This window comes from Endozoicomonas sp. G2_2, assembly GCF_017744135.1.
Taxonomy (GTDB): domain Bacteria; phylum Pseudomonadota; class Gammaproteobacteria; order Nevskiales; family Salinisphaeraceae; genus Salinisphaera.
The window spans coordinates 1-100,307 of the sequence record NZ_JAGHQU010000011.1 but is presented as its reverse complement, the minus strand read 5'-3'; the positions used below and the strand labels follow the sequence as shown (position 1 = coordinate 100,307).

General features: G+C 59.4%; 106 protein-coding genes, 4 pseudogenes and 1 CRISPR repeat array. Of the genes and pseudogenes, 84 read left to right on the top strand and 26 right to left on the bottom strand.

The features are described from left to right. From J7355_RS13650 to J7355_RS13635, 4 genes and pseudogenes are all read left to right on the top strand, one after another. A partial coding sequence (locus J7355_RS13650) for an IS3 family transposase (protein ID WP_209063610.1) occupies nt 1–759 on the top strand: 759 nt, incomplete at its 5' end. 164 nt (nt 760–923) lie between these two features. Next, the gene (locus tag J7355_RS13645; protein ID WP_209063608.1) at nt 924–1,112 is read left to right on the top strand and encodes a hypothetical protein; all 189 of its coding nucleotides are present in this window, start codon (nt 924–926) and stop codon (nt 1,110–1,112) included. 419 nt (nt 1,113–1,531) lie between these two features. Beyond that, nucleotides 1,532–2,414, top strand: a pseudogene (locus J7355_RS13640) (transposase); the annotation flags it as partial. Further along, nucleotides 2,395–2,673, top strand: a pseudogene (locus tag J7355_RS13635) (integrase core domain-containing protein); the annotation flags it as partial. The pseudogenes J7355_RS13640 and J7355_RS13635, both read left to right, overlap by 20 nt. Nucleotides 2,674–2,862: 189 nt before the next feature. On the opposite strand, the gene J7355_RS13630 reads toward J7355_RS13635, so the two are convergent. Beyond that, complete coding sequence (locus J7355_RS13630; protein WP_209063607.1) at nt 2,863–4,014, bottom strand: acyl-CoA desaturase; 1,152 nt, start codon at nt 4,012–4,014, stop codon at nt 2,863–2,865. Between the two features lie 70 nt (nt 4,015–4,084). After that, on the bottom strand, nt 4,085–5,146 hold the full coding sequence (locus J7355_RS13625) for an iron-sulfur cluster-binding domain-containing protein (protein ID WP_209063605.1): 1,062 nt from the start codon (nt 5,144–5,146) through the stop codon (nt 4,085–4,087). A 690-nt stretch (nt 5,147–5,836) separates the two neighbouring features. On the opposite strand from J7355_RS13625, the pseudogene J7355_RS13620 reads away from it, so the two are divergent. The 4 genes and pseudogenes from J7355_RS13620 to J7355_RS13605 form a co-directional block, all read left to right on the top strand. Continuing rightward, nucleotides 5,837–6,331, top strand: a pseudogene (locus tag J7355_RS13620) (IS3 family transposase); the annotation flags it as partial. 1,027 nt (nt 6,332–7,358) lie between these two features. Then, a complete protein-coding gene (locus J7355_RS13615) occupies nt 7,359–7,838 on the top strand; it encodes a hypothetical protein (RefSeq protein ID WP_209063603.1) in 480 nt (159 codons plus the stop codon). Further along, the gene (locus J7355_RS13610) at nt 7,838–8,575 is read left to right on the top strand and encodes a hypothetical protein (protein WP_209063602.1); all 738 of its coding nucleotides are present in this window, start codon (nt 7,838–7,840) and stop codon (nt 8,573–8,575) included. Before J7355_RS13615 ends, J7355_RS13610 begins: the two co-directional genes overlap by 1 nt. A gap of 65 nt (nt 8,576–8,640) precedes the next feature. Beyond that, entirely contained in the window at nt 8,641–9,963 is a 1,323-nt protein-coding gene (locus tag J7355_RS13605; RefSeq protein ID WP_209063600.1) for a hypothetical protein, read from the top strand. Here the strand turns inward: J7355_RS13605 and J7355_RS13600 are convergent. Further along, nucleotides 9,960–10,799: a hypothetical protein gene (locus J7355_RS13600; RefSeq protein WP_209063598.1), complete on the bottom strand. Its 840-nt coding sequence runs from the start codon at nt 10,797–10,799 to the stop codon at nt 9,960–9,962. The genes J7355_RS13605 and J7355_RS13600 overlap by 4 nt on opposite strands. Before the next feature lie 24 nt (nt 10,800–10,823). On the opposite strand from J7355_RS13600, the gene J7355_RS13595 reads away from it, so the two are divergent. Beyond that, nucleotides 10,824–11,321, top strand: a complete 498-nt coding sequence (locus J7355_RS13595; protein ID WP_209063597.1) for a DUF559 domain-containing protein — start codon at nt 10,824–10,826, stop codon at nt 11,319–11,321. Here J7355_RS13595 and J7355_RS13590 read toward each other — a convergent pair. Then, the gene (locus J7355_RS13590; protein ID WP_209063595.1) at nt 11,292–11,771 is read right to left on the bottom strand and encodes a hypothetical protein; all 480 of its coding nucleotides are present in this window, start codon (nt 11,769–11,771) and stop codon (nt 11,292–11,294) included. The two genes, J7355_RS13595 and J7355_RS13590, sit on opposite strands and share 30 nt — an antisense overlap. 335 nt (nt 11,772–12,106) lie before the next feature. On the opposite strand from J7355_RS13590, the gene J7355_RS13585 reads away from it, so the two are divergent. From J7355_RS13585 to J7355_RS13555, 7 genes are all read left to right on the top strand, one after another. Continuing rightward, on the top strand, nt 12,107–13,846 hold the full coding sequence (locus J7355_RS13585) for a PRTRC system ParB family protein (protein WP_209063593.1): 1,740 nt from the start codon (nt 12,107–12,109) through the stop codon (nt 13,844–13,846). Between the two features lie 71 nt (nt 13,847–13,917). Then, nucleotides 13,918–14,394 (top strand): hypothetical protein, encoded by a 477-nt coding sequence (locus tag J7355_RS13580; RefSeq protein WP_209063591.1) that lies wholly within the window; start codon nt 13,918–13,920, stop codon nt 14,392–14,394. A gap of 14 nt (nt 14,395–14,408) precedes the next feature. Continuing rightward, a complete protein-coding gene (locus J7355_RS13575; RefSeq protein ID WP_209063589.1) occupies nt 14,409–14,627 on the top strand; it encodes a PRTRC system protein C in 219 nt (72 codons plus the stop codon). 3 nt (nt 14,628–14,630) lie between these two features. After that, complete coding sequence (locus J7355_RS13570) at nt 14,631–14,834, top strand: hypothetical protein (RefSeq protein ID WP_209063587.1); 204 nt, start codon at nt 14,631–14,633, stop codon at nt 14,832–14,834. After that, nucleotides 14,831–16,060, top strand: a complete 1,230-nt coding sequence (locus J7355_RS13565) for a hypothetical protein (RefSeq protein WP_209063585.1) — start codon at nt 14,831–14,833, stop codon at nt 16,058–16,060. Before J7355_RS13570 ends, J7355_RS13565 begins: the two co-directional genes overlap by 4 nt. Continuing rightward, a complete protein-coding gene (locus J7355_RS13560; protein WP_209063583.1) occupies nt 16,017–16,793 on the top strand; it encodes a hypothetical protein in 777 nt (258 codons plus the stop codon). Before J7355_RS13565 ends, J7355_RS13560 begins: the two co-directional genes overlap by 44 nt. A gap of 92 nt (nt 16,794–16,885) precedes the next feature. Continuing rightward, on the top strand, nt 16,886–18,040 hold the full coding sequence (locus J7355_RS13555; RefSeq protein ID WP_209063581.1) for a hypothetical protein: 1,155 nt from the start codon (nt 16,886–16,888) through the stop codon (nt 18,038–18,040). 59 nt (nt 18,041–18,099) lie between these two features. Here J7355_RS13555 and J7355_RS13550 read toward each other — a convergent pair whose 3' ends face one another. Continuing rightward, nucleotides 18,100–18,240, bottom strand: coding sequence for a hypothetical protein (locus J7355_RS13550; protein WP_209063579.1), 141 nt, complete (start codon nt 18,238–18,240; stop codon nt 18,100–18,102). Nucleotides 18,241–18,409: 169 nt separating this feature from the next. On the opposite strand from J7355_RS13550, the gene J7355_RS13545 reads away from it, so the two are divergent. The 23 genes and pseudogenes from J7355_RS13545 (at nt 18,410) to J7355_RS13440 (ending at nt 35,162) form a co-directional block, all read left to right on the top strand. Next, nucleotides 18,410–19,261: a PRTRC system ThiF family protein gene (locus J7355_RS13545; RefSeq protein ID WP_209063577.1), complete on the top strand. Its 852-nt coding sequence runs from the start codon at nt 18,410–18,412 to the stop codon at nt 19,259–19,261. Between the two features lie 141 nt (nt 19,262–19,402). Next, complete coding sequence (locus J7355_RS13540; protein WP_209063575.1) at nt 19,403–19,702, top strand: hypothetical protein; 300 nt, start codon at nt 19,403–19,405, stop codon at nt 19,700–19,702. A 134-nt stretch (nt 19,703–19,836) separates the two neighbouring features. Then, a pseudogene (locus J7355_RS13535) lies at nt 19,837–20,157 on the top strand (HU family DNA-binding protein); the annotation flags it as partial. Next, nucleotides 20,150–20,890 (top strand): hypothetical protein, encoded by a 741-nt coding sequence (locus J7355_RS13530; protein WP_209063571.1) that lies wholly within the window; start codon nt 20,150–20,152, stop codon nt 20,888–20,890. The pseudogene J7355_RS13535 and the gene J7355_RS13530, both read left to right, overlap by 8 nt. Nucleotides 20,891–21,245: 355 nt before the next feature. Beyond that, entirely contained in the window at nt 21,246–21,512 is a 267-nt protein-coding gene (locus J7355_RS13525; RefSeq protein ID WP_209063569.1) for a hypothetical protein, read from the top strand. 74 nt (nt 21,513–21,586) lie between these two features. Next, on the top strand, nt 21,587–21,907 hold the full coding sequence (locus tag J7355_RS13520) for a hypothetical protein (RefSeq protein ID WP_209063567.1): 321 nt from the start codon (nt 21,587–21,589) through the stop codon (nt 21,905–21,907). Between the two features lie 97 nt (nt 21,908–22,004). After that, a complete protein-coding gene (locus J7355_RS13515; protein WP_209063565.1) occupies nt 22,005–22,208 on the top strand; it encodes a hypothetical protein in 204 nt (67 codons plus the stop codon). Beyond that, on the top strand, nt 22,205–23,920 hold the full coding sequence (locus J7355_RS18060) for a VWA domain-containing protein (protein ID WP_209063563.1): 1,716 nt from the start codon (nt 22,205–22,207) through the stop codon (nt 23,918–23,920). The genes J7355_RS13515 and J7355_RS18060 overlap by 4 nt, the downstream gene beginning before the upstream one ends. Nucleotides 23,921–24,022: 102 nt before the next feature. Next, complete coding sequence (locus J7355_RS13505; protein WP_209063561.1) at nt 24,023–24,970, top strand: MoxR family ATPase; 948 nt, start codon at nt 24,023–24,025, stop codon at nt 24,968–24,970. Then, nucleotides 24,970–25,752, top strand: a complete 783-nt coding sequence (locus J7355_RS13500; protein ID WP_209063559.1) for a hypothetical protein — start codon at nt 24,970–24,972, stop codon at nt 25,750–25,752. Before J7355_RS13505 ends, J7355_RS13500 begins: the two co-directional genes overlap by 1 nt. 85 nt (nt 25,753–25,837) lie before the next feature. Next, nucleotides 25,838–27,019 carry a DUF3150 domain-containing protein gene (locus tag J7355_RS13495; protein ID WP_209063557.1) on the top strand — a complete coding sequence of 394 codons (1,182 nt, stop codon included), beginning with the start codon at nt 25,838–25,840 and terminating at the stop codon, nt 27,017–27,019. An 84-nt stretch (nt 27,020–27,103) separates the two neighbouring features. Beyond that, complete coding sequence (locus J7355_RS13490) at nt 27,104–27,445, top strand: hypothetical protein (RefSeq protein ID WP_209063555.1); 342 nt, start codon at nt 27,104–27,106, stop codon at nt 27,443–27,445. Nucleotides 27,446–27,624: 179 nt separating this feature from the next. Next, a complete protein-coding gene (locus J7355_RS17900) occupies nt 27,625–27,756 on the top strand; it encodes a hypothetical protein (RefSeq protein WP_280637618.1) in 132 nt (43 codons plus the stop codon). Nucleotides 27,757–27,855: 99 nt separating this feature from the next. Further along, nucleotides 27,856–29,079, top strand: coding sequence for a hypothetical protein (locus J7355_RS13485; protein ID WP_209063553.1), 1,224 nt, complete (start codon nt 27,856–27,858; stop codon nt 29,077–29,079). 459 nt (nt 29,080–29,538) lie between these two features. Beyond that, nucleotides 29,539–29,772: a hypothetical protein gene (locus J7355_RS13480; protein ID WP_209063551.1), complete on the top strand. Its 234-nt coding sequence runs from the start codon at nt 29,539–29,541 to the stop codon at nt 29,770–29,772. Between the two features lie 81 nt (nt 29,773–29,853). Further along, nucleotides 29,854–30,285 (top strand): hypothetical protein, encoded by a 432-nt coding sequence (locus tag J7355_RS13475; RefSeq protein WP_209063548.1) that lies wholly within the window; start codon nt 29,854–29,856, stop codon nt 30,283–30,285. A 127-nt stretch (nt 30,286–30,412) separates the two neighbouring features. Continuing rightward, nucleotides 30,413–30,772, top strand: coding sequence for a hypothetical protein (locus tag J7355_RS13470; RefSeq protein ID WP_209063546.1), 360 nt, complete (start codon nt 30,413–30,415; stop codon nt 30,770–30,772). Nucleotides 30,773–30,928: 156 nt separating this feature from the next. Further along, nucleotides 30,929–31,621, top strand: a complete 693-nt coding sequence (locus tag J7355_RS13465) for a hypothetical protein (RefSeq protein WP_209063544.1) — start codon at nt 30,929–30,931, stop codon at nt 31,619–31,621. Nucleotides 31,622–31,777: 156 nt separating this feature from the next. Next, complete coding sequence (locus J7355_RS13460; protein WP_209063543.1) at nt 31,778–32,266, top strand: hypothetical protein; 489 nt, start codon at nt 31,778–31,780, stop codon at nt 32,264–32,266. A gap of 4 nt (nt 32,267–32,270) precedes the next feature. Further along, entirely contained in the window at nt 32,271–32,666 is a 396-nt protein-coding gene (locus J7355_RS13455; RefSeq protein ID WP_209063541.1) for a hypothetical protein, read from the top strand. Between the two features lie 36 nt (nt 32,667–32,702). Then, the gene (locus J7355_RS13450; protein ID WP_209063538.1) at nt 32,703–33,362 is read left to right on the top strand and encodes a hypothetical protein; all 660 of its coding nucleotides are present in this window, start codon (nt 32,703–32,705) and stop codon (nt 33,360–33,362) included. Then, the gene (locus J7355_RS13445; RefSeq protein ID WP_209063536.1) at nt 33,346–34,689 is read left to right on the top strand and encodes a DUF87 domain-containing protein; all 1,344 of its coding nucleotides are present in this window, start codon (nt 33,346–33,348) and stop codon (nt 34,687–34,689) included. The genes J7355_RS13450 and J7355_RS13445 overlap by 17 nt, the downstream gene beginning before the upstream one ends. A gap of 2 nt (nt 34,690–34,691) precedes the next feature. Next, the gene (locus J7355_RS13440) at nt 34,692–35,162 is read left to right on the top strand and encodes a hypothetical protein (RefSeq protein ID WP_209063534.1); all 471 of its coding nucleotides are present in this window, start codon (nt 34,692–34,694) and stop codon (nt 35,160–35,162) included. Nucleotides 35,163–35,198: 36 nt separating this feature from the next. Here J7355_RS13440 and J7355_RS13435 read toward each other — a convergent pair whose 3' ends face one another. Further along, on the bottom strand, nt 35,199–36,713 hold the full coding sequence (locus J7355_RS13435) for a hypothetical protein (protein ID WP_209063532.1): 1,515 nt from the start codon (nt 36,711–36,713) through the stop codon (nt 35,199–35,201). 125 nt (nt 36,714–36,838) lie between these two features. On the opposite strand from J7355_RS13435, the gene J7355_RS13430 reads away from it, so the two are divergent. The 17 genes from J7355_RS13430 (at nt 36,839) to J7355_RS13350 (ending at nt 57,199) form a co-directional block, all read left to right on the top strand. After that, nucleotides 36,839–37,885 (top strand): hypothetical protein, encoded by a 1,047-nt coding sequence (locus J7355_RS13430; protein ID WP_209063530.1) that lies wholly within the window; start codon nt 36,839–36,841, stop codon nt 37,883–37,885. 2 nt (nt 37,886–37,887) lie between these two features. Further along, on the top strand, nt 37,888–39,435 hold the full coding sequence (locus J7355_RS13425) for a hypothetical protein (RefSeq protein WP_209063528.1): 1,548 nt from the start codon (nt 37,888–37,890) through the stop codon (nt 39,433–39,435). Between the two features lie 2 nt (nt 39,436–39,437). Beyond that, nucleotides 39,438–40,301, top strand: coding sequence for a hypothetical protein (locus tag J7355_RS13420; RefSeq protein WP_209063526.1), 864 nt, complete (start codon nt 39,438–39,440; stop codon nt 40,299–40,301). After that, nucleotides 40,298–40,762, top strand: coding sequence for a hypothetical protein (locus tag J7355_RS13415; protein ID WP_209063524.1), 465 nt, complete (start codon nt 40,298–40,300; stop codon nt 40,760–40,762). Before J7355_RS13420 ends, J7355_RS13415 begins: the two co-directional genes overlap by 4 nt. Before the next feature lie 38 nt (nt 40,763–40,800). Next, nucleotides 40,801–41,469 (top strand): hypothetical protein, encoded by a 669-nt coding sequence (locus tag J7355_RS13410; protein WP_209063522.1) that lies wholly within the window; start codon nt 40,801–40,803, stop codon nt 41,467–41,469. Next, on the top strand, nt 41,469–43,235 hold the full coding sequence (locus J7355_RS13405; RefSeq protein WP_209063520.1) for an ATPase, T2SS/T4P/T4SS family: 1,767 nt from the start codon (nt 41,469–41,471) through the stop codon (nt 43,233–43,235). Before J7355_RS13410 ends, J7355_RS13405 begins: the two co-directional genes overlap by 1 nt. A gap of 19 nt (nt 43,236–43,254) precedes the next feature. After that, nucleotides 43,255–43,749, top strand: a complete 495-nt coding sequence (locus J7355_RS13400) for a type II secretion system protein (RefSeq protein ID WP_209063517.1) — start codon at nt 43,255–43,257, stop codon at nt 43,747–43,749. A gap of 128 nt (nt 43,750–43,877) precedes the next feature. Next, a complete protein-coding gene (locus tag J7355_RS13395; RefSeq protein WP_280637617.1) occupies nt 43,878–44,372 on the top strand; it encodes a prepilin-type N-terminal cleavage/methylation domain-containing protein in 495 nt (164 codons plus the stop codon). A gap of 75 nt (nt 44,373–44,447) precedes the next feature. Further along, nucleotides 44,448–44,942 carry a type II secretion system protein gene (locus J7355_RS13390; protein WP_209063513.1) on the top strand — a complete coding sequence of 165 codons (495 nt, stop codon included), beginning with the start codon at nt 44,448–44,450 and terminating at the stop codon, nt 44,940–44,942. Nucleotides 44,943–44,964: 22 nt separating this feature from the next. After that, entirely contained in the window at nt 44,965–46,134 is a 1,170-nt protein-coding gene (locus tag J7355_RS13385) for a type II secretion system F family protein (RefSeq protein WP_209063511.1), read from the top strand. After that, nucleotides 46,134–46,619 (top strand): type II secretion system protein, encoded by a 486-nt coding sequence (locus J7355_RS13380; RefSeq protein ID WP_280637616.1) that lies wholly within the window; start codon nt 46,134–46,136, stop codon nt 46,617–46,619. The genes J7355_RS13385 and J7355_RS13380 overlap by 1 nt, the downstream gene beginning before the upstream one ends. Further along, nucleotides 46,616–47,821: a prepilin-type N-terminal cleavage/methylation domain-containing protein gene (locus J7355_RS13375; RefSeq protein ID WP_209063506.1), complete on the top strand. Its 1,206-nt coding sequence runs from the start codon at nt 46,616–46,618 to the stop codon at nt 47,819–47,821. Before J7355_RS13380 ends, J7355_RS13375 begins: the two co-directional genes overlap by 4 nt. Nucleotides 47,822–47,957: 136 nt before the next feature. After that, nucleotides 47,958–50,603: a PD-(D/E)XK nuclease family protein gene (locus tag J7355_RS13370; protein ID WP_209063504.1), complete on the top strand. Its 2,646-nt coding sequence runs from the start codon at nt 47,958–47,960 to the stop codon at nt 50,601–50,603. Then, nucleotides 50,603–53,947: a UvrD-helicase domain-containing protein gene (locus tag J7355_RS13365; RefSeq protein ID WP_209063502.1), complete on the top strand. Its 3,345-nt coding sequence runs from the start codon at nt 50,603–50,605 to the stop codon at nt 53,945–53,947. The genes J7355_RS13370 and J7355_RS13365 overlap by 1 nt, the downstream gene beginning before the upstream one ends. Nucleotides 53,948–54,013: 66 nt before the next feature. Continuing rightward, nucleotides 54,014–54,364 (top strand): hypothetical protein, encoded by a 351-nt coding sequence (locus J7355_RS13360; protein ID WP_209063500.1) that lies wholly within the window; start codon nt 54,014–54,016, stop codon nt 54,362–54,364. Nucleotides 54,365–54,498: 134 nt separating this feature from the next. Continuing rightward, on the top strand, nt 54,499–56,394 hold the full coding sequence (locus J7355_RS13355) for a DUF262 domain-containing protein (RefSeq protein WP_209063498.1): 1,896 nt from the start codon (nt 54,499–54,501) through the stop codon (nt 56,392–56,394). A 73-nt stretch (nt 56,395–56,467) separates the two neighbouring features. Next, entirely contained in the window at nt 56,468–57,199 is a 732-nt protein-coding gene (locus J7355_RS13350; protein WP_209063497.1) for a hypothetical protein, read from the top strand. An 87-nt stretch (nt 57,200–57,286) separates the two neighbouring features. On the opposite strand, the gene J7355_RS13345 is transcribed toward J7355_RS13350, so the two are convergent. Continuing rightward, nucleotides 57,287–57,682 (bottom strand): hypothetical protein, encoded by a 396-nt coding sequence (locus tag J7355_RS13345; protein WP_209063496.1) that lies wholly within the window; start codon nt 57,680–57,682, stop codon nt 57,287–57,289. 556 nt (nt 57,683–58,238) lie between these two features. Between J7355_RS13345 and J7355_RS13340 the strand changes: the two genes are divergently transcribed. From J7355_RS13340 to J7355_RS13330, 3 genes are all read left to right on the top strand, one after another. Continuing rightward, on the top strand, nt 58,239–59,354 hold the full coding sequence (locus J7355_RS13340; protein ID WP_209063495.1) for a twin-arginine translocation signal domain-containing protein: 1,116 nt from the start codon (nt 58,239–58,241) through the stop codon (nt 59,352–59,354). Continuing rightward, on the top strand, nt 59,333–59,950 hold the full coding sequence (locus J7355_RS13335) for a hypothetical protein (protein ID WP_209063494.1): 618 nt from the start codon (nt 59,333–59,335) through the stop codon (nt 59,948–59,950). The genes J7355_RS13340 and J7355_RS13335 overlap by 22 nt, the downstream gene beginning before the upstream one ends. 65 nt (nt 59,951–60,015) lie before the next feature. Then, nucleotides 60,016–60,180: a hypothetical protein gene (locus J7355_RS13330; RefSeq protein ID WP_209063493.1), complete on the top strand. Its 165-nt coding sequence runs from the start codon at nt 60,016–60,018 to the stop codon at nt 60,178–60,180. A gap of 30 nt (nt 60,181–60,210) precedes the next feature. Here J7355_RS13330 and J7355_RS13325 read toward each other — a convergent pair whose 3' ends face one another. After that, nucleotides 60,211–60,618 carry a helix-turn-helix domain-containing protein gene (locus J7355_RS13325; RefSeq protein WP_037333463.1) on the bottom strand — a complete coding sequence of 136 codons (408 nt, stop codon included), beginning with the start codon at nt 60,616–60,618 and terminating at the stop codon, nt 60,211–60,213. A gap of 88 nt (nt 60,619–60,706) precedes the next feature. Between J7355_RS13325 and lnt (J7355_RS13320) the strand changes: the two genes are divergently transcribed. Continuing rightward, nucleotides 60,707–61,579, top strand: a complete 873-nt coding sequence (lnt, locus tag J7355_RS13320; protein WP_348523039.1) for an apolipoprotein N-acyltransferase — start codon at nt 60,707–60,709, stop codon at nt 61,577–61,579. Between the two features lie 428 nt (nt 61,580–62,007). Here lnt (J7355_RS13320) and J7355_RS13315 read toward each other — a convergent pair whose 3' ends face one another. Genes J7355_RS13315 through phnC form a run of 5 tightly spaced genes read right to left on the bottom strand, consistent with a single transcriptional unit; the run spans nt 62,008 to nt 66,328 of the window. Beyond that, on the bottom strand, nt 62,008–62,865 hold the full coding sequence (locus J7355_RS13315; protein WP_209063492.1) for a LysR family transcriptional regulator: 858 nt from the start codon (nt 62,863–62,865) through the stop codon (nt 62,008–62,010). Then, complete coding sequence (locus J7355_RS13310; protein ID WP_209063491.1) at nt 62,859–63,878, bottom strand: phosphonate dehydrogenase; 1,020 nt, start codon at nt 63,876–63,878, stop codon at nt 62,859–62,861. Before J7355_RS13310 ends, J7355_RS13315 begins: the two co-directional genes overlap by 7 nt. Continuing rightward, nucleotides 63,875–64,672, bottom strand: coding sequence for a phosphonate ABC transporter, permease protein PhnE (phnE, locus tag J7355_RS13305; protein WP_247739988.1), 798 nt, complete (start codon nt 64,670–64,672; stop codon nt 63,875–63,877). Before phnE ends, J7355_RS13310 begins: the two co-directional genes overlap by 4 nt. 9 nt (nt 64,673–64,681) lie before the next feature. Further along, on the bottom strand, nt 64,682–65,515 hold the full coding sequence (phnD, locus tag J7355_RS13300; RefSeq protein WP_209063487.1) for a phosphate/phosphite/phosphonate ABC transporter substrate-binding protein: 834 nt from the start codon (nt 65,513–65,515) through the stop codon (nt 64,682–64,684). A gap of 42 nt (nt 65,516–65,557) precedes the next feature. Next, on the bottom strand, nt 65,558–66,328 hold the full coding sequence (gene phnC, locus J7355_RS13295; RefSeq protein WP_209063485.1) for a phosphonate ABC transporter ATP-binding protein: 771 nt from the start codon (nt 66,326–66,328) through the stop codon (nt 65,558–65,560). A 776-nt stretch (nt 66,329–67,104) separates the two neighbouring features. Between phnC and lnt (J7355_RS13290) the strand changes: the two genes are divergently transcribed. From lnt (J7355_RS13290) to J7355_RS13250, 9 genes are all read left to right on the top strand, one after another. Continuing rightward, on the top strand, nt 67,105–67,785 hold the full coding sequence (gene lnt, locus J7355_RS13290) for an apolipoprotein N-acyltransferase (protein WP_209063483.1): 681 nt from the start codon (nt 67,105–67,107) through the stop codon (nt 67,783–67,785). A gap of 98 nt (nt 67,786–67,883) precedes the next feature. Beyond that, on the top strand, nt 67,884–68,513 hold the full coding sequence (locus J7355_RS13285) for a cation diffusion facilitator family transporter (RefSeq protein WP_209063481.1): 630 nt from the start codon (nt 67,884–67,886) through the stop codon (nt 68,511–68,513). A gap of 42 nt (nt 68,514–68,555) precedes the next feature. Then, on the top strand, nt 68,556–69,059 hold the full coding sequence (lspA, locus tag J7355_RS13280; protein ID WP_051882802.1) for a signal peptidase II: 504 nt from the start codon (nt 68,556–68,558) through the stop codon (nt 69,057–69,059). Beyond that, the gene (locus tag J7355_RS13275) at nt 69,040–69,432 is read left to right on the top strand and encodes a hypothetical protein (protein ID WP_111747200.1); all 393 of its coding nucleotides are present in this window, start codon (nt 69,040–69,042) and stop codon (nt 69,430–69,432) included. The genes lspA and J7355_RS13275 overlap by 20 nt, the downstream gene beginning before the upstream one ends. Before the next feature lie 75 nt (nt 69,433–69,507). Further along, entirely contained in the window at nt 69,508–71,136 is a 1,629-nt protein-coding gene (locus J7355_RS13270; protein ID WP_037333456.1) for a multicopper oxidase family protein, read from the top strand. A 93-nt stretch (nt 71,137–71,229) separates the two neighbouring features. Continuing rightward, nucleotides 71,230–71,865, top strand: coding sequence for a peroxiredoxin (locus tag J7355_RS13265; RefSeq protein ID WP_037333454.1), 636 nt, complete (start codon nt 71,230–71,232; stop codon nt 71,863–71,865). A gap of 276 nt (nt 71,866–72,141) precedes the next feature. Beyond that, nucleotides 72,142–72,702, top strand: coding sequence for a recombinase family protein (locus J7355_RS13260; protein ID WP_037333451.1), 561 nt, complete (start codon nt 72,142–72,144; stop codon nt 72,700–72,702). 2 nt (nt 72,703–72,704) lie between these two features. Beyond that, a complete protein-coding gene (locus J7355_RS13255) occupies nt 72,705–75,674 on the top strand; it encodes a Tn3 family transposase (protein WP_037333449.1) in 2,970 nt (989 codons plus the stop codon). Between the two features lie 33 nt (nt 75,675–75,707). Then, nucleotides 75,708–76,067, top strand: coding sequence for a thermonuclease family protein (locus J7355_RS13250; protein ID WP_209063479.1), 360 nt, complete (start codon nt 75,708–75,710; stop codon nt 76,065–76,067). A gap of 182 nt (nt 76,068–76,249) precedes the next feature. On the opposite strand, the gene J7355_RS13245 is transcribed toward J7355_RS13250, so the two are convergent. The 5 genes from J7355_RS13245 to J7355_RS13225 form a co-directional block, all read right to left on the bottom strand. After that, the gene (locus tag J7355_RS13245; protein WP_209063476.1) at nt 76,250–76,783 is read right to left on the bottom strand and encodes a DUF2726 domain-containing protein; all 534 of its coding nucleotides are present in this window, start codon (nt 76,781–76,783) and stop codon (nt 76,250–76,252) included. Between the two features lies 1 nt (nt 76,784). Beyond that, nucleotides 76,785–77,042, bottom strand: coding sequence for a hypothetical protein (locus J7355_RS13240; RefSeq protein WP_209063474.1), 258 nt, complete (start codon nt 77,040–77,042; stop codon nt 76,785–76,787). A gap of 30 nt (nt 77,043–77,072) precedes the next feature. Further along, nucleotides 77,073–77,741, bottom strand: coding sequence for a hypothetical protein (locus tag J7355_RS13235; protein ID WP_209063472.1), 669 nt, complete (start codon nt 77,739–77,741; stop codon nt 77,073–77,075). A gap of 64 nt (nt 77,742–77,805) precedes the next feature. Next, nucleotides 77,806–78,663 (bottom strand): tyrosine-type recombinase/integrase, encoded by an 858-nt coding sequence (locus tag J7355_RS13230; RefSeq protein ID WP_209063470.1) that lies wholly within the window; start codon nt 78,661–78,663, stop codon nt 77,806–77,808. Nucleotides 78,664–78,990: 327 nt separating this feature from the next. Further along, nucleotides 78,991–79,278: a hypothetical protein gene (locus J7355_RS13225; RefSeq protein ID WP_209063468.1), complete on the bottom strand. Its 288-nt coding sequence runs from the start codon at nt 79,276–79,278 to the stop codon at nt 78,991–78,993. A gap of 417 nt (nt 79,279–79,695) precedes the next feature. On the opposite strand from J7355_RS13225, the gene J7355_RS13220 reads away from it, so the two are divergent. From J7355_RS13220 to J7355_RS13195, 6 genes are all read left to right on the top strand, one after another. Then, nucleotides 79,696–80,742: a hypothetical protein gene (locus tag J7355_RS13220; protein ID WP_209063466.1), complete on the top strand. Its 1,047-nt coding sequence runs from the start codon at nt 79,696–79,698 to the stop codon at nt 80,740–80,742. 1 nt (nt 80,743) lies between these two features. Then, the gene (locus tag J7355_RS13215; RefSeq protein WP_209063464.1) at nt 80,744–81,364 is read left to right on the top strand and encodes a hypothetical protein; all 621 of its coding nucleotides are present in this window, start codon (nt 80,744–80,746) and stop codon (nt 81,362–81,364) included. Further along, nucleotides 81,364–82,191, top strand: coding sequence for a hypothetical protein (locus J7355_RS13210; RefSeq protein WP_209063462.1), 828 nt, complete (start codon nt 81,364–81,366; stop codon nt 82,189–82,191). The genes J7355_RS13215 and J7355_RS13210 overlap by 1 nt, the downstream gene beginning before the upstream one ends. Then, complete coding sequence (locus J7355_RS13205; protein ID WP_209063460.1) at nt 82,188–82,787, top strand: type I-E CRISPR-associated protein Cas6/Cse3/CasE; 600 nt, start codon at nt 82,188–82,190, stop codon at nt 82,785–82,787. Before J7355_RS13210 ends, J7355_RS13205 begins: the two co-directional genes overlap by 4 nt. Beyond that, complete coding sequence (locus J7355_RS13200) at nt 82,787–84,757, top strand: helicase C-terminal domain-containing protein (RefSeq protein WP_209063458.1); 1,971 nt, start codon at nt 82,787–82,789, stop codon at nt 84,755–84,757. Before J7355_RS13205 ends, J7355_RS13200 begins: the two co-directional genes overlap by 1 nt. 58 nt (nt 84,758–84,815) lie before the next feature. Further along, nucleotides 84,816–85,089: a CRISPR direct-repeat array (repeat unit 29 nt; unit sequence GACGCACCCCCGCTCGCGGGGATTATCCG). 12 nt (nt 85,090–85,101) lie between these two features. Further along, the gene (locus tag J7355_RS13195) at nt 85,102–85,305 is read left to right on the top strand and encodes a hypothetical protein (RefSeq protein ID WP_209063456.1); all 204 of its coding nucleotides are present in this window, start codon (nt 85,102–85,104) and stop codon (nt 85,303–85,305) included. A gap of 303 nt (nt 85,306–85,608) precedes the next feature. Here J7355_RS13195 and J7355_RS13190 read toward each other — a convergent pair whose 3' ends face one another. Beyond that, complete coding sequence (locus J7355_RS13190) at nt 85,609–86,655, bottom strand: competence protein CoiA family protein (protein WP_209063454.1); 1,047 nt, start codon at nt 86,653–86,655, stop codon at nt 85,609–85,611. 416 nt (nt 86,656–87,071) lie between these two features. Here J7355_RS13190 and J7355_RS13185 point away from each other — a divergent pair, with 416 nt between their 5' ends. From J7355_RS13185 to J7355_RS13175, 3 genes are read left to right on the top strand one after another with little or no spacing between them, the layout of a single operon-like run. Further along, nucleotides 87,072–87,398 carry a hypothetical protein gene (locus J7355_RS13185; protein WP_209063452.1) on the top strand — a complete coding sequence of 109 codons (327 nt, stop codon included), beginning with the start codon at nt 87,072–87,074 and terminating at the stop codon, nt 87,396–87,398. Beyond that, a complete protein-coding gene (locus J7355_RS13180; RefSeq protein WP_209063451.1) occupies nt 87,395–88,444 on the top strand; it encodes a DNA-binding protein in 1,050 nt (349 codons plus the stop codon). Before J7355_RS13185 ends, J7355_RS13180 begins: the two co-directional genes overlap by 4 nt. A 44-nt stretch (nt 88,445–88,488) precedes the next feature. After that, nucleotides 88,489–89,583, top strand: a complete 1,095-nt coding sequence (locus tag J7355_RS13175; RefSeq protein WP_209063449.1) for a hypothetical protein — start codon at nt 88,489–88,491, stop codon at nt 89,581–89,583. Here the strand turns inward: J7355_RS13175 and J7355_RS13170 are convergent. Further along, complete coding sequence (locus J7355_RS13170; RefSeq protein WP_209063447.1) at nt 89,580–90,257, bottom strand: SOS response-associated peptidase; 678 nt, start codon at nt 90,255–90,257, stop codon at nt 89,580–89,582. The genes J7355_RS13175 and J7355_RS13170 overlap by 4 nt on opposite strands. Nucleotides 90,258–90,350: 93 nt before the next feature. Here J7355_RS13170 and J7355_RS13165 point away from each other — a divergent pair, with 93 nt between their 5' ends. Both J7355_RS13165 and J7355_RS13160 read left to right on the top strand, forming a co-directional pair. Next, nucleotides 90,351–90,773, top strand: coding sequence for a hypothetical protein (locus tag J7355_RS13165; RefSeq protein ID WP_209063445.1), 423 nt, complete (start codon nt 90,351–90,353; stop codon nt 90,771–90,773). 15 nt (nt 90,774–90,788) lie between these two features. After that, on the top strand, nt 90,789–91,274 hold the full coding sequence (locus J7355_RS13160) for a hypothetical protein (RefSeq protein WP_209063443.1): 486 nt from the start codon (nt 90,789–90,791) through the stop codon (nt 91,272–91,274). A 124-nt stretch (nt 91,275–91,398) separates the two neighbouring features. Here J7355_RS13160 and J7355_RS13155 read toward each other — a convergent pair whose 3' ends face one another. The 5 genes from J7355_RS13155 to J7355_RS13135 all read right to left on the bottom strand — a co-directional run bounded on the left by J7355_RS13155 (nt 91,399) and on the right by J7355_RS13135 (nt 96,017). Then, a complete protein-coding gene (locus J7355_RS13155; protein ID WP_209063442.1) occupies nt 91,399–92,145 on the bottom strand; it encodes a hypothetical protein in 747 nt (248 codons plus the stop codon). 16 nt (nt 92,146–92,161) lie between these two features. Next, nucleotides 92,162–93,547 (bottom strand): hypothetical protein, encoded by a 1,386-nt coding sequence (locus tag J7355_RS13150; RefSeq protein WP_209063440.1) that lies wholly within the window; start codon nt 93,545–93,547, stop codon nt 92,162–92,164. Between the two features lie 494 nt (nt 93,548–94,041). After that, nucleotides 94,042–94,635 carry a hypothetical protein gene (locus J7355_RS13145; protein WP_209063438.1) on the bottom strand — a complete coding sequence of 198 codons (594 nt, stop codon included), beginning with the start codon at nt 94,633–94,635 and terminating at the stop codon, nt 94,042–94,044. A gap of 189 nt (nt 94,636–94,824) precedes the next feature. After that, nucleotides 94,825–95,457 carry a hypothetical protein gene (locus J7355_RS13140; protein WP_209063436.1) on the bottom strand — a complete coding sequence of 211 codons (633 nt, stop codon included), beginning with the start codon at nt 95,455–95,457 and terminating at the stop codon, nt 94,825–94,827. 5 nt (nt 95,458–95,462) lie between these two features. Further along, nucleotides 95,463–96,017 (bottom strand): hypothetical protein, encoded by a 555-nt coding sequence (locus J7355_RS13135; protein ID WP_209063434.1) that lies wholly within the window; start codon nt 96,015–96,017, stop codon nt 95,463–95,465. A 319-nt stretch (nt 96,018–96,336) separates the two neighbouring features. On the opposite strand from J7355_RS13135, the gene J7355_RS13130 reads away from it, so the two are divergent. Next, entirely contained in the window at nt 96,337–96,942 is a 606-nt protein-coding gene (locus J7355_RS13130; RefSeq protein ID WP_209063432.1) for a hypothetical protein, read from the top strand. Next, complete coding sequence (locus tag J7355_RS13125) at nt 96,939–98,030, top strand: endonuclease/exonuclease/phosphatase family protein (protein WP_247739986.1); 1,092 nt, start codon at nt 96,939–96,941, stop codon at nt 98,028–98,030. The genes J7355_RS13130 and J7355_RS13125 overlap by 4 nt, the downstream gene beginning before the upstream one ends. 20 nt (nt 98,031–98,050) lie before the next feature. On the opposite strand, the gene J7355_RS13120 is transcribed toward J7355_RS13125, so the two are convergent. After that, nucleotides 98,051–98,629 (bottom strand): transcriptional regulator, encoded by a 579-nt coding sequence (locus tag J7355_RS13120; protein ID WP_209063430.1) that lies wholly within the window; start codon nt 98,627–98,629, stop codon nt 98,051–98,053. A 342-nt stretch (nt 98,630–98,971) separates the two neighbouring features. On the opposite strand from J7355_RS13120, the gene J7355_RS13115 reads away from it, so the two are divergent. Further along, nucleotides 98,972–99,490 carry a hypothetical protein gene (locus tag J7355_RS13115; RefSeq protein ID WP_209063428.1) on the top strand — a complete coding sequence of 173 codons (519 nt, stop codon included), beginning with the start codon at nt 98,972–98,974 and terminating at the stop codon, nt 99,488–99,490. Between the two features lie 189 nt (nt 99,491–99,679). Next, nucleotides 99,680–100,093 carry a hypothetical protein gene (locus J7355_RS13110; RefSeq protein WP_209063426.1) on the top strand — a complete coding sequence of 138 codons (414 nt, stop codon included), beginning with the start codon at nt 99,680–99,682 and terminating at the stop codon, nt 100,091–100,093. The last annotated feature ends 214 nt before the right edge of the window (nt 100,094–100,307 follow it).

Below are 100,307 nucleotides of genomic sequence, written 5' to 3'. Positions count from 1 at the left end.
TCGTCGTATCGTCTCGCATGGTGGTGGCACCTCTTCTGTCGTCTGAAATCAGTGATTGGTCTTACTAATTTCAGCAGGTGGGTGCCGCCTCCTTCAATCGCTCATACACCAGAAATGAGCGTAGCTCCCAGTCGCAATCGCATTGCGCGACTGATGGCCCGCCATGGCATCCGCGGCATCCCGATCGCCAAGTCGCTGCGTTACAAACCGTCGGGTTTGCGGCCACTGGGGCTGCGTAACCATCTTGAGCGCGACTTTGTCGCGCTCGAACCCAATATTAAATGGGTCACCGACATCACCCAGATCCGGACGGCCGAAGGATGGCTGTTTCTCTGTGTGGTGATCGATCTGTATAGCAAGCTCGTCATCGGCTGGTCGATGGGCGCGACCCAGCAGCGGCAGCTGGTTTTGGACGCTATAACCGCCGCCCTGGGGCAGCGCGATGATCACCGACAAGCCGTGATCTTGCATTCGGATCGGGGCACGCAATTCACCAGTCACGAGGTTCAACAGTTTCTCAAGGATCAGAATCTGATCAGCAGCATGAGTGCGGTCGGGCATTGCGGTGACAACGCTGCATGCGAGGGCTTCTTCGGCATGCTCAAACGTGAGCGCGTCAGACGGCGTCGCTATCGAACCCGCTCCGAGGCCAGATCCGATGTCTTTGATTACATCGAGCGATTTCACAATCACCGGATACGACGTAGGCTGGAAGCTGAGGAACAGCGGCTTTCCGCCCTCTTCAAACCGTCCGTGTAAACGGGTGCTAACCCAAGAGAGCCTATCTGAGCAACGAGTTCGCTGCGCTCCGTGAGGATGTCGAGCATCTTGCCACGCAAGCGATCACTGGCCGCGCAATAGCTGGGCGCCATGATCTAGCGCCGCCTTACCGTGATTATGTGTCCGCTTTGCCGAATGCGGCTATGGAACTGAGGGAGGAAGAGGCGCAGCAGAATGCCTATGCCGCTCAGTTCGACGCCCTGAACGTTGCTGAGCGCGCAGTGCTCCGTGAAAAAAGAGTATTCGGCAGCACACAGAAATCGACGGCCGTGCCCAGACTGGATGACGATCTATTGGAGGGCTTAGATATTTTCAAACAGTCGGTTAGATAGTGTGGTTCCGTAGGACCTGCCATTCGACGAATTCGTTATGTGCTATGCGCTAACGATGCTAAGTCGCTTGAGCGCGTTAAAGATCCTATTAACGGCTGCCTCTGTGGGGTTCTACGCCCTTTCCGCGGACGGTTGAGAACAGGCCAACGGATACTTCCGGCCTTCGACGGCCATGCGCCGCCGGATACGCGGCTTATGAAAGCGTTCGATGTAATAGAACACATCGGCTCACGCCTCCGCTAGCGTCTGATAACGCCGGCGATTCGCGCGCTCTCGCATGAGTATGCCAAAGAAGCTTACCGCGGCAGCGTTGTCGCCATATTGGCCAGTCGCGCATGCTGCAGATCATGTTGTGGCCGCGCAGAAAACGCTGGTAGTCGTCGCTCGTAAATTACCTGCCTTGAGCCGAATGCAACAGGACCGGCTCGTATGGCGCGGGTCTGTTGCGCTATCTAGATCATGCTGGACTCGAAGTGCTCGAGGTCACGGCACCCGATAAGAGCGAACGACGCAAACGTGGCAAGAGCGATACGATCGACGCCGAGGGTGCCGCCCATACCGCGTTTGCCCGGATCCGTACGATCACCCCCAAAACGCGCGACGGCATAATCGAGTCGCTGCGTGTGCTCAAAACCCGCCGCAAGACCGCGATCGCTGCACGCCGCGTCGCCCTGCAGATGATCCAAATGAATATCGTCTCGGAAGCGTTACGCAACTCGATACGGCACCTAATTCGCATGCAGCTCATCCGCACCCTGACCGGCTAGCGCGATGTCTTATCGCATCATGCTCAGGTCGCTGGCGCGTCGCTATCTTGAGCTCGACGATGAGGTCGCCGACTGCGACGCGATGATCAAGGCGCTGGTTGATGAACTCGCGCCCGAACTGATTGCTCGTCTGGCGGTAGGCTACGCTTCTGCATCCCACCTGCTGATCACGGCCGGCGACAGCCCATAGCGACCACGATCCGAGGCCGGCTTCGCGGCCTTGTCTGGCGTGAATCCGATTTCCGCATCTTCCGGCAAGGCGCACCGCCATCGAATGAATCGTGGCGGCGATCGCGCCGTCAACAACGCCTTGCATAACATCGCCATCGGACGACTGCGAACCGAGGCACGCACGCTCGACTATGTCGACCAACGCGTAGCCCAAGGTCACTCCAAGCTTGAGGCGATCCGGTGCTTGAAACGCTATATCGCCCGCGAGGTCTATCGGTTGCTGCGGGATGGCACTCAGGCAATCGATCAAACGCTAATCGCCGCTTCACACTTAAAAGGGCGTCCAGGGCACCCAGTTCGGTAGCGACGACTGGCGCCGCTTTTATCGTGAACACAATCTCGAACCGAGCATCAGCCGACATGGCAACTGCTGGGATAACGCCGTGGTCGAGTCGTTTTTCTCGAGCTCGAAGAAGGAGCGGATTCAAAAACGCATTTACAAGACCCGCGATCTGCCTCGCGCGGATATCTTCGATTGCATCGAAGCGTTCTACAATCGTGCCCGCCGACACAGCCATCTCGGTGGGATCAGTACCGAGGCCTTTGAGCGGGCCTCTTCGTGAGGGTCGGCAGTGTCTATAAAGCCAGGCAAGTCCAAGCGCTAGATGATGGAAGGTTTCGGACAGCTCGGCCACGCCGTGATCCAGCGCGCGCGAGTTGGCGCGCCTTTTACGGCGGTAATATAAAAAACGCGGCAGCACGCTGGATCGCGTACCGCCGCGCTTATGATCGACGAGAAGTCGCGGGTTGGCCTATGCGGCCAGCGGCAGCGACTCGGCGTCTGTCGAGGTCGTGTAGGGCTTGTCGACCGATTGTGCTTTCGATTTTTTGAACGGCGACAGACGGTCCGGCAAGGACAGACGGGCAATCCGCTTCCAGGTCGACAGCGCCTGCTTCCAGAACGGGCCGCTGTGATACGGCAGGCCGTTCTTCTCGCAGATTGCGCGCACTGCCGGCGCGATCTCGGCGTAACGACAGGCCGGGATATCCGGGAACAGGTGGTGCTCGATCTGATAGCTCAGATTGCCGCTCATCAGGTGCATGAGCTTGCCGCCCTCGAAGTTGGCGCTGCCCAGAAGCTGGCGGACATACCATTGGCCGCGCGATTCGTGTTCGAGCACCGACTCGTCGAACTGCTCGACCTCTTCCGGGAAGTGGCCGTTGAAGATCACGCTGCAGGCCCAGAGATTGCGCGTGAGGTTGGCCGCGACGTTACCCACGAACACCAGCGGCGCAAACGGGCCGGCGAGCAGCGGGAAGTAGACATAGTCCTTGGCCAGCTGCTTGCGCATCTTGGCCCACACTGGCTTGAATTCCTCCGCCAGCTGCTCGCGGCTCTTGGTCTTGTAGACCAGATAGTCCTCGAGCTTGAGGTTTTGCACCGCGACGAAGTGCTGGAAGAACACGTGCAGCAGCACGGTCAGCGGCAGGTTCAGCAGAAAACGCGGCTCCCAGGGTTGGTCGTCGCCCATGCGCAGCAGCCCGTAGCCGATATCGTGATCGCGATCGATCACGTTGGTATAGGTGTGATGCTCGAAGTTGTGGGTCGCCTTCCAGTTCTCGGCCGTGTCGGCGGTGTCCCAATCGAAGTTCTTCGAATGCAGGGCCGGATCGCCCATCCAGTCGTACTGGCCGTGCATGACGTTATGGCCGATTTCCATGTTGTCGAGAATCTTCGACAAGGAAAGCGACGCCACGCCGAGCGGCCAGGTCGGGGGCAGCATCATCATCGCGCGGCCGCCGACTTCGAACTGACGCTGGCGCTTGACTACGGTACGGATGTAGTTGGCGTCGCGCTCGCCGAGATCGTTGATCACGCGACGACGAATGGCATCGAAGTCGGCGCCGATCTGGTCGAACTGTTCCTGGGTGAAGCTGTTGATGTGATTGTCGAGTGCACTCATGAGATGGTCCTCGAAAGTGTTGATTGATGCCGGCGCGCGTCTGTCTCGCGCGCCGGGGAAATAGGGTTGTCTAGATATCCAGGCTGACGCTGCCCATCGGGGCGCTCACGCAGATCTGGATATCCTCTTCGCCGTCGCCGCTGACTTCGCCCGTGCGCAGATCGCGCACACGTCCGGCGGTCTTTGTGCAGCTACAGGCGAAGCACACGCCCATGCGGCAGCCGTGTTGGGGGCTCAGGCCGGCGTGCTCTGCCTGTTCGAGCAGCGTCTCGCCGTTGTTGTCCGTCGTGCGGTCGCTGCGCTTGAAGTGGATTTCGCCACCACTTTCGCCTTCGCCAGTGGCGTGCGTCGCCAGTCCGAAGGCTTCCTGATGCAGCCGTTCGCCGATGCCTTGCTCGTCGAACAACGTACGGGTCGCATCGAGCAGCGCGGACGGCCCACAGACGAACGTGTGCGCCTCTCGATAATTGGGCACCATCTGTTCCAGCTGCTCGGCGCTGAAGCGCGCCCCGCCTGCTCGGGTATGGATGCAGTGCATGCGCAGACCGGGCAGCGTGTGTTCGCAGGCCTCGAGCTCGCTCGCGTAGAGGGCGTCGTCCGCGCTGCGACAGTAGTGGATGAAGTCCACCGTGCCCTGATAGCGCTCGTCGATGAGCGTGCGCAGCATGGACAGCACGGGCGTGATGCCGGAGCCGGCGCTAATCAACACGACATGCTCGGGCCGTGTTTCCGGCAGATGGAAATCGCCGCCGACGTTGCCGAGAATCACATGATCGCCGACACGCGCCGATGATTTGATATGGCGGGTGAGCACGCCGTCCGGATTGACCGCCATCGTGAACTCGAGCGCGCCATCGGCATGCTGCGACTGCGCCGGCGAGAACATGCGGCGTTGACGGCGTCCGTCGATCTCCATCGCGAATTCCACATACTGGCCGGCGAGAAAACCGTTCCAGCGGTTGTTCGGGCGCACCGACACGCGCACGCTGCGCTCGGTCGGATGTTCGATCGCGCTGATCGTGCCGATCGTCTCGTCGATAACGGCGGTGCGATCGAACAGTTCGACGAAGCGGCTCGGCCCATGCGGATAAGTCAAGCGATGCATCAACTTCGAGTTGATTGCAGAGTTCACGAGCTGCTTGACGCGCCCCGGCTGAATTTCATTTATAGCGAACATCATAGATACCTCTATGTGAACAACTGTGCACAGTATCTTATGCGCCGTAACCTATGTCAACACTTGTTCACTAATAGACATAAGATCATGATTTTATTGTTTTAAGTATTTTTTCGCGCGCCGAACAAATAAGCAGACGTATCTCACGTACCTCGGGCCTCAAACGTGGCGACGGCTCGGCCGCCGTCTTCGGCACCCTCATTCCCCGGACCGCGTGGCATGCCGCGTGATCGAGAGCTCGCCCGCCTCAAGCGCGAGCTGGCCCAGGTGAAGAAGTAGCGCGATTTTTTGCGCAACGCGGCAACGTACTTTGCCAAAGAGTCGTCGTGAGGGTCCGACAATCCAGCGTTGTTGCTCGGATTATCCTGTCCAGCTCAAGTGCCGCTGCCTGAAGGTGTCGACCAGCGGCTTCTATGCTTGGCCGACTCGATCGCCGAGTCGGCGGGCTCGCGCCAATGCGCGGCTGACCGAGAAGATCCGCACACTGCATCGCGAGAGTGACGGCGTGTTCGGCGCCCCGCGGATCACCGAGACGCTGCAGTTCGAAGGTGAGACCATCAGGCCGCAAGCGGCCTTCAAGGCATCCCGCAGCGTCGGTGCTGGCGGGCCAAGTCCTCCTGAGTTCGTCCGGCCCATGCGCGCAATAACCTTGAGCGCGACTTCGTCGCGCTCGAACCCAATACGAAATGGGTGGCCGATATTACCTATACCCGGACCGCCGAATGCTGGCTGTATCTGTGCGTCGTCGTCGACCTCTGCAACAAGGCCGTGGTCGGCTGGTCGATGAGTTCTCGCCAGACCCGGGATCTCGTACTCAAGGCCTTGCTGATGGCGCTCTGGCAATGCGAGACGCACGACGAGCCGGCCATATTGCACTCGGGTCAAGGCGCGCAAGTTACCAGGGACGACTACCAACGCTTTCTACGCGGCCACAACCTGATCTGCCGCATGAGCGCGGTCGGTTACTGCGGAGACTATGCGGTGGCCGAAGGCTTCTTCGGCCTGCTCAAGCGAGAGCGCGTGAATCGGCGCCTCTACCAGACTCTGGCCGAAACTCAAACCGATGTCTTCGATTACATCGAGCGCTTCCATAATCTGCCCGACAGCGCATGGCCGCAGAAGACCGAAAGTACCCGTTAACCTATTCTCAACCGTCCGCGGAAACGGCGTAGAACCCGGTGAGAACCCGAGGGCGGTGCGAGAAGCGGCGGAAACTCTGCGCCATGAGCTGGTAATAGCGGAAAATTTTGGCGCGCAGCCGCCGTCACCCCAGATCGCTAGTCTTCGTGGCGTGCGTAAGGCCTACGTGGTCGTGCTTGTGCTCCTCGCTATCGAGTAGCGCGCCGCACTGGGGCTGACCCGAAGTTTAAAGAAGTTTTTAATTGGTTGATTAAGCGAACGAAAAATCCAGACAGACTTTGCTGCTTTGTCGATGATCTTCGGGGTCTATTAGATTAATGACTTACACTCGGCGAATAGACAGACTTTATTGTTCGTCTTCACCAAATCCTTTCACATTTCACCTAGATAATGGCCCTGTGGCAGCGATGATAGGGCGGTGCTCAAGCCATAAGTGCCGGTTGTGTGATCGACTAGAAATCGCCGGATAAGAGGGCGAGTCCCAAATCTGTTCACGTTTCGTTTGATCGTCTGAACGACTCAAAGGGCCTGAGATTACGGGCTTCAGCGTAGGTCGATGTCACAATGTCAGGCCGATCTACTGCGGCGGCGGCACCTTGCTTATCACGTTTCGGGTATCAGTAAACCGCATAAATACAATGAGTTATGCGACGGTCGATCTCCGGAGAAAACAATATCCCAAATCTGTTCACATTAAGTGGCTCGACCGTATCGACGAGCGATCCCAAATCCGTTCACATTTCGCGAGCGACGTTCTTCTGAAGCAAATCCCAAATCCGTTCACATTCCGAGGGCGCCTTGATCCCAAATCCGTTCACATTACGGCGCGACACGTCCCAAATCCTTTCACATCACGTCCCAAATCCTTTCACAATACGCCGTCTATATTATTGAAATGCAATAGGAAATGGCCTCCTATAATTGCTTATAACGATTGTTACAAACAAACACGCGCGCCAGCGCATGCGTGCGGTCGAATTATTCGCCGAACTGCTCAAGTGCTACACACCGGGGGGCTTTAACGGTCATGCCAACAGACCAAGCAAGCACAACCGATATCCGGGTCATCCGGCGCGTACTCTCGACTGAGCAGGTGAAATCCATCCAGCGCTTTAGGCAGCTCATGGGCCTGTGGTTCTGGGCACCCAGCGTCGTGTTGTCCGGTTGCCTCGGCATTTTTCTCAGTCTCAGCTACAACGACTTTCGACTGGGCCTGGGGATTGCTATGTGTTCTCTGGGCCTGTGCGGCGCTGGCTGGTTCCTGCGGTTCTACTACGCTGGCGTTAGAGCGACACCGCTTGTGAGCTTGCTTCACGCCAATGTGCCTTGGGACAGCTTGCGTATGCACTCGACCTCCACGGTTGAGCTTGATCGCATCAACACGCTCGAGGGTTTTATGGCCAGCGATCCCTCCCGGCAGCGCGTCATGTCCGTGATGCCGATGCTGATCGCTCTAGTGAGCATCATGCAGTCGGTTGTTCAACGCACACAGGTAGGCGACGGCTGATGCTGCCAGCAATATCTCGCTGGGCCTGCGTGCTTCTCATCGCGTGCCTGGCCGGCGTGGCTCATGGGGAGACGATCACCGCGCGGATTCCGCCGACTCTGACGTTTGACGATGCGCTGAATGATTATTTTCTCCAGGGAGAATTGAGCGACGACCGGATCATCGAGATCGCACTGGCTAATGATCCCTCCGTCTGGCACCAATACCAAGAAGCGCTCGGCGACAGCTTCAAGGCCGAGCAATTCATCGGCCGATATCGAAGGTCACTCCGAGATCAGCTACTGCGACACGACAAGCAGGCACGCTATCGCGCGACCGGCGAACTTCTCGTAGAAGCGGTAGGGCAGGGCGACAGGGTCCGTGTTGAGATTCGCCCACCTGGCGAACTCGATGCCCGCCTCGTGAATCCGAACATCTACGGGTTTGGTCGAGGCCGTCCCTTGCTGCTGATCAAGCAGGCGGCTATCGACTTCCCCGGTCACCACGATTGGCATCTCACTCCGCCTGCAGCGTGGGCACAGAAGCTCGCCTCACGCAGCGCAGATGAGCCGCTGCGTGTCGATGCCATCTACGACTTCACATTAACCGACTGTGCGATTCCGCAGGGTACATCGACGTTGCTATGCAAGGCGCGCTTCGACGACATCAAGGTTCAGGCTGGGCCGATCTTCGATCGGGCGACGCCGGGCGACAAGCGGCTATCTGCGGAAATTCAAGGATCGATCGAGGGCTTCTAGCCGGAAAGACCGGGTGCTACACACCGACCCCCTTTAACGGGTGAACCCGTAGCCCGGCAGAACCCATGAGCAGCCTGAAACAAGTCCGTATCCGTCGAGTGATCTCGATTGCCAGTTCGTTCGTGATCGCAGCGTTGGTCAGTCTGCCGGCGTTGAGCATACGGCCAGAGCTGTTCGGTGAGATCTACTATCTCGGATTGATCGCGTCCTTCGTAATGCTAGCGACCTGGGCGCTGCACAATTCGATCATCGGGCCAATGATCTTTTCCTACGCCAGCGTCGAGGCGCCAGGGATACGTCGTGCCATCGACAGGATAGTGCCCAAGACAAACCCGATCTTTCGGGTTTCCCCACGCACCACGAATACACACGTCCAGGTTGAGCAGTATCTCTGGAACGGGTGGACAGAGATTCACCAAGACCACCAGTTCGAGAGCATTGGCTCGATGCAGCTGTATGTGCGTGACGCCAGTGCGCGGTCACAGCCATTCATCGGGCCTGAGTTCACGGGTGACGATTTACTCGTGATCGAGGGCGATGAAGATCAACCCGCTCTTTCGATGCGCCATGCCGATCGCTACACCGAGCGTGCCCGAGACGAAGCTGACCAGGCCCGGCGCTCACTGTGGTCTCTCCGGTTCATCTACTGTGGCCTCGCCGCGGCGATCGTGGCCACCTGTGGCTATGGCCTATCAGTGTGGCGGCATCAGCCCTTTGGCGGGCGCGTGCTGCCGTTGACCCTTGAGCAGTTGCTCATGGGGTGCGGTTTGGTGGGTATCGTGGCCGTAATCGCGGCATACAGTTACGCAACGCGCACGACTCGGCGCCGGTGGTGGCAGGCGGTCAAGCAGGGCACGCGCTATGTTCGCTACCGGCTTGTTCGTGAAGCGCACGAGGACCGCTACTTCGTTCAGGCGTATTCGGCATCGGAGTGGCGTACCAAGTCACACCTCAACGGCCTCGATATGGCGTCTGTTGAAAAGTCCCTCGAAAATGATGTTCGCGAGCTGCGCCGCATTGTCGCGTCCAACCATGCAGCAGCCGACGCCAGGGCGGCCCGCGAGCGTCTGATTGCGCCGTTCGCTGTTGATGGTGGCCGCTCGGAGGCACTCTTGCATCAACGCCGCAATGAGCACAAGGCGCAGGCTCCGGCGCTCATCGAGCTGCAGCGCGATGAAGAGTTCGAACCCATCCAGCAGCTGTTTGACGCCCAAGCGCCGCAAGGCCGGGGTGACGATGAGCAACAACACGTCGAATCACGCGATGCCGATTCGCTTGAGGAGCCGCGGGTTGCATCGATCGGTGGCAGCAATGTGCGGTCGATCCGGTTTCCTCGCGATAGCGCCGGTGGCGGGCAGCCCGGCACGCTGCAGTATCCGGCCCGCTAGTCGAAATGCTGTGTGCCGGCCGTGTTGGCCGGCTGCAGATCCGATCTATCGATCAAGCTCAGTCGTGGACGACGCCAGCCGAGGCGCCCATTTCTTGTCGTGAACCGACCGCGCTCGAAGTGATGAATCCCTTGGGCGCCCGGCACGACGGCACGGTCATCAATGCCGTACTGAAGATCGTCCGGCCCGATCTCGAGCACATCGAACCGAGAAACAAAGCGCGCGTTCCATGGCGCGGGTTCGGCCGGGTGCTTACGCCGGTCGAGGTTGTCGAAACGCATCGCCAGCATGATTCGCAGGATCTGACTGCGCGCGGCGTCAAACATCGCGCTGTTGGTTTGGCCGGCAATCCGAGTTGCCGCGTCCGGGTGGTTTCGTACCGGCATGTCCTCGCTGAAAGCGATCCGTTCGATTCGGGCGGCATTTATTTCGTCGCGGGACCACTCCAGGCGTGTCGCCTTACGAGAGCTGGCGATGTAGGCCACTTGGATCTGTCCGATCGCCTTGCGTCCGACTGGATCGATATACGCGCCTTCGAAGGGGAGAAGGCTGTGGTGGCGGCCGTACCGGGCAAAGGCACAGTAGAAGGGTGCGGTTGTTCCGATCTTGTCCGCCATGACTGCCTGGTCAAGATCGGTTTCTACGAGTTGGGTTTCGAGAGCAGTGCTGGTCTGAATGATCAGGCGCGTCTGCGCGTCGAGACGCTGCCAGTGACCGAGCGTGTTGATCGGCATCCCGTCATCGCCGATTAAGGCCTCACCCGCTGCGTGCAGTTGGCCGGTCCGATCCATGCGGTGTACGCGATCCGGGTGGCTCAGAAGCGCAATCGTGCTCATGTACGTTCTCGAATTGGGGGTTTCATGCCACATAGACTGAGCGCTGACGAGGCTCTCAAAGCCGGGTTGATCACCGCAACGGTCCACGCTGAAATGAAGCAGGCCGAGAAGGGTTCGGCAAAGAGCAAAACCAGACGGCGCCAGTCACGCTCACGTGGCGCCACGGGTTCTGTGAGCCCGCCACAGAAGCTGCTATTCGATGCGATAGAACAACGCTGGCCTTCACGCTTCACCTGGGAGCTCTCCGTGAAGCCGCCGGGCGCAACGCGTGCCTATTCGTTGGATGTCGCATCAGTTGACGATCGTCTATGTATCGAAATGGATGGCTGGCAATACCACGGTAAGCACAAAGGGGACTTCCAGCGGGATCGAATACGCCAGAACCGCCTTTGTCTCGATGGATGGCGGATTCTACGTTTCTTTCCGGGCCAGGTTTATGCCGATATGAACGCAGTGCTTGAACAGATCGAAACAGCGCTGGCATGGCGTAAATCAACGACCGGCCTGGTTCAGGATCTCTAGCGTTCCAGCACGCTTGGTCAGGAGCCAGGCATAGAGCTTCGGATCGAAGCGTACTCGCTTGCAGCAGTCGTGATAGACCAGCCGTCCCTCCACCTTGGCAGCGGGGTAGAGCGACTTCAGCATCCCGAGATACAGGGTGATCTGATATAGCTCGCGCCGCCGTACCCCGGCCTTCACCCGCCGCGCCTTGTATTCGCCCGCGATGAGCTTCTTGCGATCACGAAACAGGACGTCCGGCGCGCCGGTCATCCCGTCAGCGTGCAGAAGGCGTGGATGGGCGTTTGCCTGGCCTCCGGGCCCCACGTCCCGCGCGAGGATCTGGCTTCTCCGGGAGACCCCGAATCGCTGCCTGAGCTGCCGCGTTGTATCGCGCCGTGCATCTCGACGCAGCCATGAGGCCGCGAAGATTACGGCAAGGATCAGGATTGCCGTCGTAACGATGGCGTCCATTCGCTAGATCCTCAGTAATGCCAGGAGTCCCGCGGCAACGATAAAGGCGATCAAGACAGCCAACCCGAATCTGCGAGCCGAGCGCCTGGGGCGCGCGAAGTTCTCATGAGACCGCAGGCCTTTCTGAGCCGCTGCAACATTGCGCGTGCCGCCGCTGTAGCGCCGGAACTCCTCGGGTGCGGCCGCGTACCACGCGAGCTTTGAAACAGGCACCGATTTTCGTTGGTTTCTATTTCTAGTCATGTCCCTAGAAAGCCGCTCCGAGTGAAGCGAATAGGGCTTGCGGCGCGCACCTCGCGGCCTAGCTTGGCCATGTCGCATCACAGGAGTCCGACATGACCGAGACAACCGAGATCACAGCCCTCGACCGTATACGTGTCCGACCGGGCCACAACCCACGCCGATTTTTCGACGATCAGGCCATGAAGGAACTCGTCACGTCCATTCGGGACAACGGCCTGATCCAGCCGATTCTGGTTCGTCCTCACCCTGATGGTGACGGCTATGAACTCGTCGCCGGCGAGCGTCGTTTCCGTGCGTGCCGTGAAGCCGGTCTGGAATCGCTGCCGGTGTTGATCCGCGATCTAACGCTGGAGGAAATGACCGCTGCAGCCGTCACCGAGAACAACGAACGCGAAGATATTTCAGCGGCTGAAGAAGCCCGTGTCGCACAGCGCGCGTTGTCGGCCTGCGATGGAAGTCGCGCCGAGGCGGCTCGCCTGTTGGGGTGGTCGTCGCAGAAGCTGGCCTCGCGTTTGGCCTTGCTGAATACCAACGAATCCGTTCTACAGGCGCTGGAGCAGCGTCGTGTGCCGCTTGGTATCGCCGAACTGATGGCTAGCGTTCCGCCCGAGTCTCAGGACGCCACGCTTGAAACCATCATCGCGGAAGGCACGACTGTGGACGAGTTTCGCGCAAAGCTCGGCAGTTTCACCCGCGAGTTGGTCAAGGCGCGCTTCGATACGCAAAACTGCGTGGGTTGCCGCTTCAACAGTTCCACTCAAAAGGGCTTATTCGATACGGCGATCGATGGCGATCGGTGTGCGAACCATGCCTGCTGGCACGACAAAACGCAGCAGCACATCGAAGCGATGCGCGCTCAGGCAGCTGAGGAAGTACCCGCTGTCTATCTCGACACTGAGAAGTCCGCTCAGGAACGAACGATTCTTGAGGTCGATGGTGCGCAGGGCGTCGGCAGCGACCAGCGTGAGAAGTGCAAGGGCTGCAAGTTCTACGGTGCCTCGATCTCGACCGTGTCCGGCAAGGCCGGGGCGACCACCTACGGTGTGTGTTTCAACCTCGATTGCCACGGCAAGATGGCGCGCGCCTTCAGGAAGCTGCAAGCCAAAACGCAGGACAGCGCGCAGACGGAGCAGGGTGCGGCGACAGCCCCCGCTGCGACCGTGACCAGCGATGCCTCGCAAGCCGCGCCAGCGGCTGTCACGCAAAAGACCTCGAAGGTCGCCGAATCGCCCAAGCGGGTCATCGAAGCGGCCAAGTCCGCGGTCACGAAAGTGGCGGCTGTCGAAGCGGCGAATCGTTCGGACGTGACTGACGCGGTATCTCTATTCGCACTGATCCAACTCGCACGTGACCAGCATGCGTCCGTCGCTGCCGACGCTGCCAAGAAGCTGCTCGGGATCACGGCGGTTGCGGATGGCAACGAGGTGCTACGCAGGCTGCTCGTCGCCGACGAAGCCACGCGCTCGGAAATTCGACAGAGCCTGATTTCGGGTCTGTTCCATCGTGAGGGCAATGGCGAAACGTGGTCGAGTACGAATTGGGTCGCCGCCTCCTGCGACGTGCTTGCCCATGCCGACGTGTCGATGACTGGACGCTTCGTCCTCGACCGAGCATTCGTGGATACCCACACCAAGTCCGGTGCAGCGGCGCTCTCGCGCGAAGCCGGGTTCGACACCTTCTATGACGAGAAGGAGGGCGAGGGCGCGTTCGCGAAGCTCGAAAAGGGCAAGCGCGAGCCTCTGATCGACGCCCTTGTGGATTCGGGCTTCGACTATTCGCAGTTCGTGCCGAGCGTCGTGTCGAACGTGATCAAGACCAAGGGCAGGAAATAGTCACCAAGTAGTGCTTGCGGCGCACTGCGCCAGGGGCAATCTGAAATCTCCAGAAACGAGAGGCAAAACCCATGTTCGATTTGATCGGCAAGCTCTGTCAGAGCGGCGAGAGCATCAATGTGATCTACAAGAAAACGGGCGATAGCGAGGTCACTCTGGTGATCAAGCCGGAACTCGACGATGACCCGGAGAAGCTGACTGATGACACCGCGAAGCAATGTCGCGCGATGCTCACCCGCCCGATCGTCATGCGCGGCACGCACAGCGGCGTAGAGCAGCAGTTTCGTGACTACGTGAATCAGGCCGGCGATGCGCGCTCTGAACTCCACGACAGCTATCGCACGCTGGCCGCGTCGATGACACAGATGACGCAGAAGGTCACGCGCGCCGTCAGCGACAAGCAGGCCAAGAGCGGCAGTGTGCCCGAGGCGAAAGACCAGGGCGAGGCTGACAAGGGTCAAGCCCAACCCGATACGAAGGCGGATGCGAAGCCCGCAGAACAGTCTGCCAGCGAAAGCGGTGAGCAGCCGAAGAACCTATTCGGTTAGCCAAGGAGAACACGATGACTGCAACAACTCAGGCCGAGGTGATGACCCGCGTGTTCCGACTCGCCTCACTCGAGTTGGATGATCCCGATCCCCAAGCCAGCCCCGAGGAAGCGCTCACGCATTGGGAGTCGAGTTATCCGATTCTTGCGCACGCTTCTCTGGCCGCGCCGAGCATCGAGGGCAACACGATGGTTTTCGACGTCATCAAGCCCAAGGGCGAGACGAAGGGCTAAACCATGAGCGCAGCAAGCCAGCGGAAATTGCTCAAAGGCTACGTCGAACGGCCGGGGAGAAACCGGCCGTCCGACGAGCAGCCGACGATGCAGGCGGAGGCGCAAGCGATGGCCGGTAGATATTTCACCAAAGCCCTGCGGTCTGCCCGCGAGACGCGCCAACCGGGCAGCGGAATTTTCTCAGCAGCGGAGTTGCCCCCCACATGACCAACGCCACACCGTCACCGCTGGCCATCCTGCCGGTACCCATAATTGGCGGCGAGTTCGTCGATTCGTATCTGCGTATCGCTGAACAGCATTCGCGTCCCACTCACACCTTTTCAGAGGTCGCCGAGTGGGTGCTGATATTGCACGAAGCGGGCTGGATCGACGATATGACACTCGCTCGGGTGTCTGATGATCGCAGGGGGATTACCACGACGGTCGAGTCGCGAGACGACGCGTTGTGCCGCCTCAATGCCCAAGCTGCGGCCCGTGCGCGCGCTTTGTTCACCAAGCACGGCTACGACGTGTCGGGCCATACAACGACCTTCATCGAAGCCACAGTGTCCTGCGACCAGTATTCAGGCATTGCTGTCGAGATAGGCGCAGCGGCCGGTCTGCATGTCGGGGATATAACGGCATTCGCGACAACAGCGGATCAAGGCAGCGCGCAACTGGCCACAGCGATGATCCAGTGCGTGGTCAACGACAGCGACTTGCTCATAGATCAAGCAGAGGTGATCGCCGAATACTTCGGCTTTATGCGTGAAGGCTTGATCGACGATCTTATGGACGAGCGCTGGGCCGCGATCTATGACCACTACGAAAAGGCGGGATGGCCGGAACAGGATGAAGCGTTCGACGCGATGATCGATGCCAGTAGTGATGCGGGCACCGATGAAGCGACCGATACGGACGCTGATGACTTACGTGACCGGCTGCATGCGCTGCTCCACGAGAAGTACGAGCAGATCAACGCGGAAGGGGCGGCGTGGAACGCAGACGAGTTGCAGGCCATGACGCCCGACCAACTGCGCTCGATCGCCAACGCGGTAGGCCACGATACGCCCCGCACGGAACGACTCAGCCATCTGGCTTGTGCAGTGGCCTCTATCGTCGAGGTCACGCCGATGACCAGCCTGAATCTGGAGCGTGGCAGCGGGGCAGGGCCGATCCTGATCTCGACCAGTCGCGCCTGTACTGACTCTCTCAACGAATACGGAGATTACATTCAGCAAGGCGACGAGTATCCCGGCTTGCTGATTGTCCGTGGAAATGACGAGGACGCACGCGCCTATATTGAACGCCTATCTCGGACGTTGGTTGCGGCGCACGTTCGTGGGCTGATGCTAGAGGTCATGGATGAACATGGCCTGTTCGGGGCCGTCGAAGATGAAGGTGACTCGCATGACACAGGATATGACTCTGACGGGCAACGAATCGCCGCATAGCTGCGGCGCAGCGAGCGTCATACCGCATACCGCTCTGGTGCTATCCCAGATCGATTCTGCCCACGGGCAGACGATGCTCGTCGCACAGCACAAAATTTACGAGACACCTCAAGGCTGGACTCTGGGCTCAGCCGATGTGCTTGATCCAGCGGGCGTGATGGACATTGTTCGACGCATGGACAACGAAGCTGCCATGCATAGCGGACCCCAGTACCTGCCGTCGAACCTTCTTGCCCAAGACGATGATCTGTTGATCTGGCACGTGCCAGCGACAGTGCGGCCGATGTTCTTTCTGATGCCGCATTCGCGCCGTGCGATCACGCTGGACGTGGTCTGGCCATCGCTGGTGTTCTGCGCGCGCGGCGGCTCACTGAGGCTGTTCGCCACGGCCACGACGAAACGGCCGGAGCCGACCACGCCCCTGTTCCAAGCGCCGCTGATGAATCACGACCCCGTTCGTGGCCTTTGTTTCGGCAGTGTGCCCCGGCCACAACGCGCCGATCTATCGAGCGTTGCGACTTTCGAGTCGGCGGTCTATCAGACGAATTTCACGCACATCTGGGGTGAGTGGCCGCTAGCCGATCGGTTCGCTAAAGGGAAACCTGATAACCACGGTCATGAGTTTCTGGCCTTCTACGAGCAACTCGCTGCTCGTAAGGCCAAACGCTTCCCCAAATCCGCGCTACGTGACGCTGGAATGACTCTTGGCGACCTGATCGCGAGGGCGGGCTAGTGCTCTCGGGTGTGTGACGGTCGTTCGCACGAATTTGAAGCCGTGGTGGCGTAGGGTCGGCGGAACGGCTACGCCAGATCTGGATCGCTCACGTGCTGCATTTGTTCCCACCTCGCCTGATTCCCGAGATCATGACCTCCAAGGGGTATGCCGGCTATATGGCGGAGATGACCGATATGAGTGAGCGCACGTTCAGGGCGCCGTTCATCGGCCCGCGTAGCGAGGCGGGGATCAAAAGAGCAAACGAGAACAGTCACCAGTACCTGCTCGAAATGTGGGTCAGACGTGGCTACGACGAGGACGAGATATCGACCTGGCTCGATGGGCTGATATCCGAGGAGAACACGTTTCGCTTGGCTGAATCTTTCGTCCACGGATTACGCGGCCCCGATCGGGACTTTGAGCTGCCCGAGACGGTCAAATTGGCCCGCCGTATCGACGACATCAGCATTGACGCGATCAGGGCTTTCTCAACCGGGGATGTGAAAGCGCAGAAAGCGCACCTGCTGGGCGATGAGCGGCTGAAGACGTTCAATCGACCGTCGCTATCCTTCGGCAACAGCGCGAAGCCCGAGCATCTCTGCGAAATCGTAGACCAGGCTCAGGACACCACGCAGCTTCTCCAGGCCTGGGGTGTCCTGTCCGAGAATGCGCTGATGGCGCTGCTCGCTCAGCTAGATGCGGAGTACACGGGCCAGTATTTCCGCTGCACAACGCCACCACCTTCCTTTTCGTTCGTCACACCACAGACTTCGCCGAAGCTGACCCTGCCCCACAAAGGTCGGATTCGAGACTGGCATCGCACACCTGTGCGTCGTCTTCTCGATGTTGTCGCCTGCATGGTCTACGGATTCGAGCACGGGCACTATCCCGCGGATGTGCCGACTATGGAATGGCTGGCATTGCGGGCTTTTGATCCTGAAACCACCACCACCAGCCCCATGCGGCGTCTGACACGATGGCGCCGCGGCGAAGTGCCGCTGACTTTGCAAGACTTCGGCCGGTTATGGGATACCGTGAAAGCGAGCTTTGAGGAGGAGGGCACCGATCTATCGGTGATGGCACCGTTGCCAATGGTTTTCGCCGCGTTGGCCTGGCAGAAGATCTATGTGCGGCTGGGGCGCAAGCCAGAGCAGAGCATTAGGCTCATTCACGAAGACTATCTCGCCTGGTGGGCGGAAAGCGTAAAGCCCGAGCAGTCAGACCTGGATCTTCAGCCCTGGCCGGAGTGTTTCCAGCAGATATAGCCCAGCCGGGGCGGGTGTCTGCCGAGCAAGCCGGCAGACACCCTTGCATAGGCAACGCGCTAGTCGTCGTCGCCGAAGTATGTCGGGTGATTGGGGTTATTGGCATTCGCCCACGTGTCCATATTGTCCTTGTTGTTGGGATTGTCGCGGTCGGATTTGACGTCGTTCGGGTCACGAGCGTCTTTGCCGGGATTGGTCATGGTCATGCTCCTTTTGCTTGGATTGAGAACGGCCCTGTGTCGGCCGGTTCCAATCATTGCAACCGAGCCAGCGATCGATGTCCGCAAATCCGGAACGCCAGCAAACTGTCTTGCGGCGCGCGCTCTGCGGTGCAGTCTTGTTGCATCGACTCAACGCAGAGCCAGCCCCATGACCCACTCCAATTCGACAGCTTCTGTATCGAACCAGCTGCACGCCCCGGACTGGCTGATCAATCCAGCGGGCAAGGTGTCGATCACCGTAATCGGCGCCGGGGGCACGGGAGGGGAGGTCATCGATCAGCTATGCCGTCTCGACGCGACCCTGCGTGCTCTCAACCACGCTGGCTTGCATGTGCGCTTGTTCGACGGTGACGTTGTTTCCGAATCCAACGTGGGCCGGCAACGCTTCTCGATGATGGAAGTGGGAACAAACAAGGCAGTTGCCTTGATCAACCGCATCAATCTGTTCTATGGGCTGCGTTGGGAGGGTGTGCCGCTTGATTTCGACGTCAATAGCGATCGGCCGAGCGAGTTCACTATCACCGCTACAGACAGTGCCGCCTTTCGCCATGCCTTTGCCAATATTGGTGCTGGGATGGGTTCGCACCTGTGGTTGGATTTCGGCAACGGCTCACGTCATGGGCAGGCCGTGCTCGGCCACTATCGCCCGTTGCGACGTACCTATTTCCTTCGCAGTGATACGGGATGCCTTTACCTGCCGAACGTCATCGATCTGTTCTCGGATATGGTGGACGATCCGAATGACGGCCCAAGTTGTTCCGTAGCTGAAGCGATACGGGCGCAACCCTTCGGTATCAATGCCGCACTGGTGTCGAACGCTTTCGTATCGATCGTCTGGCCGCTTTTTCGTAAGGGCAAGATCGACACCCACGGTGTCTTGATGGATACCCACAAGGTCAGCATGACACCGCTATCAATCGATCCCGCGACGTGGGCGCTTCTCGGCTACGACGCTTCGGCCGATCACGACCACGCAGCACCGGGTAGTGCAGTAGCCTAATCGCAGCTGCTGGCCGATCGCCGGGTCTCACTGAGTGGTCATATTTTGTTCATTCCGGTCTAGCGCTGGTCTTTTCTGGCCGGCAGTGCGGTTATCCACAGAGATGTCCCACGCAGCTTGGGATATCTTCACGACCTCGCTATGGTTCGAGGTATGGATGCCCCACTTCAAAACGACGACGCGAACCGCGCGCTTGCAAACCTTGCCGGCTGGGTAGGCATCGAGTGCCGATCGCTCGATAGTCTCTCCGGCCGCCGCCTGGCCAGTCGTCACTTTGGCGCGGGCGCCGGAACGATGACAGCCGCGCTTCGCCGTGTTCGTAGCGGGGCCATGATCACCCAATCGGATCGTGATGGTGTGATCGAACTGGCTCGCTACCTCGCAGGCATCGCCGGGCATGACAAGGCGCGCTACGTGCAACAGCAGCTCTCCCGCCTCTAATCCCTGCGACCGGGACTCTCCCGAGCCCCGTCAAATCGGTTGATTTGGCCGCCGCCCAAAAATTATTTCGCTCGTTTGGCCCAGATGGTTCCCTCGTGTGTGCTTTGAGGGCATAGGAGAGTCATCAACGACCTGTCAGCGAGAAAACATTGGACCGTCGAGTTCTGATCGAGCGACTACGAGCTGCAACTGGCCTTGAGCATGGCGACGTCACATCCGTGGTCGACGGCATTTTCGAAACCATTCTTGTGTCGGTGGCGGATGGCGAGACTGTTCGCATCACTGGTTTCGGTGAGTTCGTGCCCAAGGAGCGCCGCGCTTCGGAGCCGAACCTGCTGATCAGCAAGGGAGGTGATGCGGTCGTTATTCGCCGCACGATCGGCTTGCGGGTTTCTCGCACGGCGCGTGCTGTGCTCAATGACACACCCGTTTCAAAGGACAAGCCCCATGAGTAAAGCCACGATATTTCTCGCTGCCGGCATCGCGGTTGCGATCACGGGTTGTGCATACGACCAGATCGGCAAAGTCAGCTATCGCAGCGACGGAACCGAGATCCACACGCCCTGGGGAAAAAACGAGCCGGCGCCGGCCAGCGCCTCGAGCGTACAGATCACCCCACAAGATCCTCATGCAGGCGCTCTCTACCGGGACAACGCCGCTGCCAGTGAGACGGGTCCGGCAGAGCAGGGCGATCGAACCTATTACCGCGCACCGTCTGAAGCTGAGATCGACGAGCGAACAGCGATGCTCATGAAGATGAGCGCCCAAATGGAGTCGCGTGCCCCGGCACGTGTCCCGACCGCCCTCGGATCTACGCCAGGGATGGTGCCTGCAAAAGTCAGTGCCACCCCGCGCGCACGTACCGTTGCCCTCTCGCCGCTACCTGGGTCCACTGGCACCACGTCAGGCCTGGTAGACCGAGTTGCTCAGGATGAATCTGCGCATGGATCCACTGTCCCCTCGGGGCTGTACCAGGTTGTTCTCGACTTCGACAAGTCGATCCCCGTATCTGCGCTCAAGACGCTGCTCGGCGTCGAAGGAAGCGCGTTCAATAGCCGTGTCGTCGAATCCGGGGATAGGCGCGTATATCTTGGTGGCTACGACCATGAAAGCCAGGCAAAAGAGATGCAATCGCGAGTCGAGGCAGACACTGGCCTGACGCCGCAGATTGTGAAAAAACGCACTTGACCGCCGGCATGTGGCCGCGATAGATTTTAGCTACAAAGAGTTTTCACAGGCCCACTTCTGCCTCAATGAAGTAGTGCCTTGGAACCCATCTGGTCTTTCCAGAGTTCCTTGGTGCGGCGAAGATCAACTTCGCTTCAATCCAATCTGCACCATTCTCAAGTTTGGTGCTTACTTATCGACAGCAATTTGTCTTTGCTGGTTCGGTCTCATTGATCGTCCTCAGCGAATAGACAATTCCACTTGTTGTCGTGCTGCTGCCCGTTCGTCTGCTGATGGTAGTCGTAACGGCCCACCCCAGGGTGTTCTCACACCCTGATCCGGGTGTTGGAGCGCCTTCTATCGAAGGAGAGGCTTCATGTTAAGCAGCGTTCTTCGCACCGACGTCCGTTTTGTTTCCAATGAACTCCTCGAGTTCGTCGGGTTCATCACGGCTGTCGTTGCAACTGCGTTCATGTCATTCAACACCGGCTATGAGTTCATGGCTTTCGTGTTGTATGGGGTGAGCAATATTGCGTGGTTCAGCTATGCGCTGAATGCCAACGCGCGATGGCTGCTCATGCAGAACGTAATTTTCATGGTGTTCACGATCAACGGCCTGGTTAATTTCTGGCCCACGATCTGACCCACACAACCCACCCATGGGGCGTCTGTCCCCATGTGGAAGGTACGCGCCCCAGTGTTCTTTTCGGAGTGCTCATGGACGCGTCCTATTTGCGGTTATTTCTTCAACGCGAGAACAAAGGCAATCGGCGGCCCATACCGCTGGAACAGCCTGTCACTCGCACCATCACGTCTCCAGACAGTGTCGAACGTCTATCGATCGGCGCCCATTCAAACGGAGTCGTATTCATGACCTTGCTTCATCGTCAGCCTGACGGGGCCTACAAGCCCCTGAAGTGCTGGCGCCGGGAACTGCCCATGCGGAACCTGATGAACGTGGTCAGCGGAAAAGCACGTGTCTACCTGCAAGCGCGGGCGGATCAACGGGCTAAAGAAGCAAAACTAAACGCGGCATAAGCGCCGCAACACCCACCCGAAGTCGGGCGTACCAACCCGACTACAGGGGGTGGTGTGCGTCTGACTTCTAGCTCAACTCAAAGAGAGAGAGGAAGTCATGAAAGTAACGAAATCCGCCGCATTCAAGCGGCTTGCACTGGCTATGGCCCTGGTTCGCTGGGATGTGGTCGAGCTCTTCGGACGTGACAGCAGTCGCGCCCAACGTCGGGTCATTGAGCTGACGTTCGAGCTGGAAACCGATCCGTCGGTTATCAAGAGCGTGTCCCAGGAGGTATCACTGAGTCGGGAGGCCGCAAAGTGATCGCCTCGAAGCAGAGCCTGAGTTTCAGGCGCAGCGTACCTGGTGTGGCCGCCGGCATTGTCGGTTTGGTCAAGGGCCAGGTACCGGATCTGAAAATCGCCTTCACCGGCCCCCCGCGTACGGATGGTCACACCATCTACACGGGGAATCTGCCGTTGAATGCCGATGATGACCTGATCTCGATGTTGTGGGGACACTCGCTGCATGAGATCGGACACATCCTCCATACGAACTTCGATCGACTGAATGCCGTTTTGCGGCACGAGACTGTGCTGTTCAAGCAGACTCATAACAGCATCGAAGATGTCTATCTCGAACGTCGCCTCACTGAGGCGTTCCGCGGCGCCCGCCGATGGCTGTGCCGGAGTTTGGAGATCATGGACCGCAAGGGCCATATCCGCTCCGGAACGGATTCACCAACGGATGCGCTGCTGTGTTTTCCCCTGTTCTGGGGAAGCGTTCATGTCAACGGTTTCGACGTTCTGCTCTCCTACCTGGAAGGCAATCGTGCAGCCCTCGTAGAGGCGCTGGGCGAGAACGGCGTTTGCCGGTTGGAAGGTCTGCTGGCTCAGCGTCTGCCGGTCGTCGATTCGACGGCTGAGGCGTTCGAACTCACGCAGGACTACCTTGACCTTGCCCGAGAGATCGAGCAGGAAAATCAGGACGAAGAAGAGAAGGATGACTCTGACCCCGATTCGTCGGGTGACGATGACTCTGACGATGATTCGTCTGGGGATGACAGCTCGGATGGAGGGGATCAACCACCTCAAGCCGGTGACGATGATGCCGGCAATGATGATGATGGACGGCCTTCGCCGTCTGTTTTCGACAATGAAGATGATCCAGACCTCGACCAAGACCCGATCGATTCGACCGGTGCATTGGAAGAGGTCAGTGAAGAAAACGCAGATGAGAATGCCAAGGCGGGCGATAGGCTCGCGGCGGATAGCTCTAGTGTGTTTTCGGGCAGAAAGGGGCGGCCCGGCCAAGGTGACCTAGATCGATTCGAGATGTTGCGTCAAGAATCGAGCGGGGTGACCAACGTGATGGCCAACCGTCTCGTCCGTCTGATGGCCAAGGCCCGCACGCCGCGTCGAGTGACCGGTACGCGGGGAAGGCTGCATGTCTCGCGTGTTCACCGGCTCTTTGTCGGTAGTGATCGGATTTATCGTCGGCAGCAGATCGCTGACGTTCCCGAAAGCTGCGCGAGCATCGTGACGGACCTTTCCGGGTCCATGTCCGGGAATGAGGAACGTATGGCGTCGACGGTGCTTATCGCACTGGCTGAGGCGCTCACACGTGCCCGCATCGCTTTCGAGGCTTCGGCCTTCGGCGATGATTTCTGGATCGTCAAAGGGTTCGATGAACCCTACAAAGCATGCCGCTCGTACTTCGGGGGGCTCGACCAAGCCGTATCGGGGACGACCCCGCTCGGCGAATCGATGCACGAAGCCGCCATGCGGCTTATGCAGCGAACTGAAGCTCGCAAGATCATGATCTGTCTCACCGATGGCGCCCCGGACAACGGGACGTTGGTGAGCGATGTCGATCAGAAATTGCGCGCGTCGGGGGCTGACGTGCTCGGCATTGGTATCGGTTGCGATGCCGTCAATAACGTGTTCAAGAATGCGGTTGTGGTCAACGATCTTTCGGATCTGGGACCGCAGCTGCTGAATGAACTCACACCACGTCTACTGGCTCGCGCCAGCTAGGCATCACTTCACCCGTGCGGGGTTGCACCAACCCCGACGGGGAAGGTGCATCTCCCGTTTGGGTTTTTCTCAATTACTCAAGCATTTAACTGGAGATGGAAAATGGCACAGCAACTTGATCTCAGCACTCTGAACGGTTTCGAAGGCATGCCGGCCGGTCGTTTCATGATGCCTATGGCAAACGACGAGCGTCCCGAGCATGGACATCGTATGCCCATCGATGAGAACCATCGCTTTCGCAAGCACCTGGTTCGTCTGATGATGTTCGGATTGATGACAAAGCAGCCGGTCAGTTTCGTTGGCCCGGCAGGCTGCGGCAAAAGTCGCGAAATCCCGCAATTCCTCGAGCGAATCAATCAGGCTTACGAGTTCGTAAGCTGCCACGATGGTCTCGAGGCGGCGGATCTGTTCGGTTACGAACGGGTCCGGGGAGGGCCCGATGGCTCTGGGGTCGATACGGTGTATATCGATGGCCCCGTCCTGCGCGCAATGCGTACGGGCATCCCGCTCGTTCTTGACGAACGGGACTCGCTGGCAGCGACAGTCGCCTTGTCGCTTAATAACGTGCTCGATGGCCTGGGATACACCATCCCGGAGACCGGTGAGCACATCACTGCCCAGGAAGGCTTTTGTGTGATCGGTACCTCCAACACCAACGGTGGGGGGGATGAAAACGGGTCGTACAACACCTCCAACGTCCATTCACGTTCGACGAACAGCCGCTGGTTGGTCGAGAACGTGGACTATCTGACCGCGGCGGAGGAGGAAAACCTTCTGAAGTCGCTCGTGCCGGACGACAGGATCGATGAGGAAGCCATCGAATGCCTGGTTAAGTTCGCCACAGCAACGCGTGAGTCGGCAGCGGCCGGCGAAATGGAGCATCCCATGGCAACACGGGAACTGGTACAGACCGTCCAGTACAGCATGTTGATCAACAGCCTTGCCAACGCCATCGGGCCCGCTTATTTCAATAAGCTCGGTTCGGCGGATCGCGGCATAGCTGAAAGTCACTGGTCGCTGGTGTTCGGTACTGATGAGGACGGCTCCTAATGCGGGCCTTGTTGAGGAAGGACTCGGGCTCCGGCCCGGCCTTCTTCTACCTCAGCCAGACCGGCGCTAGGTTGCGGTACGGGGAGTTCTTCGAAGAGCTGCCCGCGAATGTTTCCTTGGAAGAGGAGACGTTCGACTCCCTAGACCTGGCGATGGATGCTTACACGCAACACGTCACCGAACGTGTCAATCGTGGCTTCGTAACGACGACCCTGACCCAAGAGTTGCATTCGCAGCTCGAGGGCGGGTCGTCGGTCGAGGACTCCGTCTTCATTCGATTGCCGACGATTGAAACGACCAGCCTTGCCCTAATCCACGACCAACTGGCCCCGATTCTCGGGGTTTGGAAGGACCGTGGTGTGGGCTTGGATACCTGGGAAGGCGTTCTCGCGTTTCGTGTCCAGGGCCGCAGATTCGCGGTCCGGAGCACGGACGAGGAGGGCGATAACGCACCAAAACAGGTGGGTTCTCAATGCATTCGCTGCGAGGGTCCGACAACTTTGTTGCGTACGACGGATCTTGAACGCTATGTGCTGCGAATAGTTCTCGCACTCATGGCACGGCGTTTCGACGCTGTCGAGATGATGGTAGGTGACGGAAAAATGATTCGGCCTCGTCGGGTGGGGACACCCCTTACCGATACGGTCGGCCTTAGTAACGATGGGATCGATCAGCTGGTCGCACGCTTGCGTGAGGCAAAGCTGCTCGGCCCATCCACATTGCTCACCAATCCGGTAACGGATGGCAGGCAACATCAATCAGCCAGTCCGCTGGCCTTTTAACTCAACTCAACCCTCTGGGGATGTGCACCATCCCCAACGGGGGTGGTGTCTCCCCATCTCAAACGATGGAAACAAGGAGATATCCATGAGTCATGTAACCAAGCTCGAATACGACCAGCCGATGGTCGTCGTGAACTTCCAGGCCCGCAAGATCACCTCTTCGCGGGAAATCGCACGCGACGAGATCGATATCGATCTGTCCGCGCTCCCGGATCACGTCAACGCGTTCCTGCGGCAGAACTACCTGCCGGATGGCGCCTTGAGCGAGTTCAAGAAGCTCGAGAAGCGGGCACGTCAGTTCCTCCACGGTCGCAGCCTGAATACCGAAATCGGTTATCTGGTGTCGACGACCGAGGCGGTGGCCTGTGTTCGTAAACTCGACGAGATCAAGTCGGACTACGACTTCGTCAAAAAGGATTTTCTCGGAAGGTACGAGCAGCTCCTGGCGGATTCGGAGGATAAGCTGCGCCGCGATCTCGCGGGGTGGTCCTCGGCCGACAAGATCATCGATGCGGTCCGCCGTATCGCACCGACAGCGCAACAGATCGAAGAACGCATTTCGTTCGATATGCAGGCCTTTCAAGTAGAGCCTGTTTCGAACTTCAATGCGGATGAGCAGGCACTGCTGCAGGCTGGTCTCGTCTCGTTGAGAGGCGGCCTGTTCGGCAAGCTCATTTCCGAAGTGGCCAAGGACGCCTACGTCCAGCTGCAGAGGATCGATGAGCGTCGCCATGAGACCGGTGAGCGCAAGGCTCGCCAGCGGACCGTGACAGCAATTCGCGATCTGCAGGCGAAAATTCGCAAGCTGGCCTTTATCGATACTCGTGCGGCATCCCTGGCCAATGTGGTCGAGGATGCACTCGATGTGTTGCCCACCGACGGCCCGCTTACGGGCAATGACTACACCAATTTCGTCCGGATCGTCGAGGCACTCGCGGATCAGGAAGGGTTGGTACGTCATGTCGAACATGACAAGCCTTTGCTGGCTGTCAGCACCGACGACGAGACTGATGATCTCGATGGGATCAACGCGCTGGCCGATGGCGACGCAGAGATACCGGCAGAGCAGGTCAACGAGTCGGAAGAAGTGACGGACACGGCCTCGGAAGAGGGCGACTTGTCCAACAATCAGGTCGAGGCGACCGCGGATGAAGCTACCGAAACGGTAGCGGAAGAACCCGTGGCGACCGAAGTACCTGTCACCCAGCCTGCAGCTTCAAACAAGAAGCCCAAGGCCACCATGCCTGCATTCGATCTGTCCTTCTAGGGCCGATCGAAGCAGGACCACCCCCCGGGGCGTGTATCGCCCCGAAGGGGGTGGTGCGCGCTCCTTATTTATCTGGAGAGCGTTATGGGTCTGTTAAGTATTGATATGTCGCACAGCGAAGCCCTTCGTCGGATCTTTGCCTACGGCAATGTTCCGATCATGGGTGAAGTCCTCACCGCGAACGGTGAGCCCACGTACGAGCCCACGGGCGAATACGAAACCGTTGGCTTTGCCTTCGACTGGGTGACCAACCGCGTCTACCGCGTCACGGAATGGAGCCACGATGTGGAGGCTTTGCCTCCGGTGGCTGGTGTCTGTGAAGCCATGGATACGCTGCTGCACAACGAGCAGTCCGTCGCAACGGATCTGCAATTCGTGAGTATGACGGCTTCGGTGTCGTTCGACCCCTTCAAGGAGTTGGACTGATGCCAGTGCTATCTGAACTCTCGAAGCTGGGCTACAAGCGTGCCTGCCAATCGATCTTTGCTTACGGCCGTGTGCCGTGCGGACCGGTAGGCAATCGCACGGAGGTAGTTGGATTCGCATATGACCCGGCCACCGGCCAGGTTCTCAGAGTCCATCGCCACGGGTGCCATTCGGAAACCGTGGATCCACGAGCTTGCGTCTTCGGCGCGATCTCGTTGCTTCGTAACCCGCGAATCTCAAGGGTTCGCAAGCTGCGGGTGGTCGATCCGACCGCCCGTAGCAGCTACAACCCGAACTACAAGCTGGTCTGAGCCAGCGTCAATTCGACCCGTCACAGACGGGCTACCACCCAGGGGTGCGTGTCATCCCTCGGTGGGGTGGTGCGCGCTCCTTTTATCAGGAGCAGGACCATGTCCAAAGCAACCACCATTGACTTCATCGAACAGCAGTTCGAAATGACTCAGGCCGGACTCTTCGGGGATAGCATCCCGGAAGCCACGAAGGCCGAAACCAAAGCGCGTATCGCCGAAATTCACGGTCGGCCTCGGCCGGACTGGATGGCTGACGATGCACGTGAGGCGATTCAGAACGAGCTCGGGAGCGTGCCGGTAGGGCGTGAACGAGAAATCGTGCTGATGCGCAGGATGTTTCGTCAGCGTCCGACCGTCGAAGCAGCGAATCTGTCTCGTACGTTCGGTTGGCCGATCCATGAGGTGCAAGCGTTCAATGCGAACACCAAGTGGGACGTCGACATCGCCTTCGGTTTCTTCGTCTATCTACACACCAAGACCGAGTTCCTGCCTTACGAACCGTTCGTGTTCGGTGTGGGTCGCACAAGCTGGCATGCGGGCATCGCCCGTCAGCGTTTGGCGACCCAGTTCGAAGGCGGCCATCTACCCACGCGAGTCGAAAAGGAAATCCAGTCCATTATCGAACTGTTCGATAAGAAGGTGCAGGTCAGCTTCAGCTGGCTGTGCCGGAAGCTGGACTGGCCCATGGGCCAGAAGTCCTATGGGATGACGAATCGCAGTCGGGTCGTGTCTTCATCGTCGCGTGGCAACAGTGCCATCGATGTGCAAGACGCGTTCGAGATGCTGTGTAAGCGTCACGAGCAGATGGATGTGTTCGCCTGGGATCGGCGCGGGGAGACGCTTCGGCGCCGCCGCAAAGCTGATGCCCAAGGTGATCGCAGTGGTCTCAATCGTAATGACGAGGCAGCGGCAATCGTCGATAAGAACCATCGAGTCGGTCCACGTATGGCCGAACTCATGGAAGCGGACGAGCAGTTCTTCTTCAAGAACTCAGGTGCGCCGGCGGTGTGCCCGATGTCCGATGAGCAGCGTGTCGAGTTTTACGCGCTGTGCAAAATGCCGACTCAGTCGACGCACCAGGGTCAGGACGAAGTGCATGTGGATGCACCCACGCCTGACGAAGGAAAGTGCTGGTACGTCATCGATTGGTATCCGCAAGAGTGCGTCATCAGCCTGTATGTGCAGTCTGATGAATCGCTCACGCCGAAGCTGATCGATTTCTGGGTTCGCAGTGTCGGAACCAAAACGCGGGAATATCTCCCGCAACGGCTACGGCAACGACTTCATGGGTTCCTCTACGAAGATGGTCCCTATGAGCCGTAATTACGGCGGCAGCCGGTCTCGCGAAAGCGAGGCCGGCGTGCCGGTCCCTTCCTTTTGCGAAGGCCTGATCCATCCGTCTGCCACGCGGGCTGATCGATCAGGTTTTCAACGGCCCACTTCTGCCATATGAAGTAGTGCGATCGAGTCCCTCTGGTCATTCCAGAACTCTTTCGTGCGCTGACCTACTCCGGTCAGTTCAATCTGATGTACTACTAAATCGCCTTGATGCATTGATCCGGTTTGCTTGTCCAAGCTGTAGATTCTTGCCTCTCAGGTATTCAACAGACGTTTCTACGTCGACCACAAGAACAGACTGACTGAGCACTAGCAGTTTGTTTCTACCGTGTCTTTTTCGTTGATGGCTCCTCACGGCGCCCTTTAACGGATTCAGGACACCTCACCCCACGGGTCACTTCTGCCCCATGGGTGTCGTGTCCCGGTTTCTCATGGAGATCGATCATGACGACACGGACCATTGCTTCGTCCAAGACCTTTGTTCACTTCGTTGTGGAATCCTGCGAAAGCGGTGTTCTCATCACGCGGTACGAGCACAACGAGATGCGTTCCACGCGTCACGTGCGCTGTTCGTTCGACAAGGCTGTCGAAGCTACTCAAGAGGATCTGCGTTTCTTTACGAAGAATCCGCTGACCCGCGTTCAAGCGACCCCGACAGCAATGTCGATGGCCGCCTGATCCAACCACACTGCCTACCGGGCGCTCGTCGCCCACAGGCAGGCGCGTGCATCCCGGTTTCACCACGTAAAGGAGATCGAGATGTTCAACGCAAAGGCTGTACGGCCGCTCCCCAAGGATGACTATCGTTTCGGCGATCCGATCGTTCGATTGCCGAACAAGATCATGCGCCAGGAAGGAATCAAGCGTCGCGAACCCGTGATGGTTTCGCATCGCAACGATCCGACCGGCCCCAAGGTTCTTCGCTTCGCGTTGGGACTTGGCGGTGGCGTGAAAGGCTTCACCAACGACTGCATTGGCCTGGATTACGACGCTGCTCGTGAACTGGGCGTGTCAGCCGATGAGGAAACTGATCTGAATGTCACCCGAGCGAGCAAATCGGAAGTGTTCATGTGGTATTGGCACCACGATCAACCGGTTGTTCGTATGGGAATTCGAATGGGTGCGCTCAGCGTAGTCCTCGGCGTCATCGGCGCCCTGGGTGTCGCTGTCAGCATCATCAGCCTGTTCTAACAGGCTAAACAGCCCGGCCCTCCTGTGTGTTCACAGGCGGGTTCGGGCCCATCTTCGAGGGCTCGCGCGCGAGTCCTGGGGGATGGGTCCGGCCCGTCACATCAGATTGATCACCCAGGAGTAGGCAATGAACATTGAACAGAACACGGCACGTGCGGCGAATCACAACCCGATCCGCGATCGCGACATGCCCCTTATCTTCGATTCGCATACCCCGCGTCACGTCCTTGTCTCAGCGATTCGTCAGTACAACGAACGCTTCAAGACACTGCCGGGGATTGGGTATTTCACGGAGTTGCCCGAGCGCCGGGTTATGTACGGCGAGCGGGTCCACGTGAGCGAACTCTATGCGGACGATGCGGCGTGGCACGCCTACAAGGCGATGTACGTCGACCGCGAGCCTTTGATGGACGCGGGATTCGAATTCGAGCCGGACCCGCAGGAAACAGTGGATCCACTCCGGCTTCTCTCTAGTGCTCGAGCCTAACCATGTTGGGCTTCGAAAGGGGGCGTGATCATTTCGATGATCCGCCCCTTTTTTTGTCTGGGATTTCGTAAGCCCCCGATGGTGATTCGACCTGGTTTGCGAGATCGTGGGAGTCTTCGGGAGACGATCCAAAATAAGCACTAGAGGGGATGTTAAATGCGAGCTATTTCCGAACTTCGTAATCTCAGCCTGAGTCGTCTTCTGATCATGAGTGCTGGCGCGATCTTCGGCGCACTATTCATGACGCCCTTCGTAGCTGAGGGTGCAGGGGGTTCAGCGGCGAATGTAATCGGTGCCATCATCGGGGCAACCCTGTCGATTACCGCGGCAGTTTATCTATCGCGACTGGATAAATCGCAGGCCGAATCAAATTGCGCTTTTCTGCTCCGAAAAGAATTCTCTGAGCTTCGTGACCTGGTAGACGACGCTCGACGGGCAGTCACTTCCGAGTGGCTTGGCGACAATTTTCTAGAACAGGACGCCACAATAGTGTGGTCTGAGTCTGGCCGAGACATGATGCTTTTCATTGCTCGACGAGCCACAAAAACCCACGAACGATCTGTCAATTTATGGTCTTACCTACGTGACATCGATCATGAGACGCTGGCTTTACTCTCACGTGCTGACCACTTTGTGAAGCAGCTGTCGGATCTCGACCCAGAGTTCGGCATCGCACACCCCAATATTAGCCTCGATAGGCTGGTGTCGCCCGACGAACTTGGGCGGGCGAAAGCCTTTCTCGAAAGGGCAGTACTCGGGCTCGGCCTGAGCACATCCGCAATGAAAAAGGATTTGGCCCAACGAAAAAAAACAAGTCCAATAAATAATTCCGAGGGCCAGTTTGTTTGAAGATAAGAAGCGCTCAGTCTTGCCATTAGCCGCGCTTGGTGGAGGTGCGATAATGCTCGCTCGCTCTCGCGGTGTCTGTTACGCAGGCCTGTCGATTTGGTGCCGGGACGATAACGCGATACAGAGTTCTCCTGAGACCACCATCAGTGTTCCGAAATGCCTGATCCTCGCGGCCAATACATACAGTCGAAATTCTTCTTCGGAAGCGGTTGCCGCGGCGGCTTCGCAATTTATGAGCGGGGCTCCGGCGATAACTTCAAGCGCTGCCTGCGCGTAGAGGCCCGCCGGACTGGCCACGATGCGATTGCACTGGAGTTGGATCCCGAGGACATGGCAGAGCTGATTGCCGTACTGCGTGGGTCGCGCTCGTCGTTCCACAAGACAATCAAGCGGCCCGGAGCGAGTCCGAAGCAGATCTCGATCCACTACAATCCGCAGAGCAAACCGCCGAATGCCTGGGTGCTCGTCGCCCAAAAGGGGAGCGACACCCTGAAAATCGGTTTCGACAGCGGGATCGCCTGGACGGTCCAATACATGGCAATCGCCATGCTCAAGCCTCTCTATGCCGAGTTGTCGGATACCTGCCTGTGGCAAATGCTCAGCGCGACCGGCCGGGCCGCACCCTCTGAGCAGCAGCGGGGGTAGGGCAATGAATACCGCTGAGCAAGATACCTCCTTGTTGGCGCTCCTGGACAGCGACATCGAGGCCATCGAAACAGAGATCCGTGATCGCGTGGGGATCCAACGCTATGCACGTCTTCGTGTCATCGCGAGTCTCGTGCATGGGTTGGCTGCAGAGGCCGGCTTCAATCGTTCGGACGCCCGGACGATCTGCCCTGATGTGAACATCAAATCGATCGACCGCGCCCTGGCCGATATGGAAGCCGCAGGCATGGTCGAGATCCTTGCGAAGAACGATCGCCGTCAGCGCGGGGGAACTGTCTACCGGGTTCGCCCGGCCATCGACTGGCAGCTGCGTGACCCGGCCGTGGTCTGCGCTCGAGCGCTTCGGTCTGGTCGTGGCCGTCAACATCGGGCCAACTGACCGGATCGCTTCGCAGCCACCCCCTTTGATAGGGGTATGGAAGGTGAATTCGATATTCTGATCCCGACCTCGCACCCCTTCGAAGAGGAAGTCGAGTGCGAACTACGTCGGTTGGTGGCGCGGCATAAATGGCCGATAGAGCGGGCAGGCCTGAGCGTGTCGTTCGTGATGCGACAGAGCGAGGTTTCCAGCTCGGACGTAAGCCAGTTCAAGGCGATCGAGAATGGGCAGGCCACAGGCTGGGTGAAGCTGTTCTTCAACCACCTCTTTTTGATCCAGAACCCGGGTGCGTTCATACGTCAGATCGTGCCGCACGAAATGGCGCATGCATGGACCAAGGCGCGCTGCGTCGCTGCTAATGAGAAGCCCCATAACCGGCACGACAACGTCTACATCGCGCGCCATCAGTCTCTAACGCAACAGCCGATCAAGGAACACGGCGACCTCATATCGATGTTCGATGCGCGGCCGCTTCGCCTTGTCTCAAACGGTCAGCCGGCCCGGTGCTCTTGTAAGGGCGACAGCGGCTTCTGGGTGCTCAAGCCCACCGAAGCCGACAACCTCGCACGTGAGCCTATCAAGTGCCCGCGCTGCCTTCGGCCAGTGGGCATTGTCGACGACACCAAAGTTCCAGAGGCCATCCGAGAGCAATGTGCCTATATCCATTGGTGGAAGTCGAATGGCAAATCCAGCTAGCGTTTCTGAGTTGAACCCGCTTTCAGCCCATACGCCGATACGGCTGGGCACGTCGTTTTCAGGTGCGGCCTTCGAGTTGCCCCTGGCGAAGGCCATGAACTTCAACCTCGGTTTGGTAGGCGCTTCGGGCAGTGGCAAGACCACAGCTCTATCGTTCCTGATCGAGGAGTATGTAAAGCGCGGCATCACGGTGATCGCACTCGATACCCAGGGCGATCAGGCCGGGGGCACGTCAGGCATTGAGGAGGCCTACGTCGAGCGCATGGTGTTTCGCTACGGCGATACGCAAGCTCAGATCAACCCGCTGCAGCTCCATTCCAACGCCGATGCCGGCGGCCCCTATAGCGCGATTGAGGATGCGATCGAGGTCGTGCGCCTGCTCAAGCCCAGTCTGGGTGATATGCAGGTGGCTGATCTGCGTTGGCTGCTCTGCGGGTTCCTCGAGCGCTGTGGCGTCGACATGCTGGAGAAGTCGACATGGGATAACGAGCGTATCGGGCCTTGGTCCGCGTTCCGGGATTACATCCGAGAGCAGCTGGCCGCGTTACGCGCCGGTGTGACATCGCCGTTCTTCAAGGACTTTCGCAGAGCGAGCAAACTCGCCAGGAAGATCCAGAGCGGCCGCGAGATGAAGGTTCCGAGCGACTGGCAACACATGCTCGAAGCTAGGCCCGGCTCTGCACTCGAGCTATCCGATCTCGAAGAAATCGTACGGCACCGCGCCAGCGGCATGTTTCAGGATGCTATAGACGGCTATAGCGACATGGACACCGAACGTAATCCGCGGCGCATCGCCATCCTGGAGTCGATCATCACCAACATGATCGATTCGACGCTGTTCGACGATGACCGTCTCAAGATAAAGCCAGGCCGCGTCAACATCATCGATCTGTCGAACGTCTCCCAGAGGCACATGATGTCTCTGATTCACCTGATGTTGAAAAGGACGTTTTCGATTGCTCAACGGTTCACACGCAACCTGAATCCGCCTGTTCCGTGGCTAATGCTCGCGCTGGATGAGTCCAAGCTGGCCGTGCAGACCGGCAAGGACGTTCTCGCACCGATCAACCGGATCGCGACCGAAGGGCGCAAATACGGCATGGGGTTGCTGCTCGGCGTCCAGCACCTGGGTCATCTCAATGGCGAGATCATGAGCAGCCTTGCGACCAAACTCATTTTGCCGATCGACCGCGACAAGCTCGCTGAAACGTGTCGGCGACTGATGATCAAGGCTGGTGAGCTGGAGCAGATCAAGCCCCGCTCTGACGGGCTCATTTTTCTCAACAAGGATGCCGGCGTGCCAGTGCATCTCATGCGAGGCGCATGACCATGAAAAAGCTATCGATTGCAGCCGCACTTGTTGTCGCCAGCGTCTGTACTGGCGCTCAGGCGAAAACAGAACTGATGACACGGCATCAGGCCGGTCTCTACGGCACCGAACTCTACAGTATCGGTGAATATGATCTCGCGCTGACCTACCTGCGCGCCGCGGTGTTCAGCCGCGTCGAACGACTCGATGCCATACCCAGCCTGGAACTGTCGGATCCTGGTCATCCCCCGGAGGGATATGACGACTTCGCGCGCACCCTGGCGGAGGTCTACTGGGAAATGGGCGACGGACCGTCAGCGGTCTACGTCGCGCGCACCCTTATCCGGAACCCGACCTATGCGCTTTGGCGGTGCAAGCGGGCGGAACAGCAGCTGATGCTCGATTATGCCTACGACTGCTACACCGCGATCCAGGATCATGATCGAGCCCGTCGCGTGATGCGTCAGCAGGCGGCATTCCCAGGTAACTGACCAGTCGGGGTGGTTTGTGCCCCGGCCGAGATCACTCTAGCCCGCGGTGCCTTCGCGCCGCGCCGCGGCGGTCTTGATTCGAATCGCATACTCCGAGCGGCCCCAGTTCTCGACCACATCGGGTAGGCGTTCACGCATCGCCCCGAGATCGATGGCGAACAGACCCGCAAAGTTGATCCGGCCGACCTTGGCATCGTAGATCGACAGATCGGGGCTGAACCCCTTCCAGGAGGTAATCAGCAGCGATTCGCTTTCAAGTGCCTTGTGGATCGCGTACAGCGCTGGGTGTCGGCGCCCTTGGACCTCATTCGAGCGTAAGGCAAGCGCCCGTTCTGACTCGGCGTCCAGCAGCCCCTTGAGGTTCTCGCGAAAACGCGATGCGACCACCAGCAGAAAGCCATTGACGGGCTGTGCCCAGCCATCGGCATGTGCGGCGGGATCAAGTGCCTGATTGATGTTCAGGTTCGCGAAGATGTCGTCCAGGCGCTCACGAATCTTGTCGACCACGTCCACGCGATCGGCCACATGCACCGCGGCCGTCTGCTCGTTACGTGTGTTGACGCCATCTGCAATTCGGATCGCCTCGAGTAGCTGACGGTCGCGGGGTGTCGTGCTCCCACGGGGCATGGTGTCCGGCGAATGCGCATAGGTCAGCACGACGTTGAGGGTCTGTCGGTCTGCTGGATCGAGCTTCCAGAACTCGGGCGTGAGCCGCATTACCTGGGCAGATAGTCGGTCGACTTGTTGAGTACGCTTAGCCCACCGCTCCTGGCCGTCAGGCGTTTTTCGAAGGTGATAGGCGATCAGTTTGCCGATGTCGTGTGACAGCCCCAGCACGCTCGCGAGTGGTTCGTCCGGTAGTCGTGCGCTGACATCGTCACGGACCTTCAGCGAGTGCGCCAACAGTGACGTATCGGCATGGTGACCTGTGGGATCGGCGGGCCACGACGGATGAGCGTTCAACATGGCCATGATCGCCAGCTCCAGCTTCTCCACTGGGGTCTCGGGCGCCCTGAGCACTTTCGGAACGATGCTCTGCATACGCAGATAGTATTCCGGAAAGACGTTGGTAAAGACCTGGTGCTCTGCGGTCTCGATCACGAGCCGGCTTCCTCTCGGGGGCACCGTCACGAGGTCATGACCCGTGGGCGTATGCCCGGAGTTGATCCGGCGCTCCTCGCGAGGTGATGCCGTCGTCGTGATGAACGGGAAGCGCGGCCGCACAGTGATTCGGCCTTCGCTCAAGCCGTCGAACAGGCGCACGACGCCGTAGATCAGCACCCCCGATACGAAGACCACTGCGGTGACGTGAATCATCAGCAGCAGAGCGCACGCGAGCGTTGTAAACGGCCCGCCTATCCGAGCGATATCCATAAACCAGTCGGGACGGAACACCCATTGGGCGCTGAGCACGCTCGCCTGGAATTCGTTGGCGAACGATCGGTAGTGCAGATAGATCGTCCAACCGATCGAAAGCATCAGCATCGTGAAAACTGTAGAGAACGTCCCATCGGGCATGGACACCCGGCTGAACTGAGTATCAAAGGCCATCAGCAATTCCTCCCTTTGCCCCTACAAAGCGAGTCGCTGCGAATTTTTTTTGCCTAACGACGCCATTTGATGGTGTGCGGGGTGCTTTGTTGGATCAGACGCACTTGAAACAGGCAGACGAGCCAATGACCAGAATGCATCTCTACACGATCGCGCTTTGCGTGCTGGCAACCACGGCTGCCACCGCCCAGGCGAGTGATACCAGCGCGGACTATGGCACGGGTGAATCGGTAACCCGCGATCGATACTCCGACAAATTCATGACTCGCCCTGGCGCGGCCGAAGTCACTGGGCGCTCGGGCGGGCGCCTGCCGTCGCAGCGTCCCTCGGGTACTGTCTCGAACTCCTATCAGGCACCGGTTCCGCAGATCCCGAGCAACCAAGGTCCGGATCGCGAAATCATCAGTGGCCCGAATTCGCGCGGCGCATCGATGCCCCAGGGGAGCGGCACTGATGCAGTGGTTCAGGTCGACAGCAAAGCGCCTGTCAGCGATCAAAGCGCAGGCCAGTCGCCACAGCTGACCCGGTCTGTTGGTCAGAACGCTGTGGCCAGCAGCGCCTATTCCCGCGGCTATAACGAACCCCTCATCAATGGGCTTCGCGCCCTCGCGCCGGACCGTTGCGAACTCGATGTGCAGGACGGGATTCAGGACACATCCGTTACGTGGAAGAGCAACGGTCTCCCGTGGGATCAAGTCATGCGACCGATGGTCAACGACGCCGGCTTGTACCTGAGCATCGTGAATTCGCCTTGCCTGATTGCCGTTGCTACGTCGCCGGGTATGGCGCAGCGGATGGCCAATGGCTCCTCCACGATCCCGAACGGCCCCGATCCCTATGCCACTGCCGGCGAGCCTGCGGCAACTGGTGCGGACGGTCCAGACGCCGGCGCGACGGATGAGCCGAATACGCACCTGACCTATCAGGAATATCTCGCGGAATACATCACGCCGGATTTGCGCGCGGCATCGCTACAGGAAGTCTTCGAGGCGATTACTCCGCTCGGCTGGGATGTTCGGCTCGAGATCGAAGACAGCACCCTATTAAACGACACCTACGACATCACCGCGGAGACAACGCGCGGCCAGATCATAGCGTCGCTTGAGCATCAACTTCGCGTCCAAGCGGAGCCCTATGTGGAAAACCGGATTCTGGTGGTTTCGGAGCAATGATTATGCGTCTCAAGTCTATCGTCCTAGTCGGACTCACCCTTTCGCTGAGCGCGTGCATCGACACGAACGTCCGGCGTGAAGAAAACATGGGGCCGCTTCTTGCGCCCTCGGAAACCAGCATCGGGATCCATCAGGAACGCCCGTCGACCTACATCAAGCGTCGTTCGAAAGAAGACTCGCAGATGTCGCGCAAGGTGACGCTCACGTCCTCTGGGATGCCGCTGGCGCGCGTGCTCAGCACGACAGTGCCGAACATGAATGTTCGGATCGCCGACCCCGGCGTAGATCTGGGCCAGACAACGGTCGTCTACGCGAACAACATGCCGCTGGACGATTTCCTCGACCAGCTCACGGATATGACCGGATACGCGTTCGTGTCGAAGAACGGCACGCTCACGATCAGTTCGAGTCAGACCAAGACCTGGAATCTCGCACCGCTCGCTTCGAACCGACAGTCTGTCAGCAGCGTGGGTGGCGAGACCGGATTCAGCGGTAGTGGCGACACTAATTCTGGCAGCAGCTTCGGCTCCGGTGGTGGCAGCGGCGGTGGATTGGCCTCGATCGGTGGATCCAGCAATGAGGGCAGTGGTACTACGATCTCGTCGCTGCAAGAGGAGGATCAGTGGCTGCAGCTGATGAACCAGATCCGCAGTTATTTGGGTCTCGAAGACGATCAGAACGCCGACGAGCAAGTACAGATCGGCAGCGTACGCAGCATCGGGACCGTGACGGTCACTGCGCCGCCGGATCGGATCAAACGCGTCGATACCTTCCTGTCCACCATTGCCAAGCAGAGCAAGCGACAGGTCCATCTCGACGTCAAGGCGTTCGAGGTCACACTCAACGACAGCCGGGCTCGTGGCATCAACTGGGATGCCGTACTCAACACCACCTTTGACGGTAGCCCGTTCCAAGTCGTCATCGATCAGAACAATCCGATCGCGCTGCAGGCAGACAGTCCGAGCAGCACCAATGTGGGCGTCAATTACACGAACGGAAACGACTCGGTTGGCGCCATGGTCAATCTGCTGTCTCAATACGGGACGGTCTCACTGCTCACTGAGCCGAACCTCTCGACGCTCAACGGCGGCACCGCATATCTGTCGTCCGTGGATGAGTTCAGCTTCATCTCGAGCGTGACTCAGTTCCTGGGCACCGAGGGAACCAACACCGTCACGCCTCAGCTCGACCGTATTCGTGTCGGCGTCACAATGGCGGTGACCCCGCGAATACTGCCTGACGATCGCATCCTGATTGAGGTCACGCCTGTCATCAGCTCGCTGCAAGGCTTCGATGCATTCAATGTCGGGGACTTCTCCTTCTCGAACCCGCGGATCGCGCTGAGCGAACTCTCGACGCAGGTGATCACGCGCCCGGGCGAGCCGGTCCAGCTCGGTGGTTTGATTACCAGCCGAGTCGCCAACGAAATGAACCGGCTTCCGCTTCGCCGCAAGACCGGCCTGATCAACTGGCTGTTCTCCTCCGAGGCGAACGAGCTTGAGCGTCGGGAAATGGTGATCTCCATCACGCCGACCTTGACCGAGGTGTAGTCATGTTGGAGATCGGTAGTCCTACATGGATCGGCGAGCACGAAGTCATCGTGCTTCCCGACGTGCTGTCGGGATTCGAGCCTGAAGACGGTTCCTATGTGGAACTCGGCGCCGCGCCAGACCACAACAACCGGATATGGATCGACGAGGCCGAACTCAGCCGCGTCCGAGAGGAGTACCCGGATCTGCCCATCTACGGTTTCTGGCAGATCGTGTTTTTCAATGGTCTGGTCGACCTGGATGTCGACGTCCAGGTTCTGCCGCTCGACGACTCGTCCGGATTCTTCATCCAGGCCGAAGAACGCAAGATCGTTCTGAGCGGTCAGTATCGCGGTCAGGAGATTATTGATCTCGACCTGTCCGTTGACCGGCTACCGGTCGTCGACATCGCGCCGGAAGAACTATCCCTTCCTGGCGAACAGGCACGGATGGCGACCGAGCTCGGTGCGATTCAGCGTGGTAAGCGTCGGGCCCGGTTCATCAGATGGGGGGCCTATGCCGCGGTTGCCGTTGTGGTTGTTGGTGCCTTCCAGGTCATCGACCACTGGCGCATCGAACAGCTGGAAACAAACCTCGCCGCACTGAAAAGCCGTCAGCGCCAGGCCGCAGGCGAGCTTGGGGCCTTGCGTGCCACCAAGAAGGCGGAGGGCGTCACACCTGAGAATCAGGGCCTGATCTTGGATCGACTGCTCGAATTGTCGTATCGGGCGGATTTCATCGAACTCGAGGTAACGAAGTTCGATGCCGAGCAATGGCTCGTGCGAGTAGACGATTTCACGATCCTGCCCGACTGGTCGAGCAAGGTCCGTGTCGTGCCCGAGCCGACCAGCACGGTTCTGGTTCGCTGGAGTGGGGTAGCGCAATGATTGGCGATGAAAAGCTGATGGATATCGCCGTGATCGCCGTGCTCGCGATCTCGGGCTATTTCGCCATTACCGCGCTGAATGGTGGCTCCGCGGTTGTCGCCGAAGAAGTGGCCTCAACTCGAACGATAGTCGACCAACTCACCGCAACACGGGATCGATTGCAGTCGCTGCCGGACATGCAGCCGCTGACTTCGGCCTGGATGCAGAGCCGGGAAATTACGAGCAGCTGCGGTGTGGAACGCACGGTCATAACTGGCGAAGACAGGGATTCTCAGTATGCCGGCGCCGGCCAGTTCTGGACGGCGCAGCTCTCTGGCGATGCGATCGCCGTTTTGGCTTGTGCTGATCAGCTCAGCGAGCTCGATCAGGTGGCATTCGAGGACGTCGAAATCGTCACCGACGATCAGTATCAGGTCGCCCAAGTGACTTTCAGCATGTACGGAACCTTTACGCCCGAGTAGGGCTTGGGTCGAATCGAGGACCAACGATGAGAACTGCAATGAGCCGAACTTTCCTGACGAGCGTACTGGTGGCCTTCTGCTCAGTAGCCAGTGCTCAAGTCGCCCCTCTGCCAGCAGACCAGCCGGACTCGGTACCGGCTCTGCCGGGCATGGCAAATGTCACTGGCACTTCCAGCGCCATTACAGAGCGTCAGAGCAACTTCAACCTGCAACGTCAGGCACTCAACCAGGAAGCCGACCTGGTGGAGATTCAGGCACGCATCGCGGAAGCCAACGCTCGGGTCGCCGAGGCGAAGAAGCGTAGCGAGCCGAAAGGTGAGAAGAAGTCCATTGATGACATCGACCCGGCGAAGCTGCGCGTGCTTCTCGGCCTGCCTGCCCAAGGCCCGATCGTAGCGTCCGAGAGCGAGCCGGAATCCGCGCCTGCACCTATGCCGATGCCGATGAGTCCCGCCGATTTCGCGGTGCCGACACTCACATCGATTTCCGGCAACGTCGCAATCTTCCGGGTCATGAACAACACCATCTCGGCGAGTCCCGGCGACACGATCAACAAGCGCTACAAGCTCGCATCGATCGATAACCAAGGCGCCACGCTCAAACAGTCTGACGGTGACACTCGTCGGGTGATGATCGAATGGGCTGAGCGCCCGAGCGTTGAAACCCTGAGAGGTCAGGGAGGACGTCGTCCGGCCGGAGGCCGCTGATGTCACAGTTGGTGATCAAGTGCGAGCGTGTACTCGAGCATTTCCGTCAGAACGAACACCTGTCGGATGCCGCCTATCGGGAGCTTATCGAGTCGCTGAGACGCTCTAGCGCACGGGATGCGGGACGCGTGCTCGGCCGCGAGCTGGCTGAGGCGGGCATACGTCCTCATACGATCGCAGAGATCCTTGCGGAGTCTCTGGGTCTGCCGCGTTTTTCACCAACTACTCAGGTGGCCGCTCAAGGCGTCGATTGGGCAGTAGGCACGGATGGCGTGTGCTACATGACCAACCCGCTCGATGTCACGGCGTATCAGGAGTTGCTGCGCAACCCCAAGCTGAACATTCAGAAGCAGGGCGTACTCGGCTATCACCAGCTCGATCTGATTAACGAATCGGGCAACAAACAAACGATGGTCGAGGCACGGGTCGGCGAGGGCGCTGACCAGCTTATGCGCCGCATCGTTGACCTGGCCATCCAGCATCGCGCCTCGGATATTCACCTTGAGCCGGTGGCCGACCGAGCGGACATTCGACTGCGCGTCGATGGTCTGGTCCAGAAGTATGGCCAGATCGAGCTGAACACCGATTATCTGCCGCTTGCCAACTACATTCTTGAGGAGTCCGGTGAGCAGGCCGGTGAGTATCTGCGGCCCCGCGATGGCCAATTCTCGTGGTCGCTGCGACACCGCGAAATCAATGTTCGTATGAGCATGGTGCCGGGCAAGGTCGGGTCGGGAATCGCGCCGCGCTTTGCCCTCCGTCTGCTGGGCTTGGAAATGGACCTGGTCGATCTCGACGAGATCGGCTTGTCCTCGCATCCCGATAATGACCAGATGGCTGCGATCAAGCGGGTGCTGTCTCAGACCTCGGGCCTTGTGATCGTGTCGGGCCCAACCGGGTCGGGTAAGACGACGACGCTCAATGCCGGCCTGCGCTGGATGACACGAACGATGCCGACGAAGACGTTCTTCGCGGCAGAAGATCCTGTGGAGATCGAAAATCCGACCGTCACCCAGGTCGAGATCAATGAAAGGGCCGGCGTTACGTTCGAGTCGGCTCTGAGAGCGTTCCTTCGCCAAGATCCTGATGTCGTGATGATCGGTGAGATGCGCGACAAGAACTCGATGAGCCTGGGTATCCGTGCCAGCAACACCGGCCATTTGGTTCTGACGTCGCTGCATACGAAGACAGCGCTGGGGTGTGTGCCGCGCCTGTTGGATATGGGAGCCGAAGCCGACCAGCTCAGTGAGGCCATTGCCGGTGTCATGGCTCAGCGCACCGTACGACGGGTCTGTCAGCACTGCAGTGAAACGGTATCCCTTTCGGACTACCTGGAACTCAAGCATCCGTTCCTGCGCGATTTGCGCGGCATCTTCCGCGAAACGATCGCCGAGATTCCGAACCGTTATTCAGACCTGTTCTTCTACCCCCAAGCGGATGCCGCTATCCGAGTGGCGAATAGAGTCGGTTGTGAGCGGTGCCGCGGCGGCTACCGGGGCCGAACGGTCATCGCAGAGTTCCTCACCATCGACGAGACCCTGTCGGAAATGATCAGCGACGGGGCCACGCGCGCCCAGCTCGAGCGGCACGCCGTGACACAGGGCTTTCGGCCGATGTGGGAGCACGGCATGCAGCTCGTAGGGGAGGGCATCACCACGTTCGCAGAGATCGAACGGACGCTGGGTCAACGACAACCAACCATCAAGCCCATCCGAGACGCATCGCGCGTGCCCCAGCTGGCACGTGATGAAGCGGTCGTGGGCTGATCAGACACAGGAAATGGTCATGAGCACGCGGACTCATTCACACACATCAGTGCGCCGCATGCGTGGCTTCACGATGATCGAGTTGATGGTTGCGATCGCAGTCGCTTCACTCTTGGCCGCGCTGACGATCCAGACCGTGACGAGCGGCAGCAATCAAACCCGTGCGCAAGAGGCTCAGCGTTTCCTGATTGAAGATTTGCCCGCTGCAATGATCGATCTTGCGCGCTCCTCGAGTTCGTCGACTCGATTGAACAATGCGAGCCAGCTTGAGCAATACGGCGTTGCCCTCGTAACGCCTTGGGGCAGTGCCTGGTCGGTGCGCAACAACGCCGTGGTCAACGGGGCGCACACCATTCGCTACCCGATTGGCGGAAGTGACGCAGATGTCCGCGGGCAGGCGCTCGCGGCATATCTGAAGGGCGACACCGAAGCCGGAAGCGCGCGCTTTAGCTTTATCCAGAGCGCCAGCTATAGCAACGGCAATCTGACCGTGACCTATTCACCCCTGCTGTAAACGCGAGGGCACAGCGCGACTCCCGTTCGTTGAACGCAAAGAACGCCCTCGTGTGATGCCGCAATCGATTCACCCCAGGGGGCTTTAGACAGCAATGACCACAGGCACGAGGATTCCAACAAGCCATCATGCGCGGATCGCGAATCCCGAATCACCTGCCCACGCGGGGCCGAGGTTTCACGCTCATCGAAGTGATGGTGGCGATCTCGGTGGCGTTGCTTCTGGGCTATCTCGCGGTCCAGATGCTCGGCGGGCATCAGGATCAGGCGCGATCGAATGCAGCGCGCGATTTTTTCATCGAGGAGCTGCCAAGAGCGCTGACCACCTACGAGTCCGAGCACGGCAGCCATGCCGCCGTCGACAAGCCTTCATTGCTGGTCTATGGCCTGCAGAAAAGCACTGCCTGGGATGAGATTTGGACGATCGAATCAGGCAGCGCCCGCGGCGGTGTCGATGTGACTTACCCGATTAGTGGACGGACCCCGGACACCATCGGAACCAATCTCGCGTCTTTTCTCAATTCCGTGACCGCATCGGGCAGCGAACGCTACCCCTTCGTGATCGGGGACGCGAGTTACGAAAGCGGATCTAGCGCTGTGAGCGCGAAAGTCCGCGCTTATTAGGGCGAATACATGCGATCGCTTCACATGCCGCCCCTTTAGATAGATGACCGCAAACATAACCTCTCGGAGCATTTCATGACCCCCCATCGCCAACTGACCCGTCGCACGGCTCACAAACAGCACGGCTTCACCCTTATCGAACTGATGGTCGCGATCGCAGTGGCCAGTCTCCTGGGCTTTCTCGCCGTACAGGCCTTGGGCGGCCAGCAGGACACCGCGCGTGTCGGTTCGGCCCGTTCGTTCTTCACCGAAGATCTGCCCAGTGCGCTGACGTCGTTCGGCTCTGCGGTTGGCCAGAACACCGATGTCACCGATCCGGACGACATCATTCCCTACGGCGTCCCGGCGGACACGGCCTGGGGTGAAGCCTGGGAGGTCTCGACCAACGGCCCGGCACGTACCGGCGTGGAAATCACCTACCCGATCGGCGGCAGCAATCCCGACGATATTGGGGCCAATCTCGAATCTTTGCTCACGTCCACCAAGTCTGGTGGTGACCCGCAGTTTCCGTATATCACCGACGTGTCTTACAACAACAGTTCGCTGACCGCCAAAGTTCGTCAGTTCTAACTGACGGGCTTGTCGAGCCATGATGTTCGAGTTCAAGGGCTACAACGGCCGCGGGGCCGTTGTAAGCCATCTCGTCGAGGCCCGTAATGCCGATGAGGCGCGGCCGCTGTGTCCTTTCCCACCGGCCCGGTTCATCTCCGGGCCTCGACGGACCCTTCTTGCTGGTCTGCATCGCGAGCTGACCAAGACGCGCCTGACAGAAGAGTTTCAGGCGATGTTCTTGGCCCAGTTGGGCGGTGCGATCATGAGCGGGCAATCAGCCAATAAGACGTTCCTGCGTCTGATGAGCGAGAACCGGAACCTCAAGAAAGAGATTCCCCGTGTTCAGAACGAGATGCTGGTGTCGCGTCGACTGGAGCTTCTGGAGTTCGACTTTCAGGCGGTTCTGCTCGCCCAGATCGGGGAATCAACCTCAACCTTGGGAGAGGCGCTGCTCAATGCGAACGAGACTCTGCTTTGGCGCCGAGACTTGCTCGCAGACCTCAAGCGAGGGCTATTTGGCAGCGTGGCCCTTATCGGCATCTCAATCTGTCTACTCTGCGGTATCGCGCTGTTCATGACGCCGACGATCCGCGACTTCACCGGTGGCGGTGGTCTGGAGATCACGCTCAACTTCGCCACTTACGTCTTGTTTGCGATCAACGATTTCCTACGCGGATTCTGGTGGTTGCTCGCAGGCGCAATCGGCGGTGTCTTTGCCTTGCGCAAGAGCATCGCCAGGCGTCTTTCGGACATGCCCGGCCTCGACAGCATATTCGAGTATTTCAAGCTGCAGCGGGGCATGCGGTTCCTGACCGCGTACAAGCCGCTCTTCGACGTGGGCGTCAGCCATCGCGTGGCGCTGGAGCAGCTGGCCAAGGCGAGTGGCGGCGACGATAAGCGCATCTATCAGCAGATGCTGGCCCAGATGAAACGCGATAACTCGCCCTTGTCCGTGCTCCTCGATCATCCATCGATGCCGCAGATCATTCGCAGCGGCTTCGTGGGTTTCGAGGGCAACGACAACGCGACACAGCAACAGGTCATGCGCACCCAACTGCGCCTGTGCCAGTCGCGCGCCCGAATGAAGGTCACCATGATCAAACGCGTTCTCACAACGGGCGGCTTCGTGCTTGTGATTACCGCGATCCTGCTCATGGCCGTAGGCGGCTATCTCGCACTGGCGAGCATGCAGCCCTCGATGGGTATGTGATGCGATCCCAGGCGGGTTTCACGATGATCGAGCTGCTCGCCGCGATTGCGCTCGTCTCGATGCTGGGCATAGCGATCGTGACTGTTCTGTCGGGTCAGCGGACTCAGCGGAATTTGCAGACGACCAGCGAACAGATGAGCGCGATCGCTCGGATTGCTGGTGATTACCGCCGAATGCGCAGCACCGCCGGCGACGACTACATCTCGACCGGCAGTGTCGATGTGGCGACGCTCAATCAGCGGTTCGATGTGTCACTGGCTCTACAGAATCCCTGGGGCGGCGACTACGAAATCGTCACTGGCCCTGTAAACGAGATCGTAAGAACTGTGATTCCGGTCAGGGCAGAACCCCCTGGCTTTCGAGTGACTGCGCTCAGCGGCCAGCGTACGCGGCTGGAAAAGCAGTACATCGGCGGGTCGGGCGGCCCATATACCCGTCGACTTCGTCTCATCAAGAAGCAGCTTTACTCAGAGGATTCACGATGACGTCTCGTCAGACCGGTTTTACGCTGATCGAGCTTGTTGTGGCCACGGCCGTGGCCAGCGTACTCGCGGCGATTGCGGCGTCGGTGCTCGTGCCCCAGTACCGCAGCGGCATCAACGATAAAACGATCGGCGAGATCTACATGATCCAGGAAGCCGCTCAGAACTACTTCCTCGACAACGGTAATTTGCCCGGGGGATCGAGCTGCAGCTCGGCGATCAGCGTACTGCGAAGCAACGATTACTTACTCGCGATCGATACGACCTCACCGTGGGGCTCGTCCTACAGTACGGCTTGCCCGACGCCAGGCCCGCGTTTCGAAGTGTCGGTAGACATCCCTGATCCGTATAACCGACGCGCGCTGAACAGCCTGATCGACAGTTCCGCGTCTGGGGAGACGGTCACCTCGTCGGTGCCGACACCCAACATGATTCCGGGCGGTGGCAACTATCTGTCCCTCGACTCATCTGACCCGTCCGAGCGAACCATGCAGGAAGATATCCTCATGGATGGCAACGATATCCGAAGCGCTGGTTTGCTTGATGCCGATACCGTGCGCGCCGACACAGGGGACTTCAACGGGCGAGTAGAGGCCAACAACATGCTGCTGACTGGCGGCGACCTCAATACCGGCGGCGGCGACGTCACATTTGGCGGCGGCCGGGCCAGAGCGGTTCAGGAAGTCGTGATGGTCAATGGTGTGCGCATGGTGTCGCAAAGCGGGGATACGTTGCGCATCTATGCGGATCGGACCCGGATCAATAACGAGCTTCAGGTCGACGGCCCGACAGACTTGAACGGCAATCTCGATGTTAGCGGCCGCGGGAACATCAGCGGTGATCTCGATGTGGGCGGGACGATCTACGCCGACGATATCGTGACCCGCGAAGGCGTACGCCTGTCGGAATCACTGCAGGAGACGCAGATTCTGAAGGTGAATAGCAACAGCACGTTCAGCAACCGGATCGCTGCACCGAACTGCGCGCCAGGCAGCACCCCGACCGTGTTCGCGACGCCGGTCCGAATTGGTGGTGGTGTCGCTACTAACCAGACGGCCCCGATGGGGTCGATCACAACGCGAATGGTGCGGACCGGCAATTATTACCAGCTCTATATGAACGTGACGGACACCAACAACCTCAACTCGCATAACCCGCCAGATGGGCTGGACTACGCCTTGGCTTTCACGCGCTGCGAGCGATAGGGCCATTGGTCTGACCACGCCGTAGGGGCCGCACGCGCAAAGGCCGAATATGCCTTCGTGCGGGGGCGCGAATAGGGCTTGCGGCGCATATGCCGGGGACTAGCGTGAGATTAAGTTAATCCACGTTAGGACCGACATGAAAAGCTGGTTTGAATGCGCCCTGTCGGGTGCGACCGTCATCGTTCCCAGTGAGCGTATGGCGCGCGAGCTGCGTATCGAATATAGCCGCCGGCGCAGCCTCGACAACACGATCTGGGCCGCGCCGCATATCGTGGCGTTTCGTCAGTGGACGCTGGCGCGCTGGGCCGATTGTCTGCCGGATCTCCAGCTGCTGCACCCGGCCCAAGAACTGGCACTGCATCGTTATGTGCTCGAAGCCGATGGGCTGGGCGAGCGTGTCGTTGCCCCGATGAATCTCGCGCGCCAAGTGCGCGAGGCTGATCGTGTGGCCGACAACCACCGCCTGGTACTGGACACGCCCAACATCGGCTCCACCGACGAATACGCGGTGTTCATGCGCTTGCGTGGCCAGGTTGAAGAACGTCTGGCGGAGCGCCGCTGGATTACCGCCGAGCGTGTCGTCGATGATCTGATTGATCGAGCGGACGCCGGCGAATGGACGCCGGACGCTCACATCGGTTTCTACGGCTTCGTCTCGCTGACTGGCCAGCAGAGCTATCTCGCCGACGCATTGCGTGCGCGGGGCAGCACCGTGGATGTCCATCTTCTGGATGCGCCGGATGCAGCCGACGCTACGTTGCGTGTGCTCAGCGATCCTGACGATGAAGTGCGCGCCCTTGCGGACGATCTCCATGCGCTTTTGGCGGCTGGCGGCGACACGCAGCCGCGCGTGGCCGTGTTCGTGCCGGACATACAGAAATGGCGAGGCACGCTCGACCGGATCTTTGCAGCTACCCTGACGCCGGATAGCCGCCTGCCCGGTGGGGGCGGTGAGGACGCGCCGCGCCCGTGGACGTATGCACGCGGTCTGGCGATGAGCGATACGGCGGCGATCGGTGCCGCAATGGATCTGCTCAAGTTGTCCCGGCGCGACAATGAAGCGGCCCATCTCAGCCGTGTGCTGCTCTCGACGAGCTTCTGGGGTCGTGCGAGTGCCATTGACCGGGCACAGCTCGAATACGCGCTGCGCTCCCTCGGTGGGCGTCGTCACGGCGTGAGCGTCCTGCGGCGCCTGTCACAACGCCTTGAGATCGGCGAGTTCACGCGCAAGAGCATTGACGCCCTGTGCGATACGGTTGAGGACACGCCGGCCATTGCCTTGCCTTCGGCATGGTGCAAGGTCTTCGATACACGTCTTGCTGCTGCGCGGTGGGAGCTATTCCGCGAGGCCAGTTCGGAAGACTTCCAGCTGCTCAGCGCGTGGCGCGAAATTCAGCGTCAGATGGCCGCGATGGATGACCAGCTCGGCGAGATCAATCAGGGCCGCGCGTGGGCCTGGATGAACGAGCTGTTGGTCGCGCGAGACTTCAACCCGCGTTCGCAGGCGATCGAGCCAATCCGCATCCTCGAATTCGAAGACGCGCCGGGCATGCGTTTCGACCATGCCTTCGTGCTGGGCCTGACGGGCGACACCTTGCCGCGTCCGGTACGTCAGAGCCCGTTCTTCGAGCCCGATCTCCTGGCCGAGGCGGGCGTGTCGGATGCGACGCCGGATCAGTGTCTGGAAACGGCTCGCAGCCTCGCAGGCTGGCTGGCGGGTAGTGCTGCGTCGGTGACGTTGAGTACACATGCCTTCGGGGCGCGCGGCGCGCTTCAGATGCCCAGTCCATTGTTCGGGCCATGGCCTGCGACAACCCAGCTGGGGGCACGCCCGCGCGCGGCCTGTGCTCTGGTTACGCCCGATGATGATCCGGTACCGGCGGTGTCCGTCGAAGAAGCCGAGGGCGTGCGTGGTGGCGTCTCGATTCTGGCCTGGCAGGCACAGGTGCCCTATGTGGCGTTCATGCGCTCGCGTATCGGGGTCAAACCGATGCCGGAGACGGGTGCACCGCTGACGCCGGCTGTGCAGGGCACGTTCATTCACCGGGTACTCGAACGCCTTTGGGGCCACATCAATAACAGCGATGCCTTGTTGGCAATGGACGCTCAAAACCGGCGCGAGCTGGTCGCGGCGCAAACCTACGCGGCGGCCGAGGACGACCAGATGTTGCCGGCGGCGATCTACGGCCGTGCGCTGGCTGCGTTGGAGCGTCGTCGTGTCGCTGACCTTTGCGAGCGCTGGCTGCGCCTGGAATCGCAGCGTGTCTATCCCTTCGAGGTGGTCGCGCGTGAGCGTGAAGTACAGACGGTGATTGCCGGGCTGCCTCTGAAGCTCAAGATCGATCGCGTGGATCGGGTACACGTCAACGGGCAAGACCAGATTGTCCTGCTGGACTACAAGACCGGCGGCTACGTGAGCACGGCGGGCTGGAAAGCCGAGAAGCTGACCGACCCGCAGCTGCCCCTCTATGCCAGTTCTGATGCGGTCGAATCGCTGGATGTGGGCGGTTGCGACGGCATAGGACTCGCGCACGTTGCGGCGCACGGAACCGGGTTCAAGCTGTGTTCATCGTTCGCGGATCACTTCATCGCCGACCGCAAGGGTGAGATCGGGCACGGGGTCGCGGACTGGGACGTGCAGTTGGAAAAGTGGCGTGAGGCGCTGCAGTCGAACGCCGAGGCATTCATGGCCGGAGACGTGGGGGTGACCCACGAGATGCTTCGCAACCCGCGTGGCTACGAAGACATCGCCCGGCTGATGGGACAACGAGAGGAAGCGTAATGACTCCTGAAGACGCGACACAACGAGCACAGGCGCTCGACATTACCCAGCATGTGATCGTGCGTGCGCCGGCTGGCTCAGGCAAAACCGAGCTGCTGGTACAGCGATGCCTCGCGGCACTGGCCGTGGCGAGCGAGCCGGAGAGCGTTGTTGCCATCACATTTACCGTGAAGGCCGCGAACGAAATCCGTCAGCGCCTGTATAGCGCGCTGGAGCGGGGAACCGGCGAGGCGCCGGCGGCCGAACATGCGCTCACGACATGGCAGCTGGCCAAGCGTGTGCTCGAACGGGACGAGGCGATGGGCTGGGGACTGCTGGTTAATCCGGCGCGACTGCAGGCGCTCACCATCGATGCGCTCAACGCGCGCCTGATTCGTCAGCTGCCGATCCTGAGCGGATTGGGTGGCCCGATCGATGCGCTCGACAATCCCTATCCGGCCTATGAGCAGGCGGTCACGGCCCTATTCGAGGAGTACGAGAACGACAGTCTCGATACGGACGTGCGCGCGGCGCTCGAACAGGTGCTCGTGTTCGCAGACAACAGCCTCGACCGGCTCATGCCGATGTTCGTCTCGATGCTCGAAAAGCGTGAGCAGTGGCGTGATCTGCTGGGTGACGCGGGCGATACCGGCGATGAGCAGGCCGTCCTCACGGCGCTGGTTGGCCAGCGTGTAAACGATCTGGTCGATGTGCTGCCCGTTGAAGCATGGACGTTGATTGCCATCGCTGATTCAGTCTCTCACGCGAACACCGACTGGGCCGCTGCGCTGCATCGCTCCTCGGGCCGCTCGCCGGGGCAGGTTGTCGCGTGGCAGGGTTTTGCACGGACACTGCTGACAACCCTGGGCGACTGGCGCGCGAAGCTCACCAAGCGAGAGGGTTTTGCCGCCGACGATCCGCAGACACCCGACGCGCGGGCGGCGCTGGAAGCGCTCAAAGGTCATCCGGACAGCGAAACCGTGCGCGAGCGGCTGGTCTCCATGATGACCTTGCCCGTGCTGGAATACCCCGAGTACGCCGATACCTTACGTCGGGCGCTCTCGCAGACGCTGTCTCGCTGCGTGGCGCATCTGATGCTGTCGTTTCATGCCGAGGCCGGCGTGGACTTCTCCGAAATCGCCTTGCGTGCCGCAGCCGCCCTGCGCGGCGGCGCCAGCGAGGATATGTCGGTGATGTCGCGGCAGAACATGCTCATCGAGCATCTGCTGGTGGATGAATATCAAGACACCAGTACGCTTCAGAACGAGCTGATTGCCTCGCTGGTCGAGGCCTGGGATGCAGAAGAGGGGCGCTCGTTGTTCCTTGTCGGCGATCCGCAGCAGTCCATCTATGGCTTTCGCCAGGCTGAAGTGCGCGAGTTCATGTCGATCTGGGAGAACGCGGCCTTCGCGGGCCTGCCGCTTACCTGCCTGACCTTGACCCAGAACTTCCGCTCGCGCCCGGCGGTGGTCGATGGCTGCAATAACATTCTCGCTGCCGGCTTCCCGAGTATCGGAGATCGTGACAACGGCGTCGTGTCGCTGAGTCGATCGAAAGCCGCCCGTGACCCCGAGGCCGGGGCCGGCGTGTGGATGCACCGGGTCGACTACGAAGACTGGACGGATGAGGCAGAGCGTGTCGCTGGTCTTGTGGCCGAGCGCCTCGAAGAGAAACCCGGCGCCGATGTGGCAATCCTCACTCGGGCGAAGTCTCATGTCGCGCGCATTCTCGAAGCGCTCGCCGCACGCGGCATTGCGTACGCCAGCCAGGATCTCAATACCCTCACCGGGCGTGGCCCGGCGGCGGATGCTATCGCGCTGATTCGCGCGCTGTGGCACGCCGCAGACCGGGGCTCGTGGGTGGAGTTGCTGCGCTCGCCGCTGGTCGGCCTATCGCATGCCGATCTCGTGTTGCTCTGTCGCAACGCGCTTTATGTGCCGATCCCTTCGTTACTGGCGGACGATGAACGCATGGCCATGCTCAGCGATGACGGTCGCCAGCGTGTCGCGCGCCTGATGGATGCGATTGAAGCGGCCCGCGCTGACGTGAATCGTTGCAAACGTCTGGATCGTCTCGCGGGGAGCGTATGGCTCGCACTCGATGGCCCGGCCTGCATGGATGCCACCGCCGAGCGAGATGTCGAGCGCGTGTTTGACGTTCTTGCCGAGCATTGCGTCGCCGGCCAGCTCGAATCTCTGGAGCGTTTCACCGCCCAGCTTAATCGTCTGTTCGCGAACACCAGCGAAGGCCGCGTCCAGGTCATGACTATTCACAAGGCAAAGGGGCTGGAATTCGATACCGTGTTCCTGGTCGGGACGGGGCGCGGGACGGCGTCTCCAGATCGGCCGCTGTTGCATCGCGTGCGTACCCGTCATGGCGTGCTGACTGTGCCGCGCGCGCCGCGATTCGCCGACAAGAAAGATCCCACAGTAGCGCTCTACGAGTTCGCGCATGTGATGGCTACCTCGGTGCAGCGCAACGAGTCCATGCGCCTGCTGTACGTGGCCATGACCCGCGCAAAGAGTCAGCTGCATGTGGTGGTCAATCTCAAAGGCGATCGCCCGGAGAAGAGCACGCTGGTCGAGCCCGTATGGGATGCGTTGGTTGCTTATGAGCAGGCTCCGCCGGCGCTCACCTTGTCGAAGGTAGATGACAAGGCGCGTTTCGTCCCGTGTCCGCCGCGTCTGCCGGCAGGGCATGCTTGCCCTCTCGAAGGCCGCGATATCCTTGCGCCCGCGATCAAGAGCACCTCGCCGAGTGAGCGCGTGTTTAAGGCCGCACCCGTGAAGCAGCATAGCGTCGAAGACGGTGAGACCGCCCGAATCATTGGCATCATGTATCACCGGGTCATGGAGACGCGCGCGCGCCGCGCTGCGCCTCTGGATTTCGAGCCGTCTGAGCTACGGGCTGCGCTGGTGGCAATGGCGCGACGTGAGGGGATGCCGGAGCCGGATGTGGCGCGCGCCGCCGGGCATGTAATCGAAATGCTCGATCGCACCCGACGCTGCAAGGCGTTGGCCGATGAGGTCTTCAAGGCAGGGCGGAGTCTGGTCTCGGAGTATCACTACACCGGCCAGGTCGGAGGTCGCTGGACAACCGGCATCATCGATTTGGTGAGCTGGTCGAGCCAGGCTGAGCGCACGATCTGGGTCTTGGACTACAAGGCGAGCGTGGTCGATCCGGCCATCACCGATCGCGCGGGCCTGATTGCCGGGCTGGTCGTGCGTTATCGCGGTCAGCTGGTGGAGTACGCAGACGCCGTCCGGGCCCTAAATCCGGGCTTTGACGTACGCACGGCGCTTTTCATTCCGGCATTCGGTCACCTGGAGGTGGTCGATACGGCCACCGAGGAGGCAGCGGCATAGTGCTCCAGGGCGAATTCGCTACGCAGCAGGACGCTTTCATGGATGAGGCGCATACCACTGCACGCGATGCCCAGACGAAAAAAACCAGCAGCCTGCACGATCGATATCACGATAGAAGGCGCACAGCCTGATACCTGCGATGTAGCCGTGCAGCGGCTCCTGGGATTTGCTCGCCAATGGGAAATTGCGGTCTCCGGCCCGAGTGCATATCGGCGGGTCGGAGACCCCATCGTTGCCACAGAGCAGCCGTTGCGTCAGATGCGGATTCACGGCCGGCGAGTACGACTACGAGCCGTCAACCAAGAAGTGATCGAGGCGATGCGCGAGCTGCAGATGCCGTGCGCGCTCGCGCTCGACGTCACCATTCTGGCCACCAAAAAACGAACGGCGCGGGGTGTGGCCACATCCTCACATTGAGCACCCACAGTTAGCCATGCGATGTGCGGAATGCACCGATCTTCTGGCAACGTCATACCCTTGGTCCGCGGTAGAAGTCTTTTCTCACGCGTTCAGTGGCAACCTCACAGGGGATATAGATGCAGCCGCACACAATGACCGTTCACGAAATCTTCGAGAAAGAGCGGTTGCACGTCGTACCGTTGTTTCAGCGTCCCTATGTCTGGTCACAGGACGATCAATGGGCGCCTCTCTGGGATGATATCGAGACGCAGGCACAGAATTGTCTTGAGTCATTCGATCGAACAGGGGAGATCCAGACGTCCCACTTTCTGGGCGCGATCGTGGTGGACTCTGCCAAGGTCTACGGCCGCGGTGTTGCACGCGCGAATGTGATCGACGGCCAGCAGCGACTGACCACGCTGCAAATCTTTCTCGCCGCGCTTCGAGACGTGGCTGAGAAATACAGCGAGGAAGACGCCGAGGCAGTTCGCGTGCTTACGCAGAACCGTGTCTCAGGCTCTGATTACGAACAGCGTTTCAAGGTTTGGCCGACCAATAGCGATCGTCAGGCATTCGCTGCGGTGATGACTGCGGGTTCGCCCGAGGCTCTGCGCGACCTTTTGGACGATCAGATAACCCAAGGGAAGCTGCCGCAGCTGGCGCGCGCGTACGAGTTCTTTCACCGCACAATCACGTCGTTCCTCGAGAACGATGAGGATAGCTTGCCTGCTGTGCGCGAGGCCGACCATGCACAGCGGGTCTACGCGATCATTCATGCGCTTCGCACTGCCGTGTCATTGGTCGTTATTCAGCTGGAAGAGAACGACGACCCGCAGATCATCTTCGAGACGCTCAACGCACGCGGACAGCCGCTCATGCCCTCGGACCTGATTCGCAACACGATCTTTCTCGAGGCCTCGCGTAGAAAGCTCAATGGCGAGGATCTCTACACGCGGTACTGGAGTCACTTCGATACGACCCAGAGTGCTGCCAACGACGACCACCGCCTGTTCTGGCACGCCATGGAGAGCCAAGGGCGCCTCTATCGGCCACGTATCGATCTGTTCTTCTATCACGACCTCGTGCTTCGCACCGAACGTGTCCTGAATATCAGCCACCTATTCAGAACCTTCCGTGAGTGGAGGTCGCGGGCGGCTCTCGACACGGAAACCTATCTGGCCAGCCTTGAGCGGCGAAGCAAAAATTTCGCGCAGCTGGTCAATCCCGCCGGCACCGATCGCCTGGGCGTCTTCGCCAAGCGCCTGAAGGCCCTGGAGACCAGCACCGTCTATCCGATTCTTCTATGGATGATGGAGCGTAGCCCGAGCCAGCTCAGCGAAGAGTCGCGCGATCGAATCGTCAGCGACCTTGAGTCTTACCTCGTGCGCAGGTTCGTGGGTGGCTATACCCCGAAGAACTACAACAATTTCTTCATCGGTTTGTTGCGTCGTCTGTCGAGCGACCACGACACATCATTGCAGCCGCAGGATGTCGTGCGCGAGTACCTGCTGGAAGGGGAGGGGCCGACAAATATCTGGCCTAGCGATAGTGCGTTCCTCCACGGGTGGCTCAACCGACCGATCTACTACAAGACGAAGCCGTTTCGCGCCGCGATGGTGCTTCGGGCATTGAATGACGGTATGCGCACCAGCCGCTCAGAGGCGATGACGCCGCCTTCCGATCTCACTGTGGAGCATTTGATGCCCCAGAAGTGGGAGGCCCATTACCCGTTTTCTGACGAGTTGCCGGAACCAGAGAACGAAGAGACGTTGGTTAATCGACGTCAGCGGCTCTGCGACACCATCGGGAACCTAACCCTACTCACGTCCAGCCTAAATAGCTCAGTCGGTAATGCTGCGATCGGCAAACGTGTGGCCAAGATACGGGACGACAGTGATCTACGCCTCAATGCCCACTTTCGAGATGGGGTGTTCGAACAATGGGATGAGCGCGATATCGAGCAGCGCGGACGCCGATTGTTTGAGGTCGCTACCGAGATCTGGCCGAAGCCGGCCGCGCCGGTCACTGATATTGACGAACAGACCTGACTCAACAATCCATCGGTGCTAGCCCCGAGACGCGGTGTTGTCTCGGCTCTCGCCGATCCGAGTATAGAATTGCGTGATGTCGAACTTCCTCTATCCGATTCCGAATGGGCGTGCCGGCGAGGCGATCCTGCGAACCTGGCATCAGATACGCAAGACCGGTATAGCCAGTGCTCAGCCGGTTGCCGTGGATGGCTCCTACCTGCGTGTCGGCTTCGGTGGGCATCACTCCAACGAGTTGATACTGGCGCTGCTGGCAGGCCTGGCGAATCCGGAACAGGCAGAGCAGGCGCAAGATCCGGTCTGGCGTCTACCGAAAATGATCGGCCTGATTTCTTCGCTCGACTCGAAGCAGAAAGATGCCTTGTTCGCGTTGGCACGAACCGATCTCCGGCCAACGCTTTATGAGGCGGTCTCCACGCTGATCCAGATCGAGGATCTTCAGGATTACTTCGAGCACGAAGCGCATACAGACATCGAGCCTGTATGGCAGCACTACACGATCAGGCCTTCGGGATACGCGGCGTTCAATCACGCGACCCTTAGCGAAGGCAATCCACCCGACTGGGGTGTGTTTGACGCACTTCGAAAACGCGCCCAGCGTGAGCGCATGGACGAGGGTCGGCGCGTCGCGCTGGTCACCATTCTCTCGATCTACAACAGCGAAGATACGGCTGTGTCGTTCAAAGGCCGCGGCTGGACTTTGAGAGCTGGGGCGCTGGGCCGTTATGTGCGGGATCGCGCTGAGCGTCAACCGATAGCATTCGACGCGTTCGTGCAAGCGCTGGCGGTTTATCCCGGCTGGTGAACTACTGAGCTGGTGGCGTTGGCGTAAACCCCAGACCACATGCGGCCGCTAGCTCTATGACAATCGGCAAGACGAGCGCGTGGTCGATTAATCATCGTCGCTGAAAGCGGCGTCGAAGCGACCGTTCATGTAGTCGCTGTTCACCGTCGCATCATCAACGTAGCCGTAATCGGCCAGAGCGCGATTGAGCCGGCGTGTTGGAATCACCTCGCGGTGAAATCGCTCGAGGTCGAAGTGTTCGATCCGGCCTGACCGGAATAACGTCACCACTTCGATATCTTCAGGGACTTTCGCCGGGAAGTGCTTTTGCCTGTAGTCAACGACAACGCCGGGTTCTTTCTGGTCGGTCTGCCCCATAGACGGCTGCTGCACGATCGAACCGCGCACGGGTTCCCATAGGCGCTGACATGCCGAAAGCCGTGTTTCGCCGGTGCGAGGGGTGCGGTTGTAGGTTCCGCTGGGATGGCGATTCGTGTCAGCCATATTCGACCTGGTAGATAAGACGTCGCCAACAGGCTTACGCCGTTACGCAGATGTCGTGTGAGCCATCAGAGTCTGCCATCGGCAGAAATGATTTTCCATTGACCGCTGTAACAATCATATAAAGAGGGTGAACGAGGAGTCTCGCTCGTAGACTGAAGGACTGGCATTCGACGTACCAGCGGTATTTTTTCGCGAGTCGAGCCGAATCGCTGTGGTGCTTGCCCTTTAAGGGGCAAAGCCCACGACGACGCAGACCCGCCAGATGTTTCAATACTGCTTGTACGCCCCGTTGCGTCTATACGCCGATCGTTTCCACCTGCGGTTCGGCTTATCGCTGATTCCGTTGCTGCTGTTGCTGATCGCTCGCGATATAACGCATACCCCGACCTCGGTTCTGGATCTGATCTTGTTCGCATGGCCTATGGTGCTGGTCTTCGGGTGGTTCGTGCCGTTGCCCTCGACGCATGTGTCGCCGCCCAAAGCAGCGCTCGTGCGCCGTTAAGCCATGTGCGGAACTGATAAGGACTGCGGGTGTGGCTGCAGTGACGCGTCGTCATTGGACGCGAGCCGCCGCGACTTCATCAAGGCCGTGGGCGGAATGGCGTTGGGCGGACTCGGGGCCGGGGCTTCTCTGACCCCGGTCGAGGCCTACGCCGCCAAAGCAAACCTGCTCGGCTCCGTGATTCCGGCGATGGGTGATTGTTTCGATCACCAAATCGTCGGTGTCTGCACTTGTGGCTTTCCGCCCGTGCCGTGTGGATTTCGAGTCCGTCACTACCTGCCGGTGGCCATGGTCGAGTGCATTACCTCGCCGGACGACAGCGTCATCATAGGTTCGAGCACCGCCAGCCTCTCGGGTACACGCCGGTTATCCACGAGCGGCCCCGATCGCCAGACGGGTTTCGATACGAATGTCTGGGCGATCAACGATGCCGTTCGCTCGGGATTAACCTATGGATTCAGCAACTGCGGCTGGTGTGACTCTGGCGACGCCCGCGACTCGCATAGTTCAACTTCTGGTCCCTCGGGCACTGGGTCCCTGGACGCCGCGGATAACTTGATGGGCTGCGGGCTCAGCCTGGGCTCGATCGTTTCAGGCCTAAACCAGCTCGGCGGCTTCTCGGCGGGCGGCATTACCCTGCCGTTGGCGTACTCCTCGGGCATCGATCAAGAGCACTGGACGACGGGCTGTCGTGATCGATTCGAGGCAACGGTTCGCGCGCCCTTGGTGCCTCCGATGTGCTCGGTGAGTCTGCCCGACGGGGTTGCGGACGCACTCAGCGAGCGTGCCGGTCAGATTGGCAATTACATGCCAGGCAGCATCAGCCGTAGTGACGTTTGTATCGGTGGCATGGGGCCGTTGTACCCACGGCAGATGAACGCACAGGGCAAGACCGACCCTATCGGTGCATTGGTCACTGCATGGCGTGCGCTTCACCTGGCTCACTTCGATCTGAGCACGTTCAACTACCGGGTCGACCCCAACGACAACAAGTGGCAAATGCTCTATCCGAATGTCGGTAGCAGCTGCTTTCGCCTGACCGATTCCGTTGAACACCTCGAGGATGAGATTGGCGTTTCCGAAGATGGCCGATATGCCTTCATCTACTGGACGCCTGTCACCTGTTGTATCGACTTCCAGGAGTACGGATGTACCGCAGCAACTGGATAAGCCATGGGGCCGGCGCGCTCATGATCGTTGTGGTTGCGGTCACGGCCCACGCCCAGCCTCAATGGCGAGATCACCGGCTACCGGACGGCCTGGCAAACGTCTCACTCGAGCAGCGAGTCGGCTATCTACGCCGGCATCTCATCGAGCCGGCCAATGCCTCGGCAAGTGCCCAGCTCGCGAGCGCGGCACATGAGCGTCCCACGTCCGAACAGCTGGGCGCCGTGGCTCGAAAGGCACCGTCGCCGATAGCACGGGATCGGCTGGTTATCGAGACGTTCATCACCCCGGCCATGACCGATCAGGTTGTCGGCGCGCTGTGCGCGCTCAAGGGGATCGGCGACAAGGTCCAGGTGACAGTCGAGCACCGGAACTATGTTGTGCTTGAGCCTGAGTCCGTCCAGCCGAGTGTATCGGTATCAACTGACTGCCTGGACGATTGGCATGCCACGACCGACTACGGCGGCGAGATCACCCGCGGCCGCGGCGTGCCGCAGCTGCCGTATTTCGCCGCTCATTACGGTGGAAAGACCGTACAAGGTGACTTGGCCAGCTATCGCCACAAGATCGAGCAGCTGGCCATGCAGTACGGCCTGTAGCAGTTGCGGCGCGCCATACGCGCGCGAGACTTGCCCGACCCGCTCATAAACGCACGAGAACAACCATGCTTCGCCCCCGTTTTGCAGTCCTCATGCTGGCGCTGTGCCTTGGCGTCGGCCATGCCCATGCCAAGACGCTCACTGGCACCGCCGGCAAAGTCTTCGATGGCGACACTTTCATTCTGGAGATGGAGGGGTCAACTCACGAAACGGAAAAAATCGTACGCTAAGCCGCGCCGCTAGCACGCGGCGCATAATAGCTACTCGTGATTCGCCAAGCACTCGACAATGCGGCAATCCCCAATTCGACCCCCGTTGCAGGCATGGAGCATATCCTCCAGTGATTCTTCCAGCGCGTGCAGGGCCGCAAGCTTGCCCCGCACGGATTCAAGATGCTTTCCCGCCAGCCGCGCCACGTCTTCACAGGAAGCATCGCGTTGATCCGCTTGTTTCAGCAGCGTGCGCACATCGTTTTGACTGAACCCCATTTCCCGGCAGCGCTTGATGAACGTAAGCCGTTCGACGTGTGGCGGGCCGTAGTGGCGCTGGCCACCCTCACTGCGGCCCGCTTCCGGCAGCAAACCTATATCGCCATAGTAACGGATCGTGGCCGCCCCCACGCCTGTGCGTCGAGCCAGATCGCCAATACGCAGATCGGATTGCGTCATGAATACCTCGCGCTTGAAGCTCTAGCAACTAGAGGATTCACTGTGCGGTTTCTGTCATCCGCTGGCAAATCAAGCGTAGGAAGATCGCGTGTGCAAGCAAGCCTTGATCAGCCATGTGTCGGCGCGCAACGCGACAGTATTTTCGGGCATGTGCGCGGTGTATGCCTTGGCGTTGCTTGTTGGCGCCGTCCTGCCGCTGGCTTTCGCGCCGTTGGGTTGGTATTGGCTAGCCGTGCTGTCGCCGGCTGTTCTATTCCTACTGGCCGCCCGTCTACCGAAACGCCAGGCGCTCTGGGCGAGCTATTTCTTCGGTCTGGGTTACTTCGGCGTAGGCGTGTCCTGGGTGTTTATCAGCATCAGTCGCTACGGCAGCGGACCTGTGACTGCCATGCTCGTCACTGTGGGCTTTGTGGCCTTGTTGGCCTTGTTCCCGTGGTCAGCGGTGTTTCTCGTGCGCACCTTATGCCCGCGGATGGGTGGTTTCGCACTGTGGCTTGGATTGCCGGCGGCATGGGTATTGAGCGAATGGGCCCGGCTCTGGTTCCTGACCGGCTTTCCTTGGCTCTTTCTAGGTTACAGCCAGATCGGCACACCGCTTGCCGCAATCGCACCGGTGTTTGGCGTGCTGGGCGTGAGCTTTGTGGTGACCGTGATGGCAGGGGCTCTGGCGTGGACGGCGCTTTGTGTGAATCTGCGGCGCCTGGCAATCACCAGCGGCGCACTGGTCGCGCTATTGATCGGCGCAAGACTGCTTGATCGTGAATGGACCGAGCCGGTAGCCAAGCCACTGTCCATCGCACTTGTGCAGGGGAATGTGGAACAAGACAGGAAGTGGAAGCCGGAGGCGCTCGCGTTCACCTTGAGGCGCTATCGAGCGCTTACCCAACCCTACGCGGGAATCGACCTTATCGTCTGGCCGGAAACCGCCGTGCCGGCGTGGTTCGATCAAGACAACGCGTAGGGTGCAGTTTCGGAAGCTGTTGCGTAGCTGAGTGTCTGATTCATATATCGCCGCGAGAGATTATCGGCTCGGACTGTTGCGCAGCTAGAGAACGCTGGTTTGTTGCGTCCACATGAGCCGAGCAGCGCGGCGGGCTTCGAAGGATCAGCCGGTGTAGCGGCTTTCGGGCCAGAAGCGGACCTCGTGATCACTGATTCGGCTAGCTTGCTATGACTCATAGATGGGGGGCGGTAGTCGATAGCGGGGTATGGTCGGGAGTGCGGAGCCGCCTTTCTTTACACCGCGGCGAAAGTAAAGCCCGGGATCGCTTAGTCGCTCGCGGCGTTGGGCCGTATGTCGCTGTCAGTTGCTGCCGACCTAGGCGATGAAGTATGGGACGCCAGCCGAGCCGGACTTGTTCGTTTTCCGTGGAGCAACGCGGGCCTACTTCAGGCTTGTAGAATGGATATAAAAGCTTGGGTAGACTCGCTTTGCCGTTCGCTCGGCGTGATAGCCCAGAGCGGTTTATAGAGTCTTTTAGGGCGGAGCGACAAAGCGCATAGTCGGGCAGCAGCGACGTCCGCAGACACCGCCGAACGCAGGACCAGCGATATGCCTTGTTCGTGAATGACCGCCTGCTTGACGGCTTCGGTACTACCGAGTTCGGCCGCAACTTTTGGTAGCAGTTCGTTGCCGAAGAATTCGCGTAGCAGTCGCCCCGTACCGGTACCCGGCTCACCGCCCAGAAGCGGCATGGCCGCTAGTTCCTCGCGCGCTACAGTCTGACGTTTCGCCCAGGGGTGGATCGGTGCGACGATCACGACCATCTCTTCGCGCTGCCATAGGCGCGCTTCGAGGTCGCTACGTTCGTGCCAATGTTCGGTCAGTGCGAGGTCGATTTCCCCGCGTTCCATACGCTCTATGATATGTGCGTTACGGTCGATGGATACCTCGGGCGTCCGTATTTCAGGTCGGCTTTCGCGCAGACGCTGAAGCAACCGAGGCAACAGATAGATACCGATATTCGATGAAGCACCGATCGACAGGTGTTCTTCCAGTGCATCGCGGCGTGCCTGTGCGCTCAGGCTTAGCAACGCATGGGCACGCGGCAAAAAACGTGAACCGGCGGCCGTCGGCGCAGCGCGCCCGCCGTGCCGATGCAAAAGCGCAATGCCGATATCAGCTTCCAGACGTCGAATGCGGTGCGACAGGCTCGCCTGGGATATCCCCAACGCTGTTGCAGCACTTCGAAAGCCGCCTTCGCGGAGCACGCTAACGTAGCTTTGTACATACACCAGGTTCAGCATTCGATGTCGTGTTTAAGCGGCCTGTTCACAGGATCCAGCGGTTCGCCGCCCATCAAAACTCGAATGATGTTTTCCGCCGCGCGCATCTCGATGGCCCGGCGCACGTCGGCCACCGCCGAGCCGAGATGCGGGGTGAACAGCGTACGGGGGTGTCGCCGCAAAGCGCTGTCGATCGCTTTCGGCCGCGGTTCGCGTGATAGATCTTCCATCTCGAACACATCCGCCGCGTAGCCGCCAAGCCGGTTAGCGAGCAGCGCTTCGCGTACCGCTACCTCATCGACTACCGAGCCGCGCCCCGGATTAATAAGCAGCGCATGAGGCCGCATCATGGCTACCGTCTCGCGGTTAATCAGGTGCAAAGTAGTATCCGTCAGCGGGGCGGCGAGGACCACGATATCGCTGGCTTCGAGCAACGCGTGCAGGGGTAAGTGCTCGGGATATTCACGAGTCTCGCTGCGATCACTGATCTCGCTATAGCAGAGCCGCACATCGAAGCCCGCCATGCGTTGCGCGATCGCCTGGCCAATGGCGCCGAACCCTATGATGCCGACCGTTCGGTTCGCCAGACCCGTGCCATAGAAACGCGGGCTCCACCCGGTAAAAGCGCCGCTACGTACGAATGCATCGCCGGCGACAATATGTCGGGCGAGGCCGATCGTGAGTCCGATGGCCAGTTCGGCGGTCGGCACAGTCAGCAGGTCGGGCACGTTTGTAACCCAGATCCCGCGCTGTGTGCAGGCCTCGATATCGATATTGTCGTAGCCCTTCAACGCCCCACCCACTACCTTCAGCTGTGGGCAACCGGCCAGCAGGTCCTCGTCCACACGATCGGTCATGAAGGCCATGATCGCTTCGGCTGTGTAGGCTTCTTCCTTCAGCCGCGACGCAGACCAAGCGTTACGGCCGTCGTTAAGGATCAATCGGGCGTGTTCGGCGAGACGCTCGCGAGTCTCCGCGAAGGCCTTCTGCGTGAGTACGACGGCTGGGCGTTTGCTGTTTACGCGCACGTTCATTGCAAACGCCGGCGCAGATAGGAGCCAATACCATCGACGATCATGACCATCGCCAGAATCAGCAGAAGGATGGCAAAGACTTCTTTGTACTGGAGGATTCGCAGACTGCCAATCAGTTCGAAGCCGATGCCGCCTGCACCGACCAGGCCCATCACCGTGGAAGCGCGGAAGTTGTATTCCCAACGATAGATCGACACATCGAGGAACTGCGGCAATACCTGGGGCAGCACGCCGTGCCATATGGTCTGAAAACGGCTCGCGCCTGTTGCGCGCACGGCTTCGACCGGCGCGGGATCGGCATGTTCGATGGTTTCGGCGAAAAACTTGCCGACCATGCCGATCGAATGCAGGCCGACCGCGAGCACGCCGGCTAGCGGGCCGAAGCCCACCGCGGCAACGAAGATGATGCCCATGATGAGTTCCGGCACCGTACGCAGAAAATTGAGCACGTTACGGGTGGCGTAGTACACGCCAAGATTGGGTGTGGTGGTGCGCGCGCTTAGAAAGGCCATCGGCACCGACGCTAGAACCGCTACTGCCGTGCCCGCGACACTCATAGCTAAGGTATCGGCCAAAGGCATCATCCAGCTGCGCCAATCTGAGAAATCGGGCGGCAGCATGTTAACCATCAGTTCGAACAGGGCCGGCAGTCCGAGGGCCAGACGTGAAGCATCTAGCAGGCCAACGAACTCGCAGGCGATGCCGATAAGAACGATAACGACGGTGAGCTGGGCGATTAGCCAGCGCCGCCGGCGGCGCTCCCCGGCGAGCAGGCTGTCATAAGTGGAGGACATGCTCATCGGTTAATCCAGCAGCGGCATGAGATCGCGTACGACGTCATAATCGCTGTCCTCGATCTTCCCAAAGCCTTCAGCGCCTAGAGCGCCGAGGATGTCTTCGTCCGCAAGTTCCATGAAAGCGCTGCGGATCTTGTCCTTGAGCTGATCGTCGAGATAGGACTGCATCACCCAAGGGTATTGCGGGTAGGGTTCGGAATAGGTGAGCACCTGCACCTTGTCCTTTGAGATGATTCCGCGCTCAATGAGCGACTCGAAGATAGGCTTAGACAGGCCGCCAGCCTTGGCATGTCCGTTCTGAACCGCGGTCGCGACCGCGTCGTGCGAGCCAGTGAAGTTCTCTTGGTAGTCGCGATCGGTTTCGAGGCCTGCGTCGAGCAGCACCTTTTTGGGAATCAGGTGACTAGAAGTCGAGGCCGGATCACCGTACGCCATCGGTTTGCCCTGAATATCGCTGATCTTGTCGACTCCGGCTGCAACGTTGCCCACCAGAACGGAACGGTAGGTTGTCTCGCCGTCCTTGAGTTTGGCCGCAAACGGCTCGAGTTGTGCGCCGCTTTTATTTGCGAGTACATAAGAAAGCGGGCCGAAATAGGCCAGATCGATCCGCTCGAACCGGGCGGCTTCGATCATGGAGGAGTAGTCGGTGGTGACCACAAGTTTGATCTGTTTACCCAGGCGATCTTCGAGATAGCTTTGTAGCGCGGCGTTCTCTTTGATGATGGTCTGAGGCGATTCGTCCGGTAGCAGGGCAACTCGCAGCGTGTCGGGGTTGGCCTGCCCGGCGATCGCCGGTACGCACAGGGCGAACAGCGATAGGGCGAATAACTTGCGAAGCATGTGAGATCCCTCTTGGTACGTGTGAAGTGTCGAATCAGCGACTCAGGCAGCGCTGCGTGATTGAGCGGCTGTTGCGGTAACCGCATTGCTGCCGTAGATACGGGTCAGGCTGTCGTCACACAGCTGGGTGACCGGCCCATCAAAAACAACGCCGCCGTCGGCCAGGCCGACCACGCGGTCAGCGAACTCGCGTGTGTATTCCACTTGGTGCAGGCTCACAATCGCGGTCAGCCCTCGTTCGCGGCAGACGTTGCGCAACAGCGAGAGCACCTTGCGGGAGGCATGGGGATCCAGGCTTGCCACGGGTTCATCGGCGAGGATCAGCGGCGCCTGCTGGGTCAACGCCCGGGCGATTCCAACGCGCTGTTGCTGGCCACCGGAGAGCTGATCGGCACGCACGAGCGCCTTGTCGAGCAGATCGACGCGCTCAAGGCTTTCCAGTGCGAGCTGCCGATCGTCCTGCGACAGCGGCCAAAGCGTACGCCAGAAGCCGTGATGACCCAGACGCGCTGTTAGCGTGTTCCGCAGAACGCTCGACCGTGGTAGCAGCTGATGCTGTTGGAAGATCATGGCAGTCTGCGCCCGATGCGCGCGGATCTTGCGTGCGGAGTCGAGGGCGCCCAGCCCCTGGCTAACAACGCGGCCCGACGTTGGAGTATGGAGGCGATTCAGACATCGCAGCAGCGTTGACTTACCAGCGCCTGAAGGGCCGAGGAGCACCGTAAGCTCGCCGGTATTAAAAGCCAGATCGGTCGAATGTAATGCCGTAATGTTGCCACCGAAGCGAACGGCGAGTTGTTCGACACGCAGCATGGCGCACCTCTGATGATCGAAAACGGTCGATCGGCTGGGGTTGCCGATCGATATTTTCGTTCACCTTGGCGCACGTGTATGACGACGGTGTGACTGTGGCGATGAATCTTTTCTGACGCGTTCCGCCTAGCCAAATTACGCGGCCGAGCTGGAGCCGGCTGAATAAAGCCCCTTCGGCTTCCGCTTCGTGTTAAGGCAATCGGGGCTGAAGGGGCAGCGTTGCCGATGCGGTCATTGCCGATGCTGGCCTATGCTCGCCTGTCATGCCGGCTACGGGGATGCTGTGAGGGCCGCGGCGCCAACTATGCGTGCTTCGGCCGATTATCCCATCCATAGTTACTTGCTGCCACGCAAGCGCACTAACGGCGAGCATCTGACTAACTTCGTGACTTCGGCTAAGTCGCTGTCCTCCTACGCCGACATATCGCCGCGCCCATAGGTTTCGAGAATTCAGGTCACGCGCCGTCGATGCTGATATTGGTGCTCGTCTTGCAGCTCGTTCGCGCTAGCCTTTCGGCGTTTGAATAGCCGAACATCGGGTTTCCCTTTCTTGCTTTTCTGAGCGTAATTCGTTGCGTGAACAGACCCGCTCAAAACCCTCGATTGACCGCAGTCGGATATGAGCTATTCAGATAGCTAATAAAACAGTTGCTTAATGACCACTATGGATCGATAGCCGACCTTTCTCACGATGAAGAATCCACCGTTCACGAAAAGCTAGCGGTCGCGTTTGGCTGCCTAGCTGCGCAAAAACGCAACACTTTTGAAGCTGCACTTTGTCTGAATATTTAGACCGACTCCAAACACGCCTCGGCGCACGCGGATCGACCCTGATACTCGGGATTCCCGTACGCACCGACCAAGGCCAGGCATACAATGCCGCCGTCAGTTTGGCTCGTCCGCGTCGATTCTATTACAAGCGCCATCTGGTGCCCTTCGGTGAATACGTCCCACTGCGCGGACTGGTCGGTCCATGGCTCAATATCCTGGGCGCACCGGTAGAAGACTTCAGTGCAGGCCAGCAACCGCGACTGCTATATGCCTCCGGCGTGCCCATCGGTGCATTGATTTGCTTTGATGTGGCGTTCGGCGCTGAAGTCGCCGACCTGCTCCCGGCCGCGCAGTTGTTGGTCAACCTGAGTAACGACGCCTGGTTCGGGGATTCTCTCGGGCCGCATCAACATCTGCAAATTGCGCAAATGCGCGCCATTGAAACTGGGCGTCCGCTCTTACGATCAACCAACACTGGCCTCACGGCCGTGATCGATCACAACGGTCAACTGCTGGCGCGCGCGCCACAGTTCGAGCCGACTGTTTTGCCGGCAGAGGTCACGCCGCGCACGGGGAGCACGCCCTATGTCCGCTGGCGGGACAAGCCGGTGCTGGCTTTCATTGGGATCGCGCTGAGCGTTCTCGTTGGGGTAGGGAGAAAAGGCAAACGAAATTCTTCGCGCTGATCGCTTGACCCTCTAGTGGCTAGAGGTTCTAGGGTTATAGTACAGAAATCACAGTCGATACTCGACTGCGCCGATGTTTGCGAAGAAGAGGACATGAAATGAGCGATTGCGGCTGTGAATTCGAGGCCAAAGACCAGGCTCAACAAAAGGCGCTCTACTGGCTGTTGGCGATCAACGGCGTCATGTTTCTGGCTGAATTCGCGATTGGTTTGCTGGGCGGCTCGACCGCACTGATCGCCGATTCACTCGACAACTTCGCCGATGCGGCGGTTTATTCTGCCGGGCTGTATGCGGTCGGACGCGCCGCTCAGCACAAGGCGCGCGCCGCTTCCATTGGCGGCGTCGTGCAAATATTGCTCGCGTTGTTCGCCGTGGGTGAGGTGGTTCGGCGAACCCTGATGGGCAGCAATCCCGAGCCCAGCTACATGGTGCTGATGGGCGTGGCTGCACTCGTCGCCAATACGGCCTGTTTGCTTATCATCGCACGCCACCGACAAGGCGATGTGCATATGCGCGCGAGCTGGATATTTTCGGCCAACGATGTGATCGCCAATGTCGGCGTCATCATCGGCGGCGCGCTTGTCTATTACTTCGACACGCGTTACCCCGATCTCATTATCGGTCTGGTCGTTGGTTTTATCGTCCTACGCGGCGGTGTCCGCATCCTGAAGGACGCGCGCCAAACGCGAGACGAACTTCAGGCATCATCGCCCTCAGAAGCACTTTGACGTGACGATATTTAAGCGCGATTCGGGCAGGAGGCACAGTTCGTGTCTACGGGGTCGATAGGCACGCTGAAAAGTGCTAGCCCGGCCGACAAACTGCGTTGGTTGGGGTTGTCTCTTGCGCTTCTGCTCGTAGATCAAGCAGCCAAGTACGCGGCCAGCACCTATGTTGACTATGGCGAGCGCAGAGCCGTCACAGAATTTTTTAGCTGGACACACCGTCACAATACGGGTGCCGCATTCAGCTTTCTGGCCGATGCCGGTGGGTGGCAGCGGGCATTCCTGATCGGTGTCGCCGTTGTTATATCAGCCTCGCTGCTGGGCTGGCTGTGGCGCGGGGTGACTTCGCAAGGTCAAGCGATCGCGCTCAGTGCGATTTTAGGCGGTGCGCTGGGTAACTTGACGGATCGCCTGCTACGCGGCCATGTCGTCGACTTTCTCGATTTCCATTACGCACAGTACCACTGGCCGGCATTCAACCTGGCCGATGTCTGGATCACAACCGGCGCTGCATTACTGATGTGGGCACATGCACAATACCGCGAGTGAGCGTATCGGCCGGATCGTTGAGTTCCGGCTCGGGCTGCCTGAATCCCCACCGCTGGCCGGGCATGCTGGAGTAATTTTGAACGACAAGTACCGCACGATACCTAAATTCCTACCGGCCAAAAGCATGGAAAACACCATGAAACTGTTCGTAGCATTGCTGTTGAGCGTGCTGGGCGTCCTCGTGGGGATCGCCCCTGCCGCGGGTCAGACCGGCCCGGGCCGCATGGGCGACGGCGATCTGATGAACGGATCGATGATGCAATGCGGGATGATGGGCGGCCCGATGATGATCGCCTGGCTATTGTTCGTACTCCTTGTCCTTGTCGTGCTGGTGCTAGCCATCGTGGCGCTGATCAAATACCTGCGTAGTTGAGCAACTCCAGGATCCGATGGGCCCATCATTCCCCTGAATCACTGAAAGCGAGCCCGGCTCAAGAGCGAATCTCCTATGACGACGATCGACCTGAAACGCCGCATGCTGTTGCGGTCCGTGGGCGGCCTCGCGGGTATCACCGTTTTGGCGCCCACAGCCCTATTGACGGCATATCACGACACAGCAGTCGCAGGTACAAATCGCGATGGCGCGGCTCATTACGGCCTCGAAAACGGCCCGTTCGACGTCGACATCCGGCTGCGTGCGCAGCCGCACACGGCGCCCATTCTCCCCGGGACGCCCAGCGAGGTCTGGCGCTATACGGCCGAGCTGCGCAACGGTCCCGCGGATACCATCACCCCGGTGGGCGGCAGCTACACCGGCCCGTTGATCCGGCTGCGCCGCGGCCAGCGTTTCCACGCCCGGCTGGAGAACGGCCTGCCGGAGGACACCACCGTGCATTGGCACGGCCTGCACGTGCCGTCGGATGTGGATGGCCAGCCGCGGCTGCCGATCAAGCCCGGCGAGGCGATGACTGTCGCCTTCGATGTCGTCGATCGCGCTGGGCTGTATTGGTACCACCCGCATCCACACGGCCCTAATGGTGGCCGAGTCGGCTTTCAATCCTATGCCGGGCTGGCCGGGCCGCTGGTCATCGAGGACGAGGCTGAACGCGCGCTCGGCCTGCCGGCCGGGGAGCGGGAAATGTTCCTGGTCATCCAGGACCGCAGTTTCGCCGGCGACAACGAGTTGACCTATCTCGACAGCGGCATGGGCACCATGATGACCCGCATGCGCGGCTTCCTCGGCGACCGCATCCTGGTCAACGGACAACCGGATACGGCACGCGAAGTCGCCACCCGACCGTACCGTCTACGCATACTCAACGGCTCCAATTCGCGTATCTACAAACTGGCGTGGAGCGACGGCCGCCCCATGACCGTGCTCGGTACCGACGGCGGCCTGCTGGGTGCGCCGCGTCAATACCCGTTCGTTACCCTGGCGCCGGCCCAACGTATCGATCTGTGGGTGGATTTGTCCGCCAACGAGCCCGGCGATGAATTGCACCTGCTCAGCGACAGCTACCAAGCCGGGATGATGGGTGACGGCATGGGCGACGGTTGCAAGAGAGGTAGTCGTAGGGGCGGCAGGATGGGAAACATGATGGGTGGCTCGGAACTGCCAGCCGGCGCCCGCTTCGACATACTCCCCCTGCGTGTAACGCGGCGCGAACGCGGCAACGAACGACTGCCCAAACGTCTCGCCGAGGATTTGCAGGCGCCGCCGGTCGAGCGCGACGCCCCGGTACGCCGGTTCAAACTGAGCATGGTGATGATGCGTGGCTTCGCCATCAACGGCCGCCAATTCGAAGGTGCCACCGTGGCCGACGACGAAATCGTGCACTTGGGAAGCACCGAGGTCTGGGAGTTTGTCAACGACTCCATGATGCCGCATCCCATGCACGTGCACGGGCTGCAGTTTGCGGTCGTCGGGCGAGAGCAAATCGGCGGCGGCCGGGGCTGGAGCGGTCTGGCGGCCGGACTGGTCGATTCCGGGCTACACGACACGGTACTCGTCCTCCCGGGCGAACGCGTACGCATCGCGTTGACCTTCGCCGACTTCGAGGGGCTTTATTTGTATCACTGCCACAACATGGAGCACGAGGACAACGGCATGATGCGGTATTACCGCGTGCGTGCCTGATGATACTTATCGCTATCTCAGGAGGTAGTTATGTGACGCGCAAGCAGAGTCGTCATTATCGAATTTTCAATCTCAGAACATAGGAGTGACATCATGAGTTTACGTCTAGGCGATACCGCCCCCGACTTCACGGCGGATACTACAGAAGGCCAGATCAATTTCCACAAATGGCTCGGCGACGGCTGGGGCATGTTGATGTCGCATCCGGCGGATTTCACGCCGGTCTGCACCACCGAGCTGGGCGCGGTCGGCGGCCTCAAGGAACAGTTCGCCAAGCGCGACACTAAAGCCATCGTGGTATCGGTGGACTCGGTGGAGGATCACAAGCTTTGGTCGAGCGATATCGAGGAAACCCAGGGCTGCGCCGTGAATTTCCCGATTATCGGTGATGCGGATCGCAAGGTCGCCGAACTCTACGGCATGATCCACCCCAACGCCGGGGACACGTCCACCGTGCGCTCAGTGTTCATCATCGATCCGAACAAGAAGATCCGCATGACGCTGACTTATCCGAAGAGCGCCGGGCGCAACTTCGATGAGATCCTGCGTGTGATCGACTCGCTGCAGCTGACCGACAATTACAAGGTGACCACGCCGGCGAACTGGCAGGACGGCGACGACGTGATCGTATCGCCCGCGCTGTCCAACGAGGAGGCCGAAAAACTCTTCCCCGCCGGCTGGAACGAACTCAAGCCCTATCTGCGCATGACCAAGCAGCCCAACAAGTAATGTGCAGAATGCACTATATAAGCGATCACCCGGGCACACCTAACTTTTGTGCCCGGATTTTGGACTTGGCCGAGCTTGAATCCGTACCTAACGCTACGCCTCTCGACTACTGGGAACGCAATACCTTGCGCTAGTGCGTCAAGGTAAAGCACACCCTATCCGGACGTCAGGGGTCGGATTGTAAAACTGTCAGAATAGGGTCAAATTTAATAATCATTGACGCACGTTACCAAGGGTCATAGAGTTCATTCTGACACTTTGGCTCGGGAAGGCATTTTGGACGGTCACCGCATTGGTTATATCCGAGTTAGCAGCCTCGATCAGAATCCCGATCGCCAGCTTGAGCAGGTTGCGGTGGATCGGGTATTCACAGATAAGGCATCGGGTAAGGATACCCACCGGCCCGAGTTGGATCGGCTGATCGCTTTTGTCCGGGAGGGCGATACCGTCGTCGTTCATAGCATGGACCGCCTGGCCCGGAATCTCGACGATTTACGCCGTCTGGTCCATGCGCTGACTGAACGCGGCGTATGCATCGAGTTCGTCAAAGAGAATCTGACCTTCACCGGCGAGGCGTCGCCGATGGCCAATCTTATGCTGTCCGTCATGGGTGCATTCGCCGAGTTCGAGCGCGCGTTGATTGGCGAGCGTCAACGCGAAGGCATCGCCTTGGCTAAAAAGCGTGGAGCGTATCGGGGGCGCAAGAAAGCCCTCTCATCCAACAGGATTGCTGAGCTTCGGCAGCGCGTCGCGAATGGCGAGCAAAAAGCCAAGCTGGCTCGGGATTTTGGTATCAGTCGTGAAACGCTCTATCAATACCTGAAGACGGATGCCTGACGATGCCCCGTCGCCGCCTATTGACTGCCGCCGAACGCGCCAGCCTACTCGCCTTCCCGGCGACGGACGACGAACTCATCCGACACTACGCGTTCTCCGAGCCCGACCTGTCGGTGATCCGACAGCGGCGTGGCCAACACAATCGTTTCGGTTTCGCGGTGCAATTGTGTTACCTGCGCTATCCCGGCATCGCGCTGCCGACCGATGCCGCACCGCCTGCGTCTTTGCTGACCCTTATCGGCCAACAGTTGGATATCGAGCCCGACATTTGGTCGCAGTATGCCCAGCGGCCTGAAACACGACGTGAGCACTTGGCGGAATTGCGGGCGTGGTTGAACCTGTCGCCGTTCAGCCTCGTCGATTATCGGCGTCTCATTGATCCGATCGCTGATCTCGCTCAACAAACAGACCGAGGCATCGTTCTGGCTGAAGCGCTGGTCGAGATGCTACGACAACAACGCATCATCCTGCCGCCGCTCGATGTCCTTGAGCGCGTGTGCAGCGAAGCGCTCACGCGCGGTACCCGGCTCGTGTATGAGGCGCTGACCGAATCATTAACGGATCACCATCGCCGCGCCTTTGAGCAGCTTCTGGCGATTCGCAAGGAGAGGTCGAGCAGTGTCCTGGTTTGGCTGCGCCAGTCGCCTGGCCCGCCGAGACCCAAACATATTCTGATCCACCTCGAACGATTGCAGACCGTACGCGATCTCGACATCCCGGCCGGGCTGGAACACGCCATCCACCAGAACCGTCTGTTGAAACTGGCCCGCGAAGGCGGGCAGATGACCGCACAGCACTTGCGCGATCTGGAACCGACCCGTCGCTATGCGACGCTGGTGGCGATCATCCTCGACACCCGCGCCACGCTGATCGACGAGATCATCGATCTGCACGATCGTTTCATAGGATCGCTGTTTAACAAGGCCAAGCGCAAGCACGCGGAACAATTCCAGCGCTCCGGCAAAGACATCAATAATAAGGTGCGTCTGTACTCGCGTGTTGGGCGCGCTCTGCTCGATGCCAAACAGGCCGGCAGCGACCCATTCGCCGCGATTGAGGCGATCATGCCATGGCAGGCGTTCAGCGACAGCATCGCCGAAGCGGAGAAACTGGCGCAGTCGGAAGATTTCGACTACCTCGCCTTGATCGGTAGCGGCTTCAATTCCCTCCGACGCTATACGCCGGCGTTATTGGAAGCACTGGATATGAAGGCCGCGCCGGCGGCGCGTAATCTACTCGCCGGTATCGAATTGTTGAAAGACATGAACCAGCGCCAAGCACGGAAAGTGCCGGACGTCGCGCCGACCCGCTTCGTACGCAAGCGCTGGGAAAGCCTGGTGTTTACAACGGGTGGGATCGATCGTCGCTTCTATGAGTTGTGCGTATTATCCGAGCTCAAGAACGCTTTACGCTCGGGCGATATCTGGGTTCAGGACTCGCGCCAATTCAAGGACTTTGAGGACTATCTACTGCCGCCGACACGCTTCGCCGATCAGCGTGCGCACCAGAATCTCGGGTTGGCTGTTGAAACCGATTGCGATATTTATCTGGAATCGCGGTTGGCGCTTTTGGAGCACGAGCTTGCCACCGTTGAACGCCTGGCGGCCGCCGATGCGTTACCGGAGGCGGGTATTACGTCCGCCGGTCGCCTCAAAATCACGCCGCTGGATAACGCCGTACCCGACAGTGTCGATGCGTTGATGCAGCAGGTCTATAGCCGGTTGCCACGCCTCAAGATCACCGAACTCCTGCTGGAAGTCGATGACTGGACCGGCTTTACGCAGCACTTTAAGCATCTCAAAAGCACCGCGATCGCGAGCGATCGGCAACTACTACTCACCACGATTCTGGCCGATGCGATCAACCTGGGCCTGTCCAAGATGGCTGAATCTTGTCCCGGCACCACCTACGCCAAGTTGACTTGGCTCCAGGCCTGGCACATCCGCGATGAGACCTATTCAGCGGGGCTGGCCGAGCTGGTCAACGCCCAGTTCCGCCAGCCGTTCGCGGTCTACTGGGGCGAAGGCACCACGTCATCCTCGGACGGCCAGAATTTCAAAGCCGGTGGCCGAGGTCAGTTTGCTGGTCATGTGAACCTGAAGTATGGCCAGGAGCCGGGCGTGCAGTTCTACACGCATATCTCCGATCAGTACGCGCCGTTCCATACCAAGGTCATCAATGCCACGGTGCGGGATGCCACCCATGTATTGGACGGCCTGCTGTATCACGAGTCGGACCTGCGAATCGAAGAGCACTATACGGACACGGCCGGCTTTACCGACCATGTGTTTGCGTTGATGCAGTTGCTTGGATATCGCTTCGCGCCGCGTATTCGCGATCTGGCCGACCGGCGGCTGTATATTCACGGCGACGCCAAGCAATATCCAACGCTCGCGGGCATGATCGGCGGACGCGTTAACGTCAAACACATCCGAACACATTGGGACGAGATCCTGCGCCTGGCCGCGTCGATAAAGCAAGGCACGGTAACGGCATCTTTGATGCTCCGAAAACTCGGCAGCTATCCGCGCCAGAACGGGCTAGCTGTGGCATTGCGCGAGCTGGGCCGCATCGAGCGCACCTTGTTCGCACTCGACTGGATGCAAAACGTCGAGCTGCGCCGTCGCGTGCAGGTGGGTTTGAATAAGGGCGAGGCCAAGAACGCATTGGCCCGCGCCGTCTTCTTGAATCGCCTGGGTGAAATTCGCGATCGCAGCTACGAAAACCAGCGCTACCGCGCCAGCGGACTCAATCTCGTGGTGAGCGCCATCATTCTCTGGAACACGGTCTATATAGAGCGAGCCGTTGAAGCACTGCGCGAATCCGGGCAAGAAATCGACGACACGCTGCTGTCGCACCTGTCACCGTTGGGCTGGGAGCACATCAATCTGACCGGAGACTATATCTGGCAGCAGGATAAACGGGTCGAGCGTGGCAGATTCCGACCGCTTCGGACGCCTCGCGAGGCTTAGCGTACGATTTTTTCCGTTTCGTGAGTTGACCCCATGGAGGACGGCAACCAGGAGCCCAGGATTCGCCTGTGGGGCATCGATGCGCCTGAGTCGAGTCAGGCATACGGCGAGGAGGCGGGTGAAGCGCTAGAGCGCGCTCTGGGTGACGAAGAAGTACGCGTCGAGGTGATCGATCGAGATCAGTACGGGCGCATTGTCGGGCGTGTGTGGGTCAACGGTCGCTGCGTGAATTACTGGATGGTTCAGGCCGGTCATGCATGGCGATATAACCAGTACAACGATGATCCGCGTTATCTGGCCGCACAGCGGACAGCACAGAACCAGAACTGGGGATTGTGGGCATTACCGCCAGAGCTTCGTATGCGGCCCAGCGACTATCGTCACAGCCGATGAGTCGAGATCAATCCGCCACGCAGGACAAGGCGAGTAGAGCGCGCTACGGGCTTTTGACATCGCAGGACGCGGGCGATCCGAAGGTTCGCGAGCGTTGGCAAAAACGCAAACGCCTGCGCGATCAGATGAACTCACAAAGCCGGTAGCGTGGCGAGTCGCTACGGGCGCGGCGCTGGTCGCGATTAGCCTTTCTTTTCCGGTGACGCGAGTGCTGTCTCGATCGATTCACGCAATCCTGTGATCGAATAAGCCCGCTGAGCCGGCACCCGAAGCAGGGGCAACTCGGCGGATTCACAGGCAGCGTTGAGGAAGCGGTCTCGGGTCTGAGCTTTCGCCGAGGCGTGGCTCGAATCATCGAGCTCGACGGCTAGCAGGTACGCGCAGTCTCTTGGATCGCAGATGACAAAGTCGAAATGCTTCGACGAGATCGCATTGAATGCGCGCTGCCAATCCGATCGACCGCCTCCCCGACGCGGCTGCAATACGTCCGCCACACGGACTTTCGCGAAGACCAGGCCGGTGTCCTCAGTCGCCTGAATCAAGGCCCCGTAGAAAGAGCGCTCGGCCTTTGAGAGCAAATATGGGAGGCGCCTGTAGTGGTATTGCGCCCCACGCGGCGCCTTCTTGCCTTTGGTTAAAAGCACCACCGGAAACAAAAGCGCAAGCGCGATCGCCACCAAGCACAGCGGGGATGTCACGACCTGAACAATTTCCATCTTAGGAATACCCCCGATTCGCGAGCAGGCGAGTGATCGAGTCGATGGCAATATCGTTCGGCAGGCAGAGCACGATTGCCCCATCCCGATACCAGGGCGCCACGAGGTCTTCGATCGGTGCTGCCACCCCCGGTATGTTGAATGCGATTTCGTAGACCTCGCCGTATTCGGGATGAATGGCGCACCAGATGAAGCCCGAAGGCTCCACGGCGGAAGCCTTGAGTTCGTCGATGCGCGTCTGGACCGCGGGTGTCGTCATTGTCGGCAATCCCTGGGTGTCGATTGCCGACTACTTAACGAGGGCGTGAAAATCCGGATCTGCCGGCTTCCAAGGCACGACCCATGAAGGTTTGACCTTGAGGCGATCCATCAACAGGCCCATCTCTGGCCCGAGTGCATCCTGAGTAAACGGCGCCGGCGACTGGATCGATACGATCAGGCGGCTGGCATCGAGGTAGCCCGGCTTGTCCACCACGCCCTGGGACAACGCGGCCACCAAGCCTCGAACGAAGGCGTTCGCGTTGGGCGGTATATCCATTGAATCGAGTACCAGGATCGGCCCCGGGTCGGGATTTCCGACGATGCCGGGTTCCCAGCCGCGCAGCGTGGCCAGGGCATCGGCCAGCTCTTGCGAAGCATTGGTAGCAGCCTGATACAGCTGGTCGATATCGGCGGTGTCACCGACACTTCGAATCGAGTAAGCCCACATCACAGCATCGCCGTGCTTCAGCGATTCACCGATGACAGAGATCTTGGCGATCTGGATATCATCGAACTCGGGATCCTTTGCAGAGATGTCCTTGTAAGTGATCCGATAGCGCGTCTCATGATCCGTGCGGTACGCGGCGATCGGTGCCAACGGCTCGCTATGACCATGGGGCGACGTATGAGCCGAGCCGTTGCGGAAAGCGTGGCGCGTTTGGCCGGTTGATGTCGCAGCGCGGTGAGGATCGAGCATGTAGCACCTGTGTATGGAGGGTTTGTCCCTTAAAGGGGTCCACACACAATCACTTCCGGCCTACTCAGCGAAATTGACGACCTTTTTCCATTTCGCGCCTGAATTCCTTGCGCTCAAGATGGTCGTAAATGCTGGAAGTAGTGCCGACATGGTTGTGGCCGAGTAGCTTCTGCACAAAGCGCATGGTCGCGCCTTCATTCAGCAGCTGAGTCGCGGCCGTGTGGCGCAACCAGTGAGCCGAGGCACGTTGCATCTTGGCAGCTTTCTCTGGACTATCCAGGTGGGCTGAGGCTCGAGCGAAGAACTCTTTCAGGTCGCGCCAGATGATGCTTCGACTGAGCGGCTTGATGGATTTGCCCCGTACCGGCAGGATCAGAAAGGCATCGTCCTCATACTCACTCGGCAGGGAATAATCGTACCCGAAGCACCGTCGGTAGTCCCGTAGGGCATCCAGCGCATCACTTCGCAATGGGATCTCACCTTTCTTCCTGCCCTTGCGAACGATTTTCCAGACCCAGCCGTCGTCGGCGAGCACGACACCACCTTTCATGGGTGACTTCAGAACCTCACTGATTCGTGCGCCTGTGATCAGTATCCAGAGCAACAGGAATCGTGTACGTGCCGCTTTCAGGCCGGCTTCTGTGCGAGGGTCAACGTCCCTCAGTGCGTCGGTTTCAGTGAACAGGGCGTCGAGCTGTTCGTTGTCGAGATAGCGTTCGAGCGATGTATCGTCCTCTGTCGGTTCGGTTCGCTCTCGCAGAACAAAAGGGTTGCGCCTGATGTACTCGCTTTGTACCAGCAGAGAGAACATCGAACTCAGGACAACCGAGGCCTCATCGACGTACTGCTTGGATAGAGGCTTCGACCCAACGTGACCGGCCATCATTGCCTGCTCGTAGGCATGGACGGTTTCGATGGTCATGGTCGCGAATGATTCGCCGCGGCTATGCAGAAACTCCAGCAGGCGACGTCCCTGTCGGGCATAGCGATCGAAAGTCGCCTCGCTGCGCTGCCCACGTGCTCGTAGCCAAGCCCGCACTGCCTCGACGTCTGTTTGAGCCGTGGTGAGTCGTACCTCAGCGTCAAGGACTGCCGCACGAGACAGGTCAGGTGTCGTGACAGGCGAGTGTATTTTTTTGACCGGGGGGTTACTCATCGGTGATGACATCCCTCTCTGCATCGACTAATTCTGAGTATGCAGCGCATGACCTAGCCAGAATAGGTGGAAGAGGGCGCCTACATACATGCGTTAGAGAACCTTTTCCAACACCCATTCATCGTTTTCGTGAGCGATCAGCACGATTTTGGTTTCCTGGAAGGTATCGCTGCGCACGACGACGTCGAATGACACCGTGACATAGAGATTATCGTCCTGTGCCGCTTCCGTCTTTCTGATCAGCACGTTTTCTACCTTCGCTTCATCGGCCGCCGGCAGGTCGGAGAACTGCATCATGAGGCGACCCGCTCGGGTTGACTCGACTTGGCCACGCTCTTGCTCGATCGTGGTCTGAACCATGTCCTCAAGAAGGGCCTGCATGCGTTCAGTAGTCGGTGGTTCGGGTGAACAACCAGCCAGAATAAGAAGAAGAGCGATGGTGAATAAGAGGCGGCAAAACATATCGATCCTGGTTTTTTACTTACTACATGAAAGGGGAAGGGCGGGAGCCCACCGCCATCTGAGAGAGTTCGCCCTCACAACATGCATTAGCTTACCCGAGCAAGCCACGGTTTGAGGTTGTTTTTCGGGGCCTCTTCAAGGAACCGATCGCCTGCCCGTAGACTCCGCCACTTGAATGCCGGTACCGGGACGCGTCTGCCCGACGAATTAGGGCTTCTTGCTGAGCCTGCATACAGTCCTTTTTAGCTCGCCTCGTAGAGGCCGCAACCGATACTCAAGCATCCGGGCGCTATTGAAGGGCTCGGCCTAACACTCGCCACAGCAATGGTTCGTACGATGATTCGACTTCAAGGCACCGTAACCGCAGTTTCACCCATCAGTGTTTCCTACCCTGATCATCAAGGCCTGCCCAGAACCCCGCATGGTGAAGTCATGCTCCATGGGGGCACCTTCCGTGGGCCGTTGCGCAAAGCCAGTTATCGGGCTGTACGTCAGGCGCTGGCACACGCCCGTGGGGTGCCAGAGAGCGAGGTATTTACGCTCCGCGATGCCTATATGCTCGGTGAGGGCGTGGACACTACGCGCGAGACCAGCAATGAAGCCGGCAGCTTCGCGGACCCGATAGGCCAGGTTATGGTGCGTGAGAACAATCCACTCATGGACCTGTTTGGCCGGTGGAAACTCGCAGGTCGTTTGGCGGTCGGCGAACTGCGTACTTCGCAGGACAATGTCATGACTGCAGGGCGGGGTGCGCGATCGGATATGTTCGAGCGTGACTCGCAGGAGGTTGAGTACCTATCGCCGGAAGATCGAGACGTGCTGCTCTCTCAGCTGGCAAATGCGCGCGAAACGCAAAGCGATATCGCCACCCTCGACAGCGATATTAAAAAGCTCAAGCGCGAAGCTGCGACGTCAGAATCAAAGGCCGATCGCAAGAAACTCAACGACGAGATCAAGGCTAAGGAAACCCAGAAGCGCCAGATCAAGGAAGAGCGTGAAGGGGCGTCTGAGTCGATCAAGCACCCGCTGGCCGGATTCGAGTCAATCGCACCGGGTTCCGAAATGAGCCATCGCATGACGCTGATCAGCGGCACCGATACCGATCTGGGTATGCTTCTGCTGGGCTTGGCTGAATTTGCGCGCCATCCCTTTCTCGGGGGCCATCGTAATACCGGCCTCGGAGAGTTCAGCGCAGAATGGGAAGTCCTTGAATGGCTCCCCATGAAGCTCAAGCCCCAGCGCAAAGGCGTGGTCAAGCTATCAGCCGATGGCTTGGTCCTCGAAGGCGAGGAACTCGAGCGCGCATTTGAGAACTTCGTCGACGGCCTCACTGAGTACGATTTCCAGACCTACACGGTCGAGCGTGCGCGGGCGGCGAGCTGATATGCAGTTCCGCATGCTGTTGGCGTTGCACTCGCCTGTGCTACTGACCACCGTTCCGCCGCGCCTGGACGGGTTACTGCACGAGGCGGCTTGCCGTCTGGCGGGTCGTTGGGACGTCGAGCACGAGTTGCCCCTGAGCTTCGATGACGAGGTCCAGGGTTATCGGGCGAGCCAGATTATCTTTGTTTCAACGCCTGAAGCGCCTGCTGCGGCGGCGAAGATACCCACCGTATCGAGCTTCGACCAGCTCGAGCGACACCTGGTATCTGATCCCCTCAAGCGTATCGACGAGGCGGGTGGGCGCTTCCTGACGCGGCTGAACAAATATCCCGGCTACCTATCGCCGTATCTGGTCTTCTATGGAGATGGTGACCCCGAGTCCTGTGCCGAATTGATCGAACTGCTCGATGGAATAGGGCGCGGCCATACGCGCGGGGCCGGTAGCTTCACTGTGGTCTCGGTCGAACCTGACGATACGGCTGGCTGGCAGCGTCGTTCTTGGCCTGGCGACATCGACCGTGATCTACCTTTCGATCCCATCGCATCGCAGGAGAGACTCACGCCCTGTGGCGAGGTTGTGTCTGTGCTGCGGCCCGGCCGTGTTCAACGCGAGGTGGCGTGATGGATGCCTATAGTCGCTTTCACGCGGCGACAACGCGATTGCGTGAGGTGGCAGATCTCCAGTCGGTCACCCCGGAAACAGGCGCGTGCGCGTGTTGTGGTCGCCCGTGGGCTTCGGTCGAAGATTCCGCCTTGGCGATCCCCTATGTTTACGGCAGCGGGTTTGCTAAGCAGTATCTGTGCACGACCTGTTACTCACCGAAGATCGGATCATTCGATGAGCTGGGGATCGGTAGCCGGCGCGGTCCGAACAAAATCCCAGTCCCGGTCATGCTTGGCATGATGACTGGCTGTGGTGCTGTGATCACGAGTAGCAATCAGCTATTTCTCGCAGTCAACGAGGGCTTTCGCTTACGCGTGGAAGATGGCGCGCTCGCGGCGAAGGGCCGGGTCTACAGGACCGACCCACTGTCACTGCTGATGGCGCTTTATAGCGACGGTCGTTTGGGCGACCCGAAGGAGGGGTTCGTCTATATCAGCAACTTCGGACGTAAGTCGCTGGTCCTCATGGGCGCACTGCGCATGACAACTGATCTGCGCGAACTCTGGGATAACTCGGACACAGGCGCCTCCTGTACCGACCTATCCGCATTGCTCGACGTGGCGAGGTGGGCGCGGGAGAACGATCACGTCACGCAAGCACAGAAGAGCGGCTTCTGGCAGCCGATCACGACTGCCGCGCGGGGCAAGCTAGATCAGGACGCCTTAACCCGTTGGCTGGCAAAGACGCCCAACGCACGTGAGCTCGTTCATCGCCTGCCAAGCGACCCGCATGACCGACTCGGACTACACAAGAAGATGGAAAAAATCTTACAGGCGGCGCAATGAACATCGAATATAACGAAGCGACAGTCCTAGCTCGTATCGAACCGCAGGGCGATCGCCTGACGCTAGACGACTTGCACAAGTATGTCTGGTCTCTCTTTTCGACTACCGCGGACGATAAGAAGATCGAGAAGCGGCCGTTTATTTTCCGCTCTGAGCCCTTCGATGAGCGCCGGTGGCTGTTGACCATCCGTTCCGACCGGTCCTTCAAGGGTTCGCGTGAGCGACGCATCGCAGTAGAGCAGGGCGATTACGCGACAATCGACTTGGCGTCGCTGCCACTGCATCGATTTGGGCCCGATTCGAGAAAGGAAGGAACATTGCCCTCCGAAGAATGGACCGCTTACTCGCAGCGGCTGTTCGAGCGCTCGGGGCTTGCTCTGGCCGAAATGCCCGACTGGGCGCACCTGATCACCTTGCGGCAGTTCAACCACAAGCGTTTCACGGTCCCTCTGATCACTGCCCGCTGCACCGCTCGTATCGACGATGTCAGCGCCTTTGCCAGAGCGTATCTCGATGGCATTGGGCGCCGGCGTGGTTATGGCTGCGGCCTGCTCCAGCTGGCGACCGTCAGCGCGCTTCGCGACGAGGCCGCCTGATGCCCACATGCGCGACTGACTATATCGATCAGGTTCTACCCAACAGGGTGCCTTCGTTTCGGCACAACGCCGCTCAGATCGAGTACGCGGCGTCGATCGCTGATTGTTTCGAGCACGGCTTGGGCTCCATCCACTGCGTTGAAGGCAGCACTGGCCTGGGCAAATCACTCGGCTATCTACTGAGTGCAGCCGACTGGATTGCCGGCGCGCGTGGGCACCGGCGTCGTGTCGTGGTCGCGACGTACACGCGCGCTCTACAGCGCCAGCTTGTCGCGCCGGGAAACGTCGAGTTGATAAACGGCTTCCAGCGCTACAACGGTCGCGGACCATTGAGAATCGCCACGCGAATGGGCCGGCGTAACTACGTCTCGCCCACACGGCTCGCTTTGGCCCTCGATGCTGAGACCTTGGCCGACGTTGTCGATGATCCGAATCGTCCGCCCTCAACCCGCGGGCTGGCTCACTGGGCACTCACGTCGGAGGGCTGTCTTCTTGATCTCGATGAGAACGAGCTACCGGATGGCATAAGGCTGGGCGATATCTCGATTGGCCATGAGGAGCCCTTGCCTGAAGTTCTCAAGCAGACCTTCGCCGATGCACGAGATGCGGACATTCTCGTAATCAATCAGTCACTACTGGTGATGGATCTGCTGAGAGGAGGTGTTGCCGATCTTGATGATGCGGAAAGCGATGTCGCCTTGATCGTGGACGAGGCCGAGCATTTCCCGGATGTTGCGGAAGAAGCCATGTCCTATGGCTTGAGCTTCAACAACGTCATGCGAGTGGCGCGCAATCTGGGCTACAAGACGAACGCCGAGCGCTGGTCGGCCCTGTTCCATCACAAGCGCGACCCGAAGCTCGCGGATCAAGCAATGCTGATCAGTGACCGTGACCGGGATGAGATCCTCGATGCCCTTGTCTCGATCAAGCACACACCCGTACCCGATCCGGATCTATCAGCGAACCATGCTGCGTGGGCCATCATTCGTAGTTCCGCGAGAATGATCGAACAGGAAATGAGGGCAGGGCGAAAGAACCTTGTTCTATCCTACTCGCCAGTGCAGGGACACCCTCGTCTGGTATGTGCTCGCGAAGACGCGGGTGCAATGATCCGCAACGATCTGGATCAGCGAATTACGATTTTCACGTCCGCGACGTTGTCCGATATGTCCGGATCGGCTAACGATCCGGCGTTTCGCTACCTGCTGTCCCGAATTCGAATCAACCAGAGCGATGCGCGTCTGGGCGTGCTTAGACGCCACGAGGCGAAGAAGTTCGGACAGCTTCGCTTCTCGGTGCCGACTGCGCCGTGTGTGCCTCTGATTCGCGACGATGAGGGATTCGCATTGAATCCGCTCTACGCACGGTTTGCTGTGAATCAGATTCTTGCTGGCTCACCCGGTCGCACCCTCGTTCTGTGCTGCAGCTATAGAGACGTGGATAGCTTGCTGGAACACTGGCCCAATAGAGCACGCTCGAGAGCTGTAACCCACCCTCGAGGCGCTGATTTGAACGAGATCGCCCACGGCATGAACGATGACAACGTCTTGCTCACACCGGCGGGATGGGAAGGGCTATCACCGAGCCGAAGCGGCGAGACGTTCTGGAAACGGGTTGTCTTGCTTCGGAACCCGGCGCAGTCAATCGACCCGGCACATCTTCTGATGACGATGATGGCGTTTCAGGTGCGTGGACTGAGTCGAGTAGAGTCCGAGGCCAAGGCGAATCGAACGGTACACGCCCAGATGCGCACCAAGTCTGTTCACCGCGTGCGCCAGGGTATCGGGCGTGCTCTCAGGCACCCGGCTGATAGCGCCGAGATTGTGATACTGGATCCACGCTTTCGATCAGAGGCCGGTGAATCGATCGGGCAGTTAAAAGGCTTGGCCGCCGCAATCCCACAGCGGTTTCGGCGCGTGTTCCTCGACGTTGTCCGTCCATCGGATGCACTCAAAGCGTTGCCGCTGTAGTCGGTGGCTTTTTGGTGCTCCGGGATTGCCGTTCTTTTACATGAGCTTGTCTATTAGAGACGCACCCCCGCTCGCGGGGATTATCCGCACGCGAGATCATAGCGGCCCCGAAATCATTTGACGCACCCCCGCTCGCGGGGATTATCCGTGATTACGCGCTACTGGAAATGGATCAAATCCGACGCACCCCCGCTCGCGGGGATTAACCGCGTTTTCGATATTTTCGGCGTGGAGTTACAAAGACACACCCCCCACTCGCGGGGATTATCCGGTCATGCTCGGCTTGCGCACCAGCGATATGCCGACGCACCCCCGCTCGCGGGGATCATCCCGATGGAGGCTAAATGCCTGACTTGAGCGACCAGGTGCCCCCTGCACCAGGGGATTACCCCGGCGACAACGGCATCTCCGGAACGAAGTTCTGGTCTCATCCCCGCTCGCGGGAATTATCCGACTTCAACACCGGCGTCGGCATCATCAAGCAGCGTCGCATCCCCGCTCGCGGGGATTTTCCGGTCGTGCTCGAGCTACTGCGAACGCTGGCCTAGTCACACCACCCCGCTTGCGGGGATTATCCAAAGAAAGGCAGCGGCGTGCATAGCCAGCGCGTCGCACCCCGTCCGGCGGGGGTTATTCGCCTGAAATGGCGTTGCATGAGGGCCTGTTCGCGTTTCACCCCCTGCCCGAGGGGATCATCCGAACGCTATTTCTTCATCACTGGCACACATCAAGTTGCACCCCGAAAGCGGGGATGGACCCTACGTGCCACTGAATGCAGAGATGCGCTACTTCTAGCCCTGGCTAGCGTATCAGCCGCAAGGACACCATCAGCATCAACATCTAAGACAAGATCAGACGTCTGTGCTGTGGTAGATCGACGTCAGTTTGTCTCGCCACGAGTCGATGCCGTGCCACTGCATGAACAGGGCGCCTGGCCAGCTCGACTCAACTAGGATGCCGGGGCACACGATGAGCAAAGTAGGGCGCTCAACCGCTGACGGCGAGATGATATCGAAGACCAACTCGACATCGACACGAGCTACGCCTTTAGGTGTGGCTACCTTGCCTTCTATGCGAAGCCTCGGGCCGCCAGACTCACGACTCGTGTAGATCCCCGGACGCCGGACCATATATAGCTTCGGTGACACTGTGCCGCGTTCCCATTGGGCTTGTGATGCGGCCAGGCGGGTAATGCCGTCAGCCCGGATCACCGGCCATGATACGAATGGATCGTTTTGACCGTTTCGGCTTGTCAGATAGTCGATAACCTTGTTCGTGATCTCCTCGTAACTTTCAGGTCGAGTGGCCGGTCTCGCAGTGCGTGCGCTATGCGCACGAGGCGTCCGATTCGGTAGGCCGCGTTTGTAAAGCCAGTGCCGGTCTGCGCCGTCCAATACGGCCCGAGTGAGCTCGCCGCGGTCCAGGTGATGCGGCACCTTCCTGAGATCAATCTCGAACGCTTCGACATCCGCTACGGCGTAGTCATCGCGCGCCGCTTGATTCTTCGCATGGGTCACACGTATCTCGATTCCGTATGAGCGACCGCCGATCGTGGCGAGTACGTCTGCCTTACGGGTTTTGCCTATGGGTGACTCGGTGGTTGCGGCCTCGAGCCTCGGAGTCAGGCCCGATGGAAGGCGAATCAGCAGCTGCTGCTCTGCCGCTTCGACGAGCACTGCCTTGGCTGCTCGATGAAGTGCGCTTTCACCTTCGCAAGTGGTGTCAGCCCTATGCGCGAAATGCCAGATCCGCTTTGTGCCTTGGCGTGCGAGAACGGGTCGACTGCATGTGACGCAGTAACAGCCGCAGGCGAGGCCGCGTTCGACTTCACCCACATGGACCATGGTGCCACTGGCGTTCTCCGCCCATCCGAAATAGCCATTTGAAAAGCCGAGCATCCTGCGAACTTACTACGTTCAAGGGCATCCCACAGCCCAGTATGGCCCTGCGGTTTCGAACAAGTCATGTAGTCGAAAGGACGCATTCGAGCACTGATGGCTTGCTTCACGCCTTGGAGCAGCCAAGACAACCTTTGGAATGCACGCTCAATAAATCAGTGACTTAACGACGGGTCGATTTGTGATTTGCAAGTAAACCTTTGGAAAGGTCGCGGCGCTGATGGCACTACAACTGAACCTTTATCCCTCGGTTCCAAAGGTTTAGTTGGCGAAACAAGAAAGGTTTACTTGTTCGACCTCCGGTGAGGAAATTTTTTCGGCGCAAACCCTACTGACCATAAGTACACTTATGGTCAACAGCACGCTAAAAACGTAACGTATGTTACGGTACACGTAACACATAACAGGCATCAGAAATGACCCTCACGACTTTGCGATGCACGTTTACCCACGAAGTGCTCACGTACGATGATCTGGAGTACATAGCGATCGTGGATGAGGACATTGGACGCACGGTCACGAACGATGCGGAGGCCGTAATCGCTTTCTTGCGCGGCACATCGCATGGCTTGGGTTCGAGGCCTGTTGTTTACCGGGACACGGAGAACACGTGGCACGGTCTCGCGCATGATGGGTACGGTTTCACTGGGTATTTCGCGATCGGCGCATCTAAGGTCACGGACGCGATCGCCCAGATCCCGACACCTGAGCCGGCGTCGATGGGCTACGATCCACGATCATGACGCGCACTACACTCACAGACGATGGTGTTTTCGAGGCGATGCGAGGCCTCCTCGTCGAGGGCGAGTACCCGTCTCTCGCGCGTGTGCGATCGGTGTTGGGGACCACGGCATCACAGCAGACCCTGCAGCGGCGTATCCATGAGCAATGGGCTGTAATCGGTAAACAGCTCGATACAGGCCAGCCCCTCGATTTACCGGATCCCGTCGTGGCCGCGGCACGCACGATGTGGCGACATGCCGGCGAACACGCCAAGGCGAATCTCGAAAAAGAACGCGAGCTGCTGCAGGCGCGCGAACAGGAATTTCAGGACAAGCTGACCGAAGCACAGACGAAAGCAACGACTGCTGTGGAGCAGACGCAACGTCTCGATATTCTGCTCGACAAGACACAAGGCACGCTCGATGAGACAAAAGAGGAGCTGGCCAAAGCGCAAGCTCAGGCGCACCACCTCGACCAGCAGCGGGAAGAACTAGGCCAGCAGCTCAAGAATGATCGCAAACAGGCCGCCGCCCAGCTCCGGCATGTGCGTCATACGAGCCGTACCCAGATTGCCCAGGTCGAGGCGGAACGCGAGCGTCTGACGGAGGCATTGCGCCTATCCCAGGAGCGCATGGAAAGCCAGCAAGCGGCATGGGCGAAACAGATAGATGAGGCCCGGCAAGCTGAAATGGCGGCTCGCGCCGAAACTCAGACTGTACGAGACAAAGCAGCTGCAGAACTCGAGAGAGTGGCGACAGCCCGTGATCGCGCAGAGGAGCGTGCGCGGGCCCTTGGTGGTGAGAATCAAGGCCTTCAGAAGGCGCTGACCGTGGCCGAGCAGGATCGAACCCGTCTCCATGAATCACTCGAGAACGTGCAGTCGAAACTCGATGCATCGGCGACACGTGAGCAGGAACTCGAACGCAGTCTCGCTTCTCAGGTGGCTGAGGCGGGCAAGGCCCAGGCGTTGGCCGATGAGCGTCAATCGACGATCAGCATGCTCAATGAGGAGCTGCGCCAGGCCCGCGCCGGGTCACGAAAGCGAGCATCACGGAAGAAGTCGTAGAAGGCCCTTTAATTTTCGCACCGGACCGACGAGAAAGACGCCCCTTGAGAAATATGAACCCTTCCAATGTCGACGTCCATGGCCTGCCAATCCTGCCGTATATCGTCTTCCACCAAGGCGCTTATATCGTCAATCTGCCTGACGATCTCGGTTGCCCGGCGAAGTCCTTTTCTCTAGCGAATAGGAGCCCTATAGAGGCTCAGAATAGCGCGCGTCGCTATCGCGATCGGAAGCTCCCGATGAGCCATCGCGCTCGAGTGGATCGGCGTGGGCGCGAGCGTGAGCTTGGCCCTCTTCCTGCGGTGCGTGGCGTCACCCATAGGGTTCGCTCAGTTCTTGGTCGTGCGGGCGTCACGATCTCGCACATAGAGTCCAGGGGCGTAAAAAGCTTGACTGTGAGCGCGACAGGGAAGGATCACGCGAACGGTACGGTGCATACCAGGCGGTTTTCTGTTGACCGATACGGCCTCGAGGCCGCGTTGCGACACGCCATTCGGAAGCGGCTCGAATGGGAGCGTCGCTTCTATGGCCATCTCAGCCAACTGCGTGAAGCAGACTGGGTCCGCTTCATGCTCTTTGCCTATGAGCAGTTCGGCGGTGATCCGTTCGAACTGCGGGCGCTCGAGCATCGTGGCAGCATCCAGGATCATGGCAATGGCTGGCTCACTGCAACAACGAGCGTGGATTGCCGTATTCGCCGACAGAGCTTCAATGTTCGCCATTACGGTTCTAAGCACGAAGCGTGGGTTGCCGCAATCCTTTGTTGCATGGACTGGCAAGAGGAGCTGGGCCTGCACCGTCGCAGGCGGGTGAGCGCTCCGACCTCACGAAATCGCACCACGGGATACCAGGGCGTGTGCCGGCGTCTGATCGAGGACGGCCGGGGACGATCTGCGCTGGTAACCTATGAAGTGCTGGTCTACGTGAATGGCAAACGCCGGCCGCGCCGTTTCAACGCGGGTCGCGAGCATCGGATCACGGCGATGCATGATCTGGCCGCATTCGAAGCGGCCATCGCGTATCGGCGAGAGTACGAGCACGCTGTCGAGGCTGGGATCCCATTCGACCCTTCGATCTACAGCGATTGGAAAGTCCAATTCAACCATCCCTCAACGGCACATGCCGCGCTAGCAACCTAGCGGGGCTCGAACAGCGATGCGTCGTTGTTCGCCGGGTTACCGACCTTGGGGTCGATCGGCCAGTGCTCATAGGCCTTGTACCGCCCCTCGCTGAGCACCTCTTGCAGATCATCGACTGATTTGTCGGGATTCAGCCACTCGTGGGCGCCTTCCAGAGTGAGGGCTTGTGGTTGCCGATCGTGGATCTGGTCTATGTCGTCATTCGGCCGACCGGTCAGGATTGCGAATGTCACCTGGCCACTGGCCTTGTGGTCCTTGGGTAGGCGCGAGGCTTTGCTCCAGATCCCGGCGAAGAAAAATGGATCGGCTTGCTTGGGTCGGATCAGGAACGGCTGTTTATGGTCACCATCGCGCTGCCACTCCACCCAGTAATCGGCCGGCAAGATACACCGCTGACTCTCGAAGGCACGAGCGAACAGTTTTTTCTCGTGTGCGGTCTCGCTCCGGGCATTGATGGGTGACAGCTTCGTATTGTCGGCCCAGTTCGGTATGAAGCCCCACCAGCTCGAGCCCAGGGTCAACGCTCCATCATCGGGATTGATGAGCGCGCACAGCTGGAATGTGCCGGGCGGGAGATTATGGCCGGGCCGATCGTCCAGATTCGAGGAGAGCTTCGCGCCGATACGCTCGGCGAAAGCCGCCGCAGCTGTTGTTCTTCCGTAACGTCCACACATGGCTTGTTCATGCGTTCAACCGAGCGATAGACAATAGCTGATTGCGCTCGCGTAGGATTGGCATGAAGCCCTGCTCAGGAATCCGAGCGCGCCATGTTCATCGCCCTACTCGTCGTGACCTTTCTGCTGGCGTTGGCTACCAGCGCCCTTGTCGCCCGGCTCTTCAACGGCTCTATCAGCGCCATCATGAACCTGATCACACCGGGCGAGATGGCCAGCTCTTGGCGTCGATACCTGCACTTCGCCATGTGTGTTGTCGGCGTGTCGGGCGGCGTGCGGATTGGCCAAATCGAGCGCTACATCACGCCCCAGCTCCATGAGACCAACGCGCTGTCGCTGACGACTGACCGCTGGATCCTCGAGGTCTACAGAACATTGATCGGCACGCTGTCGAGCATTGCATGGCTGTTGCTGGTGTTCTTCGTCGTCGCACTGGTCGTGTATGTCATCAAGCGAGGCCTGGAGTTGCGCGCCGACCGCGGCCGCGGTGATAGGTCTTCTCCCACAACAGAATGAGATGAAGGAGCGCGAGTGCGAGTAATCGATATCGAATGGGACGGCCCGCACGTGATTGGCTATGACCGCGAAAGCGATGCCTACACGGTGCCGAAAGATGTACCCCCAGACGTCGCAGAGGGCGCGAGTCTCTACTGCATTCATGGCCGTCATCCCGTCTACGGCCCGAACGTGCTGCTCTATATCGGCCAGACACGAAAGAGCGACTCAGGGCGGGGGGTACTCAAGCGCATTGCCGAGCATATCGGTGGCAGGTTCTGGTACCACGTGGGACTGTCGGTTTACTTCGGCGTGCCCTGGGACAGCCGCAGCGATATGCGTGTGGGCGGCAAGACGACGATCGCAGTGATTGAATCTTTACTGATCGCCGCTCATAAGCCCGCTTTGAACCGCGACTTTATCGACTGCCCAAAGACCGCCGCAAAGGATATGCACCTGTTCAACGTCGGCTTCTCCGGCACCCTACTGCCCGAATGTAGCGGGCTGGGGTTCGATATCTAAGCTCCGCCCTTGTTGGCGTTCAAGCTGGAAAGGCGTCGCCCTGCGAGTGCGCCTGATGGCCTATCGCCTGGCGGGCGTTACCGCATCCGCAATCTGGCCCTGAGACTACGGCCAGACTGCAACATCAGCCACGGCACGCGAAGGATTGGCTCTCAGATGCGCCCGACCACACCACCCCGTCTGTGCCAGCGAGGCTGAAGTCGATTCGAGAAATCCCTTCTGTTGGGTGCGCGACAAGCCCTGCAGAATCAAGACGTCGATAGAGGGCGCCGCCTTCGGCGATCGAATCGCAGCCGGCCAATTCCTGCAGCACGGTGAACATGACCGGATAGTTCCCGAAGGACGCCTGACCGCGCCAGTGGTTGAGGCCTTCGTGCCTGAGAACAACCCGCATCCCACCGTTAGACCAAGATTGCTTTAGGTCGAGCACGGTGCCTGTCGGCAAGCCAACTGGGCTGTCGCTCGTCGCGTGGCGGTCGAGCCATGTCGACACAGCCATCCCGCTCTCGATTGGCACAGTGAGACGCAGCACGGCCGAGCCTGCCCTTAGCGTCGAGATCGTCATGTTGTCGGCTTCGAGGCGTAGTGTCAGCGTGCAGAGCGACTCGCAATCTCGAGTCGCTCTGCCATGGAGCTCACTTAGACGAGAGATACCAGTTCGACGACTGCGCAGCTCAATCGGACCGATCACTTTGAGGGTGTACTGGTCCGAACCGGCGTGTTCAGGCTGTAGCTGGATCTCGGGTAGTCGCAAAGACCGGTATTCCCAGTGCAGCTCGCTGCTGTCCACCGATTGGCTCGAGGCGATTGATGCAGAGGAGATCGCGACTGAAATAGCGAGAATGCCAAAGAGTGCGGATCGTGTCGTCACAGCGTCACCTCGATCGTTATTGCGAGCTACTGCCAAATACGACGATTGCTGTTGTCTGGTCAACGACCTGATCATCGCCGTCCAGTACGCTTATCGTGATTGTGTCGCGAACCTGATTTCCAGCCCCTGGTACTTGAATCGAAAGACTCGCGTTTTCCATCAAGGGGATCGTTTCAGAATCGCTATAGCCATCGGTGCCGGCGACCTGAATTCGGACACTAAATGTTGGTGCCGAATCGCACGTCGTGGACAGCGTTAGCCGATAGGACTCGCCGGGCCCGGGGCTTGCTGGGCTGATCTCGATATCGCCGGATAGCATCGGCGTGACTGATTCACCGTCGGGACGCAGCTCGAATTCCAGTAGCGATACGCCCGGGAAGTCGACGAGTTCATAGTCGGAGACTTGGGCGCCATCACTATAGGCGGTGAAGGTTGAGCTGATACGTGCGGGGGCCAAATTGCCCGAAGCACTGCCGGCGGCCAATATGCCAATGCTTTGCCCCAAGTTTTTCAGCTTGTTGACACCGCCGATGATCTGATCCTTGATTGTCTGGAAACTGTTGATCTGATTGATCGCTTCGATCATCCGCCCGGCGACCTGACGGGTTCTCGAAGCGGCAGGCCCAGAGCGCTTCCTCAAGGCAATCAGCGCCCGGCGCTGGATCTGGGTCTTGCTGCTGATTTTGCCCGTGATCTTGTCCGTTAGAACCCCAACGCTTGTTTGTGACACGAGGATCGCCGAGGCCTCCAGTGCGGTTGGAAATACGCTGATTGGGAACTCTGCGTAAAACGCCTGGCGTGTCGAATCGAAAGGCACCGTCACCGTCGCGCGTGCATCCTCGAACAGCGAGGTCACGATGCCTTGGCCTGACGGCGTGCCTAGTGTCGTCTGGTTTGTGACAAGGCCTGATTCGATGGGCCCGCACGCTCCTTGAACGGTAGTGCTGACTTGCTGCGGGCCATTTGGATTGACCTGCGAAAGCACTTTCATTTCTGCACCGGCTGCCTTTTGAAAACCGGCCATCATTGAGCCCTGCTTTCTACCCGAAGCCTGGTAGCGCAGCTGTGCGCCTGCGTTCGTGCTCTCGGACGCTTCGTCTTCCAGTGTGCTTAGCGTTGTTGTGAGCGTGTCGAATGACCCGTTGTCCTCACGGCGCGTCGTGAGTGTAACGCTATAGTCGTCTCCGATATCCGTGACTTCGAGCCGTTCACCCGTCGCTAAAATAAGCACTTGCGTAGCGCCGTCGTTTAGGATCAGGTACTTGAAGCTGTCTTCTGGCAGAACTGGATTTTCATAGATCACTGAAGTGATCTGGTTGATTTGGAAAGTCTCGTAGGCGTCATCGTGTTGATAATCGCCGGTATAGTTGAGTGATCGGCCCATCGCATCCGACAGCCACAAGATCTGTGAGCTGTTCGATGGGAAAAGAACCGCTCTACTCTGATCCTCTAGTCTGTCTTGTGTGGGCGCGTTGGTTTCTTGCGTGCTGATGCTGGTACTACCGTCGCTGCAGCCTGCAAGAGTTAAGACACAGGCTATTAGTGCTATCCCGATTTTCATTCTCAGTTCCCCCGTTAAGTATTATTTCGTTGCCTGTTGTTGAGTGCAGTCACGATTGCTGCAGTCATTATCGAGACCGTTACTATCGGCCAACACCTCACGCCGGCTGAGGCAGACCAATGTTTTGTGGTCTGCCTTAGCTGGTAGTGATCTACGTCTCGAAGTCCGTTGAAATGACCTCGAATAAAGCGAAAACGGACGATGGATCCTCCTTCGCGAACATCTTATTCGCCGCAAAGAATCCTGTCTTCCAAACTCGGGGCGCCGCATCTTGCTAACAGAAGAAACTGCCAGAGTAGAGGCGCTCAACATGGTCGCGCTAGATCGCGGTTTCACTACGGGAATAACAGGTCACGTCTGAAACCTGACAGATCGAACATGAACTCGATCTCCAAATGCGGCTTTTCGAGCGGAAAGTCGATTAAGGCGATGCTACGCCCTTCAATATCCTTCAGGAATTGACGCGCGTGATCCCCTTTCATCACCACGGTCACCCCGTTCGAAGGCCCTCGAATCCAGAGTCTTTCCGATTTACTCACGTAAACCGGTAGGTGGCAGTAGTCTCCAGGGCACTCAAATTCGATCATCTCGAACGGACCGGCTGCCGATGCTATTACCCTCGGTTCGCCCAGCATATTCACGATCTCAAGCGATACAGTTTGGTCGTACAGACGCCCGAACGCAGCGGCTGTGGTGGTGTTCATCGAGTGAACCACCGCGCTGGGTGAACTACTCTCGAGGTTATATTCGAACTGGCGGTTCTGCCGGTTCCGCCAGGCGCGGGCTTTAGCCCACTGTTCTCGCGAACAAGTCAGGTCATAGGTTCGCAGGATATAGCTGTAGCTATCGCAGTTGTGAGGGGCTGACGCGGCGTAGTTTGGCAAAGCCAGGCCGCAGATAAGCACTGCCCAGATGACTACCGTTCTCATGGATTTATTCTCGTGTTGTTGCCACGTGTTCAACGCGGGCGAAAGCCTTACCATCCAGAAGACTTGCGAAGCCTTTTGTATGCGCGTCGCGGGGCTCTTTCAGCAGTAAAGGGAAGACCGAACAGCGTTCGTTCCAGGGTTTCGTAATCGCCCACCGTCAGCAGGCACCGAGGCGAGGCCGCCACCGGCTCAGGCGACCATGCTTTCAGCGGATACGGCTCGATAAGAACCACGCTCCCGGCGGCTGCGTGTGATTATGTGGGTGGCGATCTGACCCAGAGAGCGCATGCGTGTCGCGGCTATGTCTCGATTCCAGGGCAACGCCGGTACCACGATCCGATCACCGTGGCCGCGCCGGTGCAGCCACCGGGCATGCCGCGGGCAATCATCGACGAGCCAGCGCACGTCCTCGCGCTGGATCATGCGTCTGGCTTTCGATTCCGTCAGTCGAAACAGCCGAATGTTGTCGGGCTCGATGCCCAACGGTGACAGGGTCTCGGCCGTAATCTTCAGTGCATCCGGGTGGAATCGCCGGGCCGTCCATACTTCGATACGAAATCCCGCCTCTCGCAGCGCCTGTACCGCTGCAGCAGCGCCCGGCTCCGGGCGTGCTTGTTCCAGCACGCCCTGTTCTATGACCAAGTCGAGCAGCCGGCACGGGGTCATGCGGTAACGACGGTGAAGGTGATAGTCGGCCCATTCCTGCCAGTGCGACTGGCGATGGGACAAGCGATTGAGCATGGCCATCATGGGGTCACGCAGGTTCACGAGCGTATCGTCACAATCGAGCGCGATCGTCGGGCGGGTATCGTATTCAGCCATCGATGCTAGTACCCCAATCCATTGCTCGGCGCGCCGATGGTCAGAACGACGATCAAAACCGCTGTGAGCAGCAGCGCGAGCGGCAGCAGCTGTTCGCCCAAGCGCGACTCCAGCGGGCGCAGCATGGCCATACACCCCATCAACAGGGCGCCGAAGACCATGCCCACGACACGCCAGGTCGTTTCGCGCACGGCCAAATACAGCGCCATGAGGACGGACGGCCCCGCGGCTTGGGGTGTTGCACGATAGGTCGATACGGTTTGCCGATCCTGTTCATCGATGAGCGTGATGTAGAGCCGGCGCGACAACGCCAGATATTCCTTTCGGATGACACGTTCACCGCAGCTGCACGTCACGAGCATGTCCACCGCGAGCGCGTTGTTCGTGTGGCATTTAACCTGGGCGCGGCTGGCGGTTGGATCGATCGATTGCTGGCACTTTTCGCAGCGCAACGGCATCGCGCGGATCTTGAAGTTACCGACCTGTAGCGGCAGCAGCTCGCCAAGATACGTCGTCGATGCGAGTAGATGCTTGCGTCGTTGTTCGAGAATCGTTTTCATCGCTTTCCCCCGGTGATTTCGATTCACTCTCGTCCCTCGTCTGCGCGCCGCAACCCCTCTGACGCATAAAAGCGTTCGCCGAACAGCATCCGGCTCGATACGGCACGAGCGCGCGGCGATCGCTCACCGTACGGGCGCTTTTATGAGGTGACCGGGGGCGTGGGGCCGGCGATACGACGAGCCAGCTGACGCCCGCGCCGGCACCGATTTCGCGGCTTGCGGCGCTCGTGTGGCGGCTCACTCTGGATGTGAGCACTACGGCGCCCCTTCGGGACGCGAGGGTGCGGGACACATTGCGAACAAACTGGAGGGGAAATCAATGCGCCGATCGCATCTGATCGCGGCACGCCTAGCTATGGTGGCCGTCATTCTGGGAGTGCTGGCCGGGTGTGGTTTACGCCCGCTCGATATCGAACTCAACGATGGCCAGACGGTCATCAAGCCGAACGTGGGCGGCCTGACATACCGCGATCTCGACACGTTCGAGCTGGGTAATGAGACCATCATCGTGCGCCAGCATGTCATTTCACGGGGGATTTCGATCTATCTGGAATCAGTCGGCCGCAGCGCCGATCTCGCCGATGTCGAAACGGTCAAGCCGATCGGTGCCTATCAGCTGGCGCTCGGGCCGATCTATGCCCTGCACGCGCCCACGGCGGACTGTGCCAACCACTACGCGCTCGTGATCGTGGAGCGTCGTCGCGGCGGTGGTGCCAAGGTTCTGTCGATGGGGTGCAAGACGCCCCTGGCATTCCAGCCGACCCGTATGAAACAGGTTGTTGCCTTCGAGGCGCGGGAGCACGACCCGATCGGGCGCATCGTGACCAGCTCGGGCACCAGTGACAGCCTGCCGCTCTCCACATGGTTCGATGAGCCGGCGGCGATCGTTGCGGCCGCACGCGCGCGTCGAGGCGATATTCAATGAACCATCAAACCAACTGCAAGCCTATGCGCTATTTCCTGCCGGCGGTCATCGTCGTGCTCGCGATCATGAGTTCCAGCGCTACCGCCGCGGTGCGCGTGGCGTCTTTCAATATCAAGCATCTCGGGTTCAAGAATGAAAAGGACGTGCCAGCGGTAGCCGAAATCGTGTCGCGATTCGACCTGGTGGCCATCCAGGAAGCGATGAACAACGAGGCCATTGATACGCTTGAGCGCGCACTGGAGCGAAAGACCGGCGCTGCATGGGGGACGTTGACCAGCGAACCGGCAGGCCGATCGAGCTACAAGGAACGCTATGCCTTTGCATGGCGGGAATCGGCGGTCTCCTTCGAGGGCGGCGCGCTGCAGTATCTGGATCCGGGCGACATCTTTGCTCGCGAACCGTTGTCGGCGAATTTCAGCGACAAGGAAACCGGCCAAACCTTCACCTACGCCACGGTGCATATCGTCTACGGCGATGGCCGGCGCGACCGGCGCCCCGAAATCCAGGTGCTCGACGATTATCACAGCTGGCTCAGCGATACCTTCGGCCATCCGGTCGTGATCGCGGGCGATTTCAATATGCCCCCGGATGATTCGAGCTGGGCGGAGTTGAAGGCGGTCTTGAAGCCCATGATCACGCGCGGCGCGACAACGCTTTCGCCCACGGACGGTCGCTACGCGAATCTCTACGACAATATCTGGCTCGACCCCAGCAAGTTCGACGTGACCTCGGCGGGGATCGCTGACTTCCCGACGTGGCTGGGCATGACCCATCAAGAGGCACGCAAGCGTGTGTCAGATCATGCGCCGGTGTACGTGACCTTCGGCGACATTCAGGTCGACGCGAGCGTGAGCCAGTCGACAGGCGCCAGCACACAACAAGCCCGGACAGCGGCCGCGCGAGAATGTATCGACCTCAACTCGGCCTCGGTATCGCGACTCGATGCCCTGCCCCAGGTCGGCCCGTCGCGTGCTCGAGAGATCGTCGCGGGACGGCCGTGGTCATCGGCCGGCGCCTTGACCAAGATCAACGGCCTCGGCCCATCGAGAGTTCGTGCAATCGCGAAAAAGGCCTGCCAGGGTCTGTGACCACACGAGTGAGGGGGCGGCTAGAGCGTGTAGACGTCTCGTCTGGCGCCCTCTTCACCCGAATCGGCAAGCGCGAGTTCGATCTGACTACCAAAGCGCATGCCTCTGAAAAGCCGGCCTTCACCCGTGATGAGAGTGTTGATACTCACGTCCCGTTCGGCCAGCGCTTCCAGTAGCGTGCCCTTCGGCTCGAGCTGGCCTGACTCGCAACGCTTCCACGTGGCCGCTGTCGTGTCGAACATCGTAGCGGCCCGCCGCTGGCTCAGGCTGAGCTGCGCTCGAATGCTGTGCAGCTGCTGTGGGGTTATCGAGTAGCGATAGAGCGGGAACAACCCGGCGCTGTATGGCGTGGGCTCGCTAAGAAGCATGGGCCCACGCTCGGTATAGAGCCAGTCCAGGCAAAAGCCTTCATTGCGTAGCGCGAATGCGACACGCCACCCCGGGCGTTCCTGACCACGCTCGATACGCTGGATGAGCGATGAACAGACATTGAGATGCTGACCGGCGTCGCGCTGCGTCCATTGCAGCTGCTCGCGGATGGCATGAAAGCGCCGGCAGACGCGCGGGATCCGGTTCAGGGGCGTAGCGTGCCTGGCCATCTCACACTCGCGAGCGAGCCTGGATGACACGCGCCAACTGGGCTTGAGTTCGTCGGGTCGGCGCGACAACGGCGTGAGTCACAGACTGGCAAGCGGTGTTCGGCGGCGTAATTGTCACGCGAATATCTCCCCGTTGGTGCCAGCGGCGCTTTTTTGCCCGATGAGTCGCTTAAACCTGCGCAGATGGTTCATACCGACCCCCTTTATAGACCCAAAGCTGGTCCCGCACGCAATCTTCTGCTCCATGAAAGCCGTCACGCACCAATCAAACGCGCGATTGACCCAGTCCCAGGGGGCTGGCGTTGATGCGCCCGGCCTTCGTATCCACGCCTCGGGTACATCATGTCGGTGATGTCGCCGGCCTATTCTCTCGGATCGATCAACTCGACAGTGACCCCGCGTCGCTCGAAAGCGGCGATCGCGCCTGAGATGTTGTCTTCGGTGGATTTCGGGATACGTCTGATCACAGCCGGCTTCGTCAGTGAAGATCGGGCACGTATTGCGTCACTGACCGCAACAACGCTCGAGCAGGCGATCGATGCCGGGTTGTTCACGCGGGCCGAATGGGACGCCGGCGCGCTGTGTCAGCGTGCCGTGGATATTCTGGTCTATGCCCTCGATCAGCACCGACTCGATGGCCCGGCGATCAATGCCCTGCTCGAAGGCCGCGAAGGCGCCGGCGCGGCGTTGTACTACTACCTCGCTCACGCCGTGCTGGTCGCGAGTGCGATAGCCGCCACGCGCGGCGCGCGCCAACGAGCGTGTCGGCAGCTTTGGTGCCGGCATTTATACGTGGATGAAGCCCAGGTCGGTGGCGGTATCTCGGCAGGCGCGCCGGCATGGGTGCTGAGCGTGTCCTGATCCAAACGGCCGTGTGACAGCGCGTGATCCCGACCCCGCGACGCTACCAGCGGTCTTTTCGGCCTTTATTGCAGTTTTGCTACACCTCGCTGTGCTTTGAGGAGGTAGCCGCGCGGACATCGGTTGCAGGCATGTGCCAGTGACTGGAATTCCGAGTGGTTCGTAGTCCACAAAATAGCGAGGTGAGTAATGAAAATTTCACTGAATGCCAGTTACGTACTTCTGTGCTTGTTGGCCGTATCGACCGCTGGTGTCGCAGCTGATTCATCTGATCTTGATAACGCCATGGTCAGAATGGCGGGTGGCGTCTCCGGTGGATTGGAGGCCGTTAGCGGCTGGCAGGAGACGAGACGGCAGGTGGATGGTGATACTGGAACCTGTATCAGCATGGGCGGCAACCGCAAGATCAACCGTGGCACATATTGCAGTGGCACAGTGATCTGGGACCGGGTCACCGTTATAGGCAAGGCGAACGAGTTCGGCTCATTCCAAGATGGCGACTGTCCCCAAGGTGCCGCTTTGATGGATTTTAGCAACGGATTTCGGCGCTCCAATGGGACATTGGTCCCTGGGCCCGCGCGTATTTGCATGAAGGTCAACTAGCTTCGTAAACACGCATCGGGCAAGTAGGGCCGCACGTGTGCTGCATGTGGATAGGGTCGGTCAGACACACTGACCGACCCTTTTTTTTGGTTCTTCGCAGATAAGCGTGAAAGGCGGCGGTGACCGCATGGCTTAAGCTTGGATTGCTACCACGCATTCCAGGCAACCAAGAAAGGCCACCGCCATGCCCGAGGCTAATCTGCTTTCCCTGTTC

Coding starts and splice junctions, on each gene's coding strand:
- J7355_RS13245 (WP_209063476.1), bottom strand. CDS start 76,783: ATGGAAATTGTTCAGGTCGTGACATCCCCGCTGTGCTTGGTGGCGATC.
- J7355_RS13285 (WP_209063481.1), top strand. CDS start 67,884: ATGAGCGATTGCGGCTGTGAATTCGAGGCCAAAGACCAGGCTCAACAA.
- phnC (WP_209063485.1), bottom strand. CDS start 66,328: ATGCTGCGTGTCGAACAACTCGCCGTTCGCTTCGGTGGCAACATTACG.
- J7355_RS13315 (WP_209063492.1), bottom strand. CDS start 62,865: ATGCTGAACCTGGTGTATGTACAAAGCTACGTTAGCGTGCTCCGCGAA.
- J7355_RS13220 (WP_209063466.1), top strand. CDS start 79,696: ATGATTCGACTTCAAGGCACCGTAACCGCAGTTTCACCCATCAGTGTT.
- J7355_RS13490 (WP_209063555.1), top strand. CDS start 27,104: ATGGGTCTGTTAAGTATTGATATGTCGCACAGCGAAGCCCTTCGTCGG.
- J7355_RS13495 (WP_209063557.1), top strand. CDS start 25,838: ATGAGTCATGTAACCAAGCTCGAATACGACCAGCCGATGGTCGTCGTG.
- J7355_RS13560 (WP_209063583.1), top strand. CDS start 16,017: ATGACACAGGATATGACTCTGACGGGCAACGAATCGCCGCATAGCTGC.
- J7355_RS13390 (WP_209063513.1), top strand. CDS start 44,448: ATGACCCCCCATCGCCAACTGACCCGTCGCACGGCTCACAAACAGCAC.
- J7355_RS13425 (WP_209063528.1), top strand. CDS start 37,888: ATGCGTCTCAAGTCTATCGTCCTAGTCGGACTCACCCTTTCGCTGAGC.
- J7355_RS13380 (WP_280637616.1), top strand. CDS start 46,134: ATGCGATCCCAGGCGGGTTTCACGATGATCGAGCTGCTCGCCGCGATT.
- J7355_RS13530 (WP_209063571.1), top strand. CDS start 20,150: ATGAGTAAAGCCACGATATTTCTCGCTGCCGGCATCGCGGTTGCGATC.
- J7355_RS13595 (WP_209063597.1), top strand. CDS start 10,824: ATGCCACATAGACTGAGCGCTGACGAGGCTCTCAAAGCCGGGTTGATC.
- J7355_RS13410 (WP_209063522.1), top strand. CDS start 40,801: ATGAGCCGAACTTTCCTGACGAGCGTACTGGTGGCCTTCTGCTCAGTA.
- J7355_RS13130 (WP_209063432.1), top strand. CDS start 96,337: ATGCGCCGATCGCATCTGATCGCGGCACGCCTAGCTATGGTGGCCGTC.
- J7355_RS13520 (WP_209063567.1), top strand. CDS start 21,587: ATGGACGCGTCCTATTTGCGGTTATTTCTTCAACGCGAGAACAAAGGC.
- J7355_RS13470 (WP_209063546.1), top strand. CDS start 30,413: ATGAACATTGAACAGAACACGGCACGTGCGGCGAATCACAACCCGATC.
- J7355_RS13485 (WP_209063553.1), top strand. CDS start 27,856: ATGTCCAAAGCAACCACCATTGACTTCATCGAACAGCAGTTCGAAATG.
- J7355_RS13405 (WP_209063520.1), top strand. CDS start 41,469: ATGTCACAGTTGGTGATCAAGTGCGAGCGTGTACTCGAGCATTTCCGT.
- J7355_RS13550 (WP_209063579.1), bottom strand. CDS start 18,240: ATGACCAATCCCGGCAAAGACGCTCGTGACCCGAACGACGTCAAATCC.
- J7355_RS13585 (WP_209063593.1), top strand. CDS start 12,107: ATGACCGAGACAACCGAGATCACAGCCCTCGACCGTATACGTGTCCGA.
- J7355_RS13310 (WP_209063491.1), bottom strand. CDS start 63,878: ATGAACGTGCGCGTAAACAGCAAACGCCCAGCCGTCGTACTCACGCAG.
- J7355_RS13360 (WP_209063500.1), top strand. CDS start 54,014: ATGCCCAGACGAAAAAAACCAGCAGCCTGCACGATCGATATCACGATA.
- J7355_RS13240 (WP_209063474.1), bottom strand. CDS start 77,042: ATGACGACACCCGCGGTCCAGACGCGCATCGACGAACTCAAGGCTTCC.
- J7355_RS13330 (WP_209063493.1), top strand. CDS start 60,016: ATGCTTCGCCCCCGTTTTGCAGTCCTCATGCTGGCGCTGTGCCTTGGC.
- J7355_RS13250 (WP_209063479.1), top strand. CDS start 75,708: ATGGAGGACGGCAACCAGGAGCCCAGGATTCGCCTGTGGGGCATCGAT.
- J7355_RS13570 (WP_209063587.1), top strand. CDS start 14,631: ATGAGCGCAGCAAGCCAGCGGAAATTGCTCAAAGGCTACGTCGAACGG.
- J7355_RS13580 (WP_209063591.1), top strand. CDS start 13,918: ATGTTCGATTTGATCGGCAAGCTCTGTCAGAGCGGCGAGAGCATCAAT.
- J7355_RS13600 (WP_209063598.1), bottom strand. CDS start 10,799: ATGAGCACGATTGCGCTTCTGAGCCACCCGGATCGCGTACACCGCATG.
- J7355_RS13370 (WP_209063504.1), top strand. CDS start 47,958: ATGAAAAGCTGGTTTGAATGCGCCCTGTCGGGTGCGACCGTCATCGTT.
- J7355_RS13180 (WP_209063451.1), top strand. CDS start 87,395: ATGACGCGCACTACACTCACAGACGATGGTGTTTTCGAGGCGATGCGA.
- J7355_RS13645 (WP_209063608.1), top strand. CDS start 924: ATGGAACTGAGGGAGGAAGAGGCGCAGCAGAATGCCTATGCCGCTCAG.
- J7355_RS13195 (WP_209063456.1), top strand. CDS start 85,102: ATGCCTGACTTGAGCGACCAGGTGCCCCCTGCACCAGGGGATTACCCC.
- J7355_RS13165 (WP_209063445.1), top strand. CDS start 90,351: ATGTTCATCGCCCTACTCGTCGTGACCTTTCTGCTGGCGTTGGCTACC.
- J7355_RS13540 (WP_209063575.1), top strand. CDS start 19,403: ATGGTTCGAGGTATGGATGCCCCACTTCAAAACGACGACGCGAACCGC.
- J7355_RS13420 (WP_209063526.1), top strand. CDS start 39,438: ATGTTGGAGATCGGTAGTCCTACATGGATCGGCGAGCACGAAGTCATC.
- J7355_RS13230 (WP_209063470.1), bottom strand. CDS start 78,663: ATGACCATCGAAACCGTCCATGCCTACGAGCAGGCAATGATGGCCGGT.
- J7355_RS13610 (WP_209063602.1), top strand. CDS start 7,838: ATGCTGCCAGCAATATCTCGCTGGGCCTGCGTGCTTCTCATCGCGTGC.
- J7355_RS13615 (WP_209063603.1), top strand. CDS start 7,359: ATGCCAACAGACCAAGCAAGCACAACCGATATCCGGGTCATCCGGCGC.
- J7355_RS13135 (WP_209063434.1), bottom strand. CDS start 96,017: ATGAAAACGATTCTCGAACAACGACGCAAGCATCTACTCGCATCGACG.
- J7355_RS13430 (WP_209063530.1), top strand. CDS start 36,839: ATGACCAGAATGCATCTCTACACGATCGCGCTTTGCGTGCTGGCAACC.
- J7355_RS13385 (WP_209063511.1), top strand. CDS start 44,965: ATGTTCGAGTTCAAGGGCTACAACGGCCGCGGGGCCGTTGTAAGCCAT.
- J7355_RS13605 (WP_209063600.1), top strand. CDS start 8,641: ATGAGCAGCCTGAAACAAGTCCGTATCCGTCGAGTGATCTCGATTGCC.
- J7355_RS13355 (WP_209063498.1), top strand. CDS start 54,499: ATGACCGTTCACGAAATCTTCGAGAAAGAGCGGTTGCACGTCGTACCG.
- J7355_RS13525 (WP_209063569.1), top strand. CDS start 21,246: ATGTTAAGCAGCGTTCTTCGCACCGACGTCCGTTTTGTTTCCAATGAA.
- J7355_RS13630 (WP_209063607.1), bottom strand. CDS start 4,014: ATGAGTGCACTCGACAATCACATCAACAGCTTCACCCAGGAACAGTTC.
- J7355_RS13120 (WP_209063430.1), bottom strand. CDS start 98,629: ATGGCCAGGCACGCTACGCCCCTGAACCGGATCCCGCGCGTCTGCCGG.
- J7355_RS13115 (WP_209063428.1), top strand. CDS start 98,972: ATGTCGGTGATGTCGCCGGCCTATTCTCTCGGATCGATCAACTCGACA.
- J7355_RS13335 (WP_209063494.1), top strand. CDS start 59,333: ATGTACCGCAGCAACTGGATAAGCCATGGGGCCGGCGCGCTCATGATC.
- J7355_RS13235 (WP_209063472.1), bottom strand. CDS start 77,741: ATGCTCGATCCTCACCGCGCTGCGACATCAACCGGCCAAACGCGCCAC.
- J7355_RS13465 (WP_209063544.1), top strand. CDS start 30,929: ATGCGAGCTATTTCCGAACTTCGTAATCTCAGCCTGAGTCGTCTTCTG.
- J7355_RS13255 (WP_037333449.1), top strand. CDS start 72,705: ATGCCCCGTCGCCGCCTATTGACTGCCGCCGAACGCGCCAGCCTACTC.
- J7355_RS13125 (WP_247739986.1), top strand. CDS start 96,939: ATGAACCATCAAACCAACTGCAAGCCTATGCGCTATTTCCTGCCGGCG.
- J7355_RS13575 (WP_209063589.1), top strand. CDS start 14,409: ATGACTGCAACAACTCAGGCCGAGGTGATGACCCGCGTGTTCCGACTC.
- J7355_RS13415 (WP_209063524.1), top strand. CDS start 40,298: ATGATTGGCGATGAAAAGCTGATGGATATCGCCGTGATCGCCGTGCTC.
- J7355_RS13345 (WP_209063496.1), bottom strand. CDS start 57,682: ATGGCTGACACGAATCGCCATCCCAGCGGAACCTACAACCGCACCCCT.
- J7355_RS13325 (WP_037333463.1), bottom strand. CDS start 60,618: ATGACGCAATCCGATCTGCGTATTGGCGATCTGGCTCGACGCACAGGC.
- J7355_RS13225 (WP_209063468.1), bottom strand. CDS start 79,278: ATGCAGGCCCTTCTTGAGGACATGGTTCAGACCACGATCGAGCAAGAG.
- J7355_RS13210 (WP_209063462.1), top strand. CDS start 81,364: ATGGATGCCTATAGTCGCTTTCACGCGGCGACAACGCGATTGCGTGAG.
- J7355_RS13190 (WP_209063454.1), bottom strand. CDS start 86,655: ATGCTCGGCTTTTCAAATGGCTATTTCGGATGGGCGGAGAACGCCAGT.
- J7355_RS13505 (WP_209063561.1), top strand. CDS start 24,023: ATGGCACAGCAACTTGATCTCAGCACTCTGAACGGTTTCGAAGGCATG.
- J7355_RS13200 (WP_209063458.1), top strand. CDS start 82,787: ATGCCCACATGCGCGACTGACTATATCGATCAGGTTCTACCCAACAGG.
- J7355_RS13215 (WP_209063464.1), top strand. CDS start 80,744: ATGCAGTTCCGCATGCTGTTGGCGTTGCACTCGCCTGTGCTACTGACC.
- J7355_RS13265 (WP_037333454.1), top strand. CDS start 71,230: ATGAGTTTACGTCTAGGCGATACCGCCCCCGACTTCACGGCGGATACT.
- J7355_RS13140 (WP_209063436.1), bottom strand. CDS start 95,457: ATGGCTGAATACGATACCCGCCCGACGATCGCGCTCGATTGTGACGAT.
- J7355_RS13270 (WP_037333456.1), top strand. CDS start 69,508: ATGACGACGATCGACCTGAAACGCCGCATGCTGTTGCGGTCCGTGGGC.
- J7355_RS13205 (WP_209063460.1), top strand. CDS start 82,188: ATGAACATCGAATATAACGAAGCGACAGTCCTAGCTCGTATCGAACCG.
- J7355_RS13375 (WP_209063506.1), top strand. CDS start 46,616: ATGACGTCTCGTCAGACCGGTTTTACGCTGATCGAGCTTGTTGTGGCC.
- J7355_RS13590 (WP_209063595.1), bottom strand. CDS start 11,771: ATGGACGCCATCGTTACGACGGCAATCCTGATCCTTGCCGTAATCTTC.
- J7355_RS13185 (WP_209063452.1), top strand. CDS start 87,072: ATGACCCTCACGACTTTGCGATGCACGTTTACCCACGAAGTGCTCACG.
- J7355_RS13435 (WP_209063532.1), bottom strand. CDS start 36,713: ATGGCCTTTGATACTCAGTTCAGCCGGGTGTCCATGCCCGATGGGACG.
- J7355_RS13565 (WP_209063585.1), top strand. CDS start 14,831: ATGACCAACGCCACACCGTCACCGCTGGCCATCCTGCCGGTACCCATA.
- J7355_RS13440 (WP_209063534.1), top strand. CDS start 34,692: ATGAAAAAGCTATCGATTGCAGCCGCACTTGTTGTCGCCAGCGTCTGT.
- J7355_RS13275 (WP_111747200.1), top strand. CDS start 69,040: ATGCACAATACCGCGAGTGAGCGTATCGGCCGGATCGTTGAGTTCCGG.
- J7355_RS13545 (WP_209063577.1), top strand. CDS start 18,410: ATGACCCACTCCAATTCGACAGCTTCTGTATCGAACCAGCTGCACGCC.
- J7355_RS13455 (WP_209063541.1), top strand. CDS start 32,271: ATGAATACCGCTGAGCAAGATACCTCCTTGTTGGCGCTCCTGGACAGC.
- J7355_RS13445 (WP_209063536.1), top strand. CDS start 33,346: ATGGCAAATCCAGCTAGCGTTTCTGAGTTGAACCCGCTTTCAGCCCAT.
- J7355_RS13170 (WP_209063447.1), bottom strand. CDS start 90,257: ATGTGTGGACGTTACGGAAGAACAACAGCTGCGGCGGCTTTCGCCGAG.
- J7355_RS13475 (WP_209063548.1), top strand. CDS start 29,854: ATGTTCAACGCAAAGGCTGTACGGCCGCTCCCCAAGGATGACTATCGT.
- J7355_RS13395 (WP_280637617.1), top strand. CDS start 43,878: ATGCGCGGATCGCGAATCCCGAATCACCTGCCCACGCGGGGCCGAGGT.
- J7355_RS13450 (WP_209063538.1), top strand. CDS start 32,703: ATGGAAGGTGAATTCGATATTCTGATCCCGACCTCGCACCCCTTCGAA.
- J7355_RS13515 (WP_209063565.1), top strand. CDS start 22,005: ATGAAAGTAACGAAATCCGCCGCATTCAAGCGGCTTGCACTGGCTATG.
- J7355_RS13400 (WP_209063517.1), top strand. CDS start 43,255: ATGAGCACGCGGACTCATTCACACACATCAGTGCGCCGCATGCGTGGC.
- J7355_RS13500 (WP_209063559.1), top strand. CDS start 24,970: ATGCGGGCCTTGTTGAGGAAGGACTCGGGCTCCGGCCCGGCCTTCTTC.
- J7355_RS13110 (WP_209063426.1), top strand. CDS start 99,680: ATGAAAATTTCACTGAATGCCAGTTACGTACTTCTGTGCTTGTTGGCC.
- J7355_RS13365 (WP_209063502.1), top strand. CDS start 50,603: ATGACTCCTGAAGACGCGACACAACGAGCACAGGCGCTCGACATTACC.
- phnE (WP_247739988.1), bottom strand. CDS start 64,672: ATGTCCTCCACTTATGACAGCCTGCTCGCCGGGGAGCGCCGCCGGCGG.
- J7355_RS13480 (WP_209063551.1), top strand. CDS start 29,539: ATGACGACACGGACCATTGCTTCGTCCAAGACCTTTGTTCACTTCGTT.
- phnD (WP_209063487.1), bottom strand. CDS start 65,515: ATGCTTCGCAAGTTATTCGCCCTATCGCTGTTCGCCCTGTGCGTACCG.
- J7355_RS13460 (WP_209063543.1), top strand. CDS start 31,778: ATGCCTGATCCTCGCGGCCAATACATACAGTCGAAATTCTTCTTCGGA.
- J7355_RS13145 (WP_209063438.1), bottom strand. CDS start 94,635: ATGAGAACGGTAGTCATCTGGGCAGTGCTTATCTGCGGCCTGGCTTTG.